The sequence below is a fragment of the Arthrobacter sp. 05L44 genome (assembly GCF_056397605.1).
In genome coordinates this window covers 220,357-333,832 of the sequence record NZ_JBFTNS010000003.1, presented here as the reverse complement: position 1 = coordinate 333,832, position 113,476 = coordinate 220,357, and the positions used below count along the sequence as shown (strand labels likewise).

The window sequence follows — 113,476 nt, the reverse complement described above, 5'->3', positions numbered from 1 at the left end:
CCTACCGGCAGACCTTCACCAGCAGCAACCACCGCCAAGCCGCCCTTGCGCCCTGGCTCAAGCACTACAACACTGAACGCATCCACACCGGCATCGGCACCACACCCATCAACCGAGTGTCACCAACCTTGTGGCCCAGTACACCTAGGTCCGGCGGACGCCCCGGCATAGGCTGGGACGCATGACTGTTCAGCCAGCACTTCACCGTCAGCACTGCGCCGTGGCCGCCCCCACCCAAGTGTGGCTTGATGCCGACGGACGGCTGACCGGGGGCGCACCGGGCTCCGAAGCCGCGGGAGCTGCCACCGGCACGGGACCTGAGACCGGCGCCGGCGAGTGGTTCACCGGGCTGCTGCACGGGGACACCCGGATGCTGTGCCGCGCCGAGGTGACCGTTAACGGATTCGCCCCGGAGCCCGCCACGGTCGAGTCCGCGCCCGGCGGGGTGCTCCGGGTCCGAGGCCTGGTCCGCGGCATCGAAGGTCCCACCGAGGATCCCGCCGTCGAACTCCTGCAGACCTGGACGGTCACCCCCGGAACCGTCCGTGTGGCCCTCCGCCTGAGCACCTCGCTGGAAGCCCTCGACGCCGAGATCAGCGTCCGCCTCGCCGCGGACTTCACCGACATGGCCGCCATCCGGCTGGGCCGCTACCGCGAACCCCTGCAGCCCGCCGCGGCAGACGAATCCACCCTCCGCTGGACCGAGGACGGCAAAACCCTGACGGTGTCCGCGGCCGGCAAGGTGGCCTCCGGCGAACGGCTGGTCTGGCGGGGAACGGCCGGCCGCGGCCGGCCCCTGGAGGCCGAATGGCAAGCAGCCCTGAGCGACACCGAAGACGCCGTAACGGCTGCCCCACCGGCCACCCGCCGGGTCCGCGCGCAGCCGGACGGACCGCTGGGCCGGCTCCTGGACAACGCCCTCGATGAGCTCGACGGGCTCCGCCTCGCGACCCGCAAGGCCCCCGAGGCCCCCTTCCTGGCCGCCGGCGCCCCCTGGTACTTCACCCTTTTCGGCCGGGACTCGCTCTGGGCGGCCCGGCTGCTCCTGCCCTTCGACTCAGCGCTGGCCGCCGGAACCCTGCACGCCCTGGCCGCCCACCAGGGCACCGCCACGGATCCCGCCGCGGCCGAGGAACCGGGCAAGATCCTGCACGAACTGCGCGCCAAGGAACTCATCCTGGAGAGCCAGGCCCTGCGGCTGCCCCCGGTGTACTTCGGCGCCGTCGACTCGACCCCGCTCTGGCTCTGCCTGCTGGGCGAACTGGGCCGGGCGGGCACCGACGACTCCGCGGTCCGTTCCCTGCTGCCCAACGCCGGCCGCGCGGCGCAGTGGCTGCTGGCTGCCGGGGCCGCCGGAAACACGGCCAACGCCGGATTCCTCAGCTATCAGGACACCTCCGGCCACGGCCTGAGCAACCAGGGCTGGAAAGACTCCCGCGACGCCATGCAGTTCCGCGACGGCCGGCAGGCTGACGGTCCCATCGCCCTCTCCGAGGTCCAGGGGTACGCCTACCAGGCGGCAGTGGCCACGGCGGACCTCTTCGATTCCTACGGGGAACCCGGGGCCGCGGAACTGCGCGACTTCGCCGCGGCGCTGAAACAGGACTTCCGCGAGCGCTTCTGGGTGGAGGACGACGCCGGCTGGTTCCCCGCCATGGCCCTGGACGGCCACGGCACTCCGCTGGATATCCCGGGTTCAAACATGGGACACCTGCTGGGCACGGGCATCCTGGATCCCGGCGAGGCGCGGCTGGTCGCGGACCGGCTGTTGAGCCCGGAACTCTTCTCCGGCTACGGCCTGCACACCCTCTCCAGCCGCGCCGCGGGTTTCTGGCCGTTCAGCTACCACTGCGGCTCGGTCTGGAGCCACGACACAGCCATCGCCATCCGGGGCCTGCTCAGCGACGGTTTCACCGCCGAGGCCCGGGTGCTCGCAGAGGGACTGCTGGCGGCAGCGGGGTCGTTCGGCCACCGGCTGCCCGAGCTCTTCGCCGGCGTCACCGCGGCGGAGTCGGGGCACGCCGTCCCGTACCCGGCCTCCTGCCACCCGCAGGCCTGGTCCTCGGCCTCGGCCGTGGTGCTGGCGCAGGCGCTCGGCGTAGCTTTCTAGGCGGCCGGGAGCCCGGACGCGGGGGCCGCCTTCCGGGCGGCCCTCAGGCCGTCCACCAGGACCACGATCCCGGTCACGGCAACCGCGAGCCCCAGCGAGGCGACAACGTCGGTGAGCCAGTGATAGCCCAGATAGAGCCGGCTGAAGGCCACCAGCAGCGTGCCCAGGACCGCCCCCGCGAAGGCCAGGACCGCCGTCGGACGCCGGACCGCCCGCGCTCCGGCGCTGGCGAGCAGCAGGTAGATGAGCACCAGCAGGAACACGCCTGCCCCGAGCGTGTGGCTGGAGGGGAAGGAAAAGGCGTCGTCCGGGCCGGTGAGGAAGCCCGCGGCCGAGGGCCTGCCGCGCGAAATCTGGTGTTTGAGGAAAGTGGAAACGCCCAGCGCGGCGGCCACGGAACCGATCAGCAGCGCCGGCCGCCAGATCTCACGTTTCCAGCCCGCCCAGCCCAGCGCCAGCACCCCCGCAACGGCGCCCAGCCACGGCGGGGCGGTCACGGCACTGACCGCAGCCATAATGACTGTCACGGCCGGTGAGCGGGCCTCGATGAGCGCGTCGTGGACGCCGCCGTCGAGCAGAGCGAGTCCCGAGTCCGTCTGGACGGCGGCCAGCATGAGCCAGAACACTGCCTCCCCGGCCACCAGCAGGCCCGCGGCCGCAAAGAACAGCGCGCGCTGCGAAAGCTGGACGGGCAGGGCTGCACCTGGCTTCCCGGTCTGGGTAATGGGCATTGGATAACTATGCCAGCTTGGGCTGCCGGAATCCCGGACGGTTACTGGGAAGCCGCTGGAGACCCCGGGGACGGACGCTTCTTTTGCGGGTACGGCGTCTCATGCCGTGCCAGCATCTCCACGAACCCGGCGATCTTCCGTTCCCGGGTGGCGGCCTGCTTGACCGAGTTCGTCCGGTAGATCAGCGCGTACCGGTTCACGGATGTCAGGACCTCGAACATCGCCTGCGCCCGGGGGTTAGCCGCGATGGCGGCGGCAAGGTCGTCCGGAACCTCCGCGGTGGCGGCCCCGGAGTACGCTGCCTCCCAGCGGCCGTCGGCCTTGGCGCCCTCGACGGCGGCCCGTCCCGCGGGCGTCATCCGGCCGTCCGCCTCGAGGCGCCCGATGCGCTCCACGTTCCGCGCCGACCACACGCTTTTCGGGCCGCGCCGGGTCATCCGCTGGAACGAGGTCTCCTCGTCCCGGCGCCTGCCCTGGCCGTCGATCCAGCCAAAACACAGCGCCTCCTGCACGGCGGCCTCGTAGTCCAGCTCGGTGACGGAGCCGCCCTTCTTGTGCAGCACCAGCCACACCCCGGGGCTGTCCCCGTGGTGTTGTTCCAACCAGGAGCGCCACTCGGCGGCGTCCTTGACCAGCAGTTCCGTAAGCTCAGCAGCCATGGCACCATTGTGCTCCCAGCCCCAACCCAGCAGGGAGTACCAATGCTGCGTGTCCGCCCCATCCACTTCACCTCCCGCCTCGACCAGTGGGAGCGCCTGCTGACGGACCTGGGCGTGGCCAAGACGGTCGCCGGGCCCACCTGGCGGGAGTTCGACGCCGGCGCGGGGCGGCTCGCGCTGCACGTCGCCGAACCGGGATCGGCGGAGGACGGCACCACGTCGTTCGGCGTCGAGGCCGGGGACCTCGCGGAGTTCGCCCGCCGGACCAACGACGCCGGCGCGGGCACCGCGGGCGGGGGCGGCACCGCCGCGGAGGTCATCGCGGCAGACCACGGCTCAACGTGCCGCGTTACCTCGCCGGACGGATTCAGCTTCCTCGCCGACGCCGCAGCCCGTGCCTCCGACGGCTCCTGGGCCACCGCCGCGGACGCGGATCCGGACCTGGCCGTCGTCGGCGTGTGGTTCGCGGCGGACATCGCGGCGGCGGCCCGGACGCTGCGCGACATCGGCGCCCGCCCCCGCCCGGCAGGCGCGCCGGGGGACGGGGATGGGGCCGGGGACGCCGTGGCGGAGGCGTTTACGGCGAAGAACGGCGGCGTGCTGATGGTCGGTCCTGCGGACGGGAATGTAGCCGGCGGGGCGGCGGCCGTGGCCGGCGGCGCCGGACTGGGTTTCGAATACGCCGGGGACCTGGCCGCACTGCGCGGGCGGCTCGCGGACGCCGGGCAGGACGTTGCCCTCCTGGGCGACGCCGCCGTGCCGCTGCTGCACGTCGGCAGCCCCGATGCGGACACCGGCCGCCCCCACTCCCTGTGGATCGCCGCGGCCCCGGCGGTTGGCCTGCCCCGGACCCGCTGACCCGGGGGCTGACCACGCCCGGGCAACGCGGATGGGGTAGAACTTAACCATGAACGTTCGCACTCCCGACCCCAATCCCGGCTGGCTCTCCGACGACGATCTTTTCGAGGCCCGCGGCCGGCTGCCCATGGTCTACGTTGAGGCCGTGCCGGTCCGGCTGGACCCGCTCGGGTTTGTGAATGAGGTCGGCACCCTGCTGCAGGCCGACGAGGACGGCACCATGGTCCGGTCCCTGGTCTCCGGCCGGGTGCTGTACCGCGAGACCATCCGGGCGGCCCTGCTGCGGCACATGGAAAAGGATCTCGGCCCGCTCGCGTTCCCGCAGCTGCCGATCAGCCCGGTCCCCTTCACGGTGGCCGAATACTTCCCGTCCCCGTCGCACACCGGGTTCACCGACGACCGGCAGCACGCCGTCGCCCTGGCGTACATCATCCCCGTCACGGGTGACTGCTCGCCGCGGCAGGACGCCCTGGAACTGACCTGGATGACGCCGGAAGAGGTCATGAGCTCGGATGTGCAGCTGGAGTTCAGCGGGGGCCGCGGAGCATTGATCCGGCAGGCGTTGGCGTTCGCGGGCGTCGGCCACTAGGAGCCCCGGTCTTTGTAGACTGTTGAGCGGACCGAAAGAGAATTTAAGGACTCCCGATGACCCACCCCACAGCCTCCCTGAACTACAGCGAACGGCAGGCGGGATCTCTGCGGACCGGGGACCTGCTGCTCCTGCCCGACGCCGAGCGCACGGCGGAGATCCTGCGCGTCGACGTCGATAACGACGACTTCGGCACCCCCGCCATCGTGCGGGCCACCCTCACCGGCGGCGGAATGCTGCGGATCGCCGCAGGCTCCGTCGTCTTCGTCCGGGAGGCCGACGCACTGCCTCCGGAGGCCGTCACCGCGGACGGCTCCGCTGCCACTGACGCCGCCTCCGGCGAGGCCGCCGCGGACGCGGCCTCCGGCGAGGCCGCCCCGGCCTTCCCCGCGGACAGCGACGGGCCGGAACTGCAACTGGTCCCGGCGCACGCGGAGGACGCCAGCACGACGGCGGCTCCCGCCGTCGTCGTCCCTCCCCCGCCGGCGGCCCCGCCCGCCGCCAGCGGACCCAGCGACGCGGACCTGGCCCTGATCCCCCTCACCGACGGGACGCCGGAGTCTGTGGTGGAGGCCGCCGCCGAGGCGCACCAGGATGCGCTGGGTGTGCTGCTCCTGAGCGACCGGCTGACCAAGGGCATCAACACCAAGTCCGGCAGCTGCCTCAAGGACCTCAGCGACCTGGCCCACGAACTGTTTGTGGTGCTCAAGGACGCCGACAACGCCCTGGCCGTCGCAGACCTGCTCAACGTGCTGCCGTTCGACGGAAACCCCGGCCGCTGGTCGTCGGTGGAGGCCTCACTCGCCCTGTCCAGCTACATCTGCCGGCAGCAGGGTCAGGACGAACGGGCGGCGGTGTACGAAAAGTTCCTGCGGGCACCGGATGCAACGGAAACGGATCCCTTCAAGGCCCGCATCAACGCCAAGGTGCGCCAGCGCTCACTCAACGAGCCGAACCTGTACGACGAGGAAATTTTCCGCGCCATCGACAACTCCAACACCGACGCGGAACGGGAATGGCGCCTCCTGCGGCTGGAGGCGCTCCTTTTCCTGCGCGCCCACGGCGGCTCACAGACCATCGGCGGCCCCGAACTCGAGCGCCGGATCGGCAACGAACTGGAGTCCGTGCGGGCCTGAGCTGCGGCGCCGGTTTAGCCCTACCCCGGCACGGCCGGGAGCGGTAGATTCACCCCATGACTAACAATCTCAGCGTGGTGATCAACTCCGACGCGCCGCAGGTCTGGACGATGCTGCGCGAACCCGCCAAGGTGGCCCAGTGGCACGGCTGGGAGGCCGACGACCAGGCCGCCGAGGTCAACGCGATCTATTTCGGCCCGAACGTGGTGGAGGGCGCGGACCACACCTCGCTGGTGGTCGACGGCGGCGATGTGTTCACCCTCAAACCCGTCGCCGCCGGTACGGAAGTCAGTGTGACGCGGGCTGCGATCGACCACAACTCCGAGTGGGCGGCCTGGGATGAGGACATCACCCAGGGCTGGCTGACGTTCCTCCACCAGCTCCGGTTCGCCCTGGAACACCACCCGCACGGCAGCCGCCGGACGTTTTTCTTCTCGGTGCCCGGCACCGGGGGCTCGGCGATCGACAAGCTCGGCCTGGCCGAGGTACCGGCCCCGGGTGAACCGTATTCGCTGACCCTCGCCACGGGGGAAGAGATCTCCGGGAAGGTCTGGTTCCGGAGCAACCACCAGGTGGGCCTGACCGTTCAGAGCTACGCCGAGCACGGGGACGGCCTGGTGATTGTGGCGGACCAGCCGTCCATCCCGGGGGTCCGGCCCGACGGCGGCTCCCTGGCCATCGTCTCGACCTACGATCTGGGCGGCCACCAGCGCGACGCCATCCGCAACCACTGGGACACCTGGCGGGCTGAGAACTACCCCACATCGGACCCGCTGCACTGAGGCAACGGCTGCGTTAGCTGGCACACTTGAACGGTGCCAGCGAATCCTGAAGCCGTCCCATCGTCCCCGCAGCCAGCCCGGCAGTCCGAGTTCTCCTTCCGCGTGGGCAAACGCCTGGCCGACACGTGCGCGCCGTCGGCCGCGCAGGTGGCGGAGAACGGCGGGGAGTTCCTCGGCCGCACCGGCACCATCGCCACCCCGCACGGGGAGATCCAGACCCCTGCCTTCATCGCCGTCGGCACCAAGGCGACAGTGAAGTCGGTGCTGCCCGAGTCGGTCGCGGAACTTGGGGCTCAGGCCGTGCTGGCCAACGCCTACCACCTGTACCTGCAGCCCGGTGCCGACGTGCTGGACGAAGCCGGCGGCCTCGGCGCGTTTATGAACTGGCGCGGGCCCACGTTCACCGATTCGGGCGGCTTCCAGGTGATGAGCCTGGGCTCCGGGTTCAAGAAGGTCATCGACATGAAGACTGTGCCGGTCGCGGAGACCGCCGTCCCCGACGACGCCGTCGCCCCCGGCAAAGAGCGCCTCGCCCACGTGGACGAGGAAGGCGTGTGGTTCAAAAGCCACCTCAACGGCGACCGGCACCGCTTCAGCCCCGAGATCTCCATGAACGTCCAGCACCAGCTCGGCGCCGACATCATGTTCGCCTTCGATGAGCTGACCACCCTGCAGAACTCGCGCGGCTACCAGGAAGAGTCCCTGGAACGGACCCGCCGCTGGGCCGAGCGCTGCATCACCGAGCACTTCCGGCTCACGTCTTCCCGGGCCGGGAAGCCGTACCAGGCGCTCTTCGGCGTCATCCAGGGCGCCCAGTACGAGGACCTGCGCCGCAAGGCCTGCCGGGATCTTGGCGCGATGAACTTCGACGGTTTCGGGATCGGCGGGGCGCTGGAGAAGGAGAACCTCGGCACCATCGTGCGCTGGTGCAACGAGGAACTGCCGGAGGATAAGCCGCGGCACCTCCTGGGCATCTCCGAGCCGGACGACATCTTCACCGCGATCGAGAACGGCGCGGACACCTTTGACTGCGTCTCCCCCACCAGGGTGGCCCGCAACTCGGCGTTCTACCACCCCACGGGCCGCTACAACCTGTCCGGCGCCAAGTACAAGCGCGACTTCGGCCCGCTGCAGGACGGCTGCGACTGCTACGCCTGCACGAATTACTCCCGCGCCTACATCCACCACCTGTTCAAGGCCAAGGAGATGGTCTCCGCCACGCTGATCTCGATCCACAACGAGCGCTTCGTAGTGAAGATGGTGGACGACGCGCGCCTGGCGATCGAGAACGGCACGTTCTTCGAATTCAAGGCCGAAACCCTGGGCCGGTACTACTCCTAGCCCGGCCCCCGCGCGCCCGTGCGCCCGTGCGCCAGTTCGACGGTTCCCTGCCCGCTCGACGCCTCTGAACATCGAGTGCGCACGGAACCGTCGAAGCGGCGTCGGATAGGCTGGCCGGATGCTCATTGAGATCCCTGCCGCCGCCGGTACCGCCGAAGCCCTGATCGCCCGCCCCACCACCGGTGAGGGCCCGTTCCCCGGCGTCATCCTGTACATGGACGCCTTCGGCCTGCGCCCGCGCATCCAGGACATGGCCCAGCGCATCGCGGACTGGGGCTACGTGGTCCTGGCCCCGAATGTCTTTTACCGTGAAGGCACAGCAGCCAGCCTCGCCCTGGCAACGGACATGACGACGACGGCGGGCCGCGAGGAGGCGGGCGCGGCAGCCTTCCCGCGGGTGGGGCGGCTCACCTCTGACAAGGCCGTCCCGGACATCGACGCCTGGCTCGGCGCACTGCGCGGGCTCGACGGCGTCGCGCCCGGCCCCATCGGCGTCACCGGCTACTGCATGGGCGCCCGGCTTGCCGTGCGCACCGCCACCGCCCACCCGGACGAGGTCGCGGCCTGCGGCGGATTCCACGGCGGCGGCCTTGCAACTGACGCACCGGACAGCCCGCACCTGGGACTCGGCAACGCCCGTGCACGGTTCGTCTTTGGGCACGCTGACCACGACCAGAGCATGGCGCCCGACGCGGTGGCCCGGCTGGGCGAGGCCCTGGACGCCGCCGGCCTGACCGCCAGCAACGAGGTCTACGCAGGCGCACCGCACGGCTACTCCATGGCGGACACGTCCGCGTTCCACCCGGAGGCCACCGAACGGCACTTCCGCGAGCTCCGGGACCTCCTCGACGGCACTCTCCAGGCCTGACGCCCCCGCCGTTTCGACGGTTCCCTGCGCACACGGCGCCTTGCCGCGTCGAACGGGCACGGAACCGTCGAACCGGCGTTGTCCACATACCTGAACCGGCTCCTGGGCGCGCGTTGGCTGGTGGTCGAGGCTGGTCCCATGCCTCGACCACTCCCCGCCTCCGCTGACCTGTGGCGCACCGACCAACTCCTGGCCGCCGGGCTCACCTCCCGCGCCATTGCCGAGCTGGTGCGGGGCGCGGCTCTGGTCAGGCTCCGCCGCGGCTGTTACGCCCGCGGCGACTGGTGGCGGCAACTGAGCGCACCCGACCGCCGTCGTCAGCTCATCACCGCGCATGCGCTGGGAACGCTGACGACGTCGGCGGGCGGCTTCGCCTACAGCCACGCCTCGGGGGCCAGCCTGCACCGCCTCCAGTTGTGGAAAGTCGATAACCGGGTACACCTGACCCAGGAGACGTGCCCGTCAGGGATCTCGCACGGCCGGGAAGTGGTGGCCCACACCCGCCGCCTGGGCAGCCGGGAGGTGTGCTTTGTGGACGGGCTGCCCTGCACGTCCCTGGAGCGCACCGTGGTGGACTGCTGCCTGACGTTCACCGTTCCGCAGGCCGTCGTCCTGATGGATCACGCGGTCCGGATGGGCGCGGATGTGGCCTACCTCCGGGACAGTTGCACAGGCCTGGCCGGCCGCAACGGCGTCGTCGCGCTGAGGCGTGCGCTGGAGTTGGTGGACCCACTGTCCGAATCTGCCGGCGAGAGCCTTACCAGGGAGCTCCTGTACCGGCTGAAGATCGCGCCGCCGCGACTGCAGTACGTCGTCCGGACACCACTCGGCGAGCACCGGCTGGACTTTGCCTGGCCCGAGCGCCGGGTCGCGCTCGAGTTCGACGGCAAGGCCAAATACTTCGACTACAACCCCACCGGCGACGTCCTGTTCGCCGAGCGGCGGCGCGAAAAGGTCCTGATGGAACAGGGCTGGACGTTCCTCCGCATCGAGTGGAAGGACCTGTTCAACGAGGTGGAGTTCAAGTACCGGGTGCTGCGGGCATTGAACGACGGCGCTGCGGCCAACCGGCCGCCATTTCGACGGTTCCGTGCCGGCTAGACGCTACGGGGCGTCGAGTCGGCAGGGAACCGGCGAAACGGCGGATTACCGCCGAGGGGTGTCCAGCACGCCGTCGTCGTCCCGCTCCGGCGAGGCCGAGGGAGAGGCGGCAACGCCGGCGCCCACGGCCACAGGCTGGTCCCACGCGTGGCCCTGCTCGTGGTCCAGGTGCGTGGACTTCTTGTTCTTCAGCGCGAAGATGTAGACCAGCAGCGAGATGGCGATGGCCACTGTGACGTAGGTGAAGAACAACTCCTCCTGCCCGGCCTTCTGCAGTGCGGCGCCGATCAGCGGCACCGTCCCGCCGAAGAGCGAGTTGGCGATCGCGTAGCCCAGCCCGACGCCGAGAGCACGGATGGAGGCCGGAAACAGCTCGGCCTTCACCAGGGCGTTGATCGAGGTGTATCCGCCGACAATCAGCAGGCCGCCCATCATCAGCAGGAACGCCGTGAACGGATCCTTGGTGCCGGCCAGGGTGGAGAGCAGCGGCCAGGTGAAGAGCACGCCGGTGATGCCGAACCACAGCAGGAGCGGCTTGCGGCCCACCTTGTCCGAGATGATGCCGTAGACCGGCTGGAGCAGCATAAAGATGAACAGCGCCCAGAAGTTGATCACGGAGGTGTCGGTCTTGGCGATGCCCGAGGTGTCGTTCATGAACTTCAGGATGAAGTTTGTGTAGGTGTAGAACGCCACGGTGCCGCCGAGGGTGATGCCGATGCAGATCAGCAGCGGCTTCCAGTAACTGGTGAACAGCAGTTTCATGGTGCCGGGCTGGGCCTGGCCCGCGACGGCCGGGGCCTTGGCGGCCTCGATCTGCTCGGCGGAGACGGTTTCCTCCATGGAGCGCCGCAGCCACAGGACCACCAGGGCAGCAACGCCGCCGATCGCGAACGGGATGCGCCAGCCCCAATCGGTCAGCTCGGCCTTGGGCATCACGTTCTGCAGGATGACCAGGACCAACAGCGCGAGCATCTGGCCGCCGATCAGGGTGACGTACTGGAAGCTCGAGAAGAACCCTCGGCGCTTGGTGGTGGCGGCTTCGGACATGTAGGTGGCGCTGGTGCCGTACTCGCCGCCGACGGAGAAGCCCTGGATCACGCGGATCAGGACCAGCAGAATCATGGCCCAGAGGCCGATCTGCTGCTGGGTGGGCAGTACCGCGATGGCGAACGAACCGGCGGACATCATCGTCACGCTCAGGGTCAACGCGGCTTTGCGTCCCTTCCGGTCGGCGTAACGGCCGAAGAACCAGGCGCCGATGGGGCGCATCAGGAACGACGTCGAGAACACAGCCATGGCCTCGAGGCCGGCCTGCAGGTCGTCCTTGGAATTGAAGAAGTGCGACTGGAAGTAGGCCGCGAACACTGTGTAGACGTAGAGGTCGTACCACTCCACGAGGTTGCCGGCCGAGCCTTTGAGGATGTTGCCGACGGCTTTTCTGGTCTGTGCTGCTTCGGACAGTTGGGTGCTCATCAATGAACCTTCCTGGATCCGGCGCCGCATGTGAGCAACACCGTCCGCCACCTTAGTTGCCGTGATCCGGAACACTTTGCTTTTGGTCATATTGGTCACACGCACAGTGCGGCGGGATTTCCGGCAGTGGCAGGATAGGCCCATGACTTCTTACGCCGTGGACAACGTGACCTCCGACGCCAGCGCCTACCCCGCCGTCGCCCTGACAATTGCCGGCTCCGAGGCCACCGGTGGCGCCGGTGCGCAAGCGGACCTGAAGACCTTCCAGGAACTCGGCGTCTTCGGCATCGTGAACCTGACCTGCATCGTCTCCTTCGACCCGAAGGACAACTGGAACCACCGCTTCGTTCCCGTGGACCAGCAGGTGATTGCCGACCAGTTGGAGGCGACGACGGCGGCCTACGGTCCCGCGTCCGGCGCACCGTCCGCTCTGAGCACCGTGAAGATCGGCATGCTGGGCAGCCCGGCGACGATCTCCACGGTGGCGGCCGCCCTGTCCGACTCCGCGCTTACGAACGTGGTGCTGGACCCGGTGCTGATCTGCAAGGGCCAGGAGCCCGGCCACGCCCTGGACACCGACCAGGCCCTGAAGGCCCAGATCCTGCCGCTGGCCACGTTCGTGACGCCGAACCACTTCGAGGCCGAGTCGCTCTCCGGGCTGGAGATCACCGACGTCGAATCCCTGAAGGCGGCGGCTGTCCGTATCCACGAACTCAGCGGAGCGGCGGTGCTGGCCAAGGGCGGCGTGCGCCTGGCCGGGCCGGACGCCGTCGACGTCTTCTACGACGGCGAGACCCTGGAGGTCCTTTCCGCTCCGAAGGTGGGCGAAGTGGCCGTCTCCGGTGCCGGCTGCTCACTGGCCGCCGCGGTGACCGCTGAGCTGGCCAAGGGCGCGACGCCGCTGGACGCCGCGCGAACAGCCAAGGATTTCGTCACCGCGGGGATCCGGAACCGTGTGGCCTCGGGCGCGCCCTTCGACGCGCTGTGGCAGGGCGGCCCGCGCTAACTGGATGCAATGATCGCCGGAGGGAACCGGAATGGCACAGCACTTCGAGTCGGTCGAGGAATACATCGCGTCGTTTCCGGCTGACGTGCAGGAGGCGCTCCAGGAGATCCGGCGGCGCTGCCATGCCGCGGTACCGGACTCGGGCGAGACGATCAGCTACGGCATCCCGGCCCTCACGCTTGGGGGCAAATACGTCGTATATTTCGCGGCCTGGACGCACCACATCTCCGTCTACCCGGTGCCCGACGGCGACCAGGCGTTTCGCGAGTCCATCGCACCGTACCGCGCGGCGAAGGGGACGCTGAGATTTCCCCTGGCGAAACCGGTTCCGTACGAGCTGATCGAGCGGGCGGCGGCGCTGCTGGCGGCGGAACGCCGGGGCCAAACGCCCTAAGCCACCCGGCCGGGGTCCCGCGCCCGCCCCGGCCGTTTCGACGGTTCCCTGCCCACTCGACGCTCAGCAGCATCGAACCGGCAGGGAACCGTCGAACTGGGCGCAAGGCCCCGCCTAACGCGGCGGGCTCAGGAACCTGCGGCGCCGGGGTTTGCCACCCTGCCCGTGAAGAGCGGAATCCCGGTCTCGGCGTGGATGATCTCGAAGAGGAACGGCCGGTCGAAGCGGATCTCATTGATCATGGCTCCGGCGCTCCCGGGCCGGGCGTTGATCTGGGTGGCAGCAGCGGCGACTGTGCCCTTCTCCGCCACGGTGATGCTGGCGGACTGTCCTGCCGCCTGGATTGTGAGGCGGCGTTGAATCGAGTTGAAGTCCGTCTCGGTCTGCAGCATGGTCCGAAGGCCAAGGTCAGTGAAGACCTGCCGGAGGTCGAAACTGCTCTTTTGATCCCATCGCGGCAAGTAGAGCTGCGTGGGCGACGGGGTTGCTGCATCCAGGGCCGTAGCCGCGCCGGCCAGATACTGCGATCCGGTGCCGGGAGTCCCGGCGTCCGGCAACACCAGCCGCAGCACAAACCCGTCCGCGTAGGGAAGATCGGCGGCCTGCCAGCCCCGGTCGCGGGCCGACGGGACATCCTGCACGCCGGACAGTGTGGGCACGGTGACCTGACCGCCATCCGCCGTCGTGAACGGCCGATCGGCGGTCTCGGACGGGTCGAAGGGGACCTTCCAGGCCGCGGCGAAGTAGACCGCGTCGAGAACGCTGAACGCGTCCCTGCGGTCATACGTCGCGGGCGCCTTTTTGATCCGTCCGCCGGTGTTCTTGTTCACCCAGGCGTCGATCGCCGGCCTGGTGGCGGCCTCATCCTGGAAGTCCACCGGGTACACGCCGGTACCGTAGTGCCGGGCCAAAGACTGCAGATAGGCCTCACCGGTTGGCTCGCGCTTGTCCACGAACAAGGCGTTGGCGGTGTGCAGGACCGGCCGGCGCGGAGGGTTCTTTTCGTCGACGGAACCGGGGTCGCCGTCGAACGCCTCGAAGGAGGCGAGGAGCGCATTCAGGGCTTCGTCCCGGTTCTGCGTGGGCAGGCCCAGGACACGGTCCATCTCGGCCGCCGTCGCCCCGGACGCCCCGGCGCGGAGCATCGCGAGGGCAATCAATAGGCTGCCCGGCGAGCCCACCACGTTGCCGTTCCCGGCGTCGCCGCCGTTGGCGATCAGGGCGGCGCCCAGTTTCCGCGCGGACGCCCGCAGCTGGCCCAGTTCGGCCGGGTAGGCGGACTGGTTCGCCGCGACGCGTTCGACGCCGTCGGCCTTCAGCAGAGCGGGCGGCGAGGCCGCGCACGCCGTCAGGACCAGCGCCAAGCCGGTGACGGCCGCAAGCATACGTGCAGGAATCTTCTGTTTCATCGCGCCCCCAAGGCCCGCGTAGCCGCGCAAAACGACGGGGATCCGCCTTCCGTCAGTCAAGCATCGGCATCGCGCCAACGCGACCCCACCGTGGTCACGATTTGGCGCCGAATCCCGCGCTCGCCCCGGGCGTTTCGACGCTTCCCTGCCCGCTCGACGCTCCGCAGCATCGAACCGGCAGGGAACCGTCGAAACGGCACTAGGCGCCTACCGCCGCGGGATGTTCCGCAGGTTGCTGCGGGCCATGCTCACGGCCTCGCCGGCACCCCGGTTCAGCACCACCTTGGACATGGCCGTGGCGAAGCCCAGGATCTGCGCGCCCTTGATCTTCGGCGGGATCGAGAGTGCCTTCGGGTCCGTGATGAGCTCCACGAGGGACGGGCCGGGGTGCGCGAAGGCCTCCCGGTAGGCGGCCTCGATCCGGGCCGGGTCGGTGACGCGGACGGCGTGGAAGCCCAGCGCGCGGGCCACCTCGGCGTAGTTGGCGTCGGGCACGTCCACACCGAAATCGGGCAGCCCGTCCACCAGCATCTCCAGCTTGACCATCCCGAGCGTGGAGTTGTTGAAGACCACCACATTGACCGGCAGCCGGTGCGCCGCGACCGTGATCAGCTCCCCCAGCAGCATCGACAGGCCGCCGTCGCCGGAGACCGACACCACCTGCCGTCCGGGGTAGGCCAGCTGGGCGCCGATGGCGTGCGGCAGCGCGTTGGCCATGGAACCGTGCAGGTACGAGCCGATCAGCCGCCGGGTCCCCAGCGGGTTGATGTACCGGGCGGTCCACACGTTGCACATGCCTGTATCCGCGGTGAAGACCGCGTCCTCGGCGGCCACCTGGTCCAGCAGCGAGGCCGCGTATTCGGGGTGGATCGGCTGGGTCTTTTCGACCTTGCGGGTGTACGCCCCGACGGCCTTGTTCATCAGCCGGTCGTGCTTTTTGAGCATCGCGTCGAGGAAGCGGCGGCTCTTCTTCGGCTTCAGCAACGGCATCAGCGCGGTGAGCGTGGGCAGCACGTCGCCGTGCACCGCGACGTCGACGTCGGTCCGCCGGCCAAGGTTCTGCGCGGCCCGGTCCACCTGCGCCGTCCGGGTGCCGGGAAGGAACTGGTCGTACGGGAAGTCGGTGCCGAGCAGGATCAGCAGGTCCGCGTCCTCGATCCCCTCGGCCGCGGCGCCGTAACCCAGCAGGCCGGTCATGCCGATGTCGTACGGGTTGTCGTACTGCATAAAGTCCTTGCCGCGCAGCGAGTGCCCGATCGGCGCGGCCACCAGTTCGGCCAGCGCAATCACCTCATCGTGCGCGCCCTGGACGCCGGCCCCGGCAAAGATGGCCACCTTGCCGGCGTCGTTGATGGCATCCGCCAGTTCCTGCACGCTGGCCGGGTCGGGCACCAGGGCTGCGGGCCGGAAGGCAGCGGGGGCGGGGGTTTCGGCGGTTGCCTCCAGGCCGGCGATGTCCCCCGGCAATGTGACGACGGCGACGCCGCGAAGGGCGACGGCGTGCTGGATGGCGCTGTGCATCACGCGCGGGGCCTGTTCGGCCGTGCTGATGAGTTCGGAGTACACCGAGCACTCGTTGAAGAGCCGGTCCGGGTGGGTTTCCTGGAAGAAGCTGCTGCCGATCTGCTTGCTTGGGATGTGCGAGGCGATGGCCAGCACCGGGGCGCCGGAGCGGTTCGCGTCGTACAGGCCGTTGATCAGGTGCAGGTTGCCGGGCCCGCAGGAGCCGGCGCAGACCGCGAGTTTTCCGGTCAGCTGTGCCTCGGCCGCGGCGGCGAAGGCGGCGGCTTCCTCGTGCCGGACGTGGATCCAGTCGATTCCGCCCTTCGCGGCGCCGCCGGTTTTCCGGACGGCGTCCACGATCGGGTTGAGGCTGTCGCCCACAATCCCGTAAATCCGCTGCACGCCGGCAGCCTGGAGTTGTTCGACAAGCTGGGTGGCAAGTTCCTTGGCCATGAGTGCACGCTCCCGCGGGATGGATCGACGAGCTGACACTGGCCACAATAGTCGCCCCAGCTCCAGCCACGCCCGGAGAGTGCCCCGGAGGCACCGCCGGAGCTCCGGCGCCGGTCAGTGTCAGTTCCCGGAGTGGGCCTGCAGGAAGGAGTAGACCTCGGTCTCATCCACGCCGGGGAAGGCGCCCGGGGGCATCGCGGCGAGCAGGTGCGAGTGGGCGCGGGCCGAGGGCCAGGCGTTTCCCGCCCACTCGGTGGCTAGCGCGGCCGGCGGGCGTTTGCAGCAGCTCTCGTCCGGGCAGGTGGATTTGGACCGTTCGGTGGTTTCCCGGCCGCGGAACCACTTCACCTGCGCGTAGGGGACCCCCACGGAGAGGGAGAACTCCCCGTTCGCGGACCGTTCCGTGCGGGCCGTGCACCAGTAGGTTCCGGCCGGGGTGTCCGTGTACTGGTTGTAGGCGCTGAACTTATCCGGTACGTCGAACACCACCCGCGACGTCCAGTTCCGGCACGACGGCTGGCCCTCGATGGCGCCGGTGTGGTCCTGCGGGAACGTTACGCCGTCGTTCTCATAAGCCTTGTAGATGATCCCGCTTTTGTGCGTCTTCTGGAAGTGCGTGCGCAGGTCCAGGTGCTGCGTGGCGAGGTTGGTGAACCGGTGCGCCGCGGTCTCGTAGGACACGGCGAACGCGTCCCGAAGATCCTCCACTGCGATTTCCTTGGCCTGCTTGGCGCGCTGCAGGAATTCCACGGTGGCTTGTTCCGGGAGCAGGAGGGCCGCGGCAAAGTAGTTGGTGGCCACCCGCTGCATCAGGAAGTCGCCATAGTTGGTGGGCGTCTGGTGTCCCAGGACGTAGTGGCCCAGGGCCTGAAGGAGCACCGAACGGGGGTCGTGGTCGCTCCGGGCGTTCTGCGTGAGGTAAATCCGGCGGTTCTTCAGGTCCGTCACAGAGCGGGTGGAGTGCGGCAGGTCGCCGACGTGGTGCAGGCTGAACCCGAGGTGGCCGGCGATGTCCGCGATGACGTGATGGGACAGCGGCCCGCTGGTGTGGCCCACGGATGCCAGGACCTTCTGCGCCTCCGCCTCGTACTCCGGGAAGTAGTTATTCCGTTCCCGCATCATGGCCCGCAGCTCCCCGTTGGCCCGGCGGGCCTCCTCCGGGGTGGCCACCTGCTCATTCAGCCGGCGCTCCAGCTCATGCTGCAGCCCCACCATGGACTCCAGCACATCCATGGGGAGCCGCGAGCTGATGCGGATTTTCGGCAGGTTCAAGGACTCGTACAGCGGGCTGCGCTGGTAGCGTTCCAGCTCGATCTCAAGGGCCGCCCGTCGGTTCGGCGGCTCCGCGCCCAGCAGCTCGTCGATGGTGACCCCCAAGGCGGCCGCGAGCTGCTGAAGCAGGCCCAGCTTGGGTTCACGCCTGCCGTTTTCGATCAGGCTCAGCTGGCTCGGGGCGGTCCCGACGGCGGCGCTGAGGTCATCGAGCGTGAGCCCGGCCGCTTTGCGCAGGTGCCGGACGCGGCGGCCCATGCTGATGACATCGACCTCCGGATCGGCGGGGTGGGACGCGGGCACGGCCTGTCGGCTCCAGCTGCTGGGATGCATTTTTTGAGAATACGGGAAGAAGTGCGTTTCTTTCCAGACTTTCCCACTAGAAAGCCCCTTGAAAGTGCAGAAAAGTAGATCTCACGGAAAGATTCACCGCCCGGATCAACCGGCAGGAACCCGCAGAGACGCGGCCCTGCCGGCCGGACCCACCAAGGAGACAAAGATGACTGCAGCATTTGAGCCCACCCAGCAGACGCCCGAAGAGCAGGCCGCCGCCCTGGAGCTCGAGTGGGCCGCCAACCCGCGCTGGGAAGGTGTCACCCGGGATTACTCAGCCTCCGACGTCGTCCGCCTCCGCGGCCGTGTCTCCGAGGAACACACCTTGGCCCGCCGCGGCTCCGAGAAACTGTGGAAGCAGCTCACCGAGGAGCAGAAGGACGGCCGGTACACCAACGCCCTTGGCGCCCTGACCGGAAACCAGGCCGTGCAGCAGGTAAAGGCCGGCCTCCGCGCCATCTACCTCTCCGGCTGGCAGGTCGCCGCGGACGCCAACAACTCCGGCCACACCTACCCGGACCAGTCGCTCTACCCGGCCAACTCGGTCCCCACCGTGGTCCGCCGCATCAACAACGCCCTGCTCCGCGCGGACCAGATCGAGTTCTCTGAGGGTATCCAGACGGTCGAGGACTGGATGGTGCCGATCGTTGCCGACGCCGAGGCCGGCTTCGGCGGCCCGCTGAACGCCTACGAGCTGATGAAGTCCATGATCCAGGCCGGCGCCTCGGGCGTGCACTGGGAGGACCAGCTCGCCTCGGAAAAGAAGTGCGGCCACCTCGGCGGCAAGGTCCTGATCCCCACCCAGCAGCACATCCGGACGCTGAATGCCGCCCGGCTGGCGGCCGACGTCGCCGGCACCCCGTCGGTCATCATCGCCCGCACCGACGCCGAGGCAGCCACCCTGATTACCTCCGATGTCGACGAGCGCGACCAGGAATTCATCACGGGTGAACGCACCCCTGAGGGCTTCTACAAGGTCCGCAACGGGATTGAACCCTGCATCGCCCGGGCCAAGGCCTACGCCCCGTATTCGGACCTCATCTGGATGGAAACCGGGACCCCGGACCTGGAACTGGCCCGGAAGTTTGCCGAATCGGTCAAGGCCGAGTTCCCGGACCAGATGCTCTCCTACAACTGCTCGCCGTCGTTCAACTGGCGCAAGCACCTCGACGACGCGACCATCGCGAAGTTCCAGCGCGAACTCGGCGCCATGGGCTTCACGTTCCAGTTCATCACCCTGGCCGGCTTCCACGCCCTGAACTACTCAATGTTCGACCTCGCCCACAGTTACGCCCGGGAAGGCATGAGCGCCTATGTTGAGTTGCAGGAAAAGGAATTCGCCTCCGAAGCCCGCGGCTACACCGCCACCAAGCACCAGCGCGAAGTCGGCACCGGCTACTTCGACGACATCGCCACCGCGCTCAACCCGAACGCATCCACCTTGGCCCTCGTGGGATCCACAGAAGAAGGCCAGTTCCACTAATCCCCGCCCACAGCCTTTCCCGCCAGTTGCCCTATCACTTTTGGTCCTCATCGGCCGCCTTTGGGGACCAAAAGTGATAGGGCAACGGCGGACTTTCAAGGAGCAACTCCCATGAACAGCTTCACTGACAACTTCACCATCAACGGGGTTACGTTGACCGCGCAGCCCATCTGCCGGCAGAACGAGGTCCTGACCCCGGACGCCCTGGCCTTTGTTGCCAAGCTTCACAAGGCGACGGCGGAGCGCCGGCAGGAGCTGCTGCTGGCCCGGCAGGAACGCCGCCAGCAGATCGGCAAGGGCCAGGACCCGCATTTCCTGCCCGAGACCGAGGCCATCCGCAACGACCCGCAGTGGCGCGTCGCTCCCCCGGCGCCCGGGCTGACGGACCGCCGCGTGGAAATCACCGGCCCGGTGGATAAGAAGATGACCATCAACGCGCTGAACTCCGGCGCCAAGGTGTGGCTCGCGGACATGGAGGACTCCTCCACCCCGTCGTGGCGCAACGTCATCCAGGGTCAGCTGAACCTGTCCGACGCGCTGGAACGCCGCATCGACTTCACCTCGCCCGAGGGCAAGGAGTACAAGCTGCGCGGCGCCGAGGAGCTGCCCACCATTGTTGTCCGTCCCCGCGGCTGGCACTTGCCGGAGAAGCACATGCTCATCGACGGGACCCCGGTGGCCGGCGGCATCGTGGACTTCGGCCTCTACTTCTTCCACAACGCCCGCCGCCTGATCGCCCAGGGCAAGGGCCCGTACTTCTACCTGCCGAAGATCGAGAACCACCTCGAGGCCCGGCTCTGGAACGACATCTTCGTCCTCGCTCAGGACCTGCTGGGCATCCCGCAGGGCACCATCCGTGCCACGGTGCTCATCGAGACCATCACCGCGGCGTTCGAGATGGAGGAGATCCTCTACGAACTGCGCGAGCACGCCGCAGGCCTGAACGCCGGCCGCTGGGACTACATCTTCTCGCTGATCAAGAACTTCCGGACCCGGGGACCCCGGTTCGTCCTCCCGGACCGCGGCCAGGTCACCATGACGCAGCCGTTTATGCGCGCCTACACCGAACAGCTGGTCCGGGCCTGCCACAAGCGCGGCGCCATGGCGATCGGCGGGATGGCCGCGGCCGTCCCCAACCGCAAGGACGAGGAAGCCAACGCCATTGCGTTCGAGAAGGTGCGTGCGGACAAGACCCGTGAGGCGGCCGACGGCTTCGACGGCTCCTGGGTGGCGCACCCGGACCTGGTGCCGGTGTGCCGTGAGGTGTTCGACGGCGTCCTCGGCGGCCGCCCGAACCAGCTGGACCGCCTCCGCGAGGAAGTCACCCCCGATGACCGTGCGCTGATCGACATCGCCTCCACCACCGGAACGATCACCGAGCAGGGCGTGCGGAACAACATCGAGGTGGGCATCCGCTACATCGAGTCGTGGCTGCGCGGCAACGGTGCGGTCGCCATCCACAACCTGATGGAGGACGCCGCCACCGCGGAGATCTCCCGTTCGCAGCTGTGGCAGTGGATCTTCTCCCGCGCCATCACCGACGCCGGCGATGTCATTACCCGCGAGTGGGTGGAGGACATGCTGGACGAGGAGTTCGTGAAGCTGGAACGCTTCGAAGGCGACCGTTTCGCCGATGCCAGGGACATCTTTGAGGAGGTCACGCTCGGCAACGAGTTCCCCGCCTTCCTGACCCTGCCGGCTTACGACCGCTTCCTGCACGAGGCCCGCGACGGCGCCGCCACCGCCATCAGCGGCGCGGACCTCGTAGCCGTCTAACCCCGGACAGGCCCGGAGACCGCCGCGCGGTATCCGGGTCCGCCGACCCCGGCTTCCGTCCGCCGGGCCGCCACGCCCTTCGCAACAGGCTCCCCGAGATCCGGGGCGGCGGCCCGGCAACGGAATACCTTCCCGAGCACCCGACAACGGCGTCGAACGGACACCTGAGGCCCATGTTTTCCAGGAAACATGGGCCTCAGGTGTTGTGCTGAAGCGGCGGGCGGCTGTCAGTGCGGCTTCGGGACGTGGCGCAGCGAGAGCGCGCAGCCAACAATGAACAGCGTCACCGAGCCCAGGATCATTAGCAGGGGCCCGGTCCACGAGTCCGAGATGCCGTGCACGTAACCGAGCAGGGTGGGCGCCACGGCGCCGACGCAGTAGCCCGCGCCCTGGACGACGGCGGACATCCGCCCCGCGGAGACCTGGTCCCGGGCCAGCCGGATGATGGCGATGAAGATCAAGGTGATGCCGCCGCCCTGGGCCACTCCGCCGAAGGAGGACCACAACCACCAGAGCCCGGGGGCCAGCAGGAGGCCCAGCGGCACGGTCAGCCAGAGCGCCCCCAGGGTGAGCCCCACCGTCGTCGTGCTGGCGAAGCGCGCCGCCAGGGGGACCCCCAGGCCGCCGGCGATTGCCAGGATCTGGAACAGCGAGGACCCGGCCCCGGCCGCCGAGGGCGCCAAGCCCAATTCGTCGGCCAGCAGGCTGGGCAGCCACGCGGTGACGCCGTAGTAGGAGAAGGCCTGGCCGGCGAAGCCAGCGGTCAGGGCCACGGTGATCCAGCGCGACGCCGGCGGCCGGGCCGCGCGGGTCGGGTCGGAGCCCGGGACGGCGCGGGGCCGGTAGGCGTCGGCGCCTGCCGCCGGGATCCACACAGCCGCGGCCGCGAGCGCGAACACGGCGCAGGCCGCGATGGCAGGACGCCACCCCAGCAGTTCCGCCAACGGTGCGGTGATCATGGACGTGGCAAAGGAACCAATGTTCAGGGTCGCCGTGTAGGTGCCCATGGCCGCGCCCTGTTTGGCCGGGCTGAAGTCCCGCCGGATGATCAGCGGGACCACGATGTTGCCGATGGTGATGGCGACGCCCAGGATCACGGTGCCGAGCATCACGAGCGCCCCGCCGCCCGAGGAGCGCACAATGACGCCGGCCAGCACACCCAGCAAGGTCAGGGTGATGGCGAACTCCGGGCCCAGCTTCCGGCCCGTCAGCGAGGCCAGCGGCGCCGCGAGCGCGAAGCAGAGCACCGGGATGCCGGTCAGGAAACCGATTTCGACCGGCGAGAACCCCAGGTCCCGCTGCATGTCGCCCACCACGGGGGCGACCGCCACAAACGGGCCGCGCATGTTCAGGGCGATCAGGCCGATCGCGATCATCAGGAGCCCGCCGCGCGGGATCCGCGCCAGGGCGCTCACCGGGCTAGCCCCGCGGCCCCGGCGGCCCGGCAGAAATATGTTTTCATCAGTCCCATTGCTATCACGGCCGGCCCGGGCCCCTGCCGCGGCCGCCGTATGTGACGCCCCCCGCAGATCCCCCGGCCGACGCCCCGGTAACCACCGTTAACCACCGGCCGGATCAGCCGGTTGCCTGCAGGGTCGCTTCGATAACGGCGGGCGAGAGCACATGCTGGGTGACCATCTGGCTGGCCCCCAGGATGGCTGCCCGGTCGCCGGCGACGGAAAGGCCGATGCGCAGGTGCGTGGTGGCCAGGGGCAGCGAGCGCCGGTACACCACCTCGCGGACGCCGGCCATAAGGTGCTCCCCGGCCTGGCCGAGGCTGCCGCCCAGGACGATCACTGACGGGTTCAGCAGGTTCACGACCGTTGCGAGGACGTCGCCCAGGTCCCGTCCGGCCTGCCGCAGCGCCTGGGTGGCCTGCAGGTTGCCGGCGGCCACCAGCCGCAGGACGTCGCCGCCGTCGTGCGCCTCAAGGCCTTGCTCCACGAGCGCGCGGGCCACCGCCGGGCCGGAGGCGAGCGCTTCGAGGCAGCCGTAATTGCCGCACCGGCATTGCACCTGGTCACCCCGCGGTACACGCACGTGGCCGAGGTCCCCGGCCGTTCCGTTGGCTCCGCGCTGGAGCTCCCCGCTGCTGATGATGCCGGCGCCGATGCCGGTGGCGACCTTGACGAACAGGAAGTTCTCATCGCCGGGCCAGTGGGCCGTTTGCTCGCCCAGCGCCATGATGTTCACGTCGTTATCGACAAGGACGGGGACGGGCAGGGAGCGCTGGACGTGGCTGACGACGTCGTGCCCGTCCCAGCCGGGCATGATCGGCGGTTTCACGGGTTTACCGGTGGCGTGTTCGACCGGTCCGGGCAGGCCGATCCCGACGCCGGCGAGGTCTTTTTTGCTCCGGCCGGCCCGGCCGAGCAGCTTGAGGCCCTCGTCGATGACCCGGTCGAGGACTACGGCGGGGCCGTCTGCGACGTCCTGCTTGAGCCGGCGTTCAGCCAGCACCGTCCCGTTCAGGTCCGTCACGGCAATGATCACGTGGGTGGCGCCGACGTCGACCGCAAGGACGGAGCGGGCGGCAGGGTTGAAGGCAAAGCGCGACGGCGGCCTGCCGCCGCTGGAGCTGGCCTCCCCGGCGGGGCCGACCAGTCCGGAGAGCATCAGTGCCTCGATCCGGGAGGCGATGGTGGACCGCGCCAGCCCCGTGGTGAGGGCCAGCTCGGCGCGGGTCCTGGCCTTGCCGTCGCGCAGGATCTGGAAAAGGTCACCGGCGCGGGACAGGCTTCCGCCGGCCTCCGGGGCTGCGGAGTCGGTGCCGGTAATCGTACTCATGAGTAAGTGATAGCACGAAGGCCTTCTTCATGTCACACCGAAATAAGATTGCAACGAAGTTTTCAACTTTTGCTTGACGTTCGACATAAGTCCCTCTAGCTTGAGTGTGAGCCAGGTCACCGGAGCTGCGGCGGGATGCCGCAGCCGGGCCTGGGATGACAAAGGGGTTATGAACGTGGCGAGCCAAGCACAGGCGGCAACAGAGCTGCTGGGCGTCGGGATCATCGGGGCCGGGCCCGTGACCCAGGCCATTCATCTGCCGTCCTTGGCGCGGCTGGAGGACATCCTCGCCGTCCGGCATGTGATGGACGTCGATCCCGCAGTGGCCGAATCCGTCGCAGCCCGGGTCGGCGCCCGCTTCAGCACCAGCACTGCGGAGCTCCTCGCCGATCCTGCCGTGGACGTCGTCGCCGTCTGCAGCCCGCACCAGTTTCACGCCCAGCAGGTCATCGACGCCTGCCGGGCCGGCAAGAAGGCCGTCCTCTGCGAAAAGCCCTTCGCCATGAGCGGGCAAGAGGCGGCGGCGATTCTCGCGGTGTCGGCCGAAACCGGAGTTCCGGTGATCGTTGGCGCCATGCACACCTTCGATCCGGCCTGGCTGGCAGCGGAAGCAGCCTGGGGTTCGCTCCCGGAACAGGTACACACCATCCGGTCCTCCATCGTCCTGCCGCCCAACCCCCGCTTCGAGGACTTCGCAACCGAGGTGGTGGGCCGCACTCCCCCGCCGGCCGCTCCCGCGCAAGCCGGCCCGGCGTCCGGCTCCGAGGCCGCGCTCGAGGCGGCGCAAGCGATGCTCTCCGGCGGGGTTATGGGCCTCGCCATCCACGATCTCCCCCTGGTCCGGCGCTTCAGCCCTCACTTCGCGGACGTCAAAGTCCTCCATGCCGAGACCCTGGCGCCCTTCGGCTACGTCATCTCCCTGCAAGCCGGCACCACCGTCATCGAACTGCGGGCGGCCATGAACCAGACCTGGGAGCCGGACTGGACCTTCGAGGCCATCGGCGATGACGCCGCCCTGAGCATCACGTTCACCCCGTCCTACGTCCACGCCGGATCCGCAACGGCCCGGATCCACACCCGGGCGGGGACCACCGTGCTCGGCCCCTACAGCCACAACGGTTACGAGGGCGAGTGGCGCCGGCTTGCCGCCATCGCCCGCGGCACCGCCCCGGCGCCCGAGCCGGGCAGCCTGCGCGATGATCTCGACTTCGCGCTCGCCATCGCGGATGCGGCCGCCGGCATGGCCTCCCCCGCAGCCACCGCCTACGCGGAGGCGCGGGCATGAGCGCCCGGCTCAGCGTCGGGCAGGAGCCCGGCGTCGCGGACACCGTGGCGGCCGCCCTCGCCTCCCTTCCCGTCTCCTTCGGCCCCGCCGCCGGGCCGGCCGACGTCGTTGCCGTTTCCGGCGACGCCGGGTGGACCAGCCGCGCCACGGCCGCGGTCCGCGGCGGAGCCCGCGGCGTCGTCGTCGTCGAACCAGCCGCCGAAGACCCCGCGGCGCTGGCCGCAGCCGCCGCCGACAGGGGCGCCGCCGTCGCCCTGGATCATGGCTGGGCGTCGAACCCGGTGCTTGCCGGTCCGGGCGCCGCCGCCGTCGGCGCCCTTTCCGGGGCCGTAGCCGACGCCGTGCTGTGCGACTCCGTGGCATACGCCGCCCCCGGAACAGCACCGGAGAACCTGCTGACCCGCCATTTGTGCGCCCTGGCCGCCTGCGGCGTGGAGCTGTCCGCCCACCGGGTCGTCCGGATGGACTCCCGCGGCTACCTGGTGATGGCCCGGCTCCCGGACGGCGCCCCGGCCGCGCTGCAAGGAACCACGACGTCGGCGCTGCCGCACACCGCCACGGTGTCGGTCCTCACCCGGACCGGCCGGACCGACGTCACCCTGCCGGACGCGGCCGCCGCGTGGCCCGCAGAGATCCGCGTGGTCACCCCGGACGGTGCCGCGACCCTTCCCACCCGCTTCGAATCGGCCCACCGCCGCAGCTGGATCCGGCTCCACGCCGCAGTTCAGACCGGCGCCGGGCTGGATGACCTGGAGCGCTTCGCCCCCGTGGCGGCGCTCATCAGGGACCTTCACGGCTGACCCGTTCTGCCCGCAGCACCCCGCACCACCAGCACCAGCACCAACTTCCGTATCAACTCACCGTCGAGAAGACCGGGCCCCGCGGCCCGGTCACGAAAGGAAATTATCGTGACGAACAAGTCCTCCCTAACCTCCTCAGCCTTCTCCCGCCGGGGCTTCCTGGGCTTCGCCGCAGCAGCGGCCAGCGCACCGCTCCTGGCAGCCTGCGGCGGCGGCTCCGCCTCCCAAGGCGCGGGTGGCGGCGGCGCCATCAAGTTCTGGGACATGCCGTGGGCAACCCCCGCCTACAACGATGCCGCCAAGAAACTCGCGGAGGGCTTCTCCGGGGCCAACAGCAAGGCCAGCTACCAGATCATCCAGTGGAACAACTTCTACCAAACCTTCTCCTCGGCCATCGCGTCCAAGACCGGACCGGCCGTCTCCACCGGCGGCGGCTTCCAGGCCTTCCAGTTCGAGCAGCAGGGACAGATCGCGTACGCCGACAAGGTCATCAGCACCCTCAAGAGCAACGGCACCTTCGATGATTTCCTGCCCGGGGTGCTGGATCCGTTCAAGACCGACAAGGGCTACGTCGCCGTCCCCTGGCAGCTGGACATGCGCGTCTTCTGGTACCGCAAGTCGCTGTTCGAGAAGGCCAACGTCGCACTGCCCACGGACTGGCCCTCCCTGCTGGAGGCCGGAAAGGCCCTCAAGAAGCTCGGCGCGTTTGGATTCACCACCGGTGCCGGTGCGGGTAACAACTACGGCAACCACTCGATGATCATGATGATGGTGAACAACGGCGGCGGCGTGTTCAATAAGGAAGGCCAGCTGGACCTCCTTAACGACCGCAACGTCGAGGCCATCGAATTCGTCCTGGAACTCGTCTCCAACGGCATCGTCGATCCCGCGGCCGTCAGCTACACCACAGACAACATGTCCGCCCAGTGGAAGGACGGCAAGGCCGGCTACGGCCTGTTCCAGGTCAACGTGCCGCAGCGCGTCGGCGATACCTCCGGGGACCTGCTGGTGGCGGACCCCATCACCGGCCCGCACGGGGACAAGGCCACCATCGTGTTCCCGAACAACATCATGATGTACAAGAACACTCCGTCCCAGGAGGCCTCCGAAGCGTTCCTCGTCTACTACCTGGGCCAGCTGAAGCAACTCTGGAGCCAGAAGCTGATGTCCGCGCTGCCGGTCTTCAAGTCGATCACGCAGATCCCCGAGTTTGCCAATGACCCCAACAACGTCAAGATCGTCAAGGACTGGCAGCCCATCGCCAAGACCTTCGCGTCCCAGGGCTCCACCCTCAACGCCAACCTCGCGGCCCTGGACGGCGGCCAGGCCCTGAACCAGTTCAGCCAGACCATCCTGACCGGCAAGTCGGACGCCAAGACCGCGCTGCAGACCTTCCAGTCCGGCCTCGAATCGGTCCTCAAGAAGTAGCGGCGCCGGCCATGACAACCACCACCACCGCCACCTCGGGCCTGGCCCGGGCCCGCCGGGGACTCGCCCCCAGCGGCTCGGGAGCCTCGCCCGGAAAGCGCAAGAGCAAGCTCACGGCGCAGACCACCCGGACCTTCTTCTGGCTGCTGATCCCCTCGGTGGTCCTGCTGGTCCTGATCCACGGCTATCCGCTGATCTACGCGGCCATCCAGGCCACCCACGACGGGGACCTGCTCCAGGCCGGAAACTTCGTCGGCACGGACAACTTCGCCACCGTGCTGTCCTCGCCCGCCTTCTGGAAAGCCGCACAGTTCACCCTGTGGTTCACCATCGTCGGAGTGTTCGGGTCGTGGCTGGTGGGACTGGGCCTGGCCCTGCTCCTGCGCACCAGGATCCCGGCCGGCGGTACTTTCAAGGTCCTGCTGCTGCTGCCGTGGGTGGTGCCGATCGTGGTCTCCTCCACAGCCTGGAACTGGCTCGTCGCCACCCCGGACAGCCTGCTTCCGAGCATGTTCCGCAACCTTGGCATGGGCACCCCGTTATTCCTGGCGGATCCCACGCTCGCTGCCGGGACGGTGATGGTCTTCAAGGTCTGGGTCAGCTTCCCGTTCATGATGATGATGACCTCCGCGGCGCTGGCCTCCGTCGATACGACCGTCTACGAGGCCGCCAGCATGGACGGCGCCTCGCGGTGGCAGCAGTTCACCCAGATCACGCTGCCGCTGATCGCCCGCTCCACGTACATCTCATGGATCCTCATGACGATCTTCTGTGTCAACGATTTCCCCACGATCTACCTGCTGACCGGCGGCGGACCGGTTAGCGCCACCACGTCGCTGGTGGTCCTGGCCTACCGCACCGTCTTCCAGGACTTCGCTACCGGACCCGGTGTGGCCATCGCCTTCCTGATGACCATGACCCTGGTGGTCATCTCCGTCCTCCTGTACCGCCAGATCCGAAAGTCGAGCGTCGAATAATGAGCGCAGTTCTCCACGCCCATCCCCAGACCGGCGCCATCAGCGGGTCCAGCGAAGCAGGCAAACCACGCGAGGCCCTCTCCGAGGCGGGGCAGCGCGGCCGGTGGTGGCGCTTCGTCCTGATCCTGATCATCACGGCCATAGTGCTGGTCCCCATCATGGTCACCGTGATCCTGGCCTTCACCCCGGGAGCGCACAGCACCGCCACCGGTCCCACCTTCGAGAACATCGCGAATGTTTTCTCCGGAACACTGGCCGCAACCTGGCTGCAGAACAGCCTGATCACCACCCTGTCCACCGTGGTGGTCTCCGTGGCCGTGGCAGCACCCGCCGGCTACGTCCTCTCCCGTGGCCGGAGCAGGGCCGTCTCCGGCTACTCACTCCTGTTGTTCGTGATGCAGTCCCTGCCGATCATCACCTCCGTGGTGCCGCTCTTCATCCTCTTCGCCGGGATGGGGCTGGTGGACAACCTGCTGGGCATCACCATCATCTACGTCGGGTCCACCATGACCGTGGCCACCTGGATGATGGCGGCCTACTTCGACTCGATCCCCGTCAGCCTCGAAGAAGCCTCCTGGATCGACGGCTGCTCGGTCTTCGGGTCGTTCACCAAGGTGGTGCTCCGCAACAGCCTGCCCGGCGTCCTGTCCACCGCGATCTTCGCCTTCCTGCTGGCCTGGAACGACTACCTTGTGGCCATCGTGTTCCTGCGGTCCAATGAGATCTTCACCCTGCCCATGGGCGTGCAGTCGTTCTTCCAGCAGAATGCCACCGACTGGACCTCCGTGATGGCGCTGGCCGTGATCATGATGCTCCCGCCGATCATCGTCTTCGCCACCCTGAACAAATACTTCAGTGTGGGCGGCATTGGCGGTTCCCTCGCAGGCCGCTAGCCGCCCCTCCAGACCACCCACCACCCCGCAAAGGAATCCCATGTCGTACTCCCTCCAGCTGTACACGCTCCGCAACGCCGTCGCCGAGGACCTGCCCGGCACCATCAGGAAGGTCAAGGAGGTCGGCTTCACCCAGGTCGAGCCCTACAACTTCGTGGCCACGGCGGCCGAACTCGGCGCCGCCCTGGCCGAGAACGGCCTGACGGCCCCGACCGGCCACGCGCCGCTGCTGAGCCAGGACCAGGACCAGATCTTCACCGCCGCCAAGGACCTGGGCATCGCCACCGTCATCGACCCGTACCTGCCCGCCGAGCACTGGCAGACCGCCGGGGACATCCAGTCCACCGCAGCCAAGCTCAACGCCGCGGCCAAAAAAGGCGCCAAGTACGGCATCCGGGTGGGCTACCACAACCACGCCTGGGAACTTGAATCCAGCGTGGAGGGCCAGACCGCACTTGAATACTTCGCCGGGCTGCTGGATCCCGAGGTTGTCCTGGAAGTGGACACCTACTGGGCGGCCGTCGGCGGCCAGGACCCCGCCGGGCTGCTCGAACGGCTCGGCGACCGGGTCAAGTTCATCCACATCAAGGACGGCCCGCTGACCACGGACACCAAGGCTCAGCTGCCGGCCGGCCAGGGCAAGATCGCCGTCTGGGACGTCATCGGCGCCGCGCAGTCACTGGAGGTCGGCGTCGTCGAATTCGACGACTACTCGGGGGACATCTTCGACGGAATAGCCCAGTCCCTGGCCTACCTCAAGGCCGGCTCGGCGAGCGCGCAGGGCGTGAACGCATGAGCGCGGCGTCCGGGACCGGCCGCGGACCGGTCGGCGTCGCCGTCATCGGCGCCGGCAACATCAGCAAGCAGTATCTGGACAACCTGACGGTCTTCCCCGACCTCAAGGTCCACGTCATTGCGGACCTCTTCGAGGACGCTGCCGCCGCCCGCGCCCAGGAATACGGCATTGCCCAGTCCGGCGGCGTCGATGCGGCCCTGAACCATCCCGACGTCGAGATCATCGTGAACCTGACCATCCCCGCCGCCCACGTGGAGGTCGCCACTGCCGCGGTCAACGCCGGCAAGCATGTCTGGACGGAGAAGCCGTTCTCGCTGGACCGCGAATCCGGGCTCGGGCTGCTGAAGGCGGCCGACGCCGCCGGCCTCCGTCTCGGCACCGCGCCGGACACGTTCCTCGGCGCCGGCCTGCAGACCGCACGCCGGCTCATCGAACGGGGCGACATCGGCACCCCGCTGACCGCCATGACCACCTTCCAGACCCCCGGTCCCGAATCCTGGCACCCGAATCCGGCCTTCCTGTTCCAGCACGGCGCAGGTCCCCTGTTCGACATGGGCCCCTACTACCTCACCGCGCTGGTTCAGACGTTCGGCTCTGTCCGGCGGGTTGCGGCGATTGGCTCCAAAGCCAAGGACGTCCGGGTGATCGGATCCGGGGCCAAAGCCGGGGAAGAGTTCACGGTCGAGGTTCCCACCCACGTGTCGGCCATGGCCCAGTTCGAAAGCGGAGCCTCCTCGCACAGCGTCTTTTCCTTCGAGTCCCCGCGGCAGCGCATGGGCTTCGTGGAGATCACCGGCACCGAGGCCACCCTCTCCCTGCCGGACCCGAACTACTTCGACGGCGATGTGCGGCTCTGGCGCGCCGGGGATGAGGACTGGACCGTTGTGCCCGCCACTGGCCCCGCCAACGGCCGCGGCATGGGCGTGCTGGACATGGCCCGCTCGATCCGCGCCGGGGTCCCGCACCGCGCCACCGGAGACCTCGCCTACCACGTCCTGGACACGATGGTCTCGATCTCCGAGTCGATCGGCTCCGGGGCCTTCGTCGACGTGGACAGCACCGCCCCCGTCTCCGCAGCCCTCCCCGAGGACTGGGACCCCACCGCCTCCACCCTCTAGGACACGCTATGACCTTCCAGGAAAACCCGGCCGGCCACGGGGCCGAGGACCCGGGCCACCCCACACCCCTCGGGGTGGCGATGATCGGCTACGCCTTTATGGGGAAAGCACATTCGAACGCCTGGCGGAATGTTGCCAGCTACTTCGACGTGCCGGCCTTCGAACGCCGGGTCCTGGTGGGCCGGGACCCGGCCGGGGTGGCTGCCGCGGCCGCCCAGTACGGGTGGGCCGAGTCCGCCACGGACTGGCGCGAGGTGATCGCGCGGGACGACATCCAGATCGTGGACATCTGCGCTCCGGGCTGGATGCACGCCGAAATCGCGATCGCAGCGCTGGCGGCCGGCAAGCACGTCCTGGTGGAGAAACCGCTGGCCAACACCCTCGCCGAGGCCGAAGCGATGGCGGAGGCGGCCCGGAGCGCCCGCGGCCGCGGGGTGCAGTCCATGATCGGCTTCAACTACCGCCGGGTCCCGGCGCTGGCCGTCGCCCGCGAGCTGATCGCCGAGGGCCGCCTCGGTACCGTCCGGCACGTCCGGGCAGCCTACCTTCAGGACTGGCTGGTGGACCCGGAGTCGCCCATGACGTGGCGGCTGAACAAGGAGACCGCCGGGTCGGGCGCCCTCGGGGACATCGCCTCCCACGCCATCGACCAGGTCCTGTTCCTGCTGGGCGACCAGGTCACCGAGGTCTCTGGCCGGCTGCACACCTTCACCACCTCCCGGCCGGGCCCGGACGGCCCGGAGGAAGTCACCGTCGACGACGCAGCCTGGGCCACCCTGGCCCTGGCCTCCGGGGCCATCGCCTCGGTGGAGGTCTCCCGGGTGGCCTCGGGCCAAAAGAACGCCCTCAAGCTGGAGATTTACGGCAGTAAAGGCTCCATCCTGTTCGACCTGGAAGCCCTGAACGAGCTCGGATTCCTGGACGCAACCCTTCCCGTCCGGGAGCAGGGTTTCCGCCGCATCCTGGTCAGCGAGCCCGAGCACCCCTACATTAGGGCATGGTGGCCGCAGGGACACACGATCGGCTGGGAACACTCCTTCACCAACGAAATCCGCGACTTCCTCGTGGCCGTCGACGGCGGCACCCCGCCGTCGCCGTCGTTCGAGGACGGACTCAGCGTCCAGCGCGTCCTGGCCGCCGTCGAGGAAAGCGCAGCCGCCAAAAGCTCCACCATCCAACTCACCACCCCGCCCGCCGTCACCACTACGCCCGCCGCCGCCCCCGAAGGAGCCTGATATGCCCCGCCCGTACACCCTGTTCACCGGCCAGTGGGCCGACCTTCCGTTCGAGGAAGTCGCCCGTCTGGCCTCCGGCTGGGGCTACGACGGTTTGGAAATCGCCGTCTCCGGGGACCACCTGGACGCCTGGCGCTGGGACGAACCGGGCTATGTGGACTCCAAACTCGCGGTCCTGGAGAAGTACAACCTCAAAGTCTGGGCCATCTCCAACCATCTCAAGGGCCAGGCGGTCTGCGATGACCCGATCGATTTCCGGCACGAGGCCATCGTGGGGGCCAAAGTGTGGGGCGACGGTGACCCCGAGGGCGTCAGGCAGCGCGCCGCCGAGGAGATGAAACACACCGCCCGGCTCGCCAAAGCGCTCGGCGTGGACACCGTGGTGGGTTTCACCGGCTCCTCCATCTGGCAATATGTCGCGATGTTCCCGCCGGTCCCGGAGAAGATGATCGACGCCGGCTACCAGGACTTCGCCGACCGGTGGAACCCCATCCTGGACGTCTTCGACGACTGCGGGGTCCGCTTCGCCCACGAGGTGCACCCCAGCGAAATCGCCTATGACTACTGGACCACCGTCCGCACCCTCGAGGCCATCGGACACCGCGAAGCATTTGGCCTCAACTGGGATCCCTCGCACTTTATGTGGCAGGGCATCGACCCCGTCTCCTTCATCTGGGATTTCAAGGACCGGATCTACCACGTGGACTGCAAGGACACGAAGCTGCGCCCCACCGGCCGGAACACCGTCCTGGGCTCGCACCTGCCCTGGGGCGACCCCCGCCGCGGCTGGGATTTCGTCTCCGCGGGCCGGGGCGACGTGCCCTGGGAATCCTCGTTCCGCGCCCTGGCCGCGATCGGCTACACCGGCCCCATCTCGATCGAGTGGGAGGACGCCGGCATGGACCGCCTGCATGGCGCACCGGAGGCTCTCGCCGCACTCAAGAGGTTCGACTTCCCGGCGTCGAGCACCTCCTTCGACGCCGCCTTCAAGCAGTAGCCCGGGCACGGCCGTGCCCCGCGAGCTGGTCCCGGGCCAACGCTGCGAGGTCTGGATCGCCTCCGCCCTCACCGGTGGCAGCGAGCTCGTCTTTACCAGTGACGGCCTGCTGCTGGAGGCCCCCAACTGGACTCCGGACGGCTCGGCGCTCATCCTCAACGGCGCCGGCAGGCTGTGGCGGCTGGAGCTGTCCGTCCGCTCGCTCGAGGCCATCCCGGTCACGGGGGTCCCGCCCGTCAACAACGACCACGTGCTCGCCCCGGACGGCGGCCACCTCTACCTCTCCGCCGAGGACGGCCACCTGTACCGGGTCGGCATCCGTGGCGGGGACGCCGTGCGACTATCCGCCGAGGACGGGTTCGCGCATTACCTGCACGGCGTGAGCCCCGACGGATCCGAGCTGGCTTTCGTGGCGGTGGAGGCCGGAGACTTTTCCCGGCCCGGGCGGCTGATGACCATGCCGGCGGCGGGCGGGCCCGCCACCGCTGTGCCCACTGGCCCGGGACACTGCGACGGTCCGGAGTATTCGCCGGACGGCGAGTGGATCTACCTGAACACGGAGGCCCTCACGGACCGGCCCGGTCACGCCCAGCTTGACCGGGTACGCCCCGACGGGTCGGCGCTCGAGCACCTGCTGCCAAGTCCCAGCGTCGACTGGTTCCCGCACCATTCCCCGGACGGCCTGCTGGCCAGCTACGTGCGGTTCCCGCCCGGCACCCTCGGCCACCCCGAAAATCTTCCCGTCGATGTGGTCGCGGTGGCGGTGGCGGACTGGACAGCGCCGCTGCACACGTGGCCCCTTTTCGGCGGGCAGGGAACCCTCAACGTCAACAGCTGGGCGCCCGATTCGGCACACTTCGCGTATGTCGCCTACCCGTCCCGAACATGACGGACTGCGCTTCACGAACGGCATCCCGGAGGCGGGCAGGACTAGGGTTTTGGGCATGACGCACCTTATCCGGCAAGCCACCGCCGACGACGCCGGCCGGCTGGCCGAGCTGGCCGCCGTCACCTTCCCGCTCGCCTGCCCGCCCGAATCCCGGCCCGAAGACATCGCCGCGCACCTGGCCAACACGCTGAGCGAAACCAGCTTCCGCGGCTCGGCGACCCGGATGTCACGGTGCTGGTCCTCGACGAGGACGGGGAGCTCCGCGGGTACAGCCTGCTGATCGACCGCCCCACCCGGGACGCCGATGTAGCGGCCGCCCTCAGCACCGGTTCCGCCGTAGAGCTAAGCAAGTGCTACGTCCACCCGGACCACCACGGCCTGGGCGCCGCCGCGGAGCTGATGCTGGCCAGCATCGCCGCGGTGCCGGACGGCCGCGGACTCTGGCTGGGGGTGAACAGCCAGAACGCCCGCGCCATCAGGTTCTACGAGAAGTCCGGCTTCCGGAAGGTCGGCACCAAGTCCTTCAGGCTGGGGACCACCGTGGAGCATGACTTCGTGATGGAACGGCCGCCTGTTTCGTCCCCCTGATGCGCGGCTTCCCGGGCAGCCGGGAATGGGCGCGGCGCCGGCGCGGTTGTCACCAGCATGAAGATTGAGATCTGGTCCGATGTGGCCTGCCCCTGGTGCTACATCGGTAAGCGCCGTTTTGAAACCGCCCTCGCGGCGTTCCCGCACCGCGACGCCGTGGAGGTGCAGTGGCGCAGTTTCCAGCTGGATCCGTCCCTCCCGGAACACTACGACGGCACCGAGCTCGATTACCTGAGCACCCGCAAGGGGATGGCTCCGGACCAGGTCGCGGGGATGTTCGACCACGTGGCGGCCCAGGCCAGGGCCGAGGGCCTCAACTACCGTTTCGACACCGTGGTGGTGGCCAACAGTTTCGCCGCCCACCGGCTGATCCACCTCGCTGCCGCCCACGGAAAGCAGGACGCCGCCAAGGAGCGCCTGCTCAGCGACCACTTCGAACACGGCCGCGACATCGGCAGCCGCGAGTACCTCACCTCACTCGGGACCGACCTGGGGATCGACGCCGGGGACCTCGAGGAACTGTTCACGTCCGACACGTACGCCGACGACGTCCGGGAGGACATCGCCGAGGCCCGCGCCCTGGGCGTCAGCGGCGTGCCGTTCTTCGTCATCGACCGCAAGTTCGGGCTCTCCGGCGCCCAGCCCGCCGAAACCTTCAGCGCGGCCCTCGACCAGGCGTGGCAGGAAAGCCACCCGCTGGTTATGGTCGACGCCGGCGCCGCCGATGCTGACAATGGAGCCTGCGGCCCGGACGGCTGCGCCGTCTAAGCCGCCCGGGCTAAGTCCGGGGCCTCCCGGGCCCGGACTTAGCCCGTCTGCGGCAGTCCCGCCGTCGAGCCGGTAGTCGTGTATTTACCGGGCAGCGCACCGGACGGGCACCGGAGAATGTCCAGTGCCTCCAGGTCCAGCAGCTTCCGGGCGCCGGTCCGGGCATCCAGGATCCAGAAGAGCTCCATCAGCGGGATGGTCTGGGTGACGCGTCCCCGGTGGAACAGCTTGCCGTTGTGCCACGCCTCGATCTCGTCCCCGGCGGCCAGCTCCGCGCATGTTCGGATCGGCGTCTCGCTCACGTCCATATCCTGTTCCCTCCCCAGCGGGCCCCGCCGTCGGGGCCCCGTTGGACCCAGCATGCCCGAACGAGGTTTCGGGAGCGTTTCCGGAACATGTTGTTCCTGCGACGTGGCCGGGCTTCCCCTGGAACTATCCCCGGGCGCCACCGGCGGGCACGGCGGCCGGCGACGGGTCGGCGTCGTCCGCGGTGATCAGGATGCTGCCTTCGGCAATCGATTCGGCGAGTACGTCGTGTTCGACGGCGGTGGCCAGCGGCTTCTCCTTGATGAAGCACATCAGCACGGCCGCGGCGAGGGCGAGCGGAACCATCCAGATGAAGATCGGGGTCAGGGCGTCGTTGTAGGAGGAAATGATGGCCTCCTTGAGCGGTGCCGGGAGATGGGCGACGACGGCGGGGGTCAGCGAGTTCGACCCGCCCGGCGTGGCACCGCGGGCCGCGGCGGGAAGCCGTTCGACCAGCAGCCCGGCCAGCCGGCTGGCAAACAGGCTGCCGACGACGGCGGAGCCCAGGGTGGCGCCGATCTGGCGGAAGAAGTTGTTCGACGCGGTAGCGGTGCCCACTTCGCGCAGCGGGAAAGAGTTCTGCACGATCAGCACCATGATCTGCATGCTCAGGCCCAGCCCCAGGCCCATCACGGCGAGGTAGGCGCAGATTTCCCAGAGCGGCGCCTCCGGCGTCAGGGTGGAGAGCAGCACCAGGGCGCCGGCAACCAGCACGCCGCCGGTGATCGGCATCCACTTGTAACGGCCGGTGCGGCTGACCAGCTGGCCGGAAACCACGGAGGCCACCAGCAGGGCGCCCATCATCGGAATCATCAGCAGCCCGGACTCCGTGGCGTTGACGCCGAAAGCCATCTGCAGGTAGGTCGGTAGGTAGCCGATCGCACCGAACATGGCCACACCGATCAGCAGGCCGGACACTGTGGCGAGGTTGAAGTTGAGGTCCTTGAACAGATGCAGCGGGATGATCGGCTCGGCGGTCCGGCTCTCGACCAGCACGAACGCGGCGGCGCTGACAACGGCGCCGGCGATCAGGCCCAGGATGATGGGGTCGGTCCAGTCGTACTTGCTGCCGCCCCAGGTCGCGAACAGCACCAGGCAGGTGGTGGCAATGGCGAGCAGGACCATGCCCCCGAGGTCCAACCGCGGCCGGCCGCTGTGCTTGGGCAGCTTGAGGAAGAAGACGGCTCCGGCCAGGGCAAGGAGGCCCAGCGGAATGTTGATCCAGAACACCCAGCGCCAGCCCGGGCCTTCGGTGAACCAGCCGCCCAGCAGCGGGCCGGCGACCGAGGCGATGGCAAAGACGCCGCCCATCATGCCCATGTACTTGCCGCGTTCGCGGGCCGGAATGACGTCCGCGATCACCGCCTGGGACAGGATCATCAGTCCGCCGCCGCCCAGCCCCTGAATGACGCGGGCAACAATGAGCATGCCCATGTCATTGGCCAGGCCGCCGACGACGGACCCGGCCATAAACAGCAGGATTGCGGCCATCAGCAGGGACTTGCGGCCCATAAGGTCGCCCAGCTTGCCGTAGATCGGCATGGTCACCGTGGAGGCGAGGATGAAGGCGGTGATGACCCAGAGCATGTCGTTGACGCCGTGGAGCTCGCCGACGATGGTGGGCAGCGCCGTGCTGAGCACGGTCTGGTTCAGCGACGCCAGGAGCATCGAGAGCATCAGGCCGACGAAAAGCAAGACAATGTGCTGCTTTTCCCCGGGCCGCCCCGGCGCGGGGGTTGCTGGAGTGGTCATGTCGTCATTCCTTTTTGAGCGGTGGAAGGCAAGAGCGGGAGCGCTGGGGCAGGTCAGGGGTCCCGGTATGGGAAGAATAATTGCACATTCCTTGCATCGATGCAAAATTGCATCGATGCACCGGGTGGTGTCGGTCGACACACGCCTTTTACTGACACATCGCGCTAAAGTGTCCGTATGCCCAGGATTTCGGCCGCGAGCAACGCCGCCCAACGAGCCGAGACCCAGCGCCGCATCCTGACTGCGTTCGGCGAACTGCTCTTCACCCACGGGCTGCCGGGGCTGACCATGACCGACGTCGCCCGGCACGCCCGGATCGGCCGCACGGCTGTCTACAACTACTACGCGGACATCGAAGAGCTCCTGATTGCCTACGCCCTCGACGAGACCGAGCGTTTCCTGGTCGAGCTGCGCGATTCGCTGGCATCGCTGGAGAATCCGGTGGAACGGCTGGCCCTCTACGTGCGGGCCCAGGTGGAGGACCTGAGCCGGCGCCACCTGCCGCCGGGACCGGCCATGGGCGCCGTCCTGTCGCCGGCCTCCTTCGCCAAGCTCGCGGACCACGTGGGCGAGCTCAGCCTCCTGCTGCAGGACATCCTGCGGGAGGGTATGGCCCAGGGGTACCTGCCGCAGACGGACATCACCCAACTGGCGCAGCTCATCCACGGGACCCTGTCCTCCAGCGCCGCCCGGGGTGACGGTGCCGGAGCGGAACCCGACGCCGAGGCCCGGCTGGCCCGGACCGTGCGGTTCGTCCAGTTGGGAGCCGGTGCCAGGTTCGACGGCGACGGCCGCCCGCTCCGCGTCAGCGGTTAAGCGGCACGCCGGGGCCGGTGGCTCAGCGGCATTCCAGCCCGGGCCGGCAGCCGATCAGGGCTTGGGCTGGTCAGGGTTTGGGGCTGGCCGGGACAATCGAGGGCACCACGGGCAGGGACGGGTCCTCGACCACGCGGCGGGTTTCGCGCGGGCAGCTGAGCTTGCCCGGCGTCTGGTCCACGAGCGAGGGCTTGGCCAGGTCCTTGAAGTCCCCGGTCAGGATCACGTCCACGCTCGGGTCGCTCCGGCCGTCCTGGACGTAGTCGGAGCCGGGGAGGTTGCGCTGGACGCTGAACGCCGCGGACTGGCCGGCCGCCCCGGAAACCACCAGCGCCACGCCGCGGTAGCCGGACTCGGTGTTGCCCACCGCACCCACCACAAACTTGCGGGCCGCGAACTGGTCCGCCACCGTGCGGGCCAGTCCCGGCCGGCTCGTGGAGTTGTAGACGTTCAGTTTGATCTTCCCGGGCGGCGTGTAGTTGTACGTCGCATCGGGGCACAGGGACGCGGCAGCCTGGCTGCGCTCCGCCGTAGGGATCTTGATCTGGCCGCTCATGATGGCCAACGCCACCACAATGGCGCCAGCCACCAGGCCGAGCAGGAGCACCAGCACCACGCCGTGCAGGATTCGCCGCCGCATCCGCACCGGGTTCTCCAGCTCGTCGCGCTCCGCAAACGTGGCGCGGAGGTCGGAACCGGTGATGACGTGGTGCCCGTGCAGGACCGAGGGGTCCTGCGGCTTCCTAGCCACTGATGACCAGAACGCGGGCGTGGATCGCGGTGCGCTGGTGCAGGGCCGTGCGGACAGCCCGGTGCAGACCGTCCTCCAGGTACAGCACGCCGCGGAACTCCACAACGTGCGGGAACAGGTCACCGAAGAAGGTGGAGTCCTCGGCCAGCAAGGCCTCGAGGTCAAGGGTACGTTTGGTGGTCACCAGTTCGTCCAGCCGGACCGGGCGCGGCGGCAGGGCGGCCCAGTCCTTGGGCGTGTTGAAACCATGGTCGGGGTACGGGCGTCCCTCGCCCACAGCTTTGAAGATCACCATGCAAGCCTAGGGAAGATCCTGGGCCAGGGGAATCACTGCGGCCACGGCGCCCGAGGTTGTGGCCAAACAGTGATCATCTGTCACGGGCGTCACGAAGCGGCCGCCCTGGGGTGAAGTCCTGCCCCGGCTGAGACAATGAGGGCATGACAGCACCCTCGACTTCCGCCCTGCCGCCGTCGGCCCCGCCGCTGGCCCTGCTGCTTGACGTGGACGGACCGGTGGCGAGCCCGGTGACCCGCACCGTCCAGCCGGGCATCATCGCGGACCTCGTGGCCCTCGCGGCCGCCGGCATTCCGGTCATCTTCAATACCGGCCGGTCGGACGCCTTCATCCGCGAGCAGGTCATGGAGCCGATGATCGCCGCCGGGATGCCGGCCGGCGTCGTTATCCACGCCATCTGCGAAAAGGGCGCCGTCTGGTTCAGCTACACGGCTGCCGGCCCCGGCCCGGTCCACGTGGACCGGGACCTCGCCATTCCGGAGGCGTTCGGGAACGACGTGCGGCGACTGGTGGCCGAGGACTACTCCACCCACATGTTCTTTGACGAGACCAAACGCGCCATGGTTTCCGTGGAGCAGCACATCGCCGTCGCCAATGACGACTACCGCGCGGAACAGGAACTGTTCGACGCCGAGGCCATGGAGCTGATGGGCCGGCACGGTTTGGGGGTGGTCCGGCTGGACCACCATGCGCCAAACAGCGATGACCGGATCGACTACCGCGTCGATCCCACCATCATCTCCACCGACATCGAATCGGTCCGGCTGGGCAAGGACCTCGGCGCCAGCCGGGCGGTGGAACTGCTCGCCGCCGCGGGCATCACCCCGGCCGCCTGGCGGACGGTGGGCGATTCCCGCACCGACTACGCGATGGCGGACTGGCTGCACCACAACGACCACCCTGTGAAGCATGTGGACGTCCGGCCCGCCGACGGCGTCCCGGTGAAGCCGTACGAGGTCCTGACAGCCGCCGACCTCGGGCTTGGGGCCGGGGTCATCCACGACGACGCCGGTGCGGCCTTCCTGCGTCACTGGCGGGATGCCGCGGCCGGCTGAGGTCCTCCCCCCGGGCCGTTTTGCGGCCCGCGATATCATGCAAGTAGGGATTCATCCACTTTTAACGGCACTCAAAACAGCTCGGAGACACGACATTACAGACGCATTGATCCAGGACGAGATTTACTACGGCAGCCAGGCGAGCGAGGACAACCACGCCCACGCCGAGGTCACGTCACCGGCCGCCGTCGCCAGGTTCCGCTCGCGCCCCGACGTGGTCCGCCGGCGCGGCCGGTACGCGCTGATCAATGAAAACCGCACCCCCTACCAGGCCATGGTAGAGGACCTGCTGTTCGTCCGGTCCGTGCTGGCCGGAGCGAACCTGGACTACCTGCTGGTCCGCGGCAACAACGACCGTCCGGTGATCGCGGTGGACTGGAAGAACCGCCGGGAACTGCGCGCCGCCCTGGTTGAGGCCTGCCGGGACGAGCCCTTCTACTCCATGACCGTGGACGCCAAGAAGAAGTCCTCCGTCCTCGTGGCCGACGGGGAACTTTCCCCCAACCGCCAGGCCCGGATTTTCCGGCTCTACCGGCCGCACGTGGAACCCGAAGGCGGGCTCGAGTTCGGCGCGTCGGCCGGCGTCCAGCTCGAACTCTGGAGCTTCGAGGGCGACCAGCTGATCCTGCCGATCGAAAACTCCCTGACCCGGCGGACCCTGCTGGCCCAGGACGCCGTCCGCGGCACTGTCGAGCGCTACGGGCACACCTGGCCCACCATCGAGAACATGTTCGCCGACCACGCCAGCGACATCAGCTTCGACGTCGACATTGTCTTTTCCTGGGTTGACGGCAGCTCCCCGGAGTACATCGCGGCCCGCCGGGCACGGATGGCCGGCGTTGTGGTGGGCGAGGGGGACGACCACGAGGCCCGCTTCCGCCAGATCGACGAGCTCAAATACGCCCTGCGCTCGGTTTACATGTTCGCGCCGTGGATCCGCCGGATCTTCATCGCCACGGACTCCCCCGCCCCGTCCTGGCTCGCGGACCATCCCAGCGTGACCATTGTGCGCAGTGAGGAGTTCTTCGCCGACCCGTCCGTGCTGCCGACGCACAATTCGCAGGCCGTCGAGAGCCAGCTGCACCACATCGAGGGACTGTCGGAGCACTACCTGTATTCCAATGACGACATGTTCTTTGGCCGGGCCGTCCGGCCGGACATGTTCTTCACCCCCGGCGGGATCACCAAGTTCATTGAGGCGGAGACGCGCATCGGCCTGGGCGACAACGACGCCGAGCGCAGCGGCTTCGAGAACGCGGCGCGGGTGAACCGGAAACTGCTGTGGGACCGGTTCGGCCGGATCACCACCCGGCACCTGGAACACACCGCCGCACCGCTCCGGCGCAGTGTGACCGCGAAAATGGAACAGGAATTTCCGGCGGAGTTCGCGAAAACGGCCGCCAGCCGGTTCCGGGCCGCGGACAACATCTCGGTGACCAACTCGTTCTACCATTACTACGCGCTGCTCACGGGCCGGGCCGTCACCCAGACGGCGGCCAAGGTGCGGTATGTGGACACCACGGCGCGGGCGGGCCTGAACTACCTGCCCAAACTGCTGTCCAAGCGGAACATGGACTTCTTCTGCCTCAACGACGGCAGTTTCCCCGAGGTGCAGGCCGAGGAACGCGCCGAGCTGGTCACGGATTTCCTGGAGAAGTACTTCCCGATCAAGGCGCCCTGGGAGCTCTGACCCCGGCGCCGGGCGCGGGCTAGCTGCGGGAGCCAACCCCGCGGCTGCCGGCGGACCTTGAAAGTTCTTCCAGCCGCGCCTGGCCCGGAATGCGGATCCCGGCGGCCGCAATCCGCCGCCGGGCCTCCTCGCCGGTGACGAACTCGCCCACCGGAGGCACGGTGTCGCCCAACTGGACCACGGAATGAACGATTGTGTGCTCGTAGACGTGGACCAGGTTGAACGACTGCCCGCTGTCACGGCCCCTCGTTCCACCCATGGGGACGTTCAGGTCCTGGGTGTAGCAGGTGGCCGACGCGACCGAAACCGGGATGCCGGCGAACGTCGCCGTCGTCGAATAATGCAAGTGGCCGCCGAGGACGGCGCGGACATCGGAGTTCCGCAGGACACCCGCGAGCGCGGCCTGGCCGCGCAGTTCAACCAGCACCGCCAGGTCCAGCACCGAGGGGACCGGCGGGTGGTGCAGCGCCAGGATGGTGCCGTCCGGCGCCGGCGTCGACAGTTCTTCGGCAAGCCATTCCAGCTGCGCGGCGCTCAGCTCGCCGTGGTGGAAGCCCGGTACCGAGGTGTCCAGGGTGATGATCCGCAGCCCGTTGATGAAATCAACGCGGTCCACCGGGGCGTCGTCGGCCGGCTGGTCCAGCAGCCCGGTCCGGAAGTTGGCCCGGTTGTCATGGTTCCCCATCGCCCAGATGATTTTCGCGCCCATGGCCTCGCACGCGGGCTCCACGATGCTGCGGATTTTCGCGTAGGCCTCCGCCTCGCCGCGGTCGGCCAGGTCGCCGGTGAAGACCACAGCCTCGGGGCGCGCGCCGGAGGCACGGACTTCGTCAAACAGTTCCCGCAGCCGGGCGTCGCTATCGACGACGCCGTGCAGCGGGTCCGTGCCGCCCAGCAGATGGGCGTCACTGAAGTGGAGTAGGAAATGACGCGGCCGGGGGTGTTCGGCCTCGATGAGTTCCATCGCTACCTTCTTGGTTGGGTGGAAGCGGTTGCCTCCAGCGTCCCTCTCACATCTATCCAACCAGAGATTCGGTCCGCGATGCGCAAACCCCAGTAGGCATGTTTCCGGCTGGCCGATATTCGGGTACTCCGGCGGACGCATACCTGCCCCGGCATGTGCCGGGTGCGCCCGCCGGAGGTAATTACCCGGCGTTCCCGGCCGTCAGTTCAGGTAGCCGTTCGGGTTGAGCACGTACTTCGTGGCGGCTCCGGCGTCGAACTCGGCGTAGCCCTTCGGGGCGTCCTCCAGGGAGATCGCCTTGGCGTTGACGTTCTTCGCGATGTGGACCTTATCGTGCAGGATCGCCATCATCAGGCCGCGGTTGTACTTCATCACCGGGCACTGTCCGGTGGTGAAGCTCAGCGACTTCGCCCAGCCGGTGCCCAGGCTCAGCGACAGGGCACCCTTCTTGGCGGCCTCGTCCACTCCGCCCGGATCGCCCGTGACGTAGAGCCCCGGAATGCCGAGCGCGCCGCCGGCCGCCGTGAGCTCCATCAGGGAGTTCAGGACCGTCGCCGGCGCCTCCTTGGCATCGTGGCCGTGCCCCTTGGCCTCGAAGCCCACGGCGTCGACGGCGCAGTCAACCTCGGGTACCCCCAGGATCTGCTCGATCTGTTCGGCCGGGCCGCCCTTGGAGAGGTCAACGGTCTCGCAGCCGAAGCTGCGGGCCTGCTTGAGCCGGTCCTCATTCATGTCGCCGACAATGACGACGGCGGCACCCAGCAGCTGGGCGCTGGTGGCCGCCGCGAGCCCGACGGGTCCGGCGCCGGCAACGTACACCGTGGAACCCACACCGACGCCGGCCGTGACGGCACCGTGGAAGCCCGTCGGGAAGATGTCCGAGAGCATGGTCAGGTCCATGATCTTCTCCAGGGCCTGGTCCTTGTCCGGGAACTTCAGCAGGTTCCAGTCCGCGTACGGGACCAGGACGTAGTTGGCCTGGCCGCCCACCCAGCCGCCCATGTCCACATACCCGTAGGCGCTGCCCGGGCGGTCGGGGTTGACGTTCAGGCAGATGCCGGTCTTCCGCTCCTTGCAGTTCCGGCACCGTCCACAGGCGATGTTGAAGGGCACCGAGCAGATGTCCCCCACCTTGATGAATTCGACGTCCGGGCCGACTTCCACCACTTCACCGGTGATTTCGTGGCCGAGGACCAGGTCCGCGGGGGCCGTGGTGCGCCCGCGGACCATGTGCTGGTCCGAGCCGCAGATGTTCGTGGCAACGGTTTTGAGGATTACGCCGTGGCGTACGGAGCGGCCCACGTTGGCGGGGTTAACCCCCGGGCCGTCCTTGAGCTCGAAAGTCGGGTAGTCAATGTCGATCAGCTCGACTTTTCCTGGACCCTTGTAGGCAACGGCTTTGTTTCCTGTCATCACTTTCCTCCTGGTTTCACGGACCCCAATGTTGAGTGCCCAGTTGTGATTCACGAAGCTTCCTGATGCACCCTCCGCAGGCCGTGGCCGGCTGCTCTGCCGGCGGGCAGGGGTGTTTACACCGCAGGTATGCCCGGAACGTCGGAGGGTTTGGCCAGTCTAGGACGTGGGCCTGCGCAGGGGTAGGGCCCCTTGTGCCCTTGCGCGCCCCGGAGCGTCCCCGCCGCCGCGCCCTCGCCGTCGCGCCCTCGCGCCGGCTCAGTCGAGCGCCCGGCGCACGGCCTCAATGATCTCCGGAGCATCCGGCTCTACGGTCGGCGCGAAACGGGCCACGACTTCGCCGTCGCGGTTCACCAGGAACTTCTCGAAGTTCCATTTCACGAGCCCGGGCAGCAGGCCCTTCTTGAATTTGGTCAGCTGCTCGTAAAGCGGGTGCTGGTTCTTGCCGCGAACGTCGGCCTTGGTGGTCAGCGGAAACGTCACGCCGAAGTTGCGTTCGCAGAACTCGGCAATTTCCGCGTCACCGGCTGGCTCCTGTCCGGCGAACTGGTTGCAGGGGATGCCGAGGACGGTGAAGCCTTCCGCCTCGAACTTGTTATGGAGGGCCTGCAGGCCGGTGTACTGGGGCGTGAACCCGCACTGGGAGGCAACGTTCACCACCAGCACCACCTGGCCCCGGAAGCGGTCGAAGTCGGTTTCCGTGCCGTCGTTAAGGGTCAGCGGGATGGAGTGCAGGGTGGTCATGGTGTGGTGTCCTCGCGGGGTTGGGGGCAGAAACAAGTCACAACTGTGCTTCGACACCACGCTACGCCGGTATGGGTCCGTGACGGGGTGGGGTGGGGTGGGTGCGGGCTTGGGCTACGGCGCCGGCGTCGCGGGGGCGGACGTGGCGGGGGCCAACCCGGCCGGCGGCTCCGTGGACGGCGTCTGCTGCAGGAGCGTCCCGGGGGCGGGCGTCGGAACCGGCGCCACCGGGGTGGCCGGGGTAGTCGCCGCCGGTGTCGGGGAAGGCGTGACGGAAGGCAGCGTGGGTGTCACCACCGGGAGGGTCGGCGACGGCGTCGGCGTGGGCGTCACGACCGGCGGGGTGGGGGCGGCTGTCGGCGTCGGCGTCGGCGTCACCGCGGGGGCCGAGGGCGTGGCCGGCGCGCTCGGGGTGGCGGCCGGCGTCGTCGCGGCCGGGGACGGCGTAGCGGTAGGTGAGGGCTTCGCCGTCGTCGTGGTCTCAACTGCGGGAACGTGTTTCTCCTGGACTCCGCCGGTGACTTCCCGGGGATGCTCAGCGGCCACCGGGATGGCCCAGTCAGTGCTCGAACTTCCGGCAGCCGGCTTGCCGGCGTCCGGGGCGTAACTGGTCATCTGGATGTCATCGAGCGGATCAACCTGCCGGGTGGGAAGGAATTTCCAGTCCAGCGGGTTGACGTGCGCGCCGTTGAGGATGGTCTCGAAATGGAGGTGGCACCCGGTGGATGACCCCGTGGTCCCCACCTTGGCGATGACCTCATCCACGCCCACGGACTCGCCCTTCTTTACGGCGATCCCCTGAAGGTGGTTGTAGGTGGTGATCAGGCCGTTGCCGTGGTCGATTTCCACCCGGTTCCCGCCGCCCCAGGGATGCCATCCCACGGCCCGCACCACACCGGCGTCGGCCGAATACACCCGGGTTCCGCACGCGGCCGCGAAATCCTGGCCCCAGTGGAATTCCCCGGCCGTTCCGGTGAGCGGACTGATGCGCAGGCCAAAGGGCGAGGATTCGGTCAAGGATTCGAGGGGGGCCATCAGGAAACCTTTGGGCGGCCGCTCCAAGCCCGCCGACGCGACGCGAAGTTCCACCTTGCCGTCCTTGGACCGGGTCTGGACCGTGGTCCGGTCGAAGGACACCAGGGCATGCCGGTCGGCGGTCAGGGCGGCGGTGCCCCGTCCGGCGCCGCCCGGGTCCCCCGTCACGGGAGCGACGGGGTCAAGGAGACCGGGGCCCACGGTGCCAGAGGCGGCGTCGGATATAGCCTCGGCCGATGAGGAGGCGGGCGCCGGCATCGAATAGTTATCGGGAGCCGGGGACCCAACGAGGAGCAGGACAAAGGCGACGCCGGCGGCTCCCGCAAGAGTGCGGGCAGCCACCCCCGAAGCCCTGGCCTGTCCACGCGTTTGGTTTCCCCAGTGTTTTCCCACGTTGTGACTCCTGCGAAGTTTTTCCGCCGGACCCCAATCTCGGCGGACTCACTCCCCTATGTGACCACAATCGATCCGGTCTGTGAACCTCCGCACGACCCCGGTTTATCGGGCTTCCGGGACCAATCCGCACCACCGCGCGGAAGAGGGGTGGCGCCCCAGTAGTGCCCGCCAAGGAAACACGTACCCGCCCGCGCCGGCCGGGTAAGAATAGGAGTATGCGCAATGTCCTCAGGGAATGGCAGGCGGAACTCAAGCAGACGTTCACCGGAACGCGGGACGCCGTGCCCGATTGGGTGGGACGGCTCGAGGAGGGCGGCGACCCCGGCTTCCACCGCCCCGGTTCCGCTGTCTGGGCCGTGCACGGGGCCATGCCGACCATTGTGGCCGGCATCCGCGCGCTGCTGATGCAGGCGCTGCACCCGGGCGCACTGGCCGGGGTGCACGACCACTCCCGCTTCCGCGAAGACCCCCTTGGCCGGCTGGCCGGGACCATCCGCTGGATCTTTACGGTCACCTACGGGTCGACGGAGGCCGCCCGTGCCGCCTCGGGCTGGGTGCTGCGGCTGCACGAATCTGTGCGCGGAACCTACACTGACGGCCACGGCGTGGAGCGGCCCTACGCGGCCAACGACCCCGAGCTCCTCCGCTGGGTCCACATCGCGTTCACCGACGCGTTCCTGTCCGCGCATAAGCTGTGGGGCCGGCCCATTCCCGGCGGCCCGGACGCGTACGTCCGCGAGTGGGCCCAGGCCGGAACGCTCATGGGGGTCGAATCGCCGCCGCTGGATGAGGCCGGGATGCGCCGGCAGCTGGACCGCTGGTACGACGACGGCGATCTCACCTCGGGGGCGAAAGTCGCCGAGACGGTCGCGTTCATCCGCGATCCCCCGCTGCACCCCGTCCTTCGGCCCGGCTACCGGGTGCTGTTCGCGGCCGCGGTGGCCAGCCTCGAGCCCAAGTACCGGGACATGCTGGGGCTGCGGACCGCGAGGCTGGGGCCTTTCCCGCTGCCGGTGAAGTTGGCAACGCGAGCCACGCTCAGGATCGTCCATCTCGCCCTGGGCCGGATGGGGCCGAGCGAACAGGCAGCACGGACGCGGCTGCGCCGGCTGGGTTACGCGGAGTAGTTGGGGCGGAGTGCCGACCGATCCAGGATGCAAAAAGGCCCCGGTTCAATGAACCGGGGCCAACCGCGGAGAATGGGGGATTTGAACCCCCGAGGGCGTTAACCCAACACGCGTTCCAGGCGTGCGCCATAGGCCGCTAGGCGAATTCTCCAGTTGCTTCTGAATCAAAAGCAGATACTAGACTACCTGAACTTCGCGGCTTCGCCCAATTGAGTCCGCACCCCCTCCGCAACCCACCCCCGGCCCCGCCGCGACGGACATGCCCATCGCCCGACTCCACCAATGGACATAGTCGGTATATGCCCACCCGGTGACCCTAAAAATGGGCATGTCCATCCCATAGCTCCCGGGGCACCGGACATGTTCATCATCCGACTCCACGGATGGACATATTCATCACTCGAGTCGGCGGATGGACATAGTTGGCATATGCCCACCCGCCGGCCCGAAAAATGGGCATGTTCATCCCTGGGCTCCGGAGGCAACGGGCATCTCCACCCGGCGGCCACACGACTGGGCATGTCCATCTCCGACCCCCGGTGCCACGCTTGCCCACTCCACGCCCCGAAAAATGGGCATGTCCATCGAGAAGAATCACCCCGCCCACCCCGATTCGGGGCACGCCCGATCGTCGGGTAAACTACTTGACGGCCCCTCATGTGGCGTCATCCTGTTGAACTCCCCCAGGACCGGAAGGTAGCAAGGGTAAATGGGCTCTGGCGGGTGCATGGGGGGTCTTTTATGTCTGAGCCGATTGGTAGGGTTTAGCTGTGACTGTTACTACCGCCCTTTACCGCAGATACCGGCCCGATTCGTTCGCGGACGTTATCGGGCAGGAACACGTCACCGAGCCGCTGATGACGGCGCTGCGGAAGAACCGCGTCAACCACGCCTACCTCTTTTCCGGCCCCCGAGGCTGCGGCAAAACCACCTCCGCCCGCATCCTGGCCCGCTGCCTGAACTGCGCGGAAGGCCCCACTGACACCCCCTGCGGCGTCTGCCCCAGCTGCATTGAGCTCGCCCGTGGCGGCGCCGGTTCGCTCGACGTCATTGAGATTGACGCCGCGAGCCACGGCGGTGTCGATGACGCTCGCGATCTTCGCGAACGGGCCACCTACGCCCCGGTCCGCGACCGCTACAAAATCTTCATCATCGACGAGGCCCACATGGTCACCTCGGCCGGCTTCAACGCGCTCCTGAAAATCGTTGAAGAGCCGCCGGAACACATCAAGTTCATCTTCGCCACCACGGAGCCGGACAAGGTCATCGGCACCATCCGCTCCCGCACCCACCACTACCCGTTCCGGCTGGTTCCGCCTGAGCCCCTGATGGCGTACCTGGAGCTGCTCTGCACACAGGAAAACGTCGCCGTGGCCCCGGGCGTCCTCTCGCTGGTAATCCGCGCCGGCGGCGGCTCGGTGCGCGACTCCCTGTCAGTGCTCGACCAGCTGATGGCCGGCGCCGGCCCCAACGGCCTGGACTACGAGCTCGCTGTGGCCCTGCTCGGGTACACCCACGCATCCCTGCTCGACGACGTCGTCGAGGCCGTCGCCGCCTCCGACGCCGCCACCGTCTTCCGCGCCGTCGACCGCGTTATCCAGACCGGGCACGATCCCCGCCGCTTCGTCGAGGACCTGCTGGAGCGCTTCCGCGACCTCATCATTGTCCAGGCCATGCCGGAGAGCGCCCAGTCGATCCTCCGCGGCATGCCCGCCGACCAAATCGCCCGGATGCAGAACCAAGCCCACAACCTTGGCGCTGCCGAGCTCTCCCGGGCCGCGGACGTGACCAACACGGCGCTGACGGAGATGACCGGTGCCACCTCCCCCAGGCTGCACCTTGAGCTGCTGTGCGCCCGCATCCTGCTGCCCAGCTCCGAGCAGACCGAGCGCGGCATCGCGGCCCGCATCGACCGTGTGGAGCGCCGCCTGAATTACGCCGGGAACGACGTCGGAGCTCCCGCCGCCACTCCCGCGCCGGCCGTCGGCCGCGCGCCCGCTGCCGCTCCGGCCGCTCCCGCGTCGAACCGCCCGGCTGAGACGGCGCCCGCCGCCGGCCCGGGGACGGCGGCAACACCCCCGGCCACCCCGCCTGCAGCCTCGCCGCAGGCACAGCCAGAAACTCAGCCCGACCGGCCGCCCCTCACGGCCCCCCGGGTCAGCACCAGCGACTGGCCCGTGGACGAACCTGCTGCCGCAAACGGCGCCGGCCGCCCGGCCACCGCCCCGGCGCCTGCCCAGGAGCGGGAGCCGGCGCCGGCCGTCCGTACCCAGGCACCTGAAACTGCCATACCGGCCCTGGCCGCCCCGGCAGCCCAGCCCCAACCGGATGCTCCGTCCCAACCGGCCAGTCCGTCCCAGACGGCGCGGTCGGATGCGCCGGAGCGACCGGCTGCGGGCGTCCCGGCCCCGGCCGCCGGCTCCGGATCCGGGCCCGACGTCGAGGTCCTCCGCCGCGCCTGGCCCGAAATCCTGCAGACCCTGACCAAGATCAAGCGCAGCACCTGGGCGCTCGTGGAACCCAACGCACAGGTAGGGCACTTCGAGGGCCAGGTCCTCACCCTGTCGTTCACGACGTCGGGGCTCGCCGGAGCCTTTGGCCGGGCGGACCACGCGGAGAACCTGCGCCAGGCAATCCACAAGACCATCGGGATCGACTGCCAGATCACGGCCGTGGCAGGCAGCGGCAACAGCTCAGCGAGCTCTGAGCCAAACCCAAAAGCACCCGCTAGCCGGGACACCCCGGCCACGGAAGCGACGGAAGCGGATGTCGCCTGGGGTCTGGCACCCGCCGCACCCGCCGCACCCGCTGCAGCACCCGCGTCCGGGTCGCCCTCCACTACAGGCACCAGCGCCACAGTCGCCGCAGGACCTGCGCCGGCGACCCCCGTTGAAACTAGCCGCGCCACCGCGTCCGCACCGGCGCCCGCCGCACCGGCCGAGGCAGCACCGGAGCGCGACGAAGCCCCGCAGGCCCCTGCCGAGTCCGCCACGCAGGCTCCCGCAGCTGCCGCCCAGCCTGGCCGCGAAGCCGTCCAGCCCGCCGGTCCGGCGGCGGAATCGGAAGGTTCCTACGCTTACTCGGACGACGACTGGGGTCCCCCTCGGGACGAGGACGCACCGCCCCTGGACGAGGAACCGCCCCTGGACTGGAGCCCGTCTGCCCCGGCAACCACCCGGCCTTTCCCTGCAGGGTCCGCCCCGACGCCGCCGCCTACACAGCGGCGCTCGGGCGGCAGCGCCTCCGCCTCGCCCGCGAGCGCCCCCACCGGCGGGCCGGCCTCAGCGCCGTACCAGACGCCCTCCAAGGATCCTGCGGCGGACCCGTGGGCCCACGCCGTCGAACAGTCACCGGGCGTTTGGACCGTCGGCACGGAACTGAACGTCGGACGCCACACGGGACCCGACGCCGTGGCCGTACCGGCGCAACCAGACCCCGAGCCGGAACCGCCGCGCTACGAACCCGCCGCCGCCCAGATTCCTGAGCCCGCCAGGGCTCCGGAAGGCGCGTCCGGCTACGGCCACCCGGTCGCGGAGCACGCCCCGGCACCCGAAGCCGTGCTTGTGCCGGCAGGCGGCGCCCCGGCTGTCATCGCGGCAGCGGCCTCCCCGGTGGCGGCCACGGCTCCGGCGGCCGCGCCTCCGGCGGCTGCCCGGCAGAGTCTGTACCAGCGGTTGTCCAACAGCCCGGAAGCGGAGGCCGGACGGGCCAAGGCACCGGCCAGAACCGCCGTCGACGCCCCCACCTACGTCCAGGACATTCCCAGCGCCGACGACGAAACGATCGAGGAGTCCGGCGTCTTCGGCCGCGCCGCCGTCGAGCGTATTCTGGGCGGGAAACTGCTCGAGGAGCGGTCCCTCGACGGAAGCCCACTGGCGCCGCGTTTCTAGTTTTCACGGCGGCCGAGCGGCGCGCTACTCCCCCCAACGAACGAGGACATTGTGTACGAAGGTGCAGTACAGGAGCTGATCGACGAGCTCGGCCGCCTCCCCGGCGTTGGGCCCAAATCCGCGCAGCGCCTGGCCTTCCACATCCTCGAAGCCGACCCGCAGGACATGAAACGCCTGGTCGAGGCCATCACCACGGTCAAGGAACGGGTCAAGTTCTGCACTGTGTGCGGCAACGTCACCGAGCAGGAACTGTGCAACATCTGCCGGGATCCGCGCCGGGACCCGTCAGTGATCTGCGTCGTGGAGGAATCCAAGGACGTGCTGGCCGTGGAGCGCACCCGGTCCTTCCGCGGCCGCTATCACGTGCTCGGCGGGGCCATCAATCCGATTGCGGGCGTCGGGCCGGAGCAGCTTCGGATCCGTGAACTGCTCACCCGGCTTAACGACGGCGCCATCCAGGAAATCATCATTGCGACCGACCCCAACCTCGAGGGCGAAGCCACTGCCACGTACCTCGCCCGGATGCTCAAGTCGATCGGCATCGCGGTCACGCGGCTCGCCTCGGGGCTCCCTGTGGGTGGAGACCTCGAATACGCTGACGAAGTCACGCTGGGCCGCGCCTTCGAAGGCCGCCGCAACGCGCTGAGCTGACCGTCCAGTGACCACCGCCGACGGCATTCCGGCCCCTCTTCACACGGAACGGCTGGTGCTGCGGCCCCTCGCTGCGGCCGACGACGGCGCCGTCCTGACCTTCCGCGGCGACCCGGAGGCCGTGCGGTACCTCTCCCACGCGGCCCTCACCCCGGCGGAGAACACGGCCCGGGTGCGCAAGATAGTCGCGGCAACTGACGCGTCCACCACCGAATGGTTCAACGTCGGCTGGGTTATCCAACTCCGGGCGACCGGCGACATCATTGGCGACGGCCGGACGTGGAACTCCGAGACCCCTCCCCTGCCCGGCCGGATTCCGTCCCACACGGCGAGCCTGGGCTACATCCTGCATCGGGATCACCACGGGCAGGGACTGGGCCGGGAAGCCGCGGCCGCACTGGTGCAGTGGCTGTTCGCCTCCCGCGGCAGCCGGACCGTGTTCGCCGGGGTGTACGAACCCAACCAGCCCTCGCGGCGGCTGCTGGAAAGCCTCGGTTTCCTGCCCGACCGCCATTTCACCGCGGCCGAGGATACTGCCGGAAAGAGCCTCCCCTCCTGGCGCTACCGGCTCGACCGCCCCGACTGACCTGTTGCCCCGGGTCGCCCGACCGCCGGCCGGCGCTTGGACTAGCGCTCGCTGCTGACTCCCCGCGGGGACAGGCGCGGCCCCGCCGGGACGCGGTTGGACATGCCCATCAGCACGGATCAGGAATGGACATAATGGCGATATGTCCACTCCTGACGCTCAAGGATGGGCATGTCCGTCGGTCCGATGCGCATATCCACTCCTCACGCTGAACGATGAGCATGTCCATCGGTCCGATGCGCATATCCACTCCTCACGCTGAACGATGGGCATGTCCGTCGGTCCGATGCACATGCCCACTCCCGCCACCCAACGATGGGCATGTCCGTCGGGGGCGGGTGCGGTTTCGGTCACAATTCCACGCCCGGACGCGAGCGGCGATAAACTTGGGCTGAGAAGTTGCCGTCGCGCCGTTTGGCCGCGCGGAGTGGTGCTTCGCCCAGACCCCGATGATCCAGTGAGGGTGCGCGCATGAGTTTGCCCACTACCGAAGTCCACCCCGGACCGCAGCCGCAGGAGCTGCCCGCGGTTCCTGCCGTCACCAAGCATCTCGTTGTGAAGAAGTTCGGCGGCTCCTCGGTCGCGGACGCGGAAGGCATCAAGCGGGTCGCCCGCCGGGTGGTGGACGCCCACAACGCCGGTGACGAGGTCGTCGTCGTGGTTTCCGCGATGGGCGACACCACCGACGAACTGCTCGACCTGGCCGGCCAGGTGACCGACTCGGCGCCCGCCCGCGAAATGGACATGCTCCTCTCGGCCGGGGAGCGCATTTCCATGGCCCTGCTCGCGATGGCGATCAACAAGTATGGCGCCTCCGCACAGTCGTTCACCGGTTCCCAGGCCGGCATGATCACCGACGGCATTCACGGCAAGGCCCGGATCATCGACGTCGACCCGCACCGGATCCGCACGGCCCTGGACAAGGGGCACATCGCCATTGTGGCCGGATTCCAGGGCATGAGCCGCACCACGAACGAGATCACCACCCTGGGCCGGGGCGGTTCGGACACGACAGCGGTGGCCCTCGCGGCGGCCCTCAGCGCCGATGTGTGTGAGATCTTCACCGATGTGGACGGGATCTACACCGCCGATCCTCGGGTGGTTCCGACGGCCCGGAAAGTGGACAGCATCTCCAGCGAGGAAATGCTGGAACTGGCGGCGTCCGGCGCCAAGATCCTGCACCTGCGCTGCGTGGAATACGCGCGCCGCTTCGGTGTACCGCTGCACGTCCGCTCCTCATTCAGCCAGCACGAAGGCACCTGGGTCCTGCCCAGCGCCGATGACAAGATCACGATTCAAGAGGGAGTTGCCTTGGAGCAGCCAATCATCTCCGGTGTTGCGCACGACCGTTCCGAAGCCAAGGTCACGGTGGTGGGTGTTCCGGATATCCCCGGCAAGGCTGCGGCGATCTTCCAGGTCATCGCAGACGCGCACTCCAACATCGACATGATCGTCCAGAACGTCTCCACCCACGGCACCGGCCGGACGGACATCTCCTTCACGCTGCCGATCGTCGAGGGCGCCGATGCCCTCGCCGCGCTCCGCGCCGCGCAGGCCGAGATCGGCTTCGAGAACATCGAATACAACGAGAAGATCGGCAAGCTGTCCCTCATCGGCGCCGGCATGCGTTCCCACCCCGGCGTCTCGGCACGGTTCTTCGCGGCACTGTCCGAAGCCGGGATCAATATCAACATGATTTCGACGTCGGAGATCCGGATCTCGGTGGTGACCCACGCCGACCTGCTGGACGACGCCGTGCGCGCCATCCACAAGGCCTTCGACCTGGACAGCGACGACGAGGCCACCGTTTACGGCGGCACCGGCCGCTAGCACTCGCAGCCGGCCGGGCCGTAAAGCATCGGAGCCAATACAAGAAGGGAGCGGCGAACGCCGTTCCCTTCTTGTATCTTCGCCCCGCAACGGCTCAGACCTGCTCCTTGGGGAGGTCCTCCCTGCGGACGGCGTAGTGGTGCCCCTGCGTATCGGTCTCGACCTCAAAACCCGCGAGGTCCGTTTCGGAGGCGTGCTCGAAGTCGTCGTGCCGGTGCACGATCGGTGCGGTGTAGTCCCCCCGCGAGGCGGGGCCAAACAGGAACCGCGCCCAGGACGAAGGGTGCAGGTGCCGGCTCAGTGCAGCCATCCTCAGTGCACGTGCCATATTTCCCACCCCCTTTCCTGCTGTCAGGCCAATTCCTGCTGACAGGCCTTCCGGAACAAAGGTGGCGCGGGCGGCGCCAGTGCCCCTATTTTACGCCCGACGGCGGCAAATGGCAGCGTGGGTGGCGGCGGCAAACCGCGCGCAGTCGGCCGCGCAGGCCAGCTCCGGCGCGGGCTCAGGTGGCCGGCCCCGGTGCGGCCTCAGCGCAAGGACTTGTCGCCCGGGTTGCGGGGCACCACGTAGGTGCTGCCGTCGGGCCGGTGGACGGTTTCCCACTGCTGGGTTTCGGCCTCGCGCTGGGCCAGCAGCAGCCGGTTCTGCTCCGTCATTTCGTGGCCGAGCGAGGTTCGACTGGCGGGACCGAAAATTGCCCGCAGTTTGCCCGTTGCCCGCATGAAACGCTCGGCACGGTTTTCCTTGGCCATCGCTACCTACTTCCTCGAACCGGATGTTCCATCCAGTGTACGCTAATGATTAGTGCACTAACCATTTGAAGGAGGCCTGCATGACCGACGACACCATCACCGTCGCCACCGCCACACCCGAAGACGAAGACCTGCTGCTGGAACACCAGCTCTGCTTTGCCCTGACGGTTGCCTCCCGCAGTGTGGTGGGCGCTTATAAGCCGGTGCTCGACAAGCTGGGCCTCACTCATCCCCAGTACTTGGTAATGCTCTGCCTCTGGGAATCCAGCCCGCGCTCAGTCCGGGACATCAGTGACGCCCTCGCGCAGGAACCCGCCACGATCTCACCGCTGCTGCGCCGGCTGGAAGCTGCGGGCTACCTCACCAGGCAGCGGGCCGAGGGCGACGAACGCAGCCTCGCCGTCCGCCTGACCCCCCGCGGCGCAGCGCTCCGGCAGCAGGCCACGGCGGTCCCCGGGACCATGATGGCCCGGCTGGGTCTGGACCGGGAGCAGGTCGGGGAACTGCACGCAGCCATGATGCGGCTCATCGCGGCCACCCAGTCTGCCGGGGCCCCGAGCGGGGGCTAAGGGTACTTCCGGCCCGGATGCCGGCCCACGCTCCGGCGCTAGAATGGGGCTGAGACCGAGGAGAAGAGCCAATGCGCAAGAACCTGATTCCTACAGCGCTCGTTGTGATGACCGCCCTCGCCCTGGCCGCCTGCTCCCCCGGCGGCGGACCCGCGCCGAGCCCGTCATCCACCGGCACGGCCTCCGCCTCCGCCTCCGCCACGTCCCCCGGCAGCACACCCTCGGCCGATACGGAGACCACCGTCCCCGCGCCGTCCCCGTCGGCCGAAGCACCCTCCGCCGGTCCCGGCCAGGGCAATGCCGAGCTGGCCATCATGATCAAGGCCTCCGCAAACGCCAATGCCGTCAATTACACCCTGGTCTGCCAGGACGGCGTCCCCGCCGCCGAGAGCAAGCACCCCACCGCCGCCGCGGCCTGTGCGGCGCTGAAGAAGAACGCGGCGCTCCTGAACACCGCCCCCCGGCCCACAGACCGGGCCTGCACCCAGCAGTACGGCGGCCCGGAGCAGGCCACGGTGACGGGTTCAGTTGACGGCAAAGCCGTCGAATCGAACTTCAGCCGCAAGGACGGCTGCGAGATCGCGGCCTGGAATGCCGCCAAGGAGATCCTCGGGTCAACCGGAGGGGCTGTCTAAACTGCTGCACCTTCCGCAGGACCAGTGGCTGGAGCGGGAAGCAGCCCACCACCAGCGCGTCCGGACCTACGCCGAGCCCTACCTGGCCCGGCGCTCCGCCGGACGGAAACACCCGGTGGAGGACTTCCTCTTCACCTACTACACGCAAAAGCCCGGACAGCTGATGCGCTGGCACCCGGGCGCCGGCGTCGTGCTCTCCGGGCCGGCCGCCAGGCAGCGCGCTGACTGGAAGTACTACCGCGCTCCCGACGACGGCGAGCTGGCAGCCGCCGGGCTGGCCCCGGGGACGGCCGCGGTGACGGCCGACGTCGGCCGGTTCCTCAGCGAACGCCGCGACGCCCTGCAGTTCGCCGGCATCATCCTCGCGGGCACCTCCGCGAGGCCCGCCCAGTTCGGCTGTTTCGGGCTGCACGAGTGGGCGATGGTCTACCGGCAGGACAAGTTCGAGCTGCGGCACGAGTACCTGCAGCTGCGGCTGGGGTCGGAGCAGACGGACCGGGTGGTCGAAGAGAACCGCATCCGCTGCTCGCATTTTGACGCGTTCCGCTTCTATACCCCGGACGCGGTCCCGCTGAACACCCTGGCACCGAGCCGCGAGAACCAGCGGACCCTCGAGCAGCCCGGCTGCCTGCACGCGAACATGGACCTGTACAAATGGGCCTACAAACTGGCACCGGCGCTGCCCAGCGAGCTGGTGATGGATTGCTTCGAGCTCTCGTGGCGGATCCGCGCCATGGACATGCAGGCCTCACCCTATGATCTGAGCGAGTGGGGCTACCCGCCTATCCGCATCGAAGTCCCGGAGGGCAAGGCTGAATACGTCGAGCACCAACGGACCTTTGCCGACGCCTCCCAGGAGCTTCGCCGGCGGCTTCTTGCCGAACTGGCCCCGCTGCTCACGGCCGCATCGGAGGCGGCCCCGCTGCCCGCACCCCAGGAAGGACGCCCATGACCGATCAGACCGGACCCGACAGCAGGCACGACGTCGACCTCACCATCACCCTGACGGAAGCCCCCGGCGGGCCGGAATACAGCTTCCGACTGATGGCCGACGGCGGCGGAGGCACCGTGGAGTCGTCCCTCCCGGATCCCGCTGCGGCCCTGGCAGCCCTGCGGGCGCACGGCGAGGAGATCTTCTTTCCCCAGCCGGGGCCGCCCAAAATGTGCACCCAGCAATACGGCGGCCCCCAGGTGGCTCAAGTGACCGGGCGCTATCTTGGCCGCGAGGTCCACGCGACCTTCAGCCGGACCGACGGCTGCGAAATCGGCCGCTGGCGCATGATGGCGCCGCTCCTCGGCGGCACCGCGGGATCAACCGGGGCCATTTGACCGTCACCTTAAACAGCGATGGCCGGCGGTGTGAACCGCCGGCCATCGCTGCTACTAGGTACTTATTTGGCTAGATGGCGTTGTTCGGAGCCTGCAGCAGATCCGCGTTCTGGATCTTGCCCTTCTCCTTCTTCACCTTCTTGCCCTTTTCCTTCTTGTCCTTCTTGTCCTTGCCGTTGTGGTTGCCCTGGTCGCCGTTGTCGCCCGGAAGGTCATTGCTGTCCTGGTCCTCGGACGTCGGCGGAACAACCACGGCGCCGTCCGCGGTTACCAGCACGCTGACAAACGTCGGATCGCTGGCGCCGGCGAACGTCACGCGGCCGATGTAGGAGCCAACTGCCAGGCCCTTCCAGTTCAGCATGACCTGGCCGGACTTTCCGTTGGGGAGGCGCAGCGGGTTGGGCGTCAGCGTAGCGTTGCCCACGTTGGCGCCCAGGACGGCCGCATCCACGCTGGCCTTCGTTGCCTGGCCGTTCGGGCTGGCGTAGAGGTTCACGAAGATCCGGTACGTTCCCGCGGCCGGGTTGGGGATGGACAGGGACTCACTGGCCGACGACGTCGCAACCTGGATCAGCTGGTTCGCCGGGTTCACCACGTACATGTCGAAGTCCGCGTTCGGATCCGAGGACAGGACCGAGAACTTGGCCAGCGGACTGCCGGCCGGAACCTGGACGGACTTGCCGAAGTTGGACGCATCGTTCGCGCCCAGGATGGCATCGCCCGGCACCAGCTCGGTTGCGGTGGAGTCGGCCTTGGAGAGCCCGTCAAGGGTCATGTTGATCGCGCTGTTGCTGCCCGAGACCACGTTGATCGCACCGGAGCCGGTCGCGCCGCCGGTGAAGGCGACGTCGCTGTTGGCCACAACCGCCTGCGGGCGGACCGCAACCGGGGAGGCAACGTTCTTGTTGGCACCCTGCCAGGTGAGCGTGCCCATGGCGAACTTGCCGAGGGCGGCACTCTGGTTCTCGAAGGAGACCTTGAAGGTCTTCTTCGTGCCGGCCGAGCCGAACGTCAGGATGGACGGCGTGACGGTGACCTTCACACCGGGAACGTCGACCTTGACCCGGTAGGTTCCCGGAGTCAGGGCGGTCAGCGTGCGGGTGACCTCGATCTTGCCGGTGAGGTTGCCCAGCGCGAAGGAAGGAACGTTCATGTCACGGGGCTTGGTGGTGCCGAGGCCCGGCATGCCGAGATCCGTACCGGTGCCCTGGATGAACTTCAGGTAATCCTCTTCGTTGGCGTCGTATACCAGGCCCGGATCCAGCACACGGGCCGGATCGACCTGGCCGGCGCCGGTAGCGAAGACGTCCATGTCCTTCCGGCCGTCGGCGAGCATAACGTCGCTGGCGGTGGTCATCATTGCGGACTTCACCATGGCCGGGGACCACTTCGGGTTCTTGCCCAGGATCAGCGCGCCGAAACCGGCAACGTGCGGGGAAGCCATGGAGGTTCCGGACATGAAGCCGAAGTTGTCACCGCCGGTGCCGATCGGGGAGACGCCTGCCAGCACGGCAACACCGGGAGCGGCAACGTCGGGCTTGAGCAGGTCGGATCCGGTGGCCAGGAGCGGGCCGCGGGAGGAGAAGCCGGCGATCTGCGGCTGGGCTTCCAGCGGCAGGCCGGTGGTGTCCTTGTTGACCAGGGACACGGTGATGGCCGGGTTGGCCGTCACCTTGGCCTTGATGGCCTCGGTAGCGGGCGGGTTCACGTGCACGGTCGGGACGGCGTGCTTGTCCGTGTCGAGGGAGGAGTTGCTCAGGTTCACCAGGATCATGCCGACGCCGCCGCCGCGCTTGACCTCTGCACTCTTGGCAACACGGTCAAAGACACCGCGGTCACACACAACAACCTTGCCGGAGACCTTCGCCGGATCCAGGGTGTCCGGACCGCAAAGAGCCGCGTTGGCGTCCCCGGCAGTCGCGGCAGCGTTGGCAGCCAGCACGACGCCGGCCCCCTTCACTTCCCGGTTCATGATGCTGGCGCCGCGGTACTTGGCGCCGTCGGCGAACTCGATGGTGCCCTGCAGTTCCTGGGAGAAGCTGCTGGCGGCAACCGTCGTCAGCCACGGGGCGCCGTGGTTGACGGTGCTGGCGGTCGGACCGGAGTTGCCGGCCGATGCAGCAACGAAAATGCCGGCGGATGCGGCGGACAGGAAGGCCATGGACACCGGGTCGGTGGTGGTGGTCGTCGAGCCGGAGATCGAGTAGTTCAGGACGTCAACGCCGTCCTGGATGGCCTGGTCGATGGCCGCCACGGATGCCGAGGAGTAGCAACCGCCGGTGTTCGGGTTGGTGTCTTCCCAGCAGACCTTGTAGATGGAGAGCTTGGCGGCAGGGGCCATGCCGCTGGTCAGGCCGAAGCTGCGGCCGTCAACGAACGTCTCGACGTTGGCGTTACCGGCGGCCGTGCTGGCCGTGTGCGTGCCGTGGCTGGCGACGTCGACCGGGGAGATCTTCTCGAGCGGTGACCTGTTCTCCGGCGTGACGTAGTTCAGGAAGTCATCGGCGAAGTAGTGCGCGGAGAGCACCTTGGAGTTGCAGGCGGAGCCGTCGAAGTCCGCGCCGGTTCCGACGCCCTTCTGGCACTCGCCGACGAAGGTATCGCCGTCGGACTTGAGCATGGCGATCTTGCCGTCATCGGTCCGGTAGGGGACGCCGACCACGGGGTCGCCGACGAGCGGCTTGACCTGGTCGCCGGCGAAGAAGGCACTGCCCGGGGTGTAGCCGGTGTCGATAACACCGACGACGACGCCCTTGCCGGCTGCGCTCTGGCCGCCGAACTTGGTGTTCCAGGTGCCGTTCGCGCCGCTGAGCTTAAGGAAGTCGGTGCTGGAGTAGTCCGGGGCGTTTTCCGTGTCCGGCGCAACCACCAGGACGTCCGGGCTCTTCGCGAGCTTGATGGCCTGGTCGGAGGTCAGGTTGGCGCTGAAGCCGTTGACCGCCGAGGTGAACTGCCGCTTCATCGAGACGTTCTGCTGGCCAGCGACCTCGGCCTGCTTCTTCTCCAGGTGGGCCTCGTACTGCCGGACCGCGGGCTTCTTGGTGTCCAGCTTCTTGCCCGCCTGCGGCTTAGTGGCCGCCAGTCCGGGCGTGCCGCCGTCGTACGTAGCTGCCGGCTTTTCGGCGAGGACCACGATGTAGCGGCCGTCGCGGTAGCTGGCGGGGTCGAGATTCTTCTGCGCGATCCCTGCGATGGTGGAACCTTGCGCCGGCGCCGCGGTGGCGGGCGCAATGGCAACTGTTGAAAGGAGAACCGGCAAGCCCAGGGTCAGTGCCGCGACCCTCCGGAGTCCCCCGCTTCGAAGGAAGCTCTTTCCTGGTGATTTCACGAGTGATTTGAACCTTTCAGAAGGAACGATCCCGGCGCCATGGCCGGGTACGACGGTCTGGTACGGGTAACGGGAACAGGAGTTGACTCTCGACCCCGGCGGACACCAGCCGATTCATACAGTACAGACTGAGAGCCCAATATGACATAGAACACAACAGTGCATTAAGAATTTGTCATGCCGCACGACAACCGGCGCCTCCCCGAGGGCGCGAAAAGCCGGGACGGCGGGGCCGCCCCGGCTTTTTACGGGTGATCTCTGCTACGGGCGGCCGCCCGGAAGGCGGCCGGGCGGGCTACCGCCGGGGCGTCCGGACCACCTCGCTGATCCACGCCTTGGTCTTCTCATCCAGGGGCCCGGCCACGTTGCTGCCCCGGGCCGCGCGGTCGGCCTTGATCTTCTGCAGCACCATCCGGCCGAGGCCCGCGAAGACGGCGGCGGCCATAACGGGAAGGAGCACGGACTTGGATTTCTCAGCCATGCGCACATCCTACTGAGCGCAACCTCCGGAGACCATAGCCGCCGGGGCCGGGGGCCTGCCGGTCACGAATGCGCCCGCACGCGGTGCGCCCGGTAGAATGGGCGTGCAAGCTCGCGGAGCGCCCGTACCACGTTGTCCCCACCACGTCGGATCGGCGTGAGACGGCACCACTCCGCTGCGCCCTTACCCAAGCTCACGCACAGGAGTTGCCGGATGCCCCGGATCGTTGTCGACGTCATGCCCAAGCCCGAGATTCTGGACCCGCAGGGGAAGGCCATTGTTGGCGCCCTGCCGCGCCTGGGCTTCACCGCTTTCAGCGCTGTCCGCCAGGGCAAGCGCTTTGAACTGACCGTCGACGGCGAGGTGACCGAGGAGATCCTCGCCCAGGCCCGGAACGCCGCGGAGACGCTCCTCTCCAACCCGGTCATCGAGGACGTCGTCAACGTCGAGGTCGTCGAGGCCTGAGATGACTGAACTTCCCCTGATCGGTGAGGCTGTCGCCATAGCAGCCCACGGCTCTGATGTTCGCAAGCTCGCCGGCGCGAAGATCGGCGTCGTGACCTTCCCCGGCACCCTCGATGACCGCGACGCCGCCCGGGCCGTGCGCCTGGCCGGCGCCACCCCGGTGGCGCTGTGGCACGCCGACACCACCCTCGGCGACGTCGACGCCGTCGTGATTCCCGGCGGATTCTCCTACGGCGACTACCTTCGCGCCGGGGCCATCTCCCGGTTCGCGCCGCTGATGGCCAAGGTCATTGACGCCGCCAACTCTGACGCCAAGCTGCCGGTCCTCGGTATCTGCAACGGCTTCCAGATCCTCACCGAGTCGCACCTGCTGCCCGGCTCGATGATCAAGAACGACCACCTGAAGTTCCTCTGCCGTGACCAGGTGCTGCGGGTCGAGAACAACACCACCGACTGGACCCGCGACTACGCGCCGGGCCAGGAAATTACGGTCCCGCTGAAAAACCAGGACGGCCAGTACATCGCCGACGAGAAGACCCTGGACGCGCTTGAGGCCGAGGGCCGCGTGGTGTTCCGCTACGTCGGCTGGAACCCGAACGGCTCCCGCCGCGACATCGCCGGCATCTCCAACGCCGCCGGGAACGTAGTCGGGCTCATGCCGCACCCCGAGCACGCCGTCGAAACCGGGTTCGGCCCGGAAACCGGCACCGGCACCGAGGGACTCGGCTTCTTCACCTCTGTCCTGAACAAGATCGTGGGAGACAACAAATGACGGAGACACCCGCAATGGCCCCCGCGGAGAACACCAAGAAGTTCAACATCGACACCGTGGAGCACGCCGCCCGGACACCGGACACCGAACTGCCCTGGGCCGAGCTTGGCCTGAAGCAGAACGAGTTCGACGAGGTGGTCAAGGTCCTGGGCCGCCGCCCAACCGGCGCCGAGCTCGCCATGTACTCCGTGATGTGGAGCGAGCACTGCTCCTACAAGTCCTCCAAAAACCACCTGCGCCAGTTCGGCGAAAAGGTGACCGAGGAGATGAAAAAGGACATGCTCGTGGGCATCGGCGAAAACGCCGGTGTGACCAACCTCGGCGACGGCTGGGCCGTGACCTTCAAAATCGAGTCGCACAACTCGCCGTCGTTCGTCGAGCCCTACCAGGGCGCGGCGACCGGCATCGGCGGCATCGTCCGCGACATCATCTCCATGGGCGCCCGTCCCGTGGCCGTAATGGATCCGCTGCGTTTCGGTGCGATCGACCACCCCGACACCGCCCGCGTCATGCACGGCGCCGTGGCCGGCATCGGCGGCTACGGCAACTCCCTGGGCCTGCCGAACATCGGCGGCGAAATGGTCTTTGACTCCGTCTACCAGGGCAACCCGCTGGTCAACGCCCTCGCCGTCGGCGTCATGCGGCACGAGGACATCCGCCTCGCCAACGCCTCCGGCAAGGGCAACAAGGTCGTCCTGTTCGGTGCCCGCACGGGCGGCGACGGGATCGGCGGCGCGTCGGTGCTGGCCTCGGAGTCCTTCGACGACACCAAACCCTCCAAGCGGCCCGCCGTGCAGGTGGGTGACCCGTTCGCCGAGAAGGTGCTCATCGAGTGCTGCCTCGAGCTGTTCAAGGGTTCCCTCGTGGAGGGCATCCAGGACCTCGGCGCGGCGGGCATCTCCTGCGCGACGTCCGAGCTCGCCTCCAACGGCGACGGCGGCATGGAGGTGGAGTTGACCTCAGTCCTGCTCCGCGACCCCACGCTGACCCCGGGCGAGATCCTGATGTCCGAGTCGCAGGAACGCATGATGGCCGTTGTCACCCCGGAGAACATTGCCGCGTTCGAGGCGGTCATGGACAAGTGGGCTGTGGAGTACTCCTGGCTGGGCGAGGTGACCGACACCGGCCGCCTCATCATCACCTGGGACGGCGAAGTGATCGTCGACGTCGATCCGCGCACCGTGGCCCACGACGGCCCGGTGTACGACCGCCCGTTCGCCCGCCCCGACTGGCAAGACTCCGTCCAGAAGGATTCGTTCAGCGGCTCCGTCCAGGACTCCGGCCGGCCGGCAGCACCGGCTGAGCTGGCCGCGGCGGTCACCGAACTCGTGGCCTCCCCCAACATGTGCTCCAAGTCCTGGATCACCAACCAGTACGACCGGTACGTCGGCGGCAACACCGCCATGTCGTTCCCGGACGACGCCGGTGTGGTCCGCGTGGATGAGGAGACCGGCCTCGGCGTCGCCCTGGCCACCGATGCCAACGGCCGCTACACCTACCTCGATCCGTACCACGGCGCGCAGCTGGCCCTGGCCGAGGCGTACCGCAACGTGGCCACCGCTGGCGCCATTCCGATGGCGGTCAGCGACTGCCTGAACTTCGGTTCGCCCGAGGACCCGGACGTTATGTGGCAGCTGGCCGAGGCCATCCGCGGCCTCTCCGACGCCTGCATGGAGCTGGGCATCCCGGTCACCGGCGGCAACGTCTCCCTCTACAACCAGACCGGCACCGTCCCGATCCACCCCTCCCCCGTGGTTGCGGTGCTGGGCAAGCTGGACGACGTCGAGCGCCGCACCCCCTCGGGCTGGCGCGAGGACGGCCAGGCGATCTACCTGTTGGGCACGACGGCGGCGGAACTGGACGGCTCCGAGTGGTCCAACCTGCGCGGACACCTCGGCGGACTGCCGCCCAAGGTGGACCTCGCCGCGGAGCGTGAACTCGGGGAAATCCTGATCAACGCTTCCCGCGACGGCATGGTGGACTCCGCCCACGACCTCTCCGAAGGCGGCCTCGCGGCGGCCCTCGTGGAGTCCTCGTTGCGCTACGGCGTCGGCGCCCGCATCTCCCTCCAGGACGTGATGGACCGCGACGGCGTGGACCTCTTCACCGCGCTGTTCTCCGAGTCGCAGGCCCGCGCTGTTGTCGCGGTCCCGCGGTCGGAGGAGATCCGGTTCAAGGACATGTGCACCGCCCGCGGGTTCGCGCACGTCCGGATCGGCGTCGTGGATGCCGAGAGCCGCGAGCTGCAGATCAACGGCGTCGACACCCTGGGTCTGGACGCCCTCCGCGAGGCCCACGAGGCGACCCTGCCGAAGTACTTCGGCTAGCCACCGCCTCACCACCATCGGTTGCTCCGTAACGGCCCTTTTGACCCGTCAAAACGGCCGTTACGGAGCACTCGACGGGGGCTTAGTCGTCACTGCGGAGTTCACGCTGCCGGGCACTAAGCAGGTCGAGCTCGGGCCGGGCGGCGACGAAGCGTTCGACGGCGGCCAGCACCTCGACCGCGTGCGCCCGGTCAGCCGAGACCAGGCCGGCGCCGAGCTGCGTGCGCCGGTACTGGTCGTGGTCGCCGACCTCGGCCACGGAAACATCAAAACGGCGCTTGAGCTCAGCCAGGAGCGGACGGACGACGGCGCGCTTCTCTTTGAGGCTGTGGACGTCGCCCAGCAGGATGTCGAATTCAATCCATCCGATCCACATGCCGCCAGCCTATCCATTGCTCCCCACCGACCCTCTCGCCTCGCAAGCTCGGCCAGGGAACCAGGCCGGCGTGGGCGGCGTAACTGCCCTTTTGACCCCTCAAAAGGGCAGTTACGGAGCAGTCGATCGACGTTAGATGGTGAGTTCGCCCATCCGGTCCCAGCCCTCGCCGTCGAACTGCCGGCTGATGATCCGGGGCGTTTCCTGCAGCGCCTGCGGCATGTCGGCCATGGCCTGCTTGAAGTGGGCGCTGTTGACGTGGTCGCCGGCGGCGTCGTCCTTGAAGGCCTCCACCAGGACGAATTCGTTCGGGTCCTCCACGCTGCGGGACCAGTCGAACCACAGGTTGCCGGGCTCCTGCCGGGTGGCCTGGGTGAAGTCGTCCACGAGGCCGAGCCAGCGCTCGGACCAGTCGGGCTTGACCTTGAATTTGACGACAATGAAGATCACGGCTGTGCCTTTCGGTGTGGGTACATCGGGGGTTTGTTCTTGCGGGGGAAGGGTCAGCAGGCGTCGATGGCTTCGCGGGCCAGTTCCTGCTGCCGCGGCGTGCCGACCCGTTCGGCCCACTGCTCGGCGAGCTGGAATTCGACCATCGCCTCCGTGCACCGGCCGGCGTCGTGCAGGGTCCAGCCGAGGTTGTTGTGCAGGGCCACCATCCAGCGTTTGGTCCGGGCATCGTGGACCGTGGACGCGTACTCCAGGGCGCTTCTTGTCCACGTCTCGGCGTGGGCGGAGTCCGCGATGGCGAGCATGTGCAGCCCGTCCACGGCCAGGAACTCCTCGCCCAGGTGGTCCGCGAGTTCCGCAGCCTGCTCGAACAGCGGGACGGCCATCTCGGGGTGGCCGCTGGAGTTGAGCACCCGGCCGCGTTCCAGCAGGACCCGCACGGCGACGGTGGGTTCGTCCCCGTCGACGGCGTCCAGGAGCGCATCGGCCTCCTCGAACCGGCCCTGCAGGCCGATGGCCCGGCCCAGCTGGGTGGCGAGTTCGGCCCGTTCGTCGGTGTCGTAGCGGTCATCGGCTGCGGCGGCCCGGAAGCGGGATTCGGAGCCGGCGGGGTCATCGAAGTCCCACAATTGGTCAAGGGTTGTCTGGTCCAGCATGTACGTTCTCCTGATCAGCTTTCACCTGCGGCGAGTTGACGTGCCTCTTCAATGTATCGGGAAGTGACGTGCCGCTGCGCCGCCCGGGCCAGGAGGCCGCCGGCGGCGTAGAACCAATTGGAGTGCCTGCTGAAGGCCGTGATGCTCAGCGATACCCGCCCGGCGGCGTCGATCCCGACCTCGAATGCTTCCTCGCCGCGCTCCGGATGGCCGGGCAGGGTGCCATACCCGAACCCCGCGCTTTGCGGGCCGCCGCCGGGTTCGGGCGGGTGCACCCACACGACCTCGCACGGCGCGTTGATCCGGAAGGGGCCGACGCCGAATCCGCTCACCACCCGCGCTCCGGGCACCACGGCGTCGGTCTCGGTACGGACGCGCCGCCCGGACCGTTTTTGCAGCTCCCAGGCGAGGATTCCCCGCGCCACCCGCTGGAAGGTGTCCGGCCCGTCGCCGAGGTGGGCCCAGGAGACCAGGCACGGGAAGCCTTCCGGAGCCTGGCCGTGCTCGGTGAGGCCTATGCCCGGATAGTTCAACGCTCCCCGCGCGATCCGGCCGGCGGACTCGCCGCTCACGCGCCGCCCCCGCGGGAGAGGCGGCCCCAGCCAAGCTGCTCCTGCTGGCGCCGGCTCAGGGTGGCCACCACGAGGTCGTAGGAGTCCTCCACCATGTCCCGGACCATCGAATCCGGCAGCGATCCGTCGAGCCGGACCCCATTCCAGTGGGTCTTGTTCATGTGCCAGGCGCCGGTGATCTCCGGGTGCGCGGCCCTCAGCTGTTCGGCCAGGGCAGGCTCGCATTTGAGGCTCACGGAGAACTCGTCCGGGTCCATGGTGGAGGCCGCGAACATCTTTGCCTCATGCCGGGCGCCGCCGGACACCGCGGCCCGCACCTTGAATACCGAGGTCTCGGGGCCGAAGGGGAAATCCTCAAAGGCGCCGGGAAACCCCAGACAGATCCCGCGGAGGGTGGCTACGTCCATACACCGAGCCTATCCGCCGGGTACGACCCTTACCCGCCGGACCCTGCCGTGCGGGCATCGCCGATGCTGTGCAGCCCCTCCGGAGTGGTGCCGTTGACCTCGTAGTCGCCCACCGTGCGGGCCTTGAACACGGCCGGGTTGTGGGTGGCGACGGTCCGGGCGTTGCGCCAGTGCCGGTCCAGCGACTTCGACCTCGACGTGGCGGAGGCTCCGGTCACGTCGAAGAGCTGCTGGGCCGCGGACTGGACCAGTTCGGGCACCAGCAGCTGGGCTTTCTCGACGGCGATTTCGCCGCGGACGTAGCGCTGGTCCGGGGTCAGCTCAAGCTCCGGATCGGCGCCGGCGTCGAGTTCCCGGGCTGCGGCCAGCACCACTGATTCGGCGGCGAAGACCTTGGCGGAGAGCTGTCCCACGAGCTGCAGGATCAGCGGGTCGCTGCGGAAGAGCTCTCCGGAGCCGGTATTGAACGTGCGTTTGCGGTCCCGGACCAGCGCTCGGGCGTCCGCCAGCGCCGCCCGGCCGATGCCGGCCATGACGGCGAGCAGGACAAGTTGGAAGAAGGCGGGCTCGTGGGTGGTGGATTCGGAGCGCCGGATGATGTTGGCGTCAGGAACGAGCGCGTCCCGGAAGATGGTGGTGCCGGTTCCGGTGAGCTGTTGGCCGAACCCGTCCCAGTCGTCCAGGATTTCGACGCCCGGCTGGGTGGTGCTGACTACGGCGTACTGCCGGCCCTCCACTCCTTCGGTGCTGGCCATCACGGCAATCCACTCGGCAAAAATGGTCCCCGTGGTGTAGAACTTCCGGCCGTTGAGCAGCCAGTCCCCGCCGTGCGGCGTCAGTGTGGTCCCGGTCGTCCCCAGGGCGTTTCCGGACTTTTCCGTGGCCGCGTTCCCGAAGATCTGGCCGGCCACCACTTTCGGGTACCAGCGCTCCCGGAACGCGGCCGACTCCAGGCCGACCGTCTCGACGAACGCGAAGTGGGAGCGGTACAGGTGGGCCACGGAGGAATCCGCTTCCGCCAATTCGATGAGCAACCGGAAGAACGGCTCAAAGCCGATCCCGTCGCCGCCGTGTTCAACCGGCACCCGCAGCCGCCCGAAGCCCTCGGCGTTCAGCCAGCGGACCTGCTCAAACGGCAGGACACGGTCCTGCTCCCGGGCCAGGGCGCCCTCTGCGATGCGGGCGAAGACGGGCCGGAAACGCTGCGCCAGCTTCTCGTATGCGGCCTCGGCAGAAACGCCTGCAAAGGTATCCGCCGAGGTGCCGGTGGTTGTCACTGCCTCGCTCATCGTGCGGCCTCCAGGGTCTGGGCCTGCTCGGCCGTTGCCGAGCTGGCCGTGAAGGCGCCGCGGTAGCTGCGGGCCGGGTGCCGGTCGTTGAGGGCGGCGCCGTTCCCCCCGGTACCGAACAGTTTTTCGCGGAGCGTGCCCTCGGCGTACTCCTCCTGGGCGAGGCCGCGGCGGCGCAGCTCCGGCATGACCTGTTCGATGAAGTCGGTGTAGGAGTCAGGAATCAGCTGGTTGATGATGTTGATCCCGTCCACCCCGGCGTCCTGCCACTCCTCGAGGCGGTCCACGATCTGTTCCGGGGTGCCGAGGACCCGGTGCGCCCGGCTGCGGAAATTCGCGACGTCCCGCAGCGTCGGGTTGCCGCCCGGAACGGACTTGCGCAGGCTGTCCAGGTGCCCCTGGGTGCCTTCCGTGTGGAATTCACCCAGCGGGGTGTCGAGGTCCAGGCCGCCGAGGTCCACGCCGGCCCCGCCGCCGATGTGGGCGATCAGCGCGCCGGAATCCAGGTACTCGTCCAGGTCCGCTGCCTTGCGCGCGGCTTCGGCCTCGGTGCTGCCGACGATGAAGTGCAGCCCTTGGAAGAACTTCACGTCCCCGGCGAGCCGGCCGGCGGCCACGGCCTGCTGCCGGACCGAGGCCGTGTACTCGGCCGCGGCGGCCGGGTTCGGGGAGAGCATAAACGTGGCTTCGGCGTGGGCGGCGCAGAACTGCTGCCCGCGGCCGGAGCTCCCGGCCTGGAACAGCACGGGCGTGCGCTGCGGCGACGGCGCGGACAGGTGCGGCCCGTCGATCGAGTACCGGTCGCCGCGGTGGTAGATCTTGTGGACCTTGTCCGGATCGGCGTGGATGCCGTTTTCCTTGTCCTGCACCAGCGCGCCGTCGTCCCAGGACCCTTCCCACAGTTTGTACGCGGCGGACACGTATTCGTCGGCCCAGGCGTAGCGGTCATCGTGCGCGACGAGGCCGTCGCCGAAGTTCCGGTGGGCGTTTTCGGCCGCGCTGGTCACGATGTTCCACGCCGCACGGCCCTGGGAAAGGTGGTCCAGGGTGGAGATCTGCCGGGCGAACTGGAACGGGTGGCTCTGGACCACCGACGACGTCGCGGCCAGGCCGAGGTGGCGTGTGGTCGCGGCGAGGGCGCCGAGGAGGATCAGGGGATCGTTCGCCGGGACCTGCATGCCGCGGCGCAAATGCCCGGCCCAGCCGCCGTCGTCGTTGCCGTAGAGCCCCACCACGTCCGCGAAGAACATCACGTCGAATTTGGCGTCCTCCAGCTGCCGGGCCAGGCCGGTCCACAGCTCCAGTTCGTTGAAGCGGTGCTGCTGCGCCGCCGGGTGCCGCCATTGGCCGCCCATAATGTGGCTGGTGGTGTTCATAACGAAGGCGCTCAGCAGCAGCCTTGGACGTCCCTCGGAGTGTGCGGTATCGACGGTGGCCATAGGGCCCCTTTCCGTGCAAAGTGAATCAGGCAATGTGGGTTCGCGGCGGCTGTCGTCAGCGCACGACGGCGGGTTCCCGGTCTGCGGGTACGGCGGCGGCGGGTGCCTCGGCCGGCAGTTCGGTCGCTCCGAGGGCGCGGTCCTTCGTTTCCGGGGATTTCAGGGTCGCGACGATGGTGATCGCGGAGACCGCCAGGAAGTAAACGACTACCCAGACCGGGTTTCCGCCGCCGGCCGCCAGCAGGGCCGTCGCCACCAGCGGCGCCAGGCCGCCGCCGAGCACGGAACCGATCTGGTAGCCGATGGAGACGCCGCTGAACCGGACGCGGGTGCTGAACAGCTCGGAGAAGAACGCCGCCTGCGGGCCGTACATGGCGTCGTGGCCGATGTTGAGGCCGACGACGACGCCGAGGATGATCAGCAGGATGTTGCCGGTGTCCAGGAGCCAGAAGAACGGGATGATCGCCGCAGCACTGGCCACGGCGCCGAAGAGATAGACCGAGCGGCGGCCGAACCGGTCGGACAGGGCGCCCCATAGCGGCACGGTGACAAGGCCCAGCGCGGAGGCGACCAGGACGGCGGTCAGGCCGGTGTTCCGGTCCGTGCCGGGCACCTGGGTCAGGTACGTCAGGATGAACACGGTGTACACGTAGTAGAACGCGTTCTGGGCGATGCGGAGGCCGGTGGTCAGCAGGATCTGGCGGGGGTGGGTTTTGAAGCTCTCCACCACGGGGCGGGCCGCGACGGTCTGGACCGTCTGGACGTGCTTGAACTCCGGGCTGTCCTCGACCGAGAGCCGGATGACCAGGCCCACGGCCACCAGCAGGAGGCTCGCGACGAACGGGACGCGCCAGCCCCACGCCAGGAACTGCTCGTCGCTCAGGGAGTTTTCCAGGACCAGCAGGACGCCGGTGGCCAGGAGCATCCCGGAGGTGGGGCCCAGCTGGGTGGCGCTGGAGGTCAGTCCGCGCTTCTTCGGCGCCGCGTGCTCGACGGTCATAAGGGCCGCGCCGGCCCATTCGGCCCCGTAGCCGATGCCCTGGACCACGCGCAGCAGGAGCAGGAGCGCCGGCGCCACCCAGCCGAGCTGGGCGTAGGTGGGCAGGAGCCCGATGGCCGTGGTCGCGAGCCCGGTCAGGAGCAGGGACGCCACGAGCACGCTCTTCCGGCCGATCCTGTCGCCGTAGTGCCCGCCCAGCACGCCGCCGATCGGCCGCGCGACGAAGCCGACGGCGTAGGTGGCGAAGGCTGCGATGGTGCCCACGAGCGGGGCGGCCGGGGCGAAGAACAGCGGGCCGAAGACGGTCGCTGCGGCCAGGCCGTACAGGACGAAGTCGTACCCCTCGATGGTGGTGCCGATGAAGCTGGCAACGGCCACCTTCCCGGTCATTTTCTGCGGGCGGGTTTCAGTACTCATATGCGGTCTCCTGGCGTATGCCGGGAAAGCGCTGCTTCCGGGATTCAAGCCGCGTGGGCCGCAAATCCGAGCGGAAGACGGCGCCTTCTCCATCGGTCCTGGCGGTAGCACCGTCCTCAATGAGGGGGTTGCTGCGGCGTCACAGAGCCAGATCTCTCAGCCGCTCGGGATGGTTACGAGTCCATCTCACACGGCAGGCGGCGAATACGGAAAAAGTCGGTCACATTTTGTAACCGACTCCCGTTGCGCCGTGCGGCAGGTGCTGGGTGCGCCGCTAGAGGCCTATCCGCCACCCCAGCCGGGCGGGGCACTCGTTGACCACGACGTCCAGTCCGGCGGCCGTGGCGCGTGAAACCGCGGCGTCATCGAAGACGCCCAGCTGCAGCCAGACGGCCTTGGCGCCGATGGCGATGGCCTCATCAATGACGGCGCCCACCTTCCCGGAGTTGACGAAGCAGTCCACGACGTCGATCGGGTGTTTCGCGGCGGGGATCTCCGCCAGGGACCGGTACCCAGTTTCCCCGTGGACGTCGTCGCCCGGGAGGTTGACGGGGATGATGTCCATGCCCATACGGTCGCGGACGTACAAGGAGACCTCAAAGGCCGACCGCCATTCATTGGTGGTCAGGCCCACCACCGCCCACGTGCCCTTGGTTCGCATAAGGCGCTCAATGACTGCCGGATCGTTAACGTGGACCATGCATTAACCCTACTCCTGCGCCCGGCGCGCACGATTGTCGAATAAATGACTGATTTTGATACCACATCAGGAGCGCCAGTGAATATTACAGCAACGTGTGGCTGGATTTTGCAGAATCGTGCATCTCGGTTCTAGTAGGTAGTGACCATCCCGAGCGGCTGAGGGACCTGGACCTATGAAGCCGCAGCAACCCCCGCCACGGCGAGGGTGCTACTGCCAGGACCGATGGAGTGCTGCACATGACCCCTGAAACCACGTCCACCCTGCCCGCTCCCGTCCGGGTCCCGGGCGCGGGCGCGGCGGCCACGCCCGAGCCGGATTCTGTGGCGTTCTGGGAAACCCAGGCGCTCCGTCTCGACTGGGCTCAGCCGGCCGCCGGCGAAACCAAACCCTGGCACACCGCCTACCGCCGGGTCCCGGCCGATCCCGCGGCCGGCCACGGCCCGGAGATCAGCTGGTTCGACGGCGGCAAGCTCAACGTCGCCTACAACTGCGTCGACCGCCATGTAGCGGCGGGACGCGGGGACAAGGTGGCCCTGTTCTTTGAGGGCGAGCCCGGCGACCGCCGCACTGTCACGTACGCCGAGTTGCAGCGCGAGGTGGCCAAGGCTGCCAATGCCCTGCTGGACCTCGGCATCGCCAAGGGCGACCGGGTGGTCATCTACCTGCCCGTGATCCCCGAGACCGTGATCATCACCCTGGCAGTGGCCCGCATCGGTGCCATCCATTCCCTGGTCTTCGGCGGGTTCTCCGCGGAGGCCCTGAGGTTCCGGGTGGAGGACACCGGCGCCAAGCTGCTGGTCACCACCGACGGCCAGTTCCGGCGGGGAGCTGCCGTCCCGGTTAAGGCCAACGCGGACGCCGCCGTCGCCGGCACGAACGCGATCGAACACGTCCTGGTGGTCAACCGGACCACCCCGGCCGGTGAGCTGGACACGGTCCCGATGACCGCGGGCCGCGACGTCTGGTGGCACGACGCCGTCGGCGCCGCGTCGGATGCCCACACCGCCGAGGCCTTCGACGCCGAGACGCCGCTGTTCATCATGTACACCTCGGGGACCACCGGGAAGCCGAAGGGCCTGGTCCACACCTCCGGGGGCTACCTCACCCAGGCGTCCTGGAGTTTCGAGCACCTCTTCAGCAACCCGGACCCTGCCCTCCGCGACCGGGATGTCCACTGGTGCACGGCGGACCTGGCCTGGGTTACGGCGCATACCTACGAGCTCTACGGCCCGCTCTCCAACGGCGCCACGCAGGTGATCTTCGAGGGCACCCCCAACACCCCGCACCCGGGCCGGCACTTTGAAATCATCGAACGCTACGGGGTGACGCAGTACTACACCGCGCCCACCCTGGTCCGGTCCCTGATGGGCTGGTTCCCCGAGGGTGTCCCGGACACGTACGACCTCTCCTCGATCCGCCTCCTCGGCACGGTGGGCGAGGCGATAAACCCCGAGGCTTGGCGCTGGTTCCGGGCCAACATCGGCGCCGGAACCGCCCCCGTGGTGGACACCTGGTGGCAGTCCGAGACCGGCGCCACCATCCTCTCGCCCGCCCCGACCGACTCCTCGTTCAAACCCGGCTGCGCGGCCCGCCCGCTGCCCGGCGTGAGCACCCGGATCGTCGACGACGCCGGCGCCACGGTTCCGCCGGGCGTGCAGGGCTTTATTGTGGTGGACTCCCCCGGCCCGGCGATCGCCCGGACCGTGTGGGGCAATCCGGCCCGCTACTACGACTCGTACTGGCGCCAGTACGCGCAGCAGGGCTGGTTCCTCGCCGGAGACGGTGCCAAGTACGACGACGACGGCGACATCTGGATCCTCGGGCGGGTGGACGACACCCTGAACGTTTCCGGCCATCTGCTCTCCACCATCGAAATCGAATCGGCCCTCGTGTCCCACCCGGACGTGGTGGAAGCCGGCGTCTGCCCGGTCGCCGACGCCAAAACCGGGCACGCCATCGTCGCATACGTGGTCCTCCGCGAGTCGGCAGCGATCCCCTCCCGCCGCTTAGCGTTCACGGAGGGAATCACCGCCGATTTGAAGGCGCATGTGGCGAAGGCGATCGGGCCGATCGCAAAGCCGCGAGACGTCGTCGTTGTGCCCGATGTCCCCAAGACCCGCAGCGGCAAGATCATGCGCCGGCTGCTGACGCAGCTCTTCGAGGGCACCGAGCTCGGCGACACCACGTCGCTGCAGAACGAACCGTCGATCGCCGGCATCCAGGCCGCCCTCCGTGACCGCAACAGCATCCCCGCCACACCCCAGAAGTTAGGAACCTCATGACTGACATCAGCAGCGTCGCCCGTCTCTCCGAACCGCTCAAGTTCGCCTACTGGGTCCCGAACGTGTCCGGCGGCCTGGTGGTCTCCACCATCGAACAACGCACCGGCTGGGACTTCGACTACAACAAGAAGCTCGCCCGGATCGCCGAGGACTCCGGCTTTGAATACGCCCTCACCCAGACGCGCTACGCAGCCTCCTACGGCGCGGACAAGCAGCATGAGGCGACCTCGTTCAGCCTCGCCCTGCTCGCCGCGACCGAACGGCTCAAGGTGATCTCGGCCGTGCACCCGGGCATGTGGCACCCCGGCGTCCTGGCGAAGTTCATCATCACCGCGGACCACATCTCCAACGGCCGTGCCGCCGTGAACATCGTCTCCGGTTGGCTGAAGGCCGAGTTCGAAAACTTTGGCCTCGAATGGCTCGAACACGATGAGCGCTACGTCCGCACCGAGGAATTCATTCGGGTGCTGCGCGGACTCTGGACCGAAGAGGCCTACAGCCAGAGTGGAAAGTACTACAACATCACCGATTTCACCCTGCAGCCGTCCCCGGTGGACGTGCCCGGCCGCGCGCACCCGGAGATTTTCTTCGGCGGCAATTCCACAGCGGCGCAGGCCACGGCCGGCCGCGTGGCGGACTGGTACTTCTCCAACGGCAAGGACCTGGAGGGGTTCAAGGACAACATCGCCGGAGTGGTGGCCGCAGCCGCGGAAACGCGCCGCGGCGCCGGCGGTGCCCTGCCCGCACCCAGGTTCGGCCTGAACGGCTTTGTCATCGCCCGGAATTCGGAAAAGGAGGCCCGGGACACCCTCCGCGAGATCGTCGCGAAGGCACACAAGGCCGCCGTCGAGGGGTTCCGCGCCGCGGTCCAGGAAGCCGGTGCGTCCACGAAGGACGGCAAGGGCATGTGGGCCGACTCCAGTTTCGAGGACCTGGTCCAGTACAACGACGGCTTCAAGACCCAGCTGATCGGCACGCCGGAGCAGATCGCGGAGCGGATCGTGGCGTACAAGAAGATCGGCGTGAACCTGTTCCTGACCGGCTACCTGCACTTCCAGGAGGAGGTGGCCGCGTTCGGCCGGGATGTCCTGCCGATCGTCCGGGAGCTCGAGGCGGACCTGGCCCGCAAGCACGGCACCGAACTGGTCCCCACCCGCCCCCTAGCCTCGCAAGCTCGGCCAGGGAACCCTGCGGGCGTGGGCCCATCCACTCCTGTCACCAAGATTGAGGTGAACGCGTAATGGCCGACCGCACCTTTGGTTTCCGCACCCGCGCCCTGCACGCCGGCGGGACGCCCGACGCCGAGCACGGCGCCCGCGCAGTGCCGATCTACCAGACCACGTCCTTCGTGTTCAAGGACACCCAGGACGCCGCGAACCTGTTCGCGCTGCAGAAGTACGGGAACATCTACTCCCGCATCGGCAACCCCACGGTGGCCGCGTTCGAGGAACGTATCGCCTCCCTCGAGGGCGGCATTGGCGCGGTCGCGACGTCGTCGGGCATGGCCGCGGAGTTCATCACCTTTGCCGCGCTCACCCAGGCCGGCGACCACATTGTCGCGGCCTCCCAGCTCTACGGCGGCACCGTGACCCAGCTGGATGTCACGCTGCGCCGTTTCGGCGTCGACACCACATTCGTGGCCGGCACCGACCCGGCAGACTACGCCGCGGCGGTCCGGGACAACACCAAGGCGATCTTCGTGGAGGTGGTGGCCAACCCGTCGTCGGAGGTCCAGGACCTGGCAGGCCTGGCGCAGGTGGCGCACGACGCCGGTATTCCGCTGGTGGTCGACGCCACCTTGAGCACCCCGTACCTCGTGCGGCCGATCGAGCACGGGGCGGACATTGTGATCCACTCCGCCACGAAGTTCCTTGGCGGCCACGGCACCACCCTGGGCGGCGTGATCGTCGAGAGCGGCCGCTTCGACTGGGGCAACGGCAAGTTCCCCACCATGACCGAGCCGGTGGCCTCCTACGGCAACGTCTCCTGGTGGGGCAACTTCGGCGAGTACGGGTTCCTCACCAAGCTGCGCTGCGAACAGCTGCGCGACATCGGCCCCGCCCTGTCCCCGCAGTCCGCCTTCCAGTTGCTGCAGGGCGTGGAGACGCTCCCCCAGCGTCTGGATGAACACCTCCGGAACGCCCAGGCCGTGGCCGAATGGCTGGAAGCCGACGAGCGCGTGGCTTATGTGAACTTCTCCGGGCTGCCCTCCCACCCGCATTTCGAGCGCGCCAAGAAGTACCTGCCGCTGGGCCCGGGCTCCGTGTTCTCCTTCGGCGTCAAGGGCGGCCGGGCCGCGGGCCGGAAGTTCATCGAATCCCTGCAGTTGGCTTCGCACCTGGCCAACGTGGGCGACTCGCGGACGCTGGTGATCCACCCCGGCTCCACCACCCACCAGCAGCTCAGCCCGGAACAGCTCGAATCAGCCGGCGTCCCGGAGGACCTGGTCCGGATCTCCGTGGGCCTCGAGGACATTGAGGACATCCTGTGGGACCTGGACCAGGCCCTGGACGCGGCGTCTGACATGGCGGCCGACGGTGTATCCGCGGAAGCGGCGCATCGCGCCGCCGAGGAACGAGGCGGTGTGTCTAAGCCGTGTGCGGATGCACTGTCGGCCGAAGCGTGCACGATTGGAGCGAACTGATGACTGAAGCAACCCGCACCTGGACGGGACCGTCCGCGCCGGAACGCCTGGCCCTGCTGCGCCAGGCGAAGTCGATCGCCATAGTGGGCGCCTCGGACAAGCCCTCCCGCGCGAGCTACTTCGTGGCGACGTACCTGCAGTCCTCCACTCGGTACAAGGTCTATTTCGTGAACCCGGTGGTCAAGGAGATCCTGGGCGAACCGACGTACGCATCGCTTGCGGACCTGCCCGAGAGCCCGGACATTGTGGACGTTTTCCGCAAACACGACGACCTTCCCGGGGTGCTGGACGAGGCCGTCGCGGCAGGCGCCAAGACCCTGTGGCTGCAGCTCGGCTCGTGGCATGAGGATGTGGCGAAGGAAGCCGAAGCGGCCGGGCTGGACGTGGTGATGGACCGCTGCGTGAAGATTGAGCATGCCCGTTTCCACGGCGGCCTGCACCTGGCCGGCTTTGATACCGGGGTCATTTCCTCCCGGCGCCAGGTCCTGGCCTAGGCCGCCAGGCCCCGGGCGAAGGTCGCCCGCGCCGCCCGGCGCTCCGCCCAGGCTGAGCGTCCGGCCTGCCGGCGGACCCTGCGGCCCCGCACTACAGCCGGGCTACGGCTTGGTGGTGGGGAAGGCAGTCGGGACGGCCGGCAGTGTCGGCAACGGTGCCGGATTCAGGCCGCGGCCGTTGTGGCCCGGAACGCCCGGCGTCACAGGCCGGTGTGGGGGCGTAGGCAGGACCCCGCCGCGGCCGACAGCAGGTGCCGTGGGCGCCGCGCCCTGCCGCTTCGGCGCGTGCGCTGTGGCCTCGGTGGCCGGGGTTCCCGGGGCCGTGGCGGCCGGGGATGTGCCCGCCGGGACCGGCGCCGGGACGGCCGGGACCTCGGAGGGTGCGGATGTTACGGGCGCCGGTGTCCGGGTCGGGGCGGCGGGCTGGAAGATGATGCCCAGCGTGTGGCCCACGTTGGCCCGGAAGTCATGGCTGGACGCGGCCACCGCGCCGGCCCCGAGGCTCATGGCACCCACCACGGCTCCGCCGATCAGCGCCATCCGTCGTTTGCTCACACGGCGCCGGGCAGCCAGGCTGCTCACACCCGCCGGGAGGGACTCAGCGCCGGTGTCCGGAACGGACCCGGCGCCGGTTGCACCTGCGCCCGACGAACCGCCAGCCAGCAGGGCGGCGAGGTCGGCCCGGGGCGCCGGAGCCGGTTCAGCGGCCAGCGACTGGAGCTGCTCGAGGGTGCTGCGGAGTTCGGTGGCAGATTCAAGGCCGGAGTCGCGGAGCATCGCCTGGATGCTGCCATCCTGCTGGGGGTTGCGCGTGCCGGTCATGATGCTGCGTGGTCCTTTTCGGTTACCAGTTCGCGCAGGGCAGTGAGCCCGCGCCGCTGAAGCTGTTTGATGGCACCCGGGGTTTTGCCCATGATGCCGGCCACCTGTTCGATGGAGAGGTCCGCGACAATCCGCAGGACCAGAACTTCCCGTTGCTCCTCGTTGAGCCGGGAAAGAATGTGGGACAGGCCGCCCAGCGATCCGAGTGCCACGTCCTCCGCTGAAGCCGAGAGCCGCGCGTCGTTCAGCGGATCGTATTCGGCCAGGTGCGGGGTCCGTTCGGAGCGCCGGTAGTGGTCAACCAGCCGTGCGTGCGCGACCGAGAAGATGAAGGTCCGGAGTCCGGCGCGGCCGCCGGTGACGTTTTCGAGTTTGGGCAGAACGTCCACAAACACGTCTTGGGTGAGGGCCTCGGCGTCGTCGACGCCCTTGGCCCGGAAGTACCCCAGTACGGCCGGGGACATTACGGTGTAGACAGCGCTGAATCCTGACGGGTCGCCAGCCAAAGCGGCTGACAGTTCGTCGTCGCTCAGCTGGTCTGCCAAGAGGCTGTCCTTCCGTTACTGCAAGGGGGGTGCGGCCCCCGATAGTCTAGCGGCCGCACCCCGTTGCCTCCGAAAGGAGGCGCTTTCGTGCTACTTGTTGAGCTTCGGCTGCTCAGCAGACGGAACAGCGGGCACGGCCGGGGTGGCCGGGACGCCCTTGGCACCGGGAACAGCCGGGGTAGCGACGGTCACGCCGGCGTGGGCCTTGGCCTCAGCAGCGCCCTTGGCGTTGGCGGCACCGTCAACGGTGACGCCGTCCTTGTCAGCGGAGACAGAGCCTTCAGCGGCACCGTCGGTACCCTCGACGTCGGCGTCGCCCTTGGCGGAGCCGTCAGCGTTCGGGGTGGCCGGCACTGCGGGAACCGCAGGAACAGCAGGGGTGGCCGGGGCCGACGGCAGCGCGGGGGTTGCCGGAACAGCCGGAACGGCCGGGGTGGCGGGCGTAGCGTGGTTCACTTCAGCCTGCTGGGTGCTGGACATCTGGGCGGCGTTGGCCAGCCCGATTCCGGAGAAGCCTCCGACCGCGAGAATAGCGGCGCCGACAGCAATCTTGGTGGTCTTGCTAACACTCTTCATGAAAAACGTACATCCTTTGGTTGGTTGAAGGCCGGCCGGCACCTGATGGGGGCAGGCGCCGGCCGGCGCTTACAGTCGAAGTCCAGTCGGCACCTGATGGGGGCAGGCGCCCGTCGGATCTTTCACTCGAAGTCCCGGGCGCCTGATGGGGGCAGGCGCTCCTCGGATCTTTCGCTACAAGGCCGGCCGGACCTGATGGGGGGACCAGGGCTCCGGGCGGCGCTTACAAAGAGGTAATCGCCGGGAGGGTCCAAAAGGTTACGCAGGATTCAAAATTCTTTTTTGGGCCCCGCCGGCCGGCCGCAGGGCGGGGCGGAGGGCCGTACTATGGACGGCCGCAATGCCGGGAATTCCCGGGCTCCGCGGCTTAACCCCGACGGCGGCGGACCACCGTGGGGTGGGCCGCCGCCGTCGTCTGGCCGCCGGAGTCCGGCTGCCGGAGCGCCGGGGATCCTGTCGAGCCGCTAGTCGTTGATGAGGTCGTTGACCACGATCGTCTGGTCGCGGTCCGGTCCGACGCCGATCGCCGAGAAGCGGGTGCCGGAGAGCTTCTCAAGGGCCAGCACGTAGTTCCGGGCGTTCTCCGGCAGGTCGTCCAGGGTGCGGGCGCCGGTGATGTCCTCGGTCCAGCCCTCGAAGTACTCGAAGATCGGCTTGGCGTGGTGGAACTCGGTCTGGGTCATCGGCATCTCATCGTGCCGGACGCCGTCGACGTCGTACGCCACGCAGACCGGGATCTGCTCGATGCCGGTCAGCACGTCCAGCTTGGTGACGAAGTAGTCGGTGAAGCCGTTGACGCGGGAGGCGTGGCGGGCCAGGACGGCGTCGTACCAGCCACAGCGGCGCGGACGGCCGGTGTTGACACCGAATTCGCCGCCGGTCTTCTGCAGGTACACGCCCATGTCGTCGAACAGCTCCGTCGGGAACGGTCCGGCGCCCACCCGGGTGGTGTACGCCTTGATGATGCCGATGGAGCGGGAAATCCGGGTGGGGCCGATGCCGGAGCCCACGGAGGCGCCGCCGGCGGTCGGGTTCGAGGAGGTCACGAACGGGTAGGTGCCGTGGTCGACGTCGAGGAACGTGGCCTGGCCGCCCTCCATCAGGACCACCTTGCCCTCGTCCAGCGCCTTGTTCAGCACGAAGGTGCTGTCGATGACCAGGGGGCGGAGGCGGTCCGCGTAGGACAGGAAGTACTCCACGATCTCGTCGACTTCGATGTCGCGGCGGTTGTAAACCTTGACCAGGAGCTCGTTCTTCTGCCGGAGCGAGCCTTCGACCTTCTGGCGCAGGATGGACGCGTCAAAAACGTCCTGGACCCGGATGCCGAGGCGGGCCACCTTGTCCATGTAGGCCGGGCCGATGCCGCGGCCGGTGGTGCCGATGGCGCGGCTGCCGAGGAACCGTTCGGTGACCTTGTCCAGGACCTGGTGGTAGGGCGCCACCAGGTGGGCGTTGGCGGAGACGCGGAGCTTGGAGGTGTCCGCGCCGCGGGCTTCGAGGCCGTCGATCTCCTGGAACAGGGCTTCAAGGTTCACCACGCAGCCGTTGCCGATCACCGGGACCGCATTCGGGCTCAGGATGCCGGCCGGAAGGAGCTTCAGCTCGTACTTCTCACCGCCCACGACAACCGTGTGCCCGGCGTTGTTGCCGCCGTTGGGCTTGACGACGTAGTCGACCCGCCCGCCGAGCAGGTCAGTGGCCTTACCTTTGCCTTCGTCGCCCCACTGGGCTCCGACGATCACGATTGCTGGCATGGGATCCTCCCCCATTCGTTCGGGCCGCTCTGCAGGTGATGCACCAGGTGGTCACCGCAGCTCAGCGCCGTTCATGAGAATGCCCCGAATCTACCGCTGTGCGCAGTACCACTACGATCTGTACATCAACGCCAGAGTCCGGGGCTCTTACCACCCAAGTTTAGCCGAAAACGGCGGCCGGCACCGTTTTGTCTCCCTGCGTGGACGCGGCGTCCGGCCGGCAGGGCACCGGCGGGGAAAGCCGGGCGGCACCTTCGCCCGCGGCGGTACCGACACATTGTGGGCACGACTTGCGGCGGGGCGCGGCGTGGATTTGAGTGGGAGGGACCATCCCGAGCGGCCGAGGGACCTGGACCGTTGACGCCGCAGCAACCCTGCCGGCCGCACGCCCGTGCGGCGCCCGAGAGGCGCCGCCGTGACGCCCGCCCGGCCACGGTGCTACCGCCAGGACCGATGGAAAGGATTCCCTGCCGTGTCCCAGAACGCACTGACCCCGAATACCGACCACATCCGGGTTACCCATGCCGGCTCGCTGCCGCGCACTCCGGAGCTGATCGCCGCCAATGAGGCGAAGGAGGCCGACGGTGTCACCCCCGAGTTCCTGGACCTGCTGGAGACCTCCGTGGTGGATGTTGTGCAGCGCCAGAAGGACCTGGGGATCGATATCCCGAACGACGGCGAGTACGGGCACACCATGTCCAGCACCGTGGACTACGGCGCGTGGTGGAACTACTCGTTCTCCCGGCTCGGCGGCCTGGAACCGACTGAGGTGGACCGCTGGGCCGATGCCAAGGTGCACCGGTCCTCGCCGGGACACATCGTCCTGACTTCCTTCCCGGACCGCCGCGACCGGCAGGCGTTCAACGACGCCTACAACGATCCGTCGTCGGGCATCCTGGCCCACCGCAAGAGCGTCACGCAGCCCAAGATCGCGGGGCCGCTGACCTACACCGGGCAGGCCCTCGTGGCCTCGGACATCACCAACCTCAAGACCGGGCTGGCCGCGGCCGGCCTCACCGACGGGTTCGTCGCCTCCCTCTCCCCCGGTTCCTGCGCCCGGGTCGCCAACGAGTACTACACCAGCGACGAGGAGCTCCTGCACGCCTGCGCGGATGCGATGCGGGAGGAATACAAGGCCATCATCGATGCCGGGCTGACGGTCCAGCTGGACGATCCGTCCCTGGCCGAGAGCTGGGACCAGATCAATCCGGAGCCGAGCCTCGAGGACTACCTGAAGTTCATCCAGCTCCGGGTCGAGGCCACCAACTGGGCKCTGCGGGACCTTCCCCAGGACAAGATCCGGCTGCACGTCTGCTGGGGGTCCTGGCACGGGCCGCACACCACGGACATCCCGTTCGCGGACATCGTCGGATCGGTCCTCCAGGTCAACGCCGGCGCCTACTCTTTCGAGGCCGCCAATGCGCGGCACGAACACGAGTGGCGGGTCTGGGAGGACACCAGGCTCCCCGAGGGGAAGTCGATCATTCCCGGCGTCGTCTCGCACGCCACCAACGTCGTGGAGCACCCGGACCTGGTGGCAGACCGGATCATCCGCTTCGCCGATCTGGTGGGCCGCGAAAACGTCATTGCTTCCACGGATTGCGGACTCGGCGGCCGCGTGCATCCGCAGATCGCCTTCGCCAAGCTCGAGGCCCTGGGCGAGGGCGCACGGCGGGCCAGCCGGCGGCTCTGGTAGGTCGACCCTGCTAGCCCACCCGCCGGCGGCCGCCGGAGGTGCCCGGCGGCCGCCGGATTGGCGGGCGACACGCCGGGCATCACCCGGGGCTTGCTAGACTGGTGAGGACCGATCAGGAATCGGTCCACACCACATTTTCACACCACACCGGCCCCGCGCGCCCTCCCTTTGGCGTGCCCGCAGCCGGTGTGGCGGCTTTACCAATCCCGCAGGAGACCCAGCAATACATGACAGCCCTGGCCACTGAAAATTTCCGCGAACAGCTCCTCAGCCGGCGCTACGACGCTAATGTCGCGCCGGTCAACGAATTGTGCGACGCACTGCAGACCGCCAAAGCTGGCACCACCGTCCCCTACGTGGATCCCGCGCACGACATCGACGAGTGCCGCATCATCAGCCTGTACTCGAACATCGGCACCGCTGACCCGTCCGGCTTCATCACCCCCGGTGACGAGGAAGCGGGCACCCGCATGCTGGGTGTCCAGTGGAAGCTGGGCCTGCGCCCGGAGTACGTGATGCCCTGGAACGTGCACCCCTGGCACGTCGGCGGCGAACCCAACGGCAAGTTCACCCCGGACCAGATCTCGGCCGGCCTGAAGCCGCTGCTGAAGTTCCTGGCCCTGGTCCCGCGTGCGTCCGTGATCGTTGCGCACGGCACCGAGGCCAACCGTTTGGCCAACCTGCTGCTCAAGACCGAGGTGCCCATGATCTGGCGCCGCGGCCTAAAGACCTACAAGGTCCGTTCCCTCAGCGGCCGCGCGTTCGCCGGCACCCCGGCCCGCCAGGAACAGTACCTCGAGGACATGCGTGTGGCTTACGCCGACGCCATGGCCCGGACCGGCCTGGCCAAAGCCAGCTAGTCCCCACCCGCACCCTCGCCTCGCAAGCTCGGCCAGGGGACCCGGCGGGCGTGGGCCTACCCCACGAACGACGGCGGGCGCCCACCCTAAGGTGGACGCCCGCCGTCGTTCGTTAAACCGTCAGCCCTGCGCCTCGATGGCTGCTTTGGCGGTGGGATCGGAGTCCTTGAGGAACTTTTCGATCCGTTCGGGTTCCTCCGCCTCGCCGATGGCGGCCGAGGCCCGGCCCAGCGAGTACAGGGCGCGCAGGAACCCGCGGTTGGGTTCGTGCTCCCACGGGATGGGGCCGGCGCCGCGCCAGCCGTTGCGGCGCAGCGCGTCCAGACCACGGTGGTAGCCGACGCGGGCGTAGGCGTAGGAGTCGATGGTCCGGCCCTCTTTCCACGCCTCCTCGGCCAGCACGGCCCAGAGCAGCGACGACGTCGGGTGCTGCTCCACCAGGTCCAGGGCCTCGTGGCCCGCATCCAGGCCGGCGTTGACCTCGGTCTCGGCCGGCAGGAGCGTGGGCTCGGGGCCCATCAGGTTCTTGCGGAACTCGTCAGACACGGCTAGAACGTCTTGCCGGTGGAGCCGAGCTGCTGGGCAGCCTCGACCACGCGGGCGGCCAGGCCTGCCTCAGCGGACGCGCCCCAGACGCGGGGATCGTAGAGCTTCTTGCTGCCGACCTCGCCGTCAACCTTCAGGACGCCGTCGTAGTTGCGGAACATGTGGTCCACCACCGGACGGGTGTAGGCGTACTGGGTGTCGGTGTCGATGTTCATCTTGATGACGCCGTAGGACACCGCGTCCGCGATTTCCTTGTCCGAGGAGCCGGAGCCGCCGTGGAAGACGAGGTCGAACGGGTTGGCTTTGCCGATCTTGGCGCCCACCTGCTCCTGGATGTCCTTGAGGATCTCCGGGCGCAGCTTGACCCCGCCCGGCTTGTACACGCCGTGCACGTTGCCGAAGGTCAGGGCCGTGATGTAGCGGCCGTTCTCGCCCGAGCCGAGGGCGTCGATGGTCGCCAGGGCGTCCTCGACCGTGGTGTAGAGCTTGTCGTTGATGGCGTTCTCGACGCCGTCTTCCTCGCCGCCGACCGTGCCGATCTCGACCTCGAGGATCATCTTGGCGGCGGCGGTGCGCTGGAGGAGTTCACGGGCGATGCGGAGGTTCTCCTGCAGGGTTTCGGCGGAGCCGTCCCACATGTGCGAGTTGAAGAGCGGGTTACGTCCGGCCTTCACCTCGGCCTCGGAGGCGGCGAGCAGCGGCAGGACGAAGCCGTCCAGCTTGTCCTTGGGGCAGTGGTCAGTGTGCAGGGCGATGTTCACGCCGTAGTTCTTGGCAACCTCGCGGGCGAACGCGGCGAAGCCCAGGGAGCCGGCCACCATGTCCTTGGTGGTGGCGCCGGACCAGTAGGCCGCACCGCCGGTGGAGACCTGGACGATGCCGTCGGACTCGGCCTCGGCGAAGCCGCGCAGTGCGGCGTTCAGGGTCTGGGAGGAGGTGACGTTGACGGCGGGGAACGCGAAGCCACCCGTCTTTGCGCGGTCGATCATCTCGGAGTAGATCTCTGGGGTTGCAATGGGCATGCTGACTCCTCGTCGAAAGCAGTGGTAGCTACATGGCTATCTACATCCTAGCCACGAGTGCCCCGGAGCCGAATACGTGAAGCCGGGCCCGGGAAATGTTCCCGGGCCCGGCACCAGACGCTTCCTCACTGTGTGCTGGCGCCCCACATCGGGGTTCGCCGCGGGGCCGTGCGGCTACCCTCCGGCGATGCTCATCGCGAAGCGGACATTCATGCTGCCCACGCCGGTCACGTCGTCATATCCCGGCGCGGTCTCCAGCGACGTGTCGTGGTCCGTGCCGATCAGGTAGCTGTTGCCACTGATCGGGCTGGAAAAGACCATGGCCCGCGGGGTTGACTGGGGAGCCACGTCCCGCACTCCGGAGCTGCCGGTCTTCGCCGCCGCGTAGATGGCCGGGTTGGCGAAGCCAACGGTCCTGCCGGTGGCGGCCTGCGCGATTGCCATCTGCGCCGCCGTCAGCGGGCAGGCCAGCGAGGTTCCGCCGTATCCCGTCGTTTCATAGGCGCCGGTCTTCAGGACGTGGTCGTTGGTGATGGGGCTGAGGCCCACCTGGTAGCCGGTATAGGGATCGGCCAGCGAGGCGACATCCGGTGAGACCCGGTAGCCGTTGGCCAGGCCGGCCGGGACCGTGCCCTGCTGGTAGCCGGGCTGGGCGAACTGCGCACTGGTTCCCCCGCCGGCGCCGAAGCGGAATACTCCCGGCAACCCGCCGGCGTAGCCGAGGGTGCCGTCGGCGTTCGGGACGATCCTGTTCCGCGTGGTTCCCCAGCCCGTTTCGAACAGGTAGCCGTTGTCCTTGTCGACCGCCAGGCTGGTCCCGCCGACCGCCGTGACGAACGGGGAGCTGGCCGGGAAGTCCGGTGAAGCGTAGCCCAGGCTCGCCTTCTCGTCGCCGTTGTCGCCGCTGGAGAAGTAGAGCCCGATTCCCTCCCCGGCTGCCTGGAGGTGGATGTTCTGCATGCCCAGCAGCGCGTTTTGCGAGACCGCCTCCCCGACGTAGCCGTAGCTGTTGCTGACGATGGTGCTGAGCTTCTGGTCCAGGATGGTGGACATCGCCACGTCGATTCCGGCGCCGCAGTTGTTGCCGCCGACGTAGAGGATGTTAGCGGCCGGGGCGAGTCCGTGGACGGCCTCGACGTCGAGGGTCTGTTCGCCCTGCCAGCCGCTGGGCTGTCCGCACAGGGCCTGGTCCATGAACATACGGGAGTCCGGCACGATTTGCCGGTACTGCCCGGCCTTGAAGGCCGGGAGCCCGTTCTTCTGCGAGTACGTGTTCGCGTCCGATTCGATGCTTGGCGAAGCGTAGGCGTCGATGATCGCCACCGTCTGGCCCGCGCCGGCGTCGGACGGGGACGTTACCCCGTAAGCGCCCTGCAGCTGGGCCGGCGTGTAGCCGCAGATGGCGGTGCCGAACCTCGTGGAGCCGTACGCTGCCGGAACCGTGACTTTGTTCTGCTCCCAGTAGTTCGAGCACGGCGCGTCAACCGGCGGCGCGCCGACCGGTTTGCCGGAGGCCTGGGCCTGGTCCGACGCCCCGGGCGTCGCCAGCGAGGGGCGGGTCAGCAGCCGGCCCTGGTCGATGGAGATCCCCAGGACCTTGGCCGAGAGCGCCGCGGGCAGGGAGGGCGCGGTGGACGGGCCGATCAGGCTCTGGCCCTGGAAGGTGTAGGTCTGCTCGGTGGTGCTGAAGGCCGCATTGATCTGGGCAACCGTGCCACGGAAAACCACGTAGAGACCACTCGCGGGGACCGAAGTGACCACCATGCCCTGGCCCTTCAGGTAGTCAACGAGCGCCGCGACGTCGGCTTTGGCCGGCCCGTATTTGGCGATCCAGTCCGGAGCCGAAAGGTACTGCTGGTACTGCGGGTTCCCCGGCGTGGACACGGCCGTCGCGAACGCCTTGGCCGCTCCGGCGTCGGGCAGGTTCAGGTAGATCTCGCCCTCGACCGTGGTGTTGCTCAGCGGGGTGCCGGTCTTGGTGCGGGAACCGGCCCAGGGCGGCACTGACCCCGGGGAGTTATTCGACGGCGGGGGCGTCGGCGGGGCGGCCACGGCCGCCGTGGCGGTCAGGCCGATGGCAAAGGCAAGGGATGTACCAAGCGCCAGGAACCGGGTGGCGCGCCGGGATTGCGAAGTAGAGAAGTAGAGACCGTCTTCATGAGATGTCTTCCCCTAGGCGGGCGCCCTTTGCGCCCACACACGCCAGAGCCTAAACGGCAAAACCCGTTCTGACTATAGGTGCCTCAGGAAACTATCTGGCCGAACACGTGCCGGCGGATCCAGGCGTGCATCGCGATGGCGGCAGCGGAGGCGGCGTTGATGGAGCGGGTGGATCCAAACTGCTCGATCGAGAGGGTCGCCACCGCGGCCTCGTGCACTTCCGGCGTCAGGCCCGGGCCCTCCTGGCCGAACACCAGGACGCAGTCCCGGGGAAGCTCGTAAGTTTCGAGCGGGACGGAGTCGGGGAAGATGTCGATCCCGATCACGGCCAGCCCCTCGTCCTGCGCCCAGGCGACGAAATCCTCCACGGTGGGGTGGTGACGGACGTGCTGGTAGCGGTCGGTGACCATGGCACCGCGGCGGTTCCACCGGCGTCGTCCGATGATGTGGACTTCCTTGGCCAGGAACGCGTTGGCGGTGCGGACCACGGTGCCGATGTTCATGTCGTGCTGCCAGTTTTCAATGGCGATGTGGAAGTTGTGCCGGCGGGAATCGAGCTCGGCAACGATCGCCTCGTGCTTCCAGTACCGGTATTTATCCACCACGTTGCGGCGGTCCCCGTCGGCGAGCAGGTCCGGGTCCCAGTGTTCGCCCTCCGGCCACTGCCCCTGCCAGGGTCCGACGCCGACCTCCGCTTTGGGCTCCTGATCGCCGTCCGGAGCGGCCTCGGTACCGGCGGGGGCTTCGCTGGGGGTCTCGGGTTCAGTCACCACTCAACATTAGACTGGGACCGGAAGCGGCACACTATCGGCGGAGGGCACCATGGCGGACCAGTACGAAGACCACGGGACAGACCAGCGTTCGGACGCCGACGACGTGCGGTCCACGTTTTCGGTGTACCGCAGCGGCCAGGAGATCGAGTGCTGGCTGACCGATATGGACGGCGTCCTGGTCCACGAGAACCAGCCGATCCCCGGCGCCTCCGAGCTCATCCAGCGCTGGGTGGACACCTCCAAGCGCTTCCTGGTCCTGACCAACAACTCGATCTTCACGCCCCGGGACCTCGCCGCACGGCTGAAGAGTTCCGGCCTGGAAATCCCGGAAGAGAACATCTGGACGTCAGCCCTGGCGACGGCCCAGTTCCTCAAGGATCAGGTGCGCGGCTCCGAATCCGGTAACCGCGCCTACACGATCGGCGAGGCAGGGCTTACGACGGCGCTGCATGAGGCCGGCTTTATCCTCACCGACCAGGACCCGGACTTCGTGGTGCTGGGCGAGACCCGGACCTATTCCTTCGAGGCCATCACCACCGCGATCCGGCTGATCCTGGGCGGCGCCCGGTTCATCGCCACAAACCCGGACGCCACCGGCCCGTCCAAGGACGGCCCCATGCCGGCGACCGGGGCGATCGCGGCGCTCATCACCAAGGCCACCGGGCGTGAACCCTACATCGTCGGCAAGCCCAACCCGATGATGTTCCGCTCGGCCATGAACCAGATCGACGCGCACTCCGAGACCACGGCCATGATCGGCGACCGGATGGACACGGACATCATTGCCGGTATGGAAGCCGGGCTGCACACCGTCCTGGTGCTCAGCGGCATCACGCACCGGGACGACATCGCGGCCTACCCGTTCCGGCCCAACCAGGTCCTTAACTCCGTCGCGGACCTGAAGAACCAGATCTAAGCGCGGCCGACGCCGGCGGGCCGCCAACCGGCGGCGGCCGGCGCCGCCTCCCGCTAGAACGCGGTCTTCTTGCCGCCGCCCGACGGCAACGGCAGGAACTCGTCCTCGAGTTTGTCGATGAGCGGCCGGTAGACGGCCGGGCTCCACTGCGGGCTGGCATGGGCCGGGATGGCCCCGTCCGTCCGCAGGGAGTCGGAGACCATGTTGGCCTTGAACCGCAGCATCCACGTGTCGCGGGCCGTCTCGTAGCTGACCGTCTGGTCCTTGGGGTTGCCGATGAACGCCATCTTCGCGTCACCCAGTTTGCCGACGAAGCGGTTCAGGTCGAAGTGGTAGATATACGCGGATTCGGTCTGGATCAGCACGCTGGACGGAGCGATCGGTGAAAGCTGCTCCAGGGTCTGGTCCAGGATCTGGCCCCAGCTGCGTTCGTGTTTGTTCAGCACCCGCTCCCCGAGTTCGTAGCTGCCGCGCAGCACGGTGGGGAACCGGAAACCGCTCTCGTAGAGGAAGACCACGCCCTCGAACCAGCTCTGGTCCAGGACGTCGGACCTGCTGGCGGGGCTCGAGTCGAGCAGGATGAAGGACACCTGGACGCCGTGCAGTTCCAGCAACCGGGCCGCGACCTGCACCGCCACCATCCCGCCGAAGCTGTGGCCGTAGAAGTAAACGGTGTCGAGGTGGCGGGCGCGGATGTGTTCGATGACCGCGATCACGATCTGGTCGATGTCGAGGCCCACGTTGGAGTAGCCGACGGCGGCCAGTTGCCCCCGTTTGTTCAGCGAGCCGCGCAGAGAGTTTAGGATCCACTGGGCTTCTTCCCAGCTGGTCTTGTAGCCCGGGAAGAGGAACCAGCTGGCGTGCGGATAGTACAGCTCGGCCTCGTCGTCCGGGACCATCAGGATCTTGTTGACGCGCCGTTCTGTCTGCACGCGGCGGGTGAACAGCATGTCAGCGGCCAGGACGGACGACGCCCCGGCGCCCAAAAGGAAGTTCCGCCGCGAAAAGCGCTCGAGGTCGGCGGCATGCCGGAGGACGCGGGCCTCGGCCTCGCCGAGTCCCCGCCCGTCGGTCTCTTCCGTCTCACCCGGCACACTCCTACCGTAGCCACTGTTCCGGCGCAGCAAAAACGGCGGGATCAGCCCACAAAACGGTTACTTCGCCGCACAGTACACCGGCCCCGGTGCGGCCGGAACCGATCAAGGGGCGGGGCTGCCGGCTTAGACCGGCTCGGGCTCACGGCCTGCTTCGCGCCGGTTCAGCTCCACGCCGATGTCGTCATAACGGGCCAGCAGGGCCGCCTGTCCCCCGTTCCAGGGCTCGTCAAGCTTCCCGAAGACGCAGTCGCTCGCGGCGAGGAGTTCGTCACTGGTGTAGCGGGTCAGCGGACCGGTACCGGAGCGGTCAATGGAGGCCAGCATGTCGCCGGAAAGATCCACCGGCTGGAAAACCCTGTTGAAGTCGTCGCCGAAGAGTTGCAGTTCGAGCGATACGCCGGTCCGGACCGGCACGATGGCCGTACCGACGTCGAGCCGGTCGGGGCCGGCATCAATGGCGTGGAGGTCGACGTCGTTCAGATCGATGCGCAGGCCCGCAAGGGCTGACGATTCCACGTACTCGGCGTGGGCGAGGTCAACGCGGATGTGGGAGGTGAAACCCATGCGGCGGATGCGCTGGATCAACAGCATCAGGGCCGGGCGTGATTTCTGGTTGAGGCTGCCGCGGACATCAATCCGGATGACGTCTGAGTCGACGTCGAGCTTGACTTGGGCGTTAAGAGACTGGTCCATAGGTACTCCAAATAAAGTGTCTATGGCCGACGGCTCAACCGTCCTCAGACTAACTGCAGGCCGGAGCGGGCACAAGTCCCGGCTAGCCGGCGGCTTGTTTCCCGGGTTCCTGGAAATGGGTCCGTGTGGCCACGCCGCCCACGGACTCCACCAGCGAGGTGGCGATGTCGCGAAGCTTGACGTTGCCGTGGCTCGACGCGTCGGTGAGGATACGGACAGCGGTCTCCTGGTCGCAGCGGTTCTGCGCCATAACAATGCCGATGGCCATGTCGATCACAGTCCGCGATTCGAGGGTGGCCCGCAGGTTGGTGGCACTGTCCGTGTGCAGGGAGAACCGGACGGCCATCCGCAGCGCCTGGGAGATCTGCCGGGTGTAGTCACGGGCGCGCTCGGCGACGTTGCCGTCGAATTTGCGCGGCACATCCGAGTACAGGTTCAGGGCGGCCTGGGCTTCGCCCTGCAGGTGGAAAGGCACCGAAAGGACCGAGCGGAGCCCGTGCGAGGCCACGGCGGTGGCGTAGTCCGGTCCCCAGCGGTCTTCCTCGAAAAGGTCAGGAACGTAAACTTCCCGTTCCTCCTGCGCGGCGGTCAGGCACGGGCCCTGCGCGAGCCGGTACTGGATTTCGTCGACCTCCCGGGCGGACTCGCTGCTCCAGCCGATGGTTGCCGCTTTGCGGTCGCGCAGCAACGTGATGCCGCAGAGCGCGTCATCGCCTTCGCCGGCCACCTGGTGCGCCGAGAACCGTGCGAGATCGTTGAGGAACTCCTCGAAGTCCGTGCTGTCGAGGATAAGGTTCTGGACCTGGTCCGCGGTGCTGACGGAGAGGGGGCCCGGGTATTCCTGGGGCGGAAGCATAGAGCAGTTCTCCAGCTGAGGGTACAGATGTACCGAGTGAGGTTTTGAAGAAATGATAAGTCACCGCGGAAATACCGTCCACATATGTACGCGGAAGGCGAACTGCTAGTTCAGGCCCAACTCATCCTTGCCGAACGCGAAGAGGTAGGGGACGCCGGCTTCGGTTTCGATTTTCTCCTTGGCACCGGTGTCGCGGTCCACAATCACTGCGACGGCGACGACGTTGCCGCCCGCCTTGCGGACGCCCTCGACGGCGGTCAGCGCGGAGCCGCCCGTGGTGGACGTGTCTTCCAGGACCAGGACGTTGCGCCCCTCGACGGAGGGGCCCTCCACCTGGCGGCCCATGCCGTACGACTTCTGGGCCTTGCGGACCACGAAGGCGTCCACGGTGCGGCCGGCGTCGACGGCGGCGTGCATCACGGCGGTGCCCACGGGGTCCGCCCCCATGGTGAGTCCGCCGGCGCACTCGAAGTCGATGCCGGCGTCGGCCATCAGGGACAGCATGACCTGGCCCACCAGCTTGGAGGCCTCGTGGTGCAGGGTGATGCGCCGCAGGTCGATGTAGTAATCGGCCTCGGCGCCGCTGGAGAGGGTGACCTTGCCGCGGACGACGGCCAGCTCCTTGATCAGTTCCAGGAGGCGGGCGCGGGCGGCAGCGGCGTCGGCCGCGAAGTCACTGGTGGTCATGGGGAACAGTTTAGTAGGAGGCCGGGGGCGGATTCCCAGCCGGAACCCTCTATGTCGCCGGGCTCCGGTCAGGAGGCCGACCGGCTTCCCGTCCGCCCCCGGCGGAAGCGGCCGACGGCGGGGGCGTGCGTCGCCAGGGCCGGGCCCGGCGCGTCCGGGCCCGGGCGTTGGGTCGGGTACGGCCCCGGTTCCGTGGGCGCTTCCCGTACGCCCTGCAGACCCGGGGTACCCGTGGCGACCGGGCGTTGCGGTGCGCGCCGGGCGAACGCCGGCGCGTGTTCGGGCCGTGGCCCGAACGCGATGAACCGGGGAATGATGGTGCGGACCGCCGGCACGTGCCGGGCGACGAACAGCGCCGCCGCCGGGACCGTGGACCGTTTCCCGGTAATGATCGGGCCGAAGACGGCGCGGTGCAGCAGGCGCTGGACGCCCTGCACGACGACGGTGGGCAGCCGCCGCCTCTGCTCCACTTTCTTCAGCTCCCCGGCAGTCACCCTGCCGCGGAGGAGGGCCGGGGCCAGGATGTCCGCCGCCGCCACGGCATCCTGGATGGCGAGGTTGATGCCCACCCCGCCGGCCGGGGACATGGCGTGGGCGGCATCGCCGATGCAAAGCAGCCCGTTGATGTGCCACGATTGCAGCCGGTCGAGACGGACGTCCAGCCAGTGCAGGTCGTCAAGGGACGCAATGGTGTCTAGCCGGCCGGCGAGGTCCGGACGCAGCCTGGCGATCCGGCGTCGGAAGCCCTCGACACCCTCGGCGCGGATCCGGGCATCCGCGGCCTTCGGCGCGAGGTAGCCCAGCTGGTAGTAATCGTTGCGGGTCAGCGCCACCAGCGCCTCACCCGGCCCGAACGCCGGGACCAGGCCGGCCACCACGCCTTCTTCGGCGGGATAGCGCGGAAGCCGGAACCACCAGGTATCAAACGGCACCGGGAACTGTTTGGTGGCCAGGCCGGCGGCGTCACGCAGCACAGAATGCCGGCCGTCCGTGGCAACCACCAGGTCGGCCCGGAGTTCGTCCTGCGTGCCGTCGGGCCCGCGGAACCGGACGCCGCGGACCCGGCCACCGTCACGGATCAGGCCCGTGGCCGTGTGGCTCATGAGCAGCTTGAACCCGGGTTCCTCTGCGGCCGCCGCGGCAAGGAAGTTCAGGAAATCCCACTGCGGCATCATGGCCACATAGTTGTACGGCGCCCGCAGGGACCCGAAGTCGCCCATCGTTACCGGCCGCCCGCCGGCGACGGGGAACACCACACTGTTCAGCCGGCTCTGCGGCAGCCGCCGGAACTCCTCGCCCAGGCCAAGTTCGTCGATCAGCCTGATGGTTGACGGGTGCACTGTGTCGCCGCGGAAGTCGCGCAGGAAATCCGCGTGCTTCTCCAGGACGGTTACCTGCACGCCGGCCCGGGCCAGGAGCAGGCCCAGCATCATTCCGGCCGGGCCGCCGCCGGCCACCACGCATCCCGTCGTCTCCATGCCCATACGGTACGCCTGCCGCGGTGCCCGCGGGAGGGGTACGGGCCTGCAACAGTTGAGCGTTGTTGACACCGCTGGCTAGGCTGAGGTTCATGCGCGAACTCCAGGCGAAAATCATCGAGGAAATGGGCGTCCAGCCCCGGATCGACCCCGCCGGGGAGGTGCGCAAACGCGTGGCCTTCCTCAAGGAGTACCTCAAGGCGAGCCACACCAAGGGCTTTGTCCTGGGCATCTCCGGCGGCCTCGATTCCTCACTGGCTGGCCGGCTTGCCCAGCTGGCCGTCGAGGAGCTCGATGCCGAGGGCATGGAGGCCAACTTTGTGGCTGTGCGGCTTCCCTACGGCGTGCAGCATGACGAGGATGACGCCCAGGCGGCCCTGGACTTTATCCAGGCCAAAACGGAGTGGACGTTCAACATCTCGGCCGCCGTCGACGGCTTCGAGGACGAATTCGAAAAGACCGTGGGCAACGGGATTTCCGACTTCCACAAGGGCAACACCAAAGCGCGCACCCGCATGATCGCGCAGTACGCCCTGGCCGGGGAACACAACTACCTGGTGATCGGCACCGACCATGGCGCCGAATCCGTCACCGGCTTCTTCACCAAATACGGCGACGGCGGCGCGGATATCCTGCCGCTGTTCGGCCTGAACAAGCGCCAGAACCGGGCCCTCCTGGCCGAACTCGGCGCCCCTGCACGCATCTGGGAAAAAGTCCCGACGGCAGACCTCCTCGACGGCCAGCCCGGCCGGACCGACGAGGACGAACTTGGCCTGAGCTATGACACCATCGACGACTACCTCGAGGGCCGCGAGATCCCGGACGCCGCGGCGGAGCTGATCGAGCAGAAGTACCTGCGGACCCGGCACAAGCGCACCGTCCCGGTCACGATCTTCGACACGTGGTGGAAGCAGTAGGCAGTCCGCAGGCATCCCGCCCGGTCAGTGCCCGGTGCCGTCACTGACCGGTTGCTGCCGTCAGTCACGGACCTCCACGGTGCCCACCATGCCCATAAAGTCGTGCAGGCCGCAGATGTAGTCGAACTCCCCGGCTTTGGTGAAGGTCACGGTGAACTTGCTGTGCGGCGGCAGGATCCCGGAGTTCAGGTCACCGCCGCCGAACCTGGCGGGGTTGCCCCGCGGGACGGCCACGTTCGCGGGTTCCTTGCCGAACGTCACGGTATGCGGGGCGCCCATGCCGTTGTTCACGAACGTCACCTTCTCACCCACCCGGATTTCGATCCGGGGCTGGATGAAGCGCATCACCATGGACGTGCCATTGTCCGTCCCGGCGATCACAGTGTGCTTGCCCGCCTGGTCCCGCGCGGCGTCCCAGGCCTCGCGTCCGTCCCGCAGGATGGCCCGGGCCCGTTTGTCCGCCTGGTGGTCATATGCCGACTGGTCGAACGGATAGTCGGTACCGGCTGCCCGGACATGCACGGTCCCCTTCATGGCCATCCCGTGGACCAGGCAGTAATAGGTGAAATTGCCTTTGCGCGGGAAGCCGAGGCTGTATTCCGTGACCGCCTTGAAACCGCTGTCTGAGACGTTGGACATCACACCCGAGTTGAAATACGAGTGCCCGTCATAGGACTTCCCGCCGCGCTGATAGATATTCTGCGGCAGCGAGGGGTTGAACGGTTGGGTCGAGCGCAGGGACTGGCCCTTCGCAAGGAAGGTCACGGTGTGGATCTCTGCGGAGTTGGCCTCCCAGGTGACCGTGTCGCCGGCGTTGATGTAGATGTTTGAGGGCAGGAAAGCCATGCCCTGAATGGCCTGGCTTGAGGATTCAGACCCGACCTGGACCGTCCACGTCTCGGGGGAATCGTCGTCGCCGGCGACGGCGGCGCCGCTGACTGCCAGCGGCAGCACGAGGGCGGCCGTGAAAGCGATAAGGAGGCGCACCAGCCGCGGCATGCCGCGCAGTTCTGGGCGCAATTTTGCTGGGAGAGCCATGGGACTCATTCCTTGGTAGCTGGGAGCTTGCGGCCGGGGATCCGGCCCTTTGGGCGCTTCGGCGCGGCCTACTGCGGCGCCGGTTCGCTCCGGCGTGGACTGCGTCCGCCGCGCTCTTCTCCTGCTCCCGGTCCCCAGCACCACGGCGGGGAAGTAGTTTTTTGGGTCAGACACGCCACCCGGACAGGGGTAATGGGTGAGGTCTTTGTGTGCAGCTACGGCTGCATTTTCCATCGTGCTCCGCAGCCGCCCGTTTGTCGAGACGGCCGTACACGCCGACGTGTCGAGGCGCCGAGGCCCGGCGTTGACGCGGGTGGTCCGCGCCGCTCAGGAGCCCTGCAATTGCACCGAAATCCGGTGCGCCTCCTCCATCAGCAGCCGGCCCAGATGCGCGCGCCGGTCCGCACGGAACCGCGGTTCAATGCCGGTCAGGGACAGGGCCCATGCCGGACGCCCGCGCTGGTCAAACACGGCAGCACCCATCCCCCAACTGCCCTCCAGCACCAGGCCCGGGTTCACCGAGTAACCCGCCTGCCGCGTTGATTCCAGGTTGGCCCGGACCAGTGCCGGGCTGTGGGCAGCGGCGAACGCCCCGGCGTGGGCGGCCCAGCCGGCCAGCAACTCCTCCTGCTCCTCCGGCGGCAGGAACGCCATGATGGCGGTCCCGGCGGAGGCCACGCCCAGCGGAAAACGCACGCCCTCGTGCAGTACGAAGGAGCGCACCGGAAAACTGCCCTCTTCCCGGAGGAGGCACACGGTCTCGGCGCCGCGGCGGATGGAGAAGAACGCGCTCTCGCCCGTTTCCTCCGCCAGCCGGCGCAGGCTGGGGCGGGCAATGTCCTCGAGCGGGAAGCGGGCCGAGGCCACCGAGCCCATCAGCAGGATTTCCGGGCCAAGGACCCAGTTGCCGCTGTGCTGGTCCTGGTCCAGCAGGCCCTCGGCGGCGAGCGAGGTCAGCAGCCGGTGGGCGGTGGGCCGGGTGAGCCCCGATTCGCGGACCAGCTCTACCAATGGAGCCCCCTCCGGTTTCCGGCCGACGATCCTCAACAGCGCCGCGGCCCGGCTTACCACCTGGGCGCCCTGCACGGGGGCGGAGTTCATTTTGGCCTTCCAGTTCGGCGACACCGGCTAATCATCCATATTGTGGACACTGCCCAGCGTAGCGTCCACACTGTAGAAATGCAGCAAAAATGCACCAATTGCCCGGGTTTCTCGGCGTTGACAGTGCTCCACGCCACACCATAGGCTCCTTCTTCAGACGAACAGTCCACAAAGTGGATTAGGGCAGCGCACCCCGCCGCCCACCCGGAGCTCAATGAGGAGATGACTATGTCAAAGGTGAAATCCAGCCCGGCGGCCGCACTGCAGGACGTGCTGCGGGACGGCATGACACTGGCGGTGGGCGGGTTCGGCCTTAGCGGGATCCCGGCTGACCTGATCGAGGCGGTTCGCGATTCGGGCGTCAAGGACCTCACCGTCGTCTCCAACAACATGGGCGTGGACGGAAAGGGCCTCGGCGTGCTCATTGAGGCCGGCCAGGTCCGGAAGGTGATCGCCTCCTACGTCGGGGAGAACAAGCTCTTCGCCGAGCAATACCTCGCCGGCAAGCTGGAGGTGGAGTTCACGCCGCAGGGAACCCTCGCCGAGCGGCTCCGTGCCGGCGGCGCCGGCATCCCGGCGTTCTACACCAAAACCGGCGTCGGCACCCTTGTCGCCGAAGGCAAACCGCTGGCAGAGTTCGACGGCGAGACGTACGTCCAGGAACGAGCCATCAAGGCCGACGTCGCCCTGGTCCACGCCCACACGGCCGACACCGACGGCAACCTCATCTACCGCTACACCGCACAGAACTTCAACCCGGTGGTGGCCACCGCCGGAACCGTCACCGTCGCTGAAGCCGAGGTGATCGTCGAGCCCGGCCAGCTGGACCCGAACCACATCGTCACCCCCGGCGTGTTCATCCAGCGGCTGGTGCAGGCCAGCGGCCGGGTCAAAGACATCGAACAGCGCACCGTCCGGCCCCGCGCCGAGGCAGCGGCCGTCTAGCCCTGCCAGGCGCCACCAACCACCACTTTTTCAGGAGAATCACCATGGCTTGGAATCGGAACGAAATGGCTGCCATCGCGGCCGAAGAACTCAACGACGGCGACTACGTCAACCTCGGCATCGGCATCCCCACGCTCGTAGCCAACAACCTGCGCGAAGGCGTCCGGGTGGTGCTGCAGAGCGAGAACGGCCTGCTCGGCATGGGCCCGTTCCCTTACGAGGGCGATGAGGATGCCGACCTGATCAACGCCGGCAAGCAGACCGTCACGGTCCTGCCCGGCGGCAGCATCTTCGACTCCGCCACCTCCTTCGGCATGATCCGCGGCGGCCACGTCAAGGTCGCCATCCTGGGCGCCATGCAGGTCTCCGGCGCCGGGGACCTCGCCAACTGGACCATCCCCGGCAAGATGGTCAAGGGCATGGGCGGCGCGATGGACCTCGTCGCCGGCACCCCGCGTGTTGTAGTCCTCACCGAACACAACGCCAAGGACGGCACCGCCAAGATCGTCAAGGAATGCACCCTGCCGCTGACCGGCCTGAGCTGCGTGGACCGCATCATCAGTGACCTGGCCGTCTTCGACCTCGCGAGGCCCAAGGAAGCCGACGGCAGCCGCCGGCTCGTGCTGACCCGGCTCGCCCCCGGCGTCACCGTGGAGGAGATCCGCGAAAAGACCGAGGCGGAGTTCGACGTCGATCCTTCCCTGGAAGACACCGCGGACGCGCTGGAAGGGGCCCGGGCATGAGCCTCAAGGACCAGTTCGGCAAGGACGTCCTGCTCACCGGCTGGGGCCACAGCCGGTTCGGCAAGCTCACCGAGGAGACCCTCGAGTCCCTGATTGTGCAGGTCTCCACCGAGGCGATCGCCAACGCGGGGATCGAACCCGGCCAAATCGACGAAATCTACCTGGGCCAGTTCAACTCCGGCATGATGCCGCTGGCGTTCCCGGCCTCGCTGGCGCTGCAGGTCTCCGAGCAGCTGGCGAATGTGCCTTCCACGCGGGTGGAGAACGCCTGCGCCTCCGGTTCGGCCGCGTTCCAACAGGGCACGAAGTCGCTGCTGGCCGGCACCGCGAAGACCGTCCTGGTGATCGGTGCGGAGAAGATGACGCAGGCCGGGGCCGACGTCGTGGGCGCGGCCTTGCTGGGCGCGGACTACGACATGGCCGGTAAGCCCTCCACCACGGGCTTCACCGGCCTGTTCGCGGAGGTCGCCAAGCACTACGAGAAGCGCTACGGCGCCGGGACGGGAAACCTGTCCGACGTGCTCGGCTCGATCGCCGCGAAGAACCACCGCAACGGCGTTGACAACCCCTACGCCCAGCTCCGCAAGGACCTCGGCGAGGAGTTCTGCCGGACGGTGTCGGATAAGAACCCGATGGTCGCCGATCCGCTGCGCCGCACCGACTGCTCCCCCGTCTCCGATGGTGCCGCCGCCCTCGTGCTCTCCGTCGCCCCCACCGACGGGGCCACCGACCCGGTCCGTTTGGCCGGCTTCGGCCAGGCCAACGACTTCTTCCCCGCCGACCGCCGCGACCCGACGGCGTTCGCCGCGACGCGCGCCTCCTGGGAGCGCGCTCTAGGGATGGCCGGCGTCGGACTGGAGGACCTGGACTTCGCCGAGGTGCACGACTGCTTCACCATCGCCGAACTGCTGATGTACGAGGCCATGGGCCTGACCGAACCGGGCCAGGGGGCCCGTGCCATCGAGGAAGGCTGGGTCTTCAAGGACGGGAAGCTCCCCGTCAACGTCTCCGGCGGGCTGAAGGCCAAGGGCCACCCGGTGGGCGCCACCGGCGTATCGCAGCACGTCATCGCCGCAATGCAGCTGACAGGCACGGCCGGGGACATGCAGCTGGCCGCACCGCGCCGCGCCGCCGTGCAGAACATGGGCGGCGTGGGTATCGCCAACTACGTCAGCGTGCTCGAGGCCGTGTAGGACACCACCCGGGGACACGGCGGGGCGCGCACGGATAGACTCGATTCCACCCCATTCACCACCACAAGGCGAGGAAACCCATGCGCGCCACCATCATCCACGGTCCCGGCGATATCCGAGTCGAAGACCGCGAATACCCCACCGTCCAGCAGCCCACCGACGCCGTCGTCAAGGTCACCGCCGCCTGCGTCTGCGGCTCCGACCTCTGGCCCTACCGCGGCGTGAAGCCCACCCACAAGCCGTCCGCGATCGGCCACGAGTTCATCGGCCTCGTGGAGAGCATCGGCGATGACGTCACCGGCCTGGCCGTGGGCGACCTCGTCATCGCCCCGTTTGTGGTCAGCTGCGGCAAGTGCCCGCAGTGCCTCAACGGTGTCACTGTCGCCTGCGACCACCTCGCCGGCTGGGGCGGCACCGACGACGCCGGCCTGGCGATCGACGGCGGCCAGGGCCAGGCGGTCCGGGTACCGCTGGCCGACGCCACCCTCGTCAAGGTGCCGGGCATCACCGAGCCCGACGACGCGCTGCGCGCCAGCCTGCTGACCCTCTCCGATGTGATGGCCACCGGCCACCACGCCGCCCTCGCCGCGAAGGCCGGCCCCGGCAGGACCGTTGTGGTGGTCGGCGACGGTGCCGTGGGTCTGTGCGGGGTCCTCGCCGCCAAGCGGCTGGGCGCCGAACGGATCATCGCGATGTCCCGGCACGCCGACCGGCAGGCCATCGCCAAGGAATTCGGCGCCACCGACATCGTGGCCGAACGCGGCGACGAGGGCGTGGCCAAGGTCCGCGAACTGCTCGGCGGGGTCCTGGCGGACTCGGTCCTCGAATGCGTGGGCACCAAGGAATCGATGGAGCAGGCGCTGCACAGCGTCCGCCCGGGCGGTGCCATGGGCTTTGTAGGCGTGCCCACCGGCGGCGCCGAGATCCCGGTGCGCTACCTCTTCGACACCAACATTTCAATCGGCGGCGGCATGGCCCCGGCCCGCACCTACATCCCGGAACTGCTCGCCGATGTCCTGAACGGCAGCATCAACCCGGGCCGGGTGTTCGACGTCGTAATGCCGCTGGAGGAGGCCCCGGAGGCCTACCGGGCGATGGACGAACGGCGGGCCATCAAGGTCCTGCTGGCCCCGTAGCCGGGAGCGGGGCGGCACTCTTGCACTGCCGCGGCCGCGGGTCTAGCGTGAAGCGCATCAGCACCCGCAGCCGTCAAGGAGCCGTTATGGCCAGGTTTGTGCAGATTATCGAGTTCACGTCGTCCCGCATCGAGGAGATCGAGGCGCTCGGCCGGCCTTCCCGGACCGGCGGCGACACCGCCCCGTCCTTCCGCCGGATCCTGAACACCGCGGACCGCGACCGGCCGGGCACCTACCTCACCATCGTCGAATTCGATTCCTACGAATCCGCGATGGAGAATTCCGGCCGGCCGGAGACCTCCGAGTTCGCGGCCCAGATGGCCGCCCTGTGCGACTCCCCGCCGGTGTTCCGGAACCTGGATGTCCAATGGGAGGACACCGGCGACGCTGCGGCCCCCTAGGCGCGTTGTATGTGTCCCGAACCTGGTGGCGTCGGGCCGGCGGGCGCGGGCCCGGAAGAGGGCGGGGTGGTCCTGGATCTCCGCCGCGCGGCGACCGCTTCCCTGGATCTGGTGGGCGGCAAGGCCCGGAACCTTGGGGTACTTGCCGCCGCCGGTTTTCCGGTACCCGACGGCTTCTGCCTGACCACCGATGCCTACGCCCTGGCGGCGCCGCCGGAGCTGAACGCCCTGGCCGCCCGGCTCGATGATGCGGCCGGCGGCGACGGACCCGCCGGTCCCGCCGGCCGCGACGGGCTGGCGGCCCGTGCCCGGGAGCTGATTATGGCCGCCGACGTGCCGCCCGGGATCAGCGCCGCGGTGCTGACGGCCTACACGGCCCTCGGCGCCTGGGCGCCAGTGGCTGTCCGGTCCTCGGCCACTGCGGAGGACCTGCCTTTCGCCAGCTTCGCCGGCCAGCAGGACTCCTTTCTGAACGTGCGGGGGCCCGACGCAGTAATCGATGCCGTCCGGCGCTGCTGGGCCTCCTTGTGGAGCGACCGTGCGGTGGCCTACCGGTCCGCCAACGGGATCAGCCACCGCGGGGTGCGTCTCGCCGTCGTCGTGCAGGTGATGGTCGACGCCGCCACGGCGGGCGTGATGTTCACGGCGAATCCGCTGACCGGAACCCGTACCGAAACGGTCATCAACGCCAGCACCGGGACCGGCGAAGGCGTAGTTTCCGGCGCGGTCAACCCGGACCAGTTCACACTGACCACCGCCACCGCGCGGCTCCTGCGGCGGGTACCCGGCACCCCGGGTCCCCAGCCGGCCTGGAGCCTGGCTGAGCCCGCCCTCACCGCGCTGACCAGGCTTGGTGACGCTGTCCAGGAACTCTTCGGCGCGCCGCAGGATATCGAGTGGGCGTTCGACGCCGCCGGCAAGGCGTGGCTGACGCAGTCCCGGCCGATCACCACCCTGTATCCGCTGGAGGACCCGCTTTCCGCCGACCCGTCGGCGCTGAACCCCGACCCCGCGGCCGGGCCGCGGATCTACCTCTGCGGAACCCTCCTGCAGGGACTCACCCGGCCGATTACCCCGATCGGACTCGCGGCGCTTGGACTGATGCGGGGAACCGAGGGGCCATGGCGGTACGTGAACCCGGGCCTGCGGATGTATGTGGACCTGACCGCTTTGCTGCAGAACAAGTGGGGCCGCCGGTACCTGGCCCGGATCCTCCCGCTGGCGGACGGCCGCTCCGCGGCGGTCCTTCCCGCGGTGCTTGCCGATCCGCGCTTCGCGGCCACCAAACCCCGCCGGCCACGGCCACGCCGGCGGCCCAGGCCGGCAGGCGGCACCCGGGCCCGCGGATCGTCGCCCGGCGCGGGGATGATCCTCGGCCTGTTCCCCGCGCTGGTCGGTGCCGCGCTCCGGCCGGGAGCCGAACTGCGCCGGGTCCAGGCGTACGGCAAGGACCTCGATGCGCAGCTGGTGCTGGCCGAACCCGCGACCGCCGTGCAACGGCTGGACTTCGCCGAGCAGATCACCGGCCGGACCATCGACGGGCTGATCCGCGCCACACTTCCCGGCCCCTCGGTCGGCTACATCATGCTGGCGGTCGCCCGCCGGCTGCTGCGCGGCATCGCCGAACCCCGCGAACTGGAAGCCGTCCTGCGCGGTCTCCCGCACAACGTGACCACCGAGATGGACCTGGAGCTCTGGCAGCTGGCGGTGGAGCTCGGCGCCGACGCGCCGTCGCGGGAGGCGTTCCTGGTCCGGCAGCCCGCAGCCCTGGCCGAGGCCTTCCGCGCCGGTTCACTGCCCGCCGCAGCTCAGGCCGGGGTGCGGAACTTCCTGTCCCGCTATGGCCACCGGGCCGTGGCGGAGATCGACCTCGGTATGCCCCGCTGGTCCGACCAGCCCGACCACATCCTCGGGATGATCTCCAACTACCTGCGCGTCGAGGACCCGGAGCAGGCACCGGACCGGCAGTTCCGCCGGGCCGCCGGGCATGCGGACGACCGGATCCGGGACCTGGTTGCCCGGGCGGCGGCCCACGGAAGGTGGCGCGCACGGGTCCTGGCGCTGTCCCTGCGGCGGGTCCGGGAACTGTCGGGGCTGCGCGAGCTGCCCAAGTTCTACATCGTGAAGGTCCTCGGCGAGATGCACCGGCAGCTCCTGCTGCTCGGCGATTCGCTGGTGCGCGCCGGCGTCGTGGCCGCCGCCGACGACGTGTTCTTCCTCGACTTCGACGAACTGCGCGTGAGCCTGCGCGGCGCCCGTATGCAGGACGTCGTCACCAGGCGCCGCCAGCTGTACGACGTCGAACTGCGCCGCCGCCGGATCCCCCGGGTGCTGCTTTCCGACGGGACGGACGTGGAGGCCGCCACGATGGCCGCGGCCCCCGCGCCTGGCGCCCTGTCCGGGACGCCGGCTTCGGCCGGCACGGCCACCGGGACGGTGCGGGTGATCCTTGACCCGGTGGGCGCCCGGCTGGAGCCCGGCGAGATCCTCGTGGCGCCCTCAACGGACCCGGGCTGGACTCCGCTGTTCCTGACAGCCGGTGCCCTGGTCATGGAGATGGGCGGCGTCATTTCGCACGGCGCCGTCGTCGCCAGGGAATACGGGATTCCCGCCGTGGTGGGCGTGCCGGACGCCACCACCCGGCTGCACACCGGCCAGCGCGTCACCGTGGACGGCGCGGCCGGGACGGTCCTGGAAGTCCCGGACTGAGCTCCGGCCGAAGGCAGCACACGGGGCAGCACACGCCACGGTTTTCCTGCCGCCCGGTCAGGCTTCCGGGATGACCATCGCGAACCGCTCGGCACGGGACACGTCCGGGTCCGGTCCGTTGCGCTTCCCGGTGTCGAGCGCGTCGATCTCCGCGAGCTCCGCGGCACTTAGCTCAAAGTCGAAGACGTCGAAGTTCTCGGCGATGCGTGCCGGGTTCGTGGACTTGGGGATGGCCGACCGGCCGTGCTGCAGGTGCCAGCGCAGCATGATCTGGGCGGCGCTTTTGCTGTGACTGTCGGCGATGGTGGCGATCGCCGGGTCTTCCATAACGTTCCTGCGGTCCTCACCCCAGCCGGGGTAGAAGGTGATCCCGCCGATGGGCGACCACGCCTGGGTCAGGATGCCATTGGCGGCGTCCGCAGCCTGGACATCGGGCTGGGTGAAGTAGGGATGCAGTTCAACCTGGTTGACGGCGGGTACAACGTCGGTCGCGGCCAGGAGCTCTTCGAGGTGGTGCGGCATGAAGTTGCTGACCCCGATCGCGCGTACCCGGCCGTCGGCGAGGAGGGTCTCCAGTGCCTTGTAGGCGGCGATCGTCCGCTCGAACCTGTCCGGGGCGGGCTGGTGCAGGATCAGCAGGTCAAGGTAGTCCACGCCGAGTTTGCCGGCGGCTTTCTGCCAGGCGTGCAGCGCCTGGTCGTAGCCGTAGTCACTGACCCAGACCTTGGTTTCGACAAACACCTCCGAACGCTTGAGGCCGGACCGGCGGATGCCCGCACCGACTTCGCGTTCGTTCCCGTAGGCCGCGGCGGTATCGATGTGCCGGTAACCGGCCGCGAGCGCGGCCTCGACGGCCGCGGTGGTTTCCTCCGGCGGGCTCTGGAAGACGCCCAGGCCGAGGGCAGGCATGGTGACGCCGTTGTTGAGGGTAAGTTCCATAGTCATGCCTTCCACGGTATTGGGGTGCAGGAGTTTGCGGGAGGGAACGTCAGTACCCCTCTTGCCCCTGCCCCGGCGGCGCCCCGCGGCGTAGCGTTGGGGCCATGACACACAGCGACGACGTGCGGAAGTTCCTGACCTCCCGCCGGGCCCGGATCACGCCGGAAGAAGCCGGCCTGCCCCTCTACGGCGGGAACCGGCGTGTCACCGGCCTGCGCCGGGAGGAAGTCGCGATGCTCGCCGGCGTGAGCGTTGACTACTACATCCGGCTGGAGCGCGGAAACCTCTCCGGCGCCTCGGACAGTGTCCTGGAAGCCCTCGCCCGCGCGCTCCACCTCGACGACGCCGAAACGGCGCACCTATTCGACCTCGCACGGGCGGCCGCCGCTCCGCCCAGGGCGCGGCGCAAGCGCAGCCCGCAGACTGTGCGTCCCAGCGTGCAGCGCGTCCTCGACGCCATCACGGCCGCTCCGGCGTGGGTCCGCAACGACCGGGGCGACGTCCTGGCCGCCAACGAACTCGGCGGCGCCCTGTACCAGGACCTGATGGCCGAGACGGTCACCCCGCCGAACAGCGGTCGCTTCACCTTCCTAAACCCGAAGGCGCGGGAGTTCTTTACCGACTGGGAGCGCGCCGCGGACGACATCGTCGCCATCCTGCGCTCCACGGCAGGCAAGAACCCCTACGACAAGGACCTCACCGACCTGATCGGGGAGCTCTCCACCCGCAGCGAGGAATTCCGCGTCCGCTGGGCCCGGCACGACGTCAAGCACCACCGCACCGGCCGGAAGCGGCTCCACCACCCGGTGGTCGGGGACCTTGACCTCAGCTTCGAGGCGCTCGAGCTTCCCGGCGACCCGGGGCTGCGCATCAACGTCTACACGGCAGAGCCCGGGACGCCCTCCGAAGACGCCCTGAAAGTCCTCGCGAGCTGGGTTGCCACCCAGCGGAACACTGCGCCGGTCCCCCTCCGCGGGATCCAATGACCGCCAGCGCCGGGGGCTATCTTTAGTCCATGGTGTCAACTGGCCGGAGCGTTCCGGGCGTACCTGATCCCGATCCCGGGGTCTTCGGCTCAGGGCTGGTTGATGAGGCCGCCCGGCTTGACGCTGCGCTGCCCGACGGCGATTGGTCCGTTCCGCCGCCGGGCGCCGTCCGCGGCGAATTCCTGGCCCCCAGCGGCGCGCTGGCGACGCTGTCCATGGGCGACCCGGGCAATCCGCCGGTCCTGCTGGTTCCGGGGGCCACGGGCTCCAAAGAAGACTTTGCTTTGATGCTCCCGGAGCTCGCCGCCGCCGGCTACTTTGTGCTCAGCTGCGATATCGCCGGCCAGTACGAGTCGGCCGCCGCCGGCCCCGAGCACCTGCACCCGCCCCGGGCGCACTATGACTACCCGCTGTTCACCGACGACCTGATCGCCCTGCTTGACGCCGGGCACGGCGCCGCGCACGTCGTCGGATATTCCTTCTCCGCAATCGTCGCACAAGTGGCCTTCACGCAGCGGCCCGAGCTGTTCCGCAGCCTGACCCTGCTCAGTTGCCCGCCGGAAGCGGGAAACAGTTTCCGCGGGATCCAGCGGATCGGCCGCCTCAGCGGCCGGGCGGGGGCCAGGGTGGGCGCGGCGCTGATGATCTGGGGCATCCGCAGCAACGTGGTCCGGGTGGCACCGAACCGGATCCGCTTTGTCCGGTCCCGCTTCCGGCTCACCCGCCGGGCGGCCGTGCGGGACATTTTCCTGCTGATGCAGCACGTCCCGGACCTCAGGGCGGACCTGGCGGCGGCAACACTGCCGAAGCTGGTCGCCGTCGGCGAGCACGATCTCTGGCCGCTGGCGCTGCACCGCCGCTTCGCCCAGGCCATCGGGGCGAAGATTGCCGTTTACCGGGGTGGCCACAGCCCCAGCGAGACCTCGCCGCACCAGATGAGCCGCGACCTGATTGCCCTCTTCGCCGACGCCGGTTAGCCCGGCCCGGCCCGTTTGCGGCGCGGTTCCGGGCTTAAGTCCCGCACTCAGCCTCTTGCACCTCGGCCCCGCGCCCCGTACGTTGGGGACAGCGGACGAATGTCTCCGCAGCCGTTGGCCTCCGTGGCCGCCGGAGATCAGCAGCGTTTCAGAAGGATAAAGGCATGGCTACAGGCACAGTTAAATGGTTCAACGCCGAAAAGGGTTTTGGCTTCATTGCCCCGGATGACGGGTCGGCCGACGTTTTCGCCCACTACTCGGCAATCGCTTCCAGCGGCTACCGCTCGCTGGACGAGAACCAGAAGGTCGAGTTCGACGTCACCCAGGGCCCGAAGGGCCCGCAGGCTGAGAACATCCGCCCGCTCTAAGCTTTCAGGAAGACCCGGCCTGCCGGAACACTTCTCCTAGAAGTCCGCAGCAGCCCCTCCGGAGTAATTCTCCGGTGGGGCTGCTGTCTTTCGTCTGCACGCTTGCACCAGCCGCCGCTACACTTTGATGGCACCAACCCCCACCGGAGGCACCCCCTTGATGGTCGAACAACTGATGGCCTTCGCGCTGACCTGCCTCGTGGTGGTCCTGGTTCCCGGACCGGACTTCGCCCTGGTCCTGAAGAACGCCCACCGCGGCCCCGGGTCGGCCGCATCGACTGCCGCGGGCATCATGGTCGGCAACACCATCCTTGCCCTCCTCGCCGTCCTCGGCGTCACGGCCCTTCTGTCGGCGTCCGAAGTGCTCGGCACCATCATCCGGATTGCCGGCGCGGCGTACCTTCTTTACCTCGGCGTTGGCGCCCTGTGGGAAGCCTTCGGCCATGGCCGCCGTGCTCCGGAGCCGGAAGCGGCCCCGGCCGCCGCTGCCGGGCTCCGGTTCCGGGGTGACTCGCCCTTCCTGCAGGGAGTGGTGAGCAACCTGCTCAACCCCAAAGTTGCCGTCTTCTACCTGTCGCTGTTCCCACAGTTCAACCTGGGAGCGCTCCCGCCGCTGGAACAGCACGCGTTGATGGCCGGCATCTTCCTGGCCATCGCCCTGGTCTGGTACGTCGTGCTGGTCCATGCCCTCAAGCGGGTCTCCACCGTCCTGGCCCGGCCCCGCGTGAAGCGGGCCGTCACCGCCGGATCCGGCGCCGTGCTGGCCGGCGTCGGCGGAACGATCCTGACCAAATCCTTGGTCTCTGCCTAGGCCTACCCCACGTGGACCCAGGGCCGCCTGGTGACATCGGGTTCGGCCTCACGCAGCACCTCGCGGGTGACCGGCGCAATTTCCCCCTCCCCGAACGCGAGGAAGCGCAGCAGGTTGGTCAGCGGGTTTCCCTCGGTCCAGCGGAAGTAGATGTGCGGCATCAGGCCGGTCACGTCCCGGATGTGCAGCAGCGCCGACGCGATCGTGTTTGCGACCGCCGGGCCATGCACTTCCAGGATCCGGTAGCCGTGCCTGGTGATGCCGCGGACCTCCAATTCGGTTTCGAAGTCCGAGGAATCGTCGACGACGACTTCCAGGAACACGGCCCGGTAGTCCAGGGGCAGGTGGCTGACCTCAATCGCGGACTCCAGCTTCTGCCGGTATGCCTCCGCGCTGAGCCGCAGCGGCTCGTGGGCCACAATCCGGAGCGGGCCGTCCAGTTCGTCGGACATAAACTCAAGCGCCTGCCGGTCCAGGTGGACGTGGGTGGCGTGCAGCTCGAAGGAGCGGCGGGCACGCGAGAGCAGTGAGATCACGATGATGCCGAGGATGAAGATCGACGCGATCCGGAGGCCCTCCGGGCGTTCGATGATGTTGGCCACCGTGGTGTAGATGAAGACGACGGCGATAACGCCGAAGCCGATGGTGCGTTTGCGCTGCCGCTGGCGGCGCGCGGACAGGGTCACGGCGACCGCCGCGGAGGTCATCAGCACCAGCACGCCGGTGGCGTAGGCGCCGCCCTGGGCGTCGACGTCGGCGTTGAACAGCCAGGTGATCAAAAACCCGATCAGGGTGAACACCAGGACCAGCGGGCGCACGGCCCGGGCCCAGCCGGGGGCCATCCCGTACCGGGGCAGGTAGCGCGGCACGAGGTTCAGCAGCCCGGCCATGGCGGAGGCGCCGGCGAACCAGAGGATGGCGATCGTGGACAGGTCATAGACGGTGCCGAAGCCTACGCCCAGGTGTTCGTGGGCCAGGAACGCCAGTGCCCGTCCGTTGGCCTGGCCGCCGGGCTGGAACTCCTGCGCCGGGATCAGCACCACGGTGGTGAAACTGCTGACGATCAGGAACGTGCTCATGATCAGCGCGGCCGTGGTCAGCAGCTTCCGTGCGCCCTGGATCCGTCCCGCGGGGTGGTCCTCGGTGTCGTCAGCGTGGCCCTTGATCTGGGGCATCACGGCAACGCCGGTCTCGAACCCGGACAGTCCAAGTGCGAGTTTCGGGAACACCAGCAGGGCGAAGCCGACTGCCAGCAGCGGGTTGCCGTGCGAAGTGGAGATGGCCTGCCACCAGTTGTCCACCGCCACGGGATGGGTCAGGACCTCCCAGAGGGACGCCGCGACCACCACCACGTTCAGTCCCAGATACAGCCCGACGATGACGACGGCGACGCCGATGGCTTCCTTGAAACCGCGCAGGAAGACGGCCGCCAGCAGTGCCAGCAGGATCAGGGTGATGGTCACGTTCTGGCCCTGCAGCCACCCCGGCGCCATCGGGTTCTGGACCAGGTGCGCGGTGGCGTCGGCGGCCGAGAGCGTCATGGTGATCATAAAGTCGGTTGCGGCGAAGCCAAGCAGGACCAGCACAAAGAGCTTCCCGCCCCAGCGCGGCATCAGCCGTTCCAGCATGGCGATGGAGCCTTCGCCGCGGTGGCTCTCCCCGGCCACGCGCCGGTAGACGGGCAGGGCGCCCAGCAGGGTGATCGCCACGAGGACCAGGGTGGCCAGCGGCGAAATGACGCCGGCGGCGAGCGCGGCGATGGCGGGCTGATAGCCGAGGGTGGAGAAGTAGTCCACACCGGTCAGGCACATCACCTGCCACCAGGTGTGCTTCTTCTCCTCGGCCGCGGGGACTCCGCCGGGGCCCTGGTGCGAGCCCTTGCTGTCCTGCAGCCCCACCAGCAGCCATTTCCGCAATGCGGTCTTCCGGCCGGGACGCGGCGCCGACGGGTCAGCCGGCGGCCTGCTCAGGGTTGTCATGATCTTCCTTTCCTCGCGGCGCCCCTCACGGGCGGACGCCGCACTGTGGCTCTCAATTGCGAAGCTAGCAGCGGCCCGGCCCGCAACCACCACCCCGGGACGGATCTTGATAATTCCTTGACGCCGCACCCCGGCGCCGGACCAGGGCCGGAATGGAAGAATGACTGCATGGCACGTGGAACGCTGCGCATTTTCCTGGGATACGCCCCGGGCGTCGGCAAGACGTTCGCCATGCTCCGCGAAGGCCACCGGCTCCGCAGCGCCGGCGAGGACGTGGTGGTTGGCATCGCCCGCGACCGCGGCCGCCGCGATACCCGGGACCTGCTGGCGGGCCTTGAGCTGATCGATCCGCGGCGTGTTCCCGCCGGCGGGATCGAGGTCGAGGAACTGGACCTCGACGCCGTCCTGCACCGGGCACCGGCCACCGCCATCGTGGACGAGTACGCCCACTCAAACGCCCCCGGCAGCCGGAACGCGCACCGCTGGGAAGACATCAACGAGCTGCTGGCCGCCGGGACCAACGTCCTGACCACCCTGGACGTCCACCAGCTGGCCTCCCTGGCCGACGTCGTCAGCGGGATCACCCGGGGCCGGCGGCCGGAGACGGTACCCGACGGGATCGTCCGGCGTGCCGACCAGCTCCAGCTGGTGGATCTCTCCCCGGACCTGCTCCGGCAACGGCTCGCTGCGGGAAAGATTGTGCCGGCCGACCGGATCGACTCTGCCCTGTCCAACTACTTCCGTCCCGGGAACCTGGCCGCGCTCCGCGAACTGGCGCTCCTGTGGCTCGCGGACCGCGTGGACGAGGGCCTGGCAGCCTACCGGGAAGGGAACCGGATCGACGCCGGCTGGCCCACCCGCGAGCGGGTGGTGGTGGGACTGGCCGGCGGAGCCGACGGCGAATCCCTGGTCCTGCGCGGTGCCCGGCTGCTGAGCCGGGTCACCGGCAACGACCTGCTGGCCGTCCACGTCCGGGCCGCCGGGACGGTGGCCGCCGAGTCGCCGCAGGCCCTCGATGCCCAGCGCCAGCTGGTCCAGGACCTGGGCGGCAGCTACCACGTGGTGGTCGGTGAAGACCCGGCCGAGGCCCTTCTTGATTTCGCCCGGAGCGTCAACGCCTCCCAGCTGGTGCTGGGATCGGCCCCCAAGAGCGCCTGGCACCGTGTGGTGACCGGCCTGCGCGGCGGCGCCCTCGCGGGACGGGTGCTCCGCGGGGCCGGCGGGATCGACGTGCACCTGGTGCCGCTGGACAGCCCGCAACGGGGCCGCCGGCCTGGCCGGCAGGGCGACCTGGGCAGGCTCCGGGTCACTGTCGGTTTTGGCCTGGCGGTGCTGCTGCCCGTGCTGCTCCAGCTGTTCCTGGAAATCAACCCGGACAAGAACCTGGCCACATCCATGCTGCTCCAGCTCACCGGGTCCGTCGCAGTGGCGCTGGTCGGCGGGCTGTGGCCGGCGATCCTCGCGGCGTTGTGGAGCAGCCTGCTGGTCAACTATTTCTCCACCCCGCCGGTGGGCAATTTCGCCATCAGCGACGCCCAGAACGTCCTCGCCCTGGTGGTGTTCGTCGGGGTGTCTGCGGCCGTCGCCGTGGTGGTGGACATCGCTGCCCGGCGCTCCAAGGAGGCCGCCCGGGCGCGGGCGGAAGCAACCACCCTGGCCGAGCTGTCGCGCGGTGCCGCCGGATCGGAGGACACTGTCACCGGCCTACTGGAACAGGCCTTGGACGTTTTCCAGGTCCGCGGCGCGGCCTTGTACGGCCTCGCCGGCGCTGAGTCCGACGACGGCCCGGCGGCGGCGACGGGGCCGCGGTGGCGGCTGCTCGCCGGCGTCGGGGACGTTCCGCCCGTAACCGCCGACGACGCCGCTGCCGCCTCCGACCATGCCGCTGCCGCTGCCGGTCCGCACGGGGACACCGCCGTTGCCGGCCCGCACGGGGACAACGTCGAGCAGATCAACCCGGCCACGCGGCTGGTCCTCTCCGGCCGCGTGCTCCCCGCCAGTGACCGCCGACTGCTGGGCGCCTTCGGTTTGCACCTGCTGGCCCAGCTCGAGAACCAGCAACTGCTGGCCAGCCGCAGCCAGCTCCGGCGGCTGGCCGAGAGCAACTCCATCCGGACCTCACTGCTCCGCGCGGTCTCCCACGACCTCCGGACCCCGCTGGCCGGCATCAAGCTCGCTGTGGGCGGGCTGCGCCAGACCGGCGTCCGCTACACCCGGGAAGAGGA

Annotated in this window: 103 protein-coding genes, 1 tRNA gene, 1 other RNA gene, 2 pseudogenes and 2 riboswitches (1 of these 109 cut by a window edge); of the genes and pseudogenes, 60 read left to right on the top strand and 47 right to left on the bottom strand. The window is 68.5% G+C overall.

The window, feature by feature from the left end; translation table 11 throughout:
- Both AC1DHY_RS10345 and AC1DHY_RS10340 read left to right on the top strand, forming a co-directional pair.
- On the top strand, positions 1-185 hold a 185-nt coding region (locus tag AC1DHY_RS10345; RefSeq protein ID WP_476879212.1), incomplete at its 5' end, for an integrase core domain-containing protein.
- Entirely contained in the window at positions 182-2,110 is a 1,929-nt protein-coding gene (locus tag AC1DHY_RS10340; protein ID WP_476879213.1) for a glycogen debranching N-terminal domain-containing protein, read from the top strand. The genes AC1DHY_RS10345 and AC1DHY_RS10340, both read left to right, overlap by 4 nt.
- On the opposite strand, the gene AC1DHY_RS10335 is transcribed toward AC1DHY_RS10340, so the two are convergent.
- Positions 2,107-2,841, bottom strand: a complete 735-nt coding sequence (locus AC1DHY_RS10335; RefSeq protein ID WP_476879214.1) for a phosphatase PAP2 family protein — start codon at positions 2,839-2,841, stop codon at positions 2,107-2,109. The genes AC1DHY_RS10340 and AC1DHY_RS10335 overlap by 4 nt on opposite strands.
- A gap of 41 nt (positions 2,842-2,882) precedes the next feature.
- On the bottom strand, positions 2,883-3,500 hold the full coding sequence (locus tag AC1DHY_RS10330) for a YdeI/OmpD-associated family protein (protein WP_476879215.1): 618 nt from the start codon (positions 3,498-3,500) through the stop codon (positions 2,883-2,885).
- 42 nt (positions 3,501-3,542) lie between these two features.
- Here AC1DHY_RS10330 and AC1DHY_RS10325 point away from each other — a divergent pair, with 42 nt between their 5' ends.
- The 7 genes from AC1DHY_RS10325 (at position 3,543) to AC1DHY_RS10295 (ending at position 10,175) form a co-directional block, all read left to right on the top strand.
- Positions 3,543-4,358: a VOC family protein gene (locus AC1DHY_RS10325; protein WP_476879216.1), complete on the top strand. Its 816-nt coding sequence runs from the start codon at positions 3,543-3,545 to the stop codon at positions 4,356-4,358.
- Positions 4,359-4,407: 49 nt separating this feature from the next.
- Positions 4,408-4,947 (top strand): NUDIX hydrolase family protein, encoded by a 540-nt coding sequence (locus AC1DHY_RS10320; RefSeq protein WP_476879217.1) that lies wholly within the window; start codon positions 4,408-4,410, stop codon positions 4,945-4,947.
- Positions 4,948-5,003: 56 nt separating this feature from the next.
- Positions 5,004-6,083 (top strand): DUF6707 family protein, encoded by a 1,080-nt coding sequence (locus AC1DHY_RS10315; protein ID WP_476879218.1) that lies wholly within the window; start codon positions 5,004-5,006, stop codon positions 6,081-6,083.
- Between the two features lie 56 nt (positions 6,084-6,139).
- A complete protein-coding gene (locus AC1DHY_RS10310; RefSeq protein WP_476903565.1) occupies positions 6,140-6,865 on the top strand; it encodes an SRPBCC family protein in 726 nt (241 codons plus the stop codon).
- A 33-nt stretch (positions 6,866-6,898) separates the two neighbouring features.
- Positions 6,899-8,206 carry a tRNA guanosine(34) transglycosylase Tgt gene (tgt, locus tag AC1DHY_RS10305; RefSeq protein WP_476879220.1) on the top strand — a complete coding sequence of 436 codons (1,308 nt, stop codon included), beginning with the start codon at positions 6,899-6,901 and terminating at the stop codon, positions 8,204-8,206.
- Between the two features lie 118 nt (positions 8,207-8,324).
- Positions 8,325-9,074 carry a dienelactone hydrolase family protein gene (locus AC1DHY_RS10300; RefSeq protein ID WP_476879221.1) on the top strand — a complete coding sequence of 250 codons (750 nt, stop codon included), beginning with the start codon at positions 8,325-8,327 and terminating at the stop codon, positions 9,072-9,074.
- A 138-nt stretch (positions 9,075-9,212) separates the two neighbouring features.
- Complete coding sequence (locus AC1DHY_RS10295; RefSeq protein WP_476903564.1) at positions 9,213-10,175, top strand: type IV toxin-antitoxin system AbiEi family antitoxin domain-containing protein; 963 nt, start codon at positions 9,213-9,215, stop codon at positions 10,173-10,175.
- Positions 10,176-10,220: 45 nt separating this feature from the next.
- Here AC1DHY_RS10295 and AC1DHY_RS10290 read toward each other — a convergent pair whose 3' ends face one another.
- Positions 10,221-11,648 carry an MFS transporter gene (locus tag AC1DHY_RS10290; RefSeq protein WP_476879223.1) on the bottom strand — a complete coding sequence of 476 codons (1,428 nt, stop codon included), beginning with the start codon at positions 11,646-11,648 and terminating at the stop codon, positions 10,221-10,223.
- A gap of 142 nt (positions 11,649-11,790) precedes the next feature.
- Between AC1DHY_RS10290 and AC1DHY_RS10285 the strand changes: the two genes are divergently transcribed.
- Both AC1DHY_RS10285 and AC1DHY_RS10280 read left to right on the top strand, forming a co-directional pair.
- Positions 11,791-12,654, top strand: a complete 864-nt coding sequence (locus AC1DHY_RS10285) for a hydroxymethylpyrimidine/phosphomethylpyrimidine kinase (protein WP_476903563.1) — start codon at positions 11,791-11,793, stop codon at positions 12,652-12,654.
- 31 nt (positions 12,655-12,685) lie between these two features.
- Positions 12,686-13,048: an iron chaperone gene (locus AC1DHY_RS10280; RefSeq protein WP_476878342.1), complete on the top strand. Its 363-nt coding sequence runs from the start codon at positions 12,686-12,688 to the stop codon at positions 13,046-13,048.
- A gap of 128 nt (positions 13,049-13,176) precedes the next feature.
- Here AC1DHY_RS10280 and AC1DHY_RS10275 read toward each other — a convergent pair whose 3' ends face one another.
- The 3 genes from AC1DHY_RS10275 to AC1DHY_RS10265 form a co-directional block, all read right to left on the bottom strand.
- A complete protein-coding gene (locus AC1DHY_RS10275) occupies positions 13,177-14,457 on the bottom strand; it encodes a serpin family protein (RefSeq protein ID WP_476903562.1) in 1,281 nt (426 codons plus the stop codon).
- A gap of 207 nt (positions 14,458-14,664) precedes the next feature.
- Positions 14,665-16,413, bottom strand: coding sequence for a pyruvate dehydrogenase (locus tag AC1DHY_RS10270; RefSeq protein ID WP_476878344.1), 1,749 nt, complete (start codon positions 16,411-16,413; stop codon positions 14,665-14,667).
- Positions 16,414-16,533: 120 nt separating this feature from the next.
- Positions 16,534-18,018, bottom strand: coding sequence for a helix-turn-helix domain-containing protein (locus AC1DHY_RS10265; protein WP_476878345.1), 1,485 nt, complete (start codon positions 18,016-18,018; stop codon positions 16,534-16,536).
- A gap of 166 nt (positions 18,019-18,184) precedes the next feature.
- On the opposite strand from AC1DHY_RS10265, the gene aceA reads away from it, so the two are divergent.
- Together aceA and aceB are read left to right on the top strand one after the other, a co-directional pair.
- The gene (gene aceA / locus AC1DHY_RS10260) at positions 18,185-19,501 is read left to right on the top strand and encodes an isocitrate lyase (RefSeq protein ID WP_476878346.1); all 1,317 of its coding nucleotides are present in this window, start codon (positions 18,185-18,187) and stop codon (positions 19,499-19,501) included.
- Between the two features lie 111 nt (positions 19,502-19,612).
- On the top strand, positions 19,613-21,277 hold the full coding sequence (gene aceB, locus AC1DHY_RS10255; RefSeq protein ID WP_476878347.1) for a malate synthase A: 1,665 nt from the start codon (positions 19,613-19,615) through the stop codon (positions 21,275-21,277).
- 227 nt (positions 21,278-21,504) lie between these two features.
- Here the strand turns inward: aceB and AC1DHY_RS10250 are convergent, their stop codons facing one another.
- Together AC1DHY_RS10250 and AC1DHY_RS10245 are read right to left on the bottom strand one after the other, a co-directional pair.
- Positions 21,505-22,653: an MFS transporter gene (locus tag AC1DHY_RS10250; protein WP_476903570.1), complete on the bottom strand. Its 1,149-nt coding sequence runs from the start codon at positions 22,651-22,653 to the stop codon at positions 21,505-21,507.
- A gap of 199 nt (positions 22,654-22,852) precedes the next feature.
- Positions 22,853-24,064 (bottom strand): ROK family protein, encoded by a 1,212-nt coding sequence (locus AC1DHY_RS10245; protein ID WP_476903561.1) that lies wholly within the window; start codon positions 24,062-24,064, stop codon positions 22,853-22,855.
- Positions 24,065-24,239: 175 nt separating this feature from the next.
- Here AC1DHY_RS10245 and AC1DHY_RS10240 point away from each other — a divergent pair, with 175 nt between their 5' ends.
- From AC1DHY_RS10240 to AC1DHY_RS10185, 12 genes and pseudogenes are all read left to right on the top strand, one after another.
- Entirely contained in the window at positions 24,240-25,349 is a 1,110-nt protein-coding gene (locus AC1DHY_RS10240; protein WP_476878349.1) for a Gfo/Idh/MocA family protein, read from the top strand.
- The gene (locus AC1DHY_RS10235; protein WP_476878350.1) at positions 25,346-26,149 is read left to right on the top strand and encodes a hypothetical protein; all 804 of its coding nucleotides are present in this window, start codon (positions 25,346-25,348) and stop codon (positions 26,147-26,149) included. Before AC1DHY_RS10240 ends, AC1DHY_RS10235 begins: the two co-directional genes overlap by 4 nt.
- A gap of 108 nt (positions 26,150-26,257) precedes the next feature.
- Positions 26,258-27,577 carry an ABC transporter substrate-binding protein gene (locus AC1DHY_RS10230; protein WP_476878351.1) on the top strand — a complete coding sequence of 440 codons (1,320 nt, stop codon included), beginning with the start codon at positions 26,258-26,260 and terminating at the stop codon, positions 27,575-27,577.
- A gap of 11 nt (positions 27,578-27,588) precedes the next feature.
- Positions 27,589-28,554, top strand: coding sequence for a carbohydrate ABC transporter permease (locus AC1DHY_RS10225; protein WP_476903560.1), 966 nt, complete (start codon positions 27,589-27,591; stop codon positions 28,552-28,554).
- Positions 28,554-29,447 carry a carbohydrate ABC transporter permease gene (locus tag AC1DHY_RS10220; RefSeq protein ID WP_476878353.1) on the top strand — a complete coding sequence of 298 codons (894 nt, stop codon included), beginning with the start codon at positions 28,554-28,556 and terminating at the stop codon, positions 29,445-29,447. The genes AC1DHY_RS10225 and AC1DHY_RS10220 overlap by 1 nt, the downstream gene beginning before the upstream one ends.
- 40 nt (positions 29,448-29,487) lie before the next feature.
- Entirely contained in the window at positions 29,488-30,243 is a 756-nt protein-coding gene (locus AC1DHY_RS10215; RefSeq protein ID WP_476903559.1) for a sugar phosphate isomerase/epimerase family protein, read from the top strand.
- Positions 30,240-31,361 carry a Gfo/Idh/MocA family protein gene (locus AC1DHY_RS10210; RefSeq protein WP_476878355.1) on the top strand — a complete coding sequence of 374 codons (1,122 nt, stop codon included), beginning with the start codon at positions 30,240-30,242 and terminating at the stop codon, positions 31,359-31,361. Before AC1DHY_RS10215 ends, AC1DHY_RS10210 begins: the two co-directional genes overlap by 4 nt.
- An 8-nt stretch (positions 31,362-31,369) precedes the next feature.
- On the top strand, positions 31,370-32,596 hold the full coding sequence (locus AC1DHY_RS10205; RefSeq protein WP_476878356.1) for a Gfo/Idh/MocA family protein: 1,227 nt from the start codon (positions 31,370-31,372) through the stop codon (positions 32,594-32,596).
- A 1-nt stretch (position 32,597) separates the two neighbouring features.
- Positions 32,598-33,593, top strand: coding sequence for a sugar phosphate isomerase/epimerase family protein (locus AC1DHY_RS10200; RefSeq protein WP_476878357.1), 996 nt, complete (start codon positions 32,598-32,600; stop codon positions 33,591-33,593).
- A gap of 13 nt (positions 33,594-33,606) precedes the next feature.
- Positions 33,607-34,482 (top strand): TolB family protein, encoded by an 876-nt coding sequence (locus AC1DHY_RS10195; protein ID WP_476878358.1) that lies wholly within the window; start codon positions 33,607-33,609, stop codon positions 34,480-34,482.
- A 55-nt stretch (positions 34,483-34,537) separates the two neighbouring features.
- Positions 34,538-35,070: pseudogene (locus AC1DHY_RS10190) on the top strand (N-acetyltransferase family protein).
- A 51-nt stretch (positions 35,071-35,121) separates the two neighbouring features.
- A pseudogene (locus AC1DHY_RS10185) lies at positions 35,122-35,838 on the top strand (DsbA family oxidoreductase); the annotation flags it as partial.
- Positions 35,839-35,876: 38 nt separating this feature from the next.
- Here AC1DHY_RS10185 and AC1DHY_RS10180 read toward each other — a convergent pair.
- Both AC1DHY_RS10180 and AC1DHY_RS10175 read right to left on the bottom strand, forming a co-directional pair.
- Positions 35,877-36,146, bottom strand: coding sequence for a hypothetical protein (locus tag AC1DHY_RS10180; RefSeq protein ID WP_476903558.1), 270 nt, complete (start codon positions 36,144-36,146; stop codon positions 35,877-35,879).
- A gap of 124 nt (positions 36,147-36,270) precedes the next feature.
- The gene (locus tag AC1DHY_RS10175; protein WP_476903557.1) at positions 36,271-37,896 is read right to left on the bottom strand and encodes an MDR family MFS transporter; all 1,626 of its coding nucleotides are present in this window, start codon (positions 37,894-37,896) and stop codon (positions 36,271-36,273) included.
- A 177-nt stretch (positions 37,897-38,073) separates the two neighbouring features.
- Between AC1DHY_RS10175 and AC1DHY_RS10170 the strand changes: the two genes are divergently transcribed.
- Positions 38,074-38,712 carry a TetR/AcrR family transcriptional regulator gene (locus tag AC1DHY_RS10170; protein ID WP_476880393.1) on the top strand — a complete coding sequence of 213 codons (639 nt, stop codon included), beginning with the start codon at positions 38,074-38,076 and terminating at the stop codon, positions 38,710-38,712.
- Between the two features lie 70 nt (positions 38,713-38,782).
- Here AC1DHY_RS10170 and AC1DHY_RS10165 read toward each other — a convergent pair whose 3' ends face one another.
- Positions 38,783-39,463, bottom strand: coding sequence for a LytR C-terminal domain-containing protein (locus AC1DHY_RS10165; RefSeq protein ID WP_476880392.1), 681 nt, complete (start codon positions 39,461-39,463; stop codon positions 38,783-38,785).
- Entirely contained in the window at positions 39,456-39,755 is a 300-nt protein-coding gene (locus tag AC1DHY_RS10160) for a type II toxin-antitoxin system VapB family antitoxin (RefSeq protein WP_232084840.1), read from the bottom strand. The genes AC1DHY_RS10165 and AC1DHY_RS10160 overlap by 8 nt, the downstream gene beginning before the upstream one ends.
- 146 nt (positions 39,756-39,901) lie before the next feature.
- Here AC1DHY_RS10160 and AC1DHY_RS10155 point away from each other — a divergent pair, with 146 nt between their 5' ends.
- Both AC1DHY_RS10155 and AC1DHY_RS10150 read left to right on the top strand, forming a co-directional pair.
- Positions 39,902-40,813, top strand: a complete 912-nt coding sequence (locus AC1DHY_RS10155) for a Cof-type HAD-IIB family hydrolase (protein WP_476880391.1) — start codon at positions 39,902-39,904, stop codon at positions 40,811-40,813.
- Positions 40,814-40,850: 37 nt separating this feature from the next.
- Positions 40,851-42,503, top strand: a complete 1,653-nt coding sequence (locus AC1DHY_RS10150; RefSeq protein WP_476903556.1) for a stealth family protein — start codon at positions 40,851-40,853, stop codon at positions 42,501-42,503.
- A 19-nt stretch (positions 42,504-42,522) separates the two neighbouring features.
- Here AC1DHY_RS10150 and AC1DHY_RS10145 read toward each other — a convergent pair whose 3' ends face one another.
- The 4 genes from AC1DHY_RS10145 to AC1DHY_RS10130 all read right to left on the bottom strand — a co-directional run bounded on the left by AC1DHY_RS10145 (position 42,523) and on the right by AC1DHY_RS10130 (position 47,001).
- Positions 42,523-43,467, bottom strand: a complete 945-nt coding sequence (locus AC1DHY_RS10145) for a phosphodiesterase (RefSeq protein ID WP_476879082.1) — start codon at positions 43,465-43,467, stop codon at positions 42,523-42,525.
- Positions 43,468-43,668: 201 nt separating this feature from the next.
- Positions 43,669-44,880: a formaldehyde dehydrogenase, glutathione-independent gene (gene fdhA / locus AC1DHY_RS10140; protein ID WP_476879081.1), complete on the bottom strand. Its 1,212-nt coding sequence runs from the start codon at positions 44,878-44,880 to the stop codon at positions 43,669-43,671.
- Between the two features lie 258 nt (positions 44,881-45,138).
- On the bottom strand, positions 45,139-45,624 hold the full coding sequence (locus AC1DHY_RS10135; RefSeq protein ID WP_476879080.1) for a glutathione peroxidase: 486 nt from the start codon (positions 45,622-45,624) through the stop codon (positions 45,139-45,141).
- A 114-nt stretch (positions 45,625-45,738) separates the two neighbouring features.
- A complete protein-coding gene (locus tag AC1DHY_RS10130) occupies positions 45,739-47,001 on the bottom strand; it encodes a M23 family metallopeptidase (protein ID WP_476903555.1) in 1,263 nt (420 codons plus the stop codon).
- A gap of 269 nt (positions 47,002-47,270) precedes the next feature.
- Here AC1DHY_RS10130 and AC1DHY_RS10125 point away from each other — a divergent pair, with 269 nt between their 5' ends.
- Positions 47,271-48,182 carry an oxygenase MpaB family protein gene (locus tag AC1DHY_RS10125; RefSeq protein ID WP_476879078.1) on the top strand — a complete coding sequence of 304 codons (912 nt, stop codon included), beginning with the start codon at positions 47,271-47,273 and terminating at the stop codon, positions 48,180-48,182.
- Between the two features lie 66 nt (positions 48,183-48,248).
- Here the strand turns inward: AC1DHY_RS10125 and AC1DHY_RS10120 are convergent.
- Positions 48,249-48,333 (bottom strand) — tRNA-Ser (locus AC1DHY_RS10120).
- Positions 48,334-48,828: 495 nt separating this feature from the next.
- Between AC1DHY_RS10120 and ffs the strand changes: the two genes are divergently transcribed.
- The 5 genes from ffs (at position 48,829) to AC1DHY_RS10095 (ending at position 55,139) form a co-directional block, all read left to right on the top strand.
- Positions 48,829-48,925: signal recognition particle sRNA small type (ffs, locus tag AC1DHY_RS10115), an RNA gene on the top strand.
- Between the two features lie 27 nt (positions 48,926-48,952).
- Entirely contained in the window at positions 48,953-52,072 is a 3,120-nt protein-coding gene (locus AC1DHY_RS10110; RefSeq protein ID WP_476879077.1) for a DNA polymerase III subunit gamma and tau, read from the top strand.
- A 51-nt stretch (positions 52,073-52,123) separates the two neighbouring features.
- Positions 52,124-52,723 carry a recombination mediator RecR gene (recR, locus tag AC1DHY_RS10105; RefSeq protein ID WP_309975336.1) on the top strand — a complete coding sequence of 200 codons (600 nt, stop codon included), beginning with the start codon at positions 52,124-52,126 and terminating at the stop codon, positions 52,721-52,723.
- 7 nt (positions 52,724-52,730) lie between these two features.
- Entirely contained in the window at positions 52,731-53,309 is a 579-nt protein-coding gene (locus tag AC1DHY_RS10100) for a GNAT family N-acetyltransferase (RefSeq protein ID WP_476879076.1), read from the top strand.
- A gap of 471 nt (positions 53,310-53,780) precedes the next feature.
- Entirely contained in the window at positions 53,781-55,139 is a 1,359-nt protein-coding gene (locus AC1DHY_RS10095; protein WP_476903554.1) for an aspartate kinase, read from the top strand.
- A 94-nt stretch (positions 55,140-55,233) separates the two neighbouring features.
- On the opposite strand, the gene AC1DHY_RS10090 is transcribed toward AC1DHY_RS10095, so the two are convergent.
- Positions 55,234-55,449, bottom strand: coding sequence for a hypothetical protein (locus tag AC1DHY_RS10090; RefSeq protein ID WP_476903569.1), 216 nt, complete (start codon positions 55,447-55,449; stop codon positions 55,234-55,236).
- A gap of 218 nt (positions 55,450-55,667) precedes the next feature.
- Positions 55,668-55,892, bottom strand: coding sequence for a hypothetical protein (locus AC1DHY_RS10085; protein WP_476880542.1), 225 nt, complete (start codon positions 55,890-55,892; stop codon positions 55,668-55,670).
- 80 nt (positions 55,893-55,972) lie between these two features.
- Here AC1DHY_RS10085 and AC1DHY_RS10080 point away from each other — a divergent pair, with 80 nt between their 5' ends.
- From AC1DHY_RS10080 to AC1DHY_RS10065, 4 genes are all read left to right on the top strand, one after another.
- Positions 55,973-56,461, top strand: coding sequence for a MarR family winged helix-turn-helix transcriptional regulator (locus AC1DHY_RS10080; protein WP_476880541.1), 489 nt, complete (start codon positions 55,973-55,975; stop codon positions 56,459-56,461).
- A gap of 71 nt (positions 56,462-56,532) precedes the next feature.
- Complete coding sequence (locus tag AC1DHY_RS10075) at positions 56,533-57,096, top strand: SSI family serine proteinase inhibitor (RefSeq protein ID WP_476880540.1); 564 nt, start codon at positions 56,533-56,535, stop codon at positions 57,094-57,096.
- Positions 57,053-58,048: a 3-methyladenine DNA glycosylase gene (locus tag AC1DHY_RS10070; protein ID WP_476880539.1), complete on the top strand. Its 996-nt coding sequence runs from the start codon at positions 57,053-57,055 to the stop codon at positions 58,046-58,048. The genes AC1DHY_RS10075 and AC1DHY_RS10070 overlap by 44 nt, the downstream gene beginning before the upstream one ends.
- Positions 58,045-58,425: a serine protease inhibitor gene (locus tag AC1DHY_RS10065; RefSeq protein WP_476903553.1), complete on the top strand. Its 381-nt coding sequence runs from the start codon at positions 58,045-58,047 to the stop codon at positions 58,423-58,425. The genes AC1DHY_RS10070 and AC1DHY_RS10065 overlap by 4 nt, the downstream gene beginning before the upstream one ends.
- A 70-nt stretch (positions 58,426-58,495) precedes the next feature.
- Here the strand turns inward: AC1DHY_RS10065 and AC1DHY_RS10060 are convergent, their stop codons facing one another.
- Positions 58,496-61,753, bottom strand: a complete 3,258-nt coding sequence (locus tag AC1DHY_RS10060) for a S8 family peptidase (protein WP_476879781.1) — start codon at positions 61,751-61,753, stop codon at positions 58,496-58,498.
- A gap of 295 nt (positions 61,754-62,048) precedes the next feature.
- Entirely contained in the window at positions 62,049-62,234 is a 186-nt protein-coding gene (locus AC1DHY_RS10055; RefSeq protein ID WP_476879780.1) for a hypothetical protein, read from the bottom strand.
- Positions 62,235-62,447: 213 nt separating this feature from the next.
- Between AC1DHY_RS10055 and purS the strand changes: the two genes are divergently transcribed.
- From purS to purL, 3 genes are read left to right on the top strand one after another with little or no spacing between them, the layout of a single operon-like run.
- On the top strand, positions 62,448-62,699 hold the full coding sequence (purS, locus tag AC1DHY_RS10050; protein WP_056427643.1) for a phosphoribosylformylglycinamidine synthase subunit PurS: 252 nt from the start codon (positions 62,448-62,450) through the stop codon (positions 62,697-62,699).
- A 1-nt stretch (position 62,700) separates the two neighbouring features.
- The gene (gene purQ / locus AC1DHY_RS10045) at positions 62,701-63,471 is read left to right on the top strand and encodes a phosphoribosylformylglycinamidine synthase subunit PurQ (protein ID WP_476879779.1); all 771 of its coding nucleotides are present in this window, start codon (positions 62,701-62,703) and stop codon (positions 63,469-63,471) included.
- The gene (gene purL, locus AC1DHY_RS10040; protein ID WP_476879778.1) at positions 63,468-65,798 is read left to right on the top strand and encodes a phosphoribosylformylglycinamidine synthase subunit PurL; all 2,331 of its coding nucleotides are present in this window, start codon (positions 63,468-63,470) and stop codon (positions 65,796-65,798) included. The genes purQ and purL overlap by 4 nt, the downstream gene beginning before the upstream one ends.
- An 82-nt stretch (positions 65,799-65,880) precedes the next feature.
- On the opposite strand, the gene AC1DHY_RS10035 is transcribed toward purL, so the two are convergent.
- The 9 genes from AC1DHY_RS10035 to AC1DHY_RS09995 form a co-directional block, all read right to left on the bottom strand.
- Positions 65,881-66,174, bottom strand: a complete 294-nt coding sequence (locus AC1DHY_RS10035) for a DUF503 domain-containing protein (RefSeq protein ID WP_476879777.1) — start codon at positions 66,172-66,174, stop codon at positions 65,881-65,883.
- A gap of 132 nt (positions 66,175-66,306) precedes the next feature.
- On the bottom strand, positions 66,307-66,624 hold the full coding sequence (locus AC1DHY_RS10030; protein WP_476879776.1) for a putative quinol monooxygenase: 318 nt from the start codon (positions 66,622-66,624) through the stop codon (positions 66,307-66,309).
- Positions 66,625-66,677: 53 nt separating this feature from the next.
- Positions 66,678-67,280 carry a hypothetical protein gene (locus tag AC1DHY_RS10025; RefSeq protein WP_476903552.1) on the bottom strand — a complete coding sequence of 201 codons (603 nt, stop codon included), beginning with the start codon at positions 67,278-67,280 and terminating at the stop codon, positions 66,678-66,680.
- A gap of 14 nt (positions 67,281-67,294) precedes the next feature.
- The gene (locus AC1DHY_RS10020) at positions 67,295-67,852 is read right to left on the bottom strand and encodes a DUF1990 family protein (protein ID WP_476903551.1); all 558 of its coding nucleotides are present in this window, start codon (positions 67,850-67,852) and stop codon (positions 67,295-67,297) included.
- Positions 67,849-68,259, bottom strand: a complete 411-nt coding sequence (locus AC1DHY_RS10015; RefSeq protein WP_476880381.1) for an MmcQ/YjbR family DNA-binding protein — start codon at positions 68,257-68,259, stop codon at positions 67,849-67,851. Before AC1DHY_RS10015 ends, AC1DHY_RS10020 begins: the two co-directional genes overlap by 4 nt.
- A gap of 29 nt (positions 68,260-68,288) precedes the next feature.
- A complete protein-coding gene (locus tag AC1DHY_RS10010) occupies positions 68,289-69,548 on the bottom strand; it encodes an acyl-CoA dehydrogenase family protein (RefSeq protein WP_476880382.1) in 1,260 nt (419 codons plus the stop codon).
- Positions 69,545-70,987 carry an LLM class flavin-dependent oxidoreductase gene (locus AC1DHY_RS10005; protein ID WP_476880383.1) on the bottom strand — a complete coding sequence of 481 codons (1,443 nt, stop codon included), beginning with the start codon at positions 70,985-70,987 and terminating at the stop codon, positions 69,545-69,547. Before AC1DHY_RS10005 ends, AC1DHY_RS10010 begins: the two co-directional genes overlap by 4 nt.
- A gap of 55 nt (positions 70,988-71,042) precedes the next feature.
- Complete coding sequence (locus tag AC1DHY_RS10000) at positions 71,043-72,404, bottom strand: MFS transporter (RefSeq protein ID WP_476903550.1); 1,362 nt, start codon at positions 72,402-72,404, stop codon at positions 71,043-71,045.
- A gap of 86 nt (positions 72,405-72,490) precedes the next feature.
- Positions 72,491-72,580: riboswitch (SAM riboswitch) on the bottom strand.
- 98 nt (positions 72,581-72,678) lie between these two features.
- Positions 72,679-73,104, bottom strand: a complete 426-nt coding sequence (locus tag AC1DHY_RS09995; RefSeq protein WP_476880309.1) for a CoA-binding protein — start codon at positions 73,102-73,104, stop codon at positions 72,679-72,681.
- Positions 73,105-73,246: 142 nt separating this feature from the next.
- Positions 73,247-73,336, top strand: a riboswitch (SAM riboswitch).
- 7 nt (positions 73,337-73,343) lie between these two features.
- On the opposite strand from AC1DHY_RS09995, the gene acs reads away from it, so the two are divergent.
- From acs to AC1DHY_RS09975, 4 genes are read left to right on the top strand one after another with little or no spacing between them, the layout of a single operon-like run.
- Positions 73,344-75,389, top strand: a complete 2,046-nt coding sequence (gene acs, locus AC1DHY_RS09990; protein WP_476903549.1) for an acetate--CoA ligase — start codon at positions 73,344-73,346, stop codon at positions 75,387-75,389.
- A complete protein-coding gene (gene sfnG / locus AC1DHY_RS09985; RefSeq protein WP_476903548.1) occupies positions 75,386-76,630 on the top strand; it encodes a dimethylsulfone monooxygenase SfnG in 1,245 nt (414 codons plus the stop codon). The genes acs and sfnG overlap by 4 nt, the downstream gene beginning before the upstream one ends.
- Entirely contained in the window at positions 76,630-78,033 is a 1,404-nt protein-coding gene (locus AC1DHY_RS09980) for an O-acetylhomoserine aminocarboxypropyltransferase/cysteine synthase family protein (protein ID WP_476903547.1), read from the top strand. Before sfnG ends, AC1DHY_RS09980 begins: the two co-directional genes overlap by 1 nt.
- On the top strand, positions 78,033-78,527 hold the full coding sequence (locus tag AC1DHY_RS09975) for a CoA-binding protein (RefSeq protein ID WP_476880654.1): 495 nt from the start codon (positions 78,033-78,035) through the stop codon (positions 78,525-78,527). The genes AC1DHY_RS09980 and AC1DHY_RS09975 overlap by 1 nt, the downstream gene beginning before the upstream one ends.
- Before the next feature lie 102 nt (positions 78,528-78,629).
- On the opposite strand, the gene AC1DHY_RS09970 is transcribed toward AC1DHY_RS09975, so the two are convergent.
- The 4 genes from AC1DHY_RS09970 to AC1DHY_RS09955 all read right to left on the bottom strand — a co-directional run bounded on the left by AC1DHY_RS09970 (position 78,630) and on the right by AC1DHY_RS09955 (position 82,224).
- Positions 78,630-79,349: a hypothetical protein gene (locus AC1DHY_RS09970; protein WP_476903546.1), complete on the bottom strand. Its 720-nt coding sequence runs from the start codon at positions 79,347-79,349 to the stop codon at positions 78,630-78,632.
- Positions 79,346-79,894 carry an RNA polymerase sigma factor gene (locus tag AC1DHY_RS09965; protein WP_476903545.1) on the bottom strand — a complete coding sequence of 183 codons (549 nt, stop codon included), beginning with the start codon at positions 79,892-79,894 and terminating at the stop codon, positions 79,346-79,348. The genes AC1DHY_RS09970 and AC1DHY_RS09965 overlap by 4 nt, the downstream gene beginning before the upstream one ends.
- Positions 79,895-79,984: 90 nt before the next feature.
- Positions 79,985-80,470, bottom strand: coding sequence for a hypothetical protein (locus AC1DHY_RS09960; RefSeq protein ID WP_476879250.1), 486 nt, complete (start codon positions 80,468-80,470; stop codon positions 79,985-79,987).
- Positions 80,471-80,934: 464 nt separating this feature from the next.
- Positions 80,935-82,224 carry an adenylosuccinate synthase gene (locus AC1DHY_RS09955; RefSeq protein ID WP_476879249.1) on the bottom strand — a complete coding sequence of 430 codons (1,290 nt, stop codon included), beginning with the start codon at positions 82,222-82,224 and terminating at the stop codon, positions 80,935-80,937.
- Between the two features lie 487 nt (positions 82,225-82,711).
- Here AC1DHY_RS09955 and AC1DHY_RS09950 point away from each other — a divergent pair, with 487 nt between their 5' ends.
- Both AC1DHY_RS09950 and AC1DHY_RS09945 read left to right on the top strand, forming a co-directional pair.
- Positions 82,712-83,920, top strand: coding sequence for a cobalamin-independent methionine synthase II family protein (locus AC1DHY_RS09950; protein WP_476879252.1), 1,209 nt, complete (start codon positions 82,712-82,714; stop codon positions 83,918-83,920).
- A gap of 227 nt (positions 83,921-84,147) precedes the next feature.
- Entirely contained in the window at positions 84,148-84,780 is a 633-nt protein-coding gene (locus AC1DHY_RS09945) for a uracil-DNA glycosylase family protein (protein WP_476879248.1), read from the top strand.
- A 120-nt stretch (positions 84,781-84,900) separates the two neighbouring features.
- On the opposite strand, the gene AC1DHY_RS09940 is transcribed toward AC1DHY_RS09945, so the two are convergent.
- The 4 genes from AC1DHY_RS09940 to AC1DHY_RS09925 all read right to left on the bottom strand — a co-directional run bounded on the left by AC1DHY_RS09940 (position 84,901) and on the right by AC1DHY_RS09925 (position 89,278).
- Entirely contained in the window at positions 84,901-85,326 is a 426-nt protein-coding gene (locus AC1DHY_RS09940) for a DUF3151 domain-containing protein (RefSeq protein WP_476879247.1), read from the bottom strand.
- A gap of 2 nt (positions 85,327-85,328) precedes the next feature.
- Positions 85,329-86,348, bottom strand: a complete 1,020-nt coding sequence (gene fbaA / locus AC1DHY_RS09935; RefSeq protein WP_476879246.1) for a class II fructose-bisphosphate aldolase — start codon at positions 86,346-86,348, stop codon at positions 85,329-85,331.
- Positions 86,349-86,522: 174 nt separating this feature from the next.
- A complete protein-coding gene (locus AC1DHY_RS09930) occupies positions 86,523-88,352 on the bottom strand; it encodes a S53 family peptidase (protein WP_476879245.1) in 1,830 nt (609 codons plus the stop codon).
- Between the two features lie 239 nt (positions 88,353-88,591).
- Positions 88,592-89,278 carry a TrmH family RNA methyltransferase gene (locus tag AC1DHY_RS09925; protein WP_476879244.1) on the bottom strand — a complete coding sequence of 229 codons (687 nt, stop codon included), beginning with the start codon at positions 89,276-89,278 and terminating at the stop codon, positions 88,592-88,594.
- Positions 89,279-89,330: 52 nt separating this feature from the next.
- Here AC1DHY_RS09925 and AC1DHY_RS09920 point away from each other — a divergent pair, with 52 nt between their 5' ends.
- Positions 89,331-90,197 carry an HAD-IIA family hydrolase gene (locus tag AC1DHY_RS09920; RefSeq protein ID WP_476879243.1) on the top strand — a complete coding sequence of 289 codons (867 nt, stop codon included), beginning with the start codon at positions 89,331-89,333 and terminating at the stop codon, positions 90,195-90,197.
- A 53-nt stretch (positions 90,198-90,250) separates the two neighbouring features.
- On the opposite strand, the gene AC1DHY_RS09915 is transcribed toward AC1DHY_RS09920, so the two are convergent.
- The 5 genes from AC1DHY_RS09915 to AC1DHY_RS09895 all read right to left on the bottom strand — a co-directional run bounded on the left by AC1DHY_RS09915 (position 90,251) and on the right by AC1DHY_RS09895 (position 95,008).
- Positions 90,251-91,291 (bottom strand): thioesterase domain-containing protein, encoded by a 1,041-nt coding sequence (locus AC1DHY_RS09915; protein ID WP_476879242.1) that lies wholly within the window; start codon positions 91,289-91,291, stop codon positions 90,251-90,253.
- A gap of 126 nt (positions 91,292-91,417) precedes the next feature.
- A complete protein-coding gene (locus AC1DHY_RS09910; protein ID WP_476903544.1) occupies positions 91,418-91,987 on the bottom strand; it encodes a hypothetical protein in 570 nt (189 codons plus the stop codon).
- Between the two features lie 82 nt (positions 91,988-92,069).
- The gene (locus tag AC1DHY_RS09905; RefSeq protein WP_476879866.1) at positions 92,070-92,843 is read right to left on the bottom strand and encodes a GAF and ANTAR domain-containing protein; all 774 of its coding nucleotides are present in this window, start codon (positions 92,841-92,843) and stop codon (positions 92,070-92,072) included.
- A gap of 105 nt (positions 92,844-92,948) precedes the next feature.
- Positions 92,949-93,530, bottom strand: coding sequence for an orotate phosphoribosyltransferase (pyrE, locus tag AC1DHY_RS09900; protein ID WP_476879867.1), 582 nt, complete (start codon positions 93,528-93,530; stop codon positions 92,949-92,951).
- A 68-nt stretch (positions 93,531-93,598) separates the two neighbouring features.
- Positions 93,599-95,008, bottom strand: coding sequence for an FAD-dependent oxidoreductase (locus AC1DHY_RS09895; protein WP_476903543.1), 1,410 nt, complete (start codon positions 95,006-95,008; stop codon positions 93,599-93,601).
- Positions 95,009-95,100: 92 nt separating this feature from the next.
- Between AC1DHY_RS09895 and nadE the strand changes: the two genes are divergently transcribed.
- Positions 95,101-95,925, top strand: a complete 825-nt coding sequence (nadE, locus tag AC1DHY_RS09890; RefSeq protein WP_476879869.1) for an ammonia-dependent NAD(+) synthetase — start codon at positions 95,101-95,103, stop codon at positions 95,923-95,925.
- Positions 95,926-95,985: 60 nt separating this feature from the next.
- Here the strand turns inward: nadE and AC1DHY_RS09885 are convergent, their stop codons facing one another.
- Both AC1DHY_RS09885 and AC1DHY_RS09880 read right to left on the bottom strand, forming a co-directional pair.
- Entirely contained in the window at positions 95,986-96,963 is a 978-nt protein-coding gene (locus tag AC1DHY_RS09885) for a plastocyanin/azurin family copper-binding protein (RefSeq protein ID WP_476903542.1), read from the bottom strand.
- Between the two features lie 327 nt (positions 96,964-97,290).
- Positions 97,291-98,064 (bottom strand): IclR family transcriptional regulator, encoded by a 774-nt coding sequence (locus AC1DHY_RS09880; RefSeq protein WP_476879871.1) that lies wholly within the window; start codon positions 98,062-98,064, stop codon positions 97,291-97,293.
- A 228-nt stretch (positions 98,065-98,292) separates the two neighbouring features.
- On the opposite strand from AC1DHY_RS09880, the gene AC1DHY_RS09875 reads away from it, so the two are divergent.
- From AC1DHY_RS09875 to AC1DHY_RS09850, 6 genes are all read left to right on the top strand, one after another.
- On the top strand, positions 98,293-99,009 hold the full coding sequence (locus AC1DHY_RS09875) for a CoA transferase subunit A (RefSeq protein ID WP_476879872.1): 717 nt from the start codon (positions 98,293-98,295) through the stop codon (positions 99,007-99,009).
- Positions 99,010-99,053: 44 nt separating this feature from the next.
- Complete coding sequence (locus tag AC1DHY_RS09870) at positions 99,054-99,752, top strand: CoA transferase subunit B (protein ID WP_476903541.1); 699 nt, start codon at positions 99,054-99,056, stop codon at positions 99,750-99,752.
- The gene (locus AC1DHY_RS09865) at positions 99,749-100,945 is read left to right on the top strand and encodes an acetyl-CoA acetyltransferase (protein WP_476903540.1); all 1,197 of its coding nucleotides are present in this window, start codon (positions 99,749-99,751) and stop codon (positions 100,943-100,945) included. The genes AC1DHY_RS09870 and AC1DHY_RS09865 overlap by 4 nt, the downstream gene beginning before the upstream one ends.
- 80 nt (positions 100,946-101,025) lie before the next feature.
- Positions 101,026-102,081: a zinc-dependent alcohol dehydrogenase family protein gene (locus AC1DHY_RS09860; RefSeq protein ID WP_476878951.1), complete on the top strand. Its 1,056-nt coding sequence runs from the start codon at positions 101,026-101,028 to the stop codon at positions 102,079-102,081.
- Between the two features lie 86 nt (positions 102,082-102,167).
- Positions 102,168-102,482, top strand: coding sequence for a hypothetical protein (locus AC1DHY_RS09855; protein ID WP_476878952.1), 315 nt, complete (start codon positions 102,168-102,170; stop codon positions 102,480-102,482).
- 9 nt (positions 102,483-102,491) lie between these two features.
- Positions 102,492-105,191, top strand: coding sequence for a PEP/pyruvate-binding domain-containing protein (locus AC1DHY_RS09850; RefSeq protein ID WP_476878953.1), 2,700 nt, complete (start codon positions 102,492-102,494; stop codon positions 105,189-105,191).
- Positions 105,192-105,248: 57 nt separating this feature from the next.
- Here the strand turns inward: AC1DHY_RS09850 and AC1DHY_RS09845 are convergent, their stop codons facing one another.
- Positions 105,249-106,130 (bottom strand): aldo/keto reductase, encoded by an 882-nt coding sequence (locus AC1DHY_RS09845; protein WP_476878961.1) that lies wholly within the window; start codon positions 106,128-106,130, stop codon positions 105,249-105,251.
- Between the two features lie 104 nt (positions 106,131-106,234).
- Between AC1DHY_RS09845 and AC1DHY_RS09840 the strand changes: the two genes are divergently transcribed.
- The 4 genes from AC1DHY_RS09840 (at position 106,235) to AC1DHY_RS09825 (ending at position 109,272) form a co-directional block, all read left to right on the top strand.
- The gene (locus AC1DHY_RS09840) at positions 106,235-107,116 is read left to right on the top strand and encodes a helix-turn-helix transcriptional regulator (RefSeq protein WP_476878954.1); all 882 of its coding nucleotides are present in this window, start codon (positions 106,235-106,237) and stop codon (positions 107,114-107,116) included.
- 29 nt (positions 107,117-107,145) lie between these two features.
- Positions 107,146-108,093: an alpha/beta fold hydrolase gene (locus tag AC1DHY_RS09835; protein WP_476878955.1), complete on the top strand. Its 948-nt coding sequence runs from the start codon at positions 107,146-107,148 to the stop codon at positions 108,091-108,093.
- 164 nt (positions 108,094-108,257) lie between these two features.
- Positions 108,258-108,461 (top strand): cold-shock protein, encoded by a 204-nt coding sequence (locus AC1DHY_RS09830; protein WP_013599688.1) that lies wholly within the window; start codon positions 108,258-108,260, stop codon positions 108,459-108,461.
- A 127-nt stretch (positions 108,462-108,588) separates the two neighbouring features.
- On the top strand, positions 108,589-109,272 hold the full coding sequence (locus AC1DHY_RS09825) for a LysE family translocator (RefSeq protein WP_476878957.1): 684 nt from the start codon (positions 108,589-108,591) through the stop codon (positions 109,270-109,272).
- Positions 109,273-109,274: 2 nt separating this feature from the next.
- Here the strand turns inward: AC1DHY_RS09825 and AC1DHY_RS09820 are convergent, their stop codons facing one another.
- Positions 109,275-111,251 (bottom strand): APC family permease, encoded by a 1,977-nt coding sequence (locus AC1DHY_RS09820; protein WP_476903539.1) that lies wholly within the window; start codon positions 111,249-111,251, stop codon positions 109,275-109,277.
- 168 nt (positions 111,252-111,419) lie between these two features.
- Between AC1DHY_RS09820 and AC1DHY_RS09815 the strand changes: the two genes are divergently transcribed.
- A protein-coding gene (locus tag AC1DHY_RS09815) for a DUF4118 domain-containing protein (RefSeq protein ID WP_476878959.1) crosses the window boundary here: on the top strand, positions 111,420-113,476 show its 5' portion. It continues 676 nt past the right edge of the window; only the first 2,057 of its 2,733 coding nucleotides appear in the window; its start codon is at positions 111,420-111,422; its stop codon lies beyond the right edge, outside the window.

Coding starts and splice junctions, on each gene's coding strand:
- AC1DHY_RS09880 (WP_476879871.1), bottom strand. CDS start 98,064: ATGAACTCCGCCCCCGTGCAGGGCGCCCAGGTGGTAAGCCGGGCCGCG.
- AC1DHY_RS10015 (WP_476880381.1), bottom strand. CDS start 68,259: ATGGACGTAGCCACCCTCCGCGGGATCTGTCTGGGGTTTCCCGGCGCC.
- purL (WP_476879778.1), top strand. CDS start 63,468: ATGACGGAGACACCCGCAATGGCCCCCGCGGAGAACACCAAGAAGTTC.
- fbaA (WP_476879246.1), bottom strand. CDS start 86,348: ATGCCCATTGCAACCCCAGAGATCTACTCCGAGATGATCGACCGCGCA.
- AC1DHY_RS09895 (WP_476903543.1), bottom strand. CDS start 95,008: ATGGAGACGACGGGATGCGTGGTGGCCGGCGGCGGCCCGGCCGGAATG.
- AC1DHY_RS09865 (WP_476903540.1), top strand. CDS start 99,749: ATGAGCCTCAAGGACCAGTTCGGCAAGGACGTCCTGCTCACCGGCTGG.
- AC1DHY_RS10135 (WP_476879080.1), bottom strand. CDS start 45,624: ATGACCACCCTGCACTCCATCCCGCTGACCCTTAACGACGGCACGGAA.
- AC1DHY_RS10325 (WP_476879216.1), top strand. CDS start 3,543: ATGCTGCGTGTCCGCCCCATCCACTTCACCTCCCGCCTCGACCAGTGG.
- AC1DHY_RS10005 (WP_476880383.1), bottom strand. CDS start 70,987: ATGGCCACCGTCGATACCGCACACTCCGAGGGACGTCCAAGGCTGCTG.
- AC1DHY_RS09875 (WP_476879872.1), top strand. CDS start 98,293: ATGTCAAAGGTGAAATCCAGCCCGGCGGCCGCACTGCAGGACGTGCTG.
- AC1DHY_RS10340 (WP_476879213.1), top strand. CDS start 182: ATGACTGTTCAGCCAGCACTTCACCGTCAGCACTGCGCCGTGGCCGCC.
- AC1DHY_RS09835 (WP_476878955.1), top strand. CDS start 107,146: ATGGTGTCAACTGGCCGGAGCGTTCCGGGCGTACCTGATCCCGATCCC.
- AC1DHY_RS10095 (WP_476903554.1), top strand. CDS start 53,781: ATGAGTTTGCCCACTACCGAAGTCCACCCCGGACCGCAGCCGCAGGAG.
- AC1DHY_RS10070 (WP_476880539.1), top strand. CDS start 57,053: ATGCCGCCAAGGAGATCCTCGGGTCAACCGGAGGGGCTGTCTAAACTG.
- AC1DHY_RS09830 (WP_013599688.1), top strand. CDS start 108,258: ATGGCTACAGGCACAGTTAAATGGTTCAACGCCGAAAAGGGTTTTGGC.
- AC1DHY_RS10275 (WP_476903562.1), bottom strand. CDS start 14,457: ATGAAACAGAAGATTCCTGCACGTATGCTTGCGGCCGTCACCGGCTTG.
- AC1DHY_RS09960 (WP_476879250.1), bottom strand. CDS start 80,470: ATGAAGAGTGTTAGCAAGACCACCAAGATTGCTGTCGGCGCCGCTATT.
- AC1DHY_RS10280 (WP_476878342.1), top strand. CDS start 12,686: ATGGCACAGCACTTCGAGTCGGTCGAGGAATACATCGCGTCGTTTCCG.
- AC1DHY_RS10065 (WP_476903553.1), top strand. CDS start 58,045: ATGACCGATCAGACCGGACCCGACAGCAGGCACGACGTCGACCTCACC.
- AC1DHY_RS10285 (WP_476903563.1), top strand. CDS start 11,791: ATGACTTCTTACGCCGTGGACAACGTGACCTCCGACGCCAGCGCCTAC.
- AC1DHY_RS09905 (WP_476879866.1), bottom strand. CDS start 92,843: ATGCTTCCGCCCCAGGAATACCCGGGCCCCCTCTCCGTCAGCACCGCG.
- AC1DHY_RS09855 (WP_476878952.1), top strand. CDS start 102,168: ATGGCCAGGTTTGTGCAGATTATCGAGTTCACGTCGTCCCGCATCGAG.
- AC1DHY_RS10090 (WP_476903569.1), bottom strand. CDS start 55,449: ATGGCTGCACTGAGCCGGCACCTGCACCCTTCGTCCTGGGCGCGGTTC.
- AC1DHY_RS10300 (WP_476879221.1), top strand. CDS start 8,325: ATGCTCATTGAGATCCCTGCCGCCGCCGGTACCGCCGAAGCCCTGATC.
- AC1DHY_RS10125 (WP_476879078.1), top strand. CDS start 47,271: ATGCGCAATGTCCTCAGGGAATGGCAGGCGGAACTCAAGCAGACGTTC.
- AC1DHY_RS09980 (WP_476903547.1), top strand. CDS start 76,630: ATGGCCGACCGCACCTTTGGTTTCCGCACCCGCGCCCTGCACGCCGGC.
- AC1DHY_RS10235 (WP_476878350.1), top strand. CDS start 25,346: ATGAGCGCCCGGCTCAGCGTCGGGCAGGAGCCCGGCGTCGCGGACACC.
- AC1DHY_RS10055 (WP_476879780.1), bottom strand. CDS start 62,234: ATGGCTGAGAAATCCAAGTCCGTGCTCCTTCCCGTTATGGCCGCCGCC.
- AC1DHY_RS09860 (WP_476878951.1), top strand. CDS start 101,026: ATGCGCGCCACCATCATCCACGGTCCCGGCGATATCCGAGTCGAAGAC.
- acs (WP_476903549.1), top strand. CDS start 73,344: ATGACCCCTGAAACCACGTCCACCCTGCCCGCTCCCGTCCGGGTCCCG.
- pyrE (WP_476879867.1), bottom strand. CDS start 93,530: ATGACCACCAGTGACTTCGCGGCCGACGCCGCTGCCGCCCGCGCCCGC.
- AC1DHY_RS10080 (WP_476880541.1), top strand. CDS start 55,973: ATGACCGACGACACCATCACCGTCGCCACCGCCACACCCGAAGACGAA.
- AC1DHY_RS10180 (WP_476903558.1), bottom strand. CDS start 36,146: ATGGACGTGAGCGAGACGCCGATCCGAACATGCGCGGAGCTGGCCGCC.
- AC1DHY_RS10310 (WP_476903565.1), top strand. CDS start 6,140: ATGACTAACAATCTCAGCGTGGTGATCAACTCCGACGCGCCGCAGGTC.
- AC1DHY_RS10000 (WP_476903550.1), bottom strand. CDS start 72,404: ATGAGTACTGAAACCCGCCCGCAGAAAATGACCGGGAAGGTGGCCGTT.
- AC1DHY_RS10035 (WP_476879777.1), bottom strand. CDS start 66,174: ATGTGGATCGGATGGATTGAATTCGACATCCTGCTGGGCGACGTCCAC.
- purS (WP_056427643.1), top strand. CDS start 62,448: ATGCCCCGGATCGTTGTCGACGTCATGCCCAAGCCCGAGATTCTGGAC.
- AC1DHY_RS09975 (WP_476880654.1), top strand. CDS start 78,033: ATGACTGAAGCAACCCGCACCTGGACGGGACCGTCCGCGCCGGAACGC.
- fdhA (WP_476879081.1), bottom strand. CDS start 44,880: ATGACAGGAAACAAAGCCGTTGCCTACAAGGGTCCAGGAAAAGTCGAG.
- AC1DHY_RS09850 (WP_476878953.1), top strand. CDS start 102,492: ATGTGTCCCGAACCTGGTGGCGTCGGGCCGGCGGGCGCGGGCCCGGAA.
- AC1DHY_RS09955 (WP_476879249.1), bottom strand. CDS start 82,224: ATGCCAGCAATCGTGATCGTCGGAGCCCAGTGGGGCGACGAAGGCAAA.
- AC1DHY_RS09840 (WP_476878954.1), top strand. CDS start 106,235: ATGACACACAGCGACGACGTGCGGAAGTTCCTGACCTCCCGCCGGGCC.
- AC1DHY_RS10290 (WP_476879223.1), bottom strand. CDS start 11,648: ATGAGCACCCAACTGTCCGAAGCAGCACAGACCAGAAAAGCCGTCGGC.
- AC1DHY_RS10250 (WP_476903570.1), bottom strand. CDS start 22,653: ATGATCGCGATCGGCCTGATCGCCCTGAACATGCGCGGCCCGTTTGTG.
- AC1DHY_RS09945 (WP_476879248.1), top strand. CDS start 84,148: ATGACAGCCCTGGCCACTGAAAATTTCCGCGAACAGCTCCTCAGCCGG.
- AC1DHY_RS10335 (WP_476879214.1), bottom strand. CDS start 2,841: ATGCCCATTACCCAGACCGGGAAGCCAGGTGCAGCCCTGCCCGTCCAG.
- AC1DHY_RS10025 (WP_476903552.1), bottom strand. CDS start 67,280: ATGCTGGACCAGACAACCCTTGACCAATTGTGGGACTTCGATGACCCC.
- AC1DHY_RS10075 (WP_476880540.1), top strand. CDS start 56,533: ATGCGCAAGAACCTGATTCCTACAGCGCTCGTTGTGATGACCGCCCTC.
- AC1DHY_RS09970 (WP_476903546.1), bottom strand. CDS start 79,349: ATGACCGGCACGCGCAACCCCCAGCAGGATGGCAGCATCCAGGCGATG.
- AC1DHY_RS10170 (WP_476880393.1), top strand. CDS start 38,074: ATGCCCAGGATTTCGGCCGCGAGCAACGCCGCCCAACGAGCCGAGACC.
- AC1DHY_RS09920 (WP_476879243.1), top strand. CDS start 89,331: ATGGCGGACCAGTACGAAGACCACGGGACAGACCAGCGTTCGGACGCC.
- AC1DHY_RS10155 (WP_476880391.1), top strand. CDS start 39,902: ATGACAGCACCCTCGACTTCCGCCCTGCCGCCGTCGGCCCCGCCGCTG.
- AC1DHY_RS10150 (WP_476903556.1), top strand. CDS start 40,851: ATGCAAGTAGGGATTCATCCACTTTTAACGGCACTCAAAACAGCTCGG.
- AC1DHY_RS10270 (WP_476878344.1), bottom strand. CDS start 16,413: ATGGCCAAGGAACTTGCCACCCAGCTTGTCGAACAACTCCAGGCTGCC.
- AC1DHY_RS10315 (WP_476879218.1), top strand. CDS start 5,004: ATGACCCACCCCACAGCCTCCCTGAACTACAGCGAACGGCAGGCGGGA.
- AC1DHY_RS10010 (WP_476880382.1), bottom strand. CDS start 69,548: ATGAGCGAGGCAGTGACAACCACCGGCACCTCGGCGGATACCTTTGCA.
- AC1DHY_RS09885 (WP_476903542.1), bottom strand. CDS start 96,963: ATGGCTCTCCCAGCAAAATTGCGCCCAGAACTGCGCGGCATGCCGCGG.
- AC1DHY_RS10320 (WP_476879217.1), top strand. CDS start 4,408: ATGAACGTTCGCACTCCCGACCCCAATCCCGGCTGGCTCTCCGACGAC.
- AC1DHY_RS10085 (WP_476880542.1), bottom strand. CDS start 55,892: ATGGCCAAGGAAAACCGTGCCGAGCGTTTCATGCGGGCAACGGGCAAA.
- AC1DHY_RS10245 (WP_476903561.1), bottom strand. CDS start 24,064: ATGAGTACGATTACCGGCACCGACTCCGCAGCCCCGGAGGCCGGCGGA.
- AC1DHY_RS10330 (WP_476879215.1), bottom strand. CDS start 3,500: ATGGCTGCTGAGCTTACGGAACTGCTGGTCAAGGACGCCGCCGAGTGG.
- AC1DHY_RS09995 (WP_476880309.1), bottom strand. CDS start 73,104: ATGGTCCACGTTAACGATCCGGCAGTCATTGAGCGCCTTATGCGAACC.
- AC1DHY_RS09845 (WP_476878961.1), bottom strand. CDS start 106,130: ATGGAACTTACCCTCAACAACGGCGTCACCATGCCTGCCCTCGGCCTG.
- AC1DHY_RS09825 (WP_476878957.1), top strand. CDS start 108,589: ATGGCACCAACCCCCACCGGAGGCACCCCCTTGATGGTCGAACAACTG.
- purQ (WP_476879779.1), top strand. CDS start 62,701: ATGACTGAACTTCCCCTGATCGGTGAGGCTGTCGCCATAGCAGCCCAC.
- sfnG (WP_476903548.1), top strand. CDS start 75,386: ATGACTGACATCAGCAGCGTCGCCCGTCTCTCCGAACCGCTCAAGTTC.
- AC1DHY_RS10145 (WP_476879082.1), bottom strand. CDS start 43,467: ATGGAACTCATCGAGGCCGAACACCCCCGGCCGCGTCATTTCCTACTC.
- nadE (WP_476879869.1), top strand. CDS start 95,101: ATGCGCGAACTCCAGGCGAAAATCATCGAGGAAATGGGCGTCCAGCCC.
- AC1DHY_RS09820 (WP_476903539.1), bottom strand. CDS start 111,251: ATGACAACCCTGAGCAGGCCGCCGGCTGACCCGTCGGCGCCGCGTCCC.
- AC1DHY_RS10205 (WP_476878356.1), top strand. CDS start 31,370: ATGACCTTCCAGGAAAACCCGGCCGGCCACGGGGCCGAGGACCCGGGC.
- AC1DHY_RS09870 (WP_476903541.1), top strand. CDS start 99,054: ATGGCTTGGAATCGGAACGAAATGGCTGCCATCGCGGCCGAAGAACTC.
- AC1DHY_RS09910 (WP_476903544.1), bottom strand. CDS start 91,987: ATGGACCAGTCTCTTAACGCCCAAGTCAAGCTCGACGTCGACTCAGAC.
- aceA (WP_476878346.1), top strand. CDS start 18,185: ATGACTGCAGCATTTGAGCCCACCCAGCAGACGCCCGAAGAGCAGGCC.
- AC1DHY_RS10220 (WP_476878353.1), top strand. CDS start 28,554: ATGAGCGCAGTTCTCCACGCCCATCCCCAGACCGGCGCCATCAGCGGG.
- AC1DHY_RS10200 (WP_476878357.1), top strand. CDS start 32,598: ATGCCCCGCCCGTACACCCTGTTCACCGGCCAGTGGGCCGACCTTCCG.
- AC1DHY_RS10175 (WP_476903557.1), bottom strand. CDS start 37,896: ATGACCACTCCAGCAACCCCCGCGCCGGGGCGGCCCGGGGAAAAGCAG.
- aceB (WP_476878347.1), top strand. CDS start 19,613: ATGAACAGCTTCACTGACAACTTCACCATCAACGGGGTTACGTTGACC.
- AC1DHY_RS10215 (WP_476903559.1), top strand. CDS start 29,488: ATGTCGTACTCCCTCCAGCTGTACACGCTCCGCAACGCCGTCGCCGAG.
- AC1DHY_RS10225 (WP_476903560.1), top strand. CDS start 27,589: ATGACAACCACCACCACCGCCACCTCGGGCCTGGCCCGGGCCCGCCGG.
- AC1DHY_RS10210 (WP_476878355.1), top strand. CDS start 30,240: ATGAGCGCGGCGTCCGGGACCGGCCGCGGACCGGTCGGCGTCGCCGTC.
- AC1DHY_RS10295 (WP_476903564.1), top strand. CDS start 9,213: ATGCCTCGACCACTCCCCGCCTCCGCTGACCTGTGGCGCACCGACCAA.
- AC1DHY_RS10265 (WP_476878345.1), bottom strand. CDS start 18,018: ATGCATCCCAGCAGCTGGAGCCGACAGGCCGTGCCCGCGTCCCACCCC.